Below are 115343 nucleotides of genomic sequence, written 5' to 3'. Positions count from 1 at the left end.
CCGAAAACAAGCCTGCGGTGGTAAATAAGTTTGGCAATAAATAAATACCGCGGCGTTTATTACTGTCTGTAGCCATGCAGAGGTGTCCTTCGTGTTGAATAGATAATAGTGCTTACCAGAATAAGTCTAGCACAGTCATTCAGTTGGAAAACAGCGCGCTTGAAAATTGCCTGATAAAAGAAAACCCGCAACAAGTGCGGGTTTGTTAGTAACAGTTTAACAGCATTTACGCTATGACTAATTGGTCACCTTGCATCGACACATGGATGGTCTGCCCAGGTTTCAAATCACCAGCCAGAATTTTCTGTGCCAACGGATTTTCAAGCTCGTGCTGTATCGCTCGTTTAAGTGGTCGCGCCCCGAACACAGGGTCAAAACCAGTTTTCGCCAGATGGTCAAGCGCTTCTTCTGACAGTTCAATAGCATAATCACGCTCTTCCAGTCGTTTATATAATAACTGTAACTGTGCCTGAGCAATGGAGCGGATTTCGCTTTGTCCGAGTGGGTGGAACACCACAGTCTCATCGACCCGGTTAATGAACTCAGGCCGGAAGTGATGCGCCAGCACGTCCATCACCATCGCCTTCATTTGCTCGTAACTATTATCCTTCGCGTGCTCCTGAATCAAATCCGAGCCCAGGTTAGATGTCATAATAATAACCGTATTTTTAAAGTCGACCGTGCGACCCTGGCCGTCAGTTAGGCGTCCGTCATCTAATACCTGTAACAGAATATTGAAAACATCCGGGTGCGCCTTTTCGACCTCGTCCAGCAAAATAACCGAGTACGGTTTACGCCGCACCGCTTCGGTCAAATAGCCGCCCTCTTCATAACCAACGTAACCCGGAGGTGCGCCGACTAATCGTGATACCGAGTGTTTCTCCATGAACTCCGACATATCAATGCGCACCATGGCATCATCGGTGTCGAACAAGAAGTTTGCCAGGGCTTTAGAAAGCTCAGTCTTACCAACCCCTGTTGGCCCAAGGAACAAGAATGAGCCAATCGGCCGATTCGGATCGCCTAAGCCTGCGCGAGAGCGTCGAATAGCATTAGCTACTGCATCCACAGCTTCGTTCTGGCCAACTACACGTTTGTGTAGATTCTCTTCCATTTTGACCAGTTTCTCGCGTTCGCCTTCCAGCATCTTACTTACCGGAATGCCAGTCCAGCGCGACAGTACGTCAGCAATTTCCTCGTCACTGACACGGTTTTTCAGCAGACTCATGTCCTGCATTTCCGCCTGCAACGCAAGATCCAGCTGCCGCTCTAATTCAGGAATACGACCGTACTGGAGTTCCGACATACGATTAAGATCGCCAGCGCGACGGGCAATATCAATATCAGTTCGAGCCTGATCCAATTGCGCCTTAATATGTTGAGTTCCCTGCACAGCAGCTTTTTCTGAGTTCCAGACTTCTTCCAGCTCTTGGTATTTACGCTCTAGCTCGTCCAGCTCCTCATGCAAGGTATCTAACCGTTTCTTAGAGGCGTCGTCTTTTTCCTTCTGCAACGCCTGACGCTCCAGTTTTAACTGGATAATGCGGCGCTCCAGTCGATCCAGCTCTTCCGGCTTAGAGTCAATTTGCATGCGGATACTTGAGGCCGCTTCGTCAATCAAGTCAATAGCCTTGTCCGGCAGTTTACGATCGCTAATATAACGGTGCGACAAAGACGCCGCCGCGACGATAGCCGGGTCAGTAATCTCCACCGAATGATGAATTTCGTAACGTTCTTTCAAACCACGCAAAATAGCGATGGTGTCTTCTACCGTAGGCTCATCCACCAAAACCTTTTGGAAGCGACGTTCAAGTGCAGCGTCCTTTTCGATGTACTGGCGGTATTCATCCAGTGTGGTAGCGCCAACACAATGAAGCTCACCGCGAGCGAGCGCAGGCTTAAGCATGTTTCCTGCATCCATCGCACCGTCTGCTTTGCCCGCACCAACCATAGTATGTAGTTCATCGATGAACAGAATGATACGGCCTTCTTCTTTGGATAGCTCAGTTAACACCGCTTTTAATCGTTCTTCGAATTCACCGCGATATTTTGCGCCGGCCAGCAGCGCACCTAAGTCCAGCGATAAGACACGTTTGTGTTTAAGTCCCTCAGGTACTTCACCATTGATAATACGTTGCGCCAGTCCTTCAACGATGGCAGTTTTACCGACGCCGGGATCACCAATCAGCACCGGGTTGTTTTTGGTACGACGTTGTAACACCTGAATCGTCCGGCGAATCTCTTCGTCACGGCCAATGACCGGATCAAGTTTGCCCTGCTCTGCGCGTTCAGTCAGGTCGATGGTATATTTGTCGAGCGCCTGACGCTTCTCTTCAGCATTAGGGTCATCAACACTTTGACCATCGCGCACATCATTAATCGCTTTTTCCAGCTTTTGTTGCGTGATGCCCTGTTTTTTGAAAAGCTCGCCCAGCGCCCCTTTGTCTTCGGTCGCTGCTAACAAAAACAACTCTGAAGAAATATAACTATCGTTGCGTTTTTGTGCGTATTTATCACATAGGTTTAGCAGCCGCACGGTGCTTTGTGAGATCTGTACGTCACCGCTGGTCCCTTCGACTTGCGGTAATGTATCCAGCGCTTTTGCCAGACTCGAGCGGAATTGCGGGATATCTGCGCCGATCATGGTAAACAGGGGGCGTACGGCACCACCATCCTGATCCAACATTGCCTGCATCAAATGCACAGGTTCAATAAACTGATGATCACGACCAACAGCCAACGATTGCGCATCCGCAATTGCCATCTGAAATTTGCTAGTGAATTTATCGTGTCGCATAAGTACTTCCTTAAAATCTGTTGCGTTAACAAAAATGTGGGTACTTTTTAAACTATTTCAAGTCAACAGTTAACGTTTTCGCCAAATAATTGACGCAAATCGTCCTTTGTCTTTACATTTTCGGTGGGAATAGAACAAATCAGTCGAACAGGCGGTGCATTGACCGCTTTGCTGTAGGTGATTAATACCAGCCAGTTGCGCTTGTTGTTGTGCTAGTCCCGCTAAGTCACATAGCCACCGCGGCGAACCATCGTCTGCAGCAGCTCCTTCCGTAAAATGATCGGCTGCAACCTTGCCCGACGCACTAAACGCGTCAACTACATCAGCACCAACTTCAAAGCATCGTTGGCATATCGCCGGACCAATAAACAAGCGTAAACTTTCCGGTGGCGCACTGAACTGTCGTATCGCATGAGTCAGAATGCCTGCGGCCAGTCCTCTCCAGCCGGCATGCACCGCAGCAATCTGCTGGCCATCCTCTGAGCATATCAATAAGGGCAGGCAATCAGCGGTCAACACGGCACAACTAGCGATTCGATTAGCGTAAACGCCGTCGCTGGGTCTTTGAATCGTTGGATATTTGCTTACCGCAGCGGTGTGTTGCTGAGTTAAAAAATTTATCGCAACCGGTAGCTGCAACTGTCGGTGTAATCGACGCCGACGCAATAACACCTGCGCCGGATCATCACCAACGTGTGCGGCTAAATTACCCCACGCCCGGGTGGTAATCGCCACCCCGACGTTATCGGGCAATAACCAATCAGGCGTTATTATGGAGCCGGGCATCATCACGCATGGCATCCAGCAACAGTTCAAAATCTTTGGGTCGTGGCGCCTCAAAGGTCATCCACTCACCGTTTACCGGGTGGTGCAACGACAGCTGCGCGGCATGCAGCGCCTGACGACTAAAGCCTCGCAGCGCAGCTAGAAACTCGTCAGACGCTTGTTTTGGCGGCCTTGGACGTCCGCCATAAGTCAAATCACCAACAAGCGGATGGCGGATATGCGCCATATGCACGCGAATTTGATGAGTTCGGCCCGTTTCTAACCTTAGCCGCAACAGCGTGTGGGCACGCAACCGTTCCATTACACGATAATGGGTAACGGCCGGTTTACCGCTGGCGACCACGGCCATGTGTGTACGCTTGGTCGGGTGACGACCAATCGGCTCGTCCACCATACCACCTGCGGTCATAACGCCGTTACAAATAGCTTCGTATTCACGACGGATTTCACGCTTTTGCATCATATCAACAAGCTGAGTCTGAGCAGGCACTGTTTTAGCCACTACCATCAAGCCTGTTGTATCTTTATCGAGGCGGTGAATAATGCCGGCTCGCGGTACTTGGTCGATTTTCGGGTAGTGATGCAATAAACCATTGAGCAACGTGCTATCGGGCGCACCCGCACCGGGGTGAACGACGAGTCCAGCGGGTTTATTAATAACGATAATGTCATCGTCTTCATAGACAATCGACAATTCAATAGGTTGCGCCTGATGACGTTCTTCTGATTCAAGTTCGGCGTCAATTGCCACCAATGCCCCGAGTTCGAGTTTTTCACGCGGTTTAGTCACTATCTCGGCATCAACAGATACCTGTCCAGCTGTAATCCAGCTTTTCATTCGCGAACGTGAATAGTCCGGGAACAACTCAGCAAGTGCCTGGTCTAATCGTTTTCCAGCAAGTTCTTCCGGGACGATGGCTTCAAGTTGAATGGTTTCGCTCATAAATTTGGTTTTTGCTGTGAAAGCCCTTTGTGCTGCGTTAGAATGCCTAACAAGTAAATTCTGTGCTAGTGTAACCGCTCAAGCGGTCAAATGCACTGTAATGTAACATTTTGAGGTTTTATGAAAGGTCGTATTTTTTTAGCGTCTGCACTGTTAAGTCTATCATTAGCAGGCTGTTCAAGTAATTCAGAGCAATCCAGCGAAGATTTAAAATATTCGCAGGTAGAGTTAATGTATGAGCAAGCGCAAGAACAACTCGAGATGGGTAACCTCAACCTGGCTCAGGAACAACTGAGTACACTGAACTCTCGGTATCCATTTGGGCCTTTCGCTGATCAGGTGCAATTAGATCTAATCTATGTGCACTACAAACTTGATAACACTGACGAAGCGTTGGCGGCTATTGACCGGTTTATTAGTTTGAACCCCAACCACAAAGACGTTGACTATGCATTGTACATGCGTGGTCTGGTCAACCAACGTGCAGAATATAATGCCATTCACGAGCTAGCCGGCATTGATCGTTCCGATCGTGATTCGACCATGGCTAAGGAAGCCTTTAAAGACTTTGCCGAACTCCTGCGCAAATTCCCCGATAGCAAATACTCTGCGGACGCCAAGCAACGGATGATAGGTTTGAAAAGTCGCCTGGCCAAAAAAGAGCTGGCTGTTGCACAATATTATATGGAACGTCAGGCCTACTTAGCCGCCGCCAACCGCGGCCGTTATGTGGTAGAGCATTTTAGTGATACCCCGGAAGCCGAGAATGCGCTGGCGGTTATGGTTGAAAGCTACGAACAATTAGGTTTAGAAGAATTAAAAGCTGATGCGCTTGCCGTGTTGCGGGCTAATTACCCCAATAACAACCTGATCGATTAATGACAGGGCGGTCGTGCCAAGGCACGACCGCTATTTATACCGCCTGCTCGTTTTCCTCGCCAGTGCGGATCCGGATAACACGCTCTATATCCGAAATAAAAATCTTTCCATCGCCAATTTTGCCAGTTTGCGCTGTTTCCATGATGGCTTCAATACACCGCTCAACGTCATCGTCAGCGACCACCACTTCAAGTTTTACCTTGGGCAGGAAGTCCACCATGTATTCCGCACCACGGTATAGTTCAGTGTGTCCCTTCTGGCGACCAAAACCTTTTACTTCAGAAACTGTCATACCCGCAATACCAACTTCCGACAACGCTTCGCGTACATCATCCAGTTTGAAGGGCTTTATAATGGCTTCAACTTTTTTCATTTAACAGCTCCCGTCTACAATTGACGCTGAATTTCGTGGCGATAATGACTGGTTATTGGGTACCGTCGATCTTTACCGAAGTTGCGCGAAGTGATTTTAGGTCCAACAGCTGATTGACGGCGTTTATACTCGTTAAGATCGACCAGTTTAACCACCCGCCGTACGTCCGCCTCAGCAAAACCTGCTGCAACAATTTCTGGCAATGACCAGTCCTGCTCTACATACAATGCCAGAATGCGATCTAAATCGCTATAGTCCGGCAATGAATCGGTGTCTACTTGATCAGGCGCCAATTCCGCTGAAGGGGGACGCGTAATAACCCGTTCCGGAATCGCCGGCGAACGGCTATTGCGGAACTTAGCCAGCTCGAACACCAATTGTTTAGGCACATCTTTGATTGGCGCAAAGCCGCCACACATATCACCGTAAAGCGTGGCATAGCCGACAGCGACTTCACTTTTATTACCGGTAGTCAGCACCAACGCACCGGACTTGTTCGACAACGCCATTAACAACACGCCGCGACAACGTGACTGCAAGTTCTCTTCTGTCGTATCAGTCGCCGTGTTCTCAAAAAACGGTTGCAACTGCCCCATAAAGGCATCAAACATGGGTTCAATCGGTACCACGTCATAACGCACGCCCGCATCGGTTGCCTGCTGCTCAGCATCTTCAAGGCTCATACTTGAAGTATATTTAAACGGCATCATCACCGCCTGCACTCTTTCCGCGCCAAGTGCGTCAACTGCAAGAGCCAGGGTTAAGGCCGAATCAATACCTCCCGATAAACCCAGAATCACGTTGTTGAAGCCGTTTTTATTAACATAGTCACGCAGCGCCAGCACCAGCGCATCATAAACTTCACTCATATCGGTTTGCAGTTCTTCTGTCGCTGCCGTGCGTGGTTTAAAGTCCGTGCAAACAGGCTCATCAGCCAGAAAAACCGTCGCAACAGCCGGTTCACAATGAGGTAGTTCGGCAACCAATTCTCCGGCCGCACTGAGCACCAGCGAATGGCCATCAAAAATTAACTCATCCTGGGCGCCGCAGTTGTTAAGATAAATGAATGGTTTGCCAATTTCAGCAACGCGCTGTCGCAAAACACCAAGCCGCTGTTGGTGCTTATCAATTTGGTAGGGTGACGCGTTCACCGACAAGATCGCATCAACCTCGTCGTCCAACAGTTGTTGAAGCGGCTGCGGGTGCCATAAATCTTCGCAGATCATTAAACCAATTCGTTTTCCCTGCCACTCGAACACTTCCGATTTATGCCCCGGCACAAAATAACGTTGCTCGTCAAAAACGCCGTTATTGGGTAAACGCTGTTTATGGTAGCGCTGCAGACACTCGCCGCGGTGCAACACCGACAGCGAATTAAACAGTTGCTCACCCACGCGGCTTGGATGGCCGACCATGACCACACAGTCAGAAGCCGCCGCGCTGATTTGCTCAACCGCGTTGTCGACAGCGCGCTGATGATCCTCGCGCAATAGTAAGTCTTCCGGTGGATAGCCAGTTATAGCCAACTCAGGAAAAACAATAATATCGTGCGCAGCACTTTGTTCGCGTATGGTTTTTAAAATGACGGCCGTGTTGCCGTCGATGGCACCCACCGTAAAATCTAATTGTGCTAAACAAATCGACAGCTGCGACATAACGACTTTCCGCTAATTCAGTAAAATAATGGAGGCGAATAATATAGCAGCTGCTTAAGTTGCGCAAACAGCAGGCAAGTTTACAGCAACAACTAATACTTCAGGTCATCAGGTATGGGTAAATCAGAAGCCGGTTTATTCGGTCGCTTAGCTTTACCTTTGCGGTGCATTTTTAACTGGTAAACATAGGCAAGCACCTGCGCTACAGCAACAAACAGCCCTTGCGGAATTTCCTGCTCGAGTTCGGTGGTGTGGTAAACAGAGCGCGCCAGCGCGGGTGATTGCACCAGCGGAATATCATATTCTAATGCAATTTCACGGATTTTCGCCGCCGTTTCGTCTGTTCCCTTAGCCAACAGTACCGGGGCTTTTCCGCCTTTATCGTCATATTTAATGGCTACCGCATAATGGGTCGGGTTAGTAACGACGACATCTGCTTTTGGCACTTCCTGCATCATGCGGCGATTGGCCATTTCCATTTGTAAACGACGGATACGGCCTTTAACTTCGGGGCTACCCTCGCTGTCCTTATGTTCGTCCTTGACCTCTTGCTTGGTCATTTTTAAGTCTTTTTGATGCTTCCAGAGCTGAAATGGTGCATCAATAACCACAATCAAAAAGATTGAGCAGCACATCAGCAAAAACATCCATAGCAAGATATCCAACGCATTCGCCATCATATTGGGCATCTGACCCATGGATATTTGTAAAATGTTATCGTGCTGCCAGGCCAGCAATAAAAAGGCGCTAACGGCAACTACCAAAAACTTGGCGATACCTTTTACCAGCTCCACCAACGCCTGCACACCAAACATGCGCTTAAAACCATTTAGCGGATTCATGCGCGAAAATTTAGGTGCCATCGCCTTCCAGGCAAAATTAATCCCACCCAACCAGCTATTGCCGAAAAATGTAAAAACCGTAATGAACGCAAAAATAATCAGCACCGGCCAAATAATTTCGCCAAATGCGATAGCAAACGCCTCAAACATCTTGCTGGTATCAAACGCCTGCGCTCTATCCAGTACAAAAAATTGTTGAAATACCGAGCGCAGGCCATCAAATAAAGCGCCGCCAAACCACATAAAGGCAACCGCTGCGCTCACTAAAACAAACGCCGTTCCCATTTCTTTAGAACGGGCTACCTGGCCCTTTTCGCGGGCCTGCTGTTTTCGTTTCTCTGTGGGGTCTTCTGTGCGTTCCTGATCCGTTTCAGCCACTGCCTACCCCCTTAGCACTGGCTGCCAATCAGTTCACACATGGTCTGTACGACCCGAGCCCACTGATTTTCGAAATGATAAATAAAGCCGCCCAGAGTTAGCCACATAACCACCAGCCCACTAACCATAGTAATGGGGAAGCCAATGGCAAAAATATTCAGTTGCGGTGCCGCACGCGTCATTACACCAAAACTCAGGTTGATTAACAGTAGCGCGATTATTCCCGATAACATGGCGGTTAATGCCGTGGAAAACATGTAACTGCCCCAGTCGGCGATCATTTTAAAAGCATCAGCATCTAAGCCACTAAAACCGACTGGAACGGAATCAAAACTAGCCACAACCATCTGAATCATCAGTAAATGGCCGTCCAGGGCTAAAAATATTAAACTTGCTAACATCAGGAAGAACTGCGCCACCACGGGAACTTGTTGGCCGTTAGAAGGATCGACCATTGAGGCAAAACCCAAACCAATTTGCATGGCGATAATTTGACCACCTAAGACAAAGGTTTGCAGGAATATAACCGACAGTAAACCCAGGCCCACGCCAATCACTATTTGCTGTGCAGTCACCACAAAGCCGCCCACTGACATCATCTCGTAGGGCGTATTGATCTCGGGCAACGCCGGCGCTACGGCAAAAATAATAGCGAGCGACAACAAGGTTTTAATGCGTGGATTGATCAACGTGCCGGAAAACAGCGCCATACTCATCAGCATTGAAGAGACGCGGGTTAGCGGCCATAGGTGTTGTTCCAGCCAGCCAATAACCGTTGCGGTTACCAGATCCATTAGCCAACAACTTCAGGAATTCGGTTATACATTTCGATGGTAAAATCCATTACCATCTCGGTTAAAAAGTGCCCGCCCAGACCAATCACAGCAAGCGTAACCAGCAAGCGTGGCAAAAAACTTAAAGTTTGTTCGTTAATTGATGTGGCGGCCTGGAATACGGCTACCACCAAGCCTACTAACAAGCCCGGCACAATGATAAAAGCAACCATTATGACAATGACTTTTAGCGCTTCAGAAAATACATCCAGGAACACTTCAGGACTCATAAGCCCTCCTAAACCCCAAAGCTACCCGCGAGGGTGCTCATGGTTAAACTCCAGCCATCAACCAGTACAAACAGCATTAATTTAAAGGGTAATGAGACAATCATGGGTGATAGCATCATCATACCCATCGCCATCAACACACTAGCCACTACCAAGTCGATAATTAAAAAGGGAATAAAAATCATAAACCCTATCTGGAACGCCGTTTTCAGCTCGGAGGTGATAAATGACGGAATCAAAATTGACATCGGAACATCATCAGGTTCAGCAATGTTCTCTTCGCCGGAGATATCGATAAAGGTTTCTAAATCGGTCAAACGAGTTTGCGACAGCATAAACGCTTTCACCGGCGCCTTAGCTCTATCCAGCGCTTCCATTGAGGTCACTTGCTCATCAAGATAGGGCTGCAAAGCCTTATCATTTATCTCGTTTAACACCGGGCTCATGATAAAAAAGGTCAAAAACAACGAAATACCGATTAAGATCTGGTTTGACGGTGATTGCTGCAAACCAATCGCCTGCCTCAGTATCGCTAGCACCACGATAATCCGGGTAAACGAGGTCATCATGATGACCATCGCCGGGATAAAGGTCAGCGCCGTCATGATGGCAAGGATTTGCAGTGTTACCGAGTACTCCTCGGAGCCATCAGGGTTGGTCTTTACCGTAACTGCACTAATATCCTGAATTGCAAAGGCGCTATCAGGAACCAACAGCAATAAGCCAACTAACAGCAGTATAAGTCCCCGGTTCATGGTTTTTGTTGTCCTTTTAATTCGACCGAGTCAGGAAGCTCCTTCAAACACTCAATGCGTTCTGCAGTAACTCCCAATAACAGCTTTTTGCCCGCAACTTCGACAATCATTAAACGCTCTTTGGTACCCAGCGACATTGCGCTTAGCACTTTCATGTCGGCATTGCTTTGTATTCTTAAGTTAAACCGTTTCGCGATCATTGCCAAGCCAACGATAACCGCTAAAACGACAATAAGCGCCAATAACATGGCGCCTATGTCGGCTCCGCCAATTGGCGAACTTGTTTCGGTCTGCTGCGCGGCCGCACTAAAGCTGAGCAGCCCAAGCACCGCGCTAACGCAGCTTGCGTATACGCTCGATTTGGCTAATAACATCAGTTAAGCGAATCCCAAATTTATCATTAACAACGACCACTTCGCCATGCGCTATCAGCGTTCCATTAACTAACACGTCCAACGGTTCACCGGCAACACGTTCAAGCTCAACCACCGAGCCCTGATTCAGCTGCAACAAGTTACGAATGCTTATCTGGCTGCGGCCAACTTCCATCGAAATGGTGACCGGAATATCCAGTATCGCATCAAGTTTGCGCTTGTCGTCATCACTGACATCGGTGTCTTCATTTAACTCTTCAAGCTCGGCTGTCTGCACGCCTTCCATACCCGAGTGACTTGCGCCTTGGCTTTTTGACTCACCTTCTGACTCACCGTCTTCGGCAGCGGCCTGCTCAGCCATTGCTGCTTCCCAGTCGTCCATATCTTTATCATCATTACTCATTTGGTAACCTCATTCATCAGCGCAAGCTGTTACAAATACAATTTACAGGTCAATGTCTTCTTCTAGCTGGCGTAGCTCTGCATCGCCGCCAATACGACGTCCACCGCGAGTTAACATATGGATATCTGATTTAACCGTTTCCGGACGTTTAATTTTGTCGGTAATTTTCAGCGCGACATTCTCGCGCGAGCGACCCAGCTTGGCATGGAACGTCGGCAAATCTTCGATCAATACGGTTAAATTATCCGGTACTTCTAAAGGAATAATATCACCGGCTTGCAAGTCCATAACCTCGCGCAGCGACAAATCAAGATTGGCCAGCTTAGCAATCATTTCTACCGGCACATCCATAATTTCATCCCGCAACGCTTTACTCCAGCGCATGTCGGTGTCTTCTTTATCCGACTGCACACCGGCGTCCAGCAACTCTCTAATCGGCTCCAGCATCGAGTATGGCAGCGCAATATGAAAATCACCGCCACCGCCGTCAAGCTCGATATGGAACGAACTAATGACGATAACCTCAGTCGGCGACACGATGTTTGCCATAGCCGGGTTAACTTCTGAGTCAAGATACTCAAAGCCAACATCCATCACCGGCGCCCAGGCTTCTTTATAATCTTCAAATATGAGCTTGAGTAGCATCTGAATAATACGACGCTCTGTCGGCGTAAATTCACGCCCTTCGATTTTTGCGTGATAACGCCCGTCGCCACCAAAAAAGTTATCCACCAAAATAAAAACCAGGCGGGCTTCCATGGTAATCAAAGCTGTACCTTTTAGCGGTCTGAAACGCACCATATTTAAACTGGTTGGTACAAAAAGCGTATGCACGTATTCGCCGAACTTCAGCATTTGAACGCCGTTTATCGACACCTCGGCGGTGCGGCGCATCATGTTAAACAAACTAACGCGCATGTGTCGTGCAAAACGCTCATTGACAATTTCCAGCGTCGGCATGCGCCCACGCACAATACGGTCCTGTGACGAGAAGTCGTAGTCGAGCGCCTCGGAGGCGCTCGCGGAGGATTCCGTATCCTCTTCCTCTACGTCATCAACGCCGTGCAGTAGCGCATCAATTTCGTCTTGTGATAATAAATCGCTCACAATCTAATTCGCTCTGTTATTGCATGACCATGCTGGTGAATAACACTTGCTCTACGAGTCCTTTACCGGCCACTTTTTCCAATGCCGATTGCACTTCCCGCAAAGCAAGTTCGCGTAACTTCTCTTTACCTTCGACGGTTTTTAGCTCTTCCGCAGTTGATGAACTAAATACCTGGTGTAGGGTGCCCTCAATTAAAGGGATGTGGCGTTTAGTCAACTCTTCGTTGTCTTCGCCTCGCACCATTAACTGTACTTTTATCTGCACCGTACGCTCGCGCGCGTCGCCCGGTACAATAAAAACAAACGGCCGGGGCATGCCTACATATAATGCGTTTCCAACCTGAGGCGCCTCGCTTGTATCAGCCTCTACCACGTTGCTACTGTCAGTGGCTGTTGCGGTAGTATCCCCGTCGCCGGTAAACAGCCACACAACAACGGCAATAATGATGATTACGCCTGCACCCAGACCACCAAACAACAGCAGCTTTTTCTTTTTAGCGCCGCCGTCGGCTTGCTGTTCCTGCTGTTCTTCGTTTTCGTCTGCCATAACTTTTCCTCTATGCAACCATACACAATACGGTTAATGGTTGTTGATATCGTCACACTATATCGCGATTGTAACCGTCATTGCAGTGCTTAAACATAGAAATCCACACCACCGGCTGCCAGTGGTCGTCCTTCGTTTAATAAAATCTCGTGTTCACTGGTCGTTTCAGTCGATGCATCTGCGCGACTACCGCCACCTTGCTGCTGTTCAGCGTCGCCCGCCATTTGCTGTTGCTGCTCCTGAACATCGGTGTCAGCCAACGCAACGCCCTGTTGTTCCAGCATTTCTCTTAACCGTGGCAGGGCTTGTTCTACTGCATCACGTGCCTGCGCTGATTGCACCTGAAACTGCACGGTGGCTTGTTCCGCGTTCATATTAATGCGCACGTTCAGTTGACCCAACTCAGGCGGATCCAGGCGAATATCAGCACGTTGAATATTCTTGCTCAACATGATGTTAATACGTTCCTGCAATTTCTGTGAAGCTTCCGACTGCTGCGGATCTAACGGTTTCTGCACGGCCTGCATCGTACTTTGTAGTGTTGATGATAGCTCAGATGCTTTTACCGTTCCGCTTTGCGTAGACACCGACGCTGTTTGTTGGTTAATAAGGTTTTCACTAAAACTGGTCGCTGTGTCCGATGCGGTTACCGGCGCAGCTTTGGTTGCCCCTTCCAACAGCTGAGCCACACTCGCGCCATCTTGCTGCGGCGCTGATGGCTTAACTTTACTACCCAACTCAGCCAGTCCGCTTAGCTCGTCGCGTGGCTTTGTTTTACCGTCCGCGTCAGTAGCAGCGTTAGCCACTTTCTGCTCCGTCGTTTCGATTTCTGTTGCACTCAGGATGGGTCGACGTTGACCATCACTACTTTTCTCCTGCCGTGACAACGCCTCCGCAAATCGTTCAGCATTGGCCTGTCTATCTGTAACCTGGCGCTGCTCACTGAGCGCAGCTGCCTCAGCTACACGCGCACGACTAGTCGTTTCGCGTTGGCCATCGGCCAGCAGTTTTTGTAAATCCTGTACCCACTGTAATGATTTGAGCTCTTGTGACGCTTGTTGCTGACCTTCCGCGGCTACCGCTAACTTAGTGTCCGCCGCAGTTAACCATTGTTGTAACTGTTGTTTTTGCTGTTGATCCAGCTCTTTAGCAGCGCTCACTTTTTGTTGCAGTAACTGCAATATATTGCCGGACTCACCCTCATCACTAACCTGATTGTTTTGCGACTGCGCAGTCTGTTGCAGCTGCTGTAATTGCTCACGCAGCCACTGCTGCGCCTCGTTGTCTAACGGTGCGATAGCGGTATCCGCTTGTTTTTGCTGTGTTGACTGTATAGCCAACTCCGCCAATTCGCTGACACTCTGCAGTTTTTGCAGCAACGCGTACTGTTCGTCTGATGCTGCAGTAAGCGCGTCAGTGTCTAAGGCCATTAAAGCTTCTTTCTCGCTTTCTGATAAGCCGTTACTGAGCTCCTCGGCAAGGTTTTGCCGCTGTTCGTCCGTTAATTTATTGGTACCTAACTTAGCGATAATATCCGATAGTTTGCTGATAGCCGCATCGCTGTCTGATTCATTTTCAGTGTTAGTACCGGGCATCAGCTCGATATCGGTTGAGCCATCCCCCACCGTGATTGATTCAAGCTCAGCGTCGCTCTCTGCATCAGCTTCTGTTTTACCTGGCTGCAGCAATGCCCGCATTTCTTCGAGCATCTCCAGCATAGGGCTTTCAACAGGCTCACCAACCACCTCGTCATCAAAGGCAATTCTTTGCATACGCTGTTCGCTTTGCTCACCTTTTGCCTTGGTCGTAGTCGCAGCAATTTCCTTTTGAACGGCGTCCAGCCCTGCTAACAGGGCACGTGAAAATTCTGTCGAGCCTTCTTTAGCTGCCGATTGCCCCGATGAAAGCGAGACTTCATCAGCAAGCTTAGTAAAGAGTTCTGATTGACCATTAAGTGATAACAGTTGTTGCATGACGCCGTCTCTTTTTACAAGGTTAAATGATGACTCAGTGGTTTAAAGCAAGCAATTGCTGTGCCAACTATTCCATCATTTACGGTGAACTTAACTTCCGTGCTCGTCTTTTTGCTTCACGGATAAACCTCTGACTAGAAAAGTCATCCAGATTTTTTTGCTCTTTTCTTGCTCTAGCCGTAGCTTCACGTTTTTGCTGTTCGGTAATCAAGTGTTGGATTGACTCTTTTTTACGGCGTTGTGCTAACCATTGTTGCTTACGCTGGTCGGCTACCTTTTGCAGCCTGATGACCGAGTGATGGAGTTGCTCAACACCCTCATCAAGCTTGCCAACAAAAGCGTGGTACTGTCCGAATTGCTGCGAAACAATGCCTTGGTTACCCCGCTGTTGCAGTTGGGTCAAGTAGTCCAGCCGATATTGTGACAACCCTTCCAAACGCATTTTTTCGTCATTAACCTGTTGCTGTACCTGCGCATAGTTACCAGCGGCTTCGTCTTCACGACGTTGTTCCAGTTCCAGCAACATCTGCATTTGCTTCAAATCAGCCATGGTAATTCCTGTTAACGTTGCTGCGGGTTAATCACTTGTTGCAGTAACAGCAAGCTTTCGTCATAGCTAACCACCTGCCGCATCGGTTGCTGCAAAAATTTTTCGACTCGTGGTTGCATCGCAATGGCCTGATCAATAGCAGGATCTGAGCCCTTACTGTAAGCGCCAATCGCAATGAGGTCGCGGTTGCGACGGAAGTTGGAGTACCATTTTCTAACCTGAACTGCTTGCTTCATATGCTCATCGGATACCACTTGCGGCATAACCCGACTAATCGAGGCCTCAATATCAATGGCCGGATAATGACCCGAGTCAGCAAGTTCACGACTTAACACAATGTGACCATCCAAAATAGCCCGCGACGAGTCCGCAATAGGATCCTGAAGATCATCACCCTCGGTTAACACTGTATAAAAGGCGGTAACTGAGCCTTGTCCGTCGCCCCCGTTACCAGCCCGCTCGACCAGCGCCGGTAATTTGGCGAATACTGACGGTGGGTAACCTTTAGTTGCCGGCGGCTCGCCAACTGCCAATGCTATCTCACGCTGTGCCATGGCATAGCGTGTTAACGAATCCATTAACAGCAACACGTTTAGACCCTGGTCACGAAAATACTCGGCTATTTCTGCTGCTGTTTCGCAGCCACGCAAGCGAATTAACGGTGACTGATCAGCGGGCGCGGCGACAACCACTGACTTCTCCAAACCCTCTTCGCCAAGAATTTCCTGAATAAATTCTTTGACCTCGCGGCCCCGCTCACCAATCAGGCCGACGACAATAACGTCTGCATCGGTACCCCTTGTCATCATCCCTAACAACACACTTTTGCCCACACCACTACCGGCAAATAATCCCATCCGCTGTCCTTGTCCAACTGTCAAACAGGCATTGATTGCGGTAACCCCCACATCCAATGGTTGTTTAACCGGACGTCTGTTTAAGGGGTTAACTCGTTGACTTCGATAGCGTTGTTGTTGATCAGCATGGATCGGACCACGATCATCCAATGGGTTACCCCGGGCATCAATAACGCGCCCCAATAACTCCATGCCAAAGGGAATAGCTGTTTTAGCCGACCGCGGTTTTACTCTTGCGCCCGGTACGACACCGTCAGCATCCTGAGTCGGCATCAAATAGCTGATATTGTTCTCGAAACCAACCACTTCTGCTTCGATATCACCATTGGCTGACTCGACCGAACAACTGGAGCCAATGGGAGCACGTACACCAACAGCTTCGAACATCAGCCCGACCACACGCGTTAAGTAGCCGGATACCAACACCTGCGGTTTGTGGATACGTTTACGTGCTTTTTTCAATCCTGCAATGATGGGTTCAGACATGGTTAGCCTTTTAGCTTCTCGAACACACTGTTAATGCGGCTTGCCAAGGTATGGTCTACCGTCGAGCTTTCGGTTGTAACACGACACCCACCGCGCTCAAGTAAATCATCTTTACTCAGTAACCAGCCATGTTGTTTAAGATCGTCCTCGGAATACAACTGCTGGATTAGCTCAAGATCATCAGAGTTTAAATGAATAACAACCTTTTGATCGGTCACCGGCAACACTTCGAGCGCCTCGCGAACGGCTTGTTGCACAATTTCGGGCTGGTGATAAGGCGCATCTAGACAAATTGCGCGGGCAAGCTCCATCACCATCTCGATCAGTTCATTTCGTACATCAGTCGTCAGTTTACGGTCCGGATAGCTCAGGCTGTCGAGCACATTATTCAATGCAACTGCCTGCGTTTCCATTTTCGCTTTGCCGTCAGCCAAACCTTGTTCAAAGCCTTTACTAAACCCTTCTTCCTGACCTGATTTAATACCTTCCTCGTGGCCTGCCTCTTTGCCCTCTGCATGCCCCTGGTTGTAGCCCTCTTTAAACCCCTCTTCGCGAGCAGCAGCACGAATTTCTTCAAGCTCTTCTGCCGTCAGCGGTTGCAACTCCTGCTCTTCTTCATCTGCTTCAGGCGGCTCGTACTGCCAACGTCTGGGCTTATTCAGCGCGTTGGTCTTCTCGCCTTGCAGAAACTCTTCCGAGGTAATATCCGGAAACTGCCACTTTTCTGTCGAGCCCTGACCGTCACTCATAGTGTTTCATTACCTCAGTTATAGGTCTTGTTTACAAGAATTCGTCACTACCGCCGCCACCGAGCATAATTTCACCGGCGTCGGCAAGACGACGTGCAACAGCAAGAATGTCTTTTTGCGCCGCTTCTACGTCACTTATACGTACAGGACCCATCGCTTCTAAATCATCTTTAAGCATTTCGCCTGCGCGTTTGGACATATTTTTAAAGATTTTTTCTTTAACATTTTCATCTGCACCTTTCAGTGCTTTTTGTAAAACATCGCCTTCGACTTCACGCAGCAAGCTCTGGATACCGCGGTCGTCCACTTCAACTAAGTTTTCGAATACGAACATCAGGTCCTGAATTTGCTGACTCATTTCTTCGTCTTGCTCGCGGATGGCATCCATCAACTGACCTTCGATATTGGTATCCAGGTAGTTCATGATATCTGCAGCAGCTTTCAGGCCGCCCATCTTCGCTGCCTGTGCACCAGCCTGACCAGCAAACTGTTTCTCCATAATCTCGTTCAATTCCTGCAATGCCGCCGGCTGGACTTCTTCCAGGTTGGCGATGCGCATCATAAGATCAAGACGCACTTTTTCCGGGAACTGCGACATAATTTCGGCACTCTGATCAGCGTCCAAATATGACATGACGATAGTTTGTATTTGCGGGTGCTCATTACGAATAATCGTTGCGACCTGCTTAGAGTCCATCCATTTAAGTGAATCAAGGCCTTTCGAACCGCCACCCATGACAATCTGTTCAATGAGATTGCCTGCTTTGTCTTCACCCAGCGCAGAGGTAAGAGCTTTGCGCACAAACTCTTCGCTCTTGAAGCCGATGTTGGTGAATTTCTGGATTTCTTCCAGAAACAGGTTATGAACCGCATTAACCTTGTCTTGGTTAAAATCCTGCAAACTGGACATTGCCATCCCCACTTTTTGAACCTGTTTTGGCTCTAAGTGCTTCAGGATTTGTGCAGCGTCTTCTTCGGAGAGGCTCAGCAGCAAAATAGCGGCCTTTTCTACCCCTTCCAACGTATCAACATCGAAGTTTGATTCGCGTTTTGTAGTTTGTAAATCTGTACTAGGCATCTTCATTTAACCACGCCTTAACAACTTGAGAAGACAGTTCTGGCTCGTTTGCAACCAGTGCACGCACGGCTTTCAGCAAGTCTTCATCTTTGTGTAAGTCTGGCAGCTGTAGGCTACCGTCAGGGCCAAAGCCCACCGAGTTTTCGTCAAACTGTGAGGATAGCAAATCAATGGTCTCATCGCCCATATGTTCGTCATCATCCATCAGGGCGTGTGCGTCATCCTCGAATTCCTGAGTTGGGTTCATCAGTTTCTTAAGCATAGGACGAACCACCGCCATAATCAGCACAATGATTACCAATGCGCCCATGACCAGGCGGAAAGCTCGCCAGAACCATGGTTGATCCCACAGCGCTTGCTCGCCTGCACCTAAGTCAGGTAATTGCGCAAAAGGTACTGAAACAACTTCCAACGTATCGCCGCGCGATAAGCTAAAACCCAGGCCGCCTTGAAGCAAGCGACGGATGTTGTCCAGCTCTGCCGCCGAACGCGGTTCCTGAACTGGCTCCCCTTCCGCATTCTGAGCATTATTGTGATTGACCGCAACCGATACACTTAAGCGATCGATAACACCGGTCTGACTTTGGGTGTAGCTTACGGTGTTGTCCAACTCATAATTACGCGTCGCTTCGCGATGCATACTGCCATTAGCGTCGCGGCTACTCGCACCACCGGTCGCCTCTTCAGGAATATCAGATTCCATCGGCGGCTGGTTACTTAAAGCACCGGGGATGCCGCCAATGGCGCTACCGGAAGAGCGGTTTTCTACCGTCATTTCGCTGCGAATTGCTGGCATATCAGGGTTATATTGACGCTGAGTTGTCTCTTTACGGGTGAAGTCCATAGTGACATCCACCTGCGCGGTATAGTTGTCATAACCGAGCACGGGGATCAAGATACTGTCAATTTTCTGGCGTAGCTCTTGTTCGCGTTTTAATTCCAATTGATATTCACGGCTACTCTGTGCTGCCAACGCGCTTTGAGAGCCTGAATTTAATAAACGGCCATTTTGATCGGTAACCGTTACATGTTCGGTTTGCAACCCGGTAACAGATGATGCCACCATATCCACAATCGAAGCGACTTCTTCTTCGCTCATTGATTGGTTGCCACGCACATTTAACATAACAGAGGCTTTGGGTTGCTTCTCCCGACGAGCAAATACATTTTCCTTGGGCACAGCCAACAAGACACGTGCGGCTGAAACCGACTTCATTTCCTCAATGGCACGCGCCAGTTGAACTTCCCGAGAATGTATTAGACGTTCACGCTCCAATCGTTGACTGACACCAAAACCCGGCTCACTCATCAAAATTTCTGAGCCGTTACTTTCCGTTTGACCATAGTCAACACCAGCACGAGTTAACTCTAGCTTTATTTGGTCGTACTTTTCTTCGGGCACTGAAACCGTGTTACCTGATACCTGATATTCGATACCGTTTGCGTCAAGATAGTCCAGCGTGCTGACCAACTGTTCGGTTTGCAGCTTACCCAGCGGACGGTAAGTCGATTCTTGCGCCCACAGCATGATGAATACGGCAATTGCAACACAAATTGCCAAGGCCAGCACCACCACCACTTGGCGCAGCATGTCAAAATTACCGACCATGTCCATAAAGCCCGACTTTTTGTCGTTGCTTTCTGCACCGTCGTTGGCATTGTTGATGTTTGGTTCGGTTACCATCAGGTCTGTAGATTCAGCCACGATTTAACTCCCTTAGTCGCTCGGTTAAACCGGCATTGACATGATTTCTTTATACGCTTCCACAACTTTGTTCCGTACCTGAACAGTTGCTTCGAACGCAATGCTGGATTTTTGACTGGCGATCATGGTTTGCTCGAGCGTGACATTGGGGTCACCCAACTCCATCCGAGTTTTTAAGTCCCCGGACGTTTGCTGTAGTTCATTGACGTTATCAATGGCATTTTTAAGCATGTTAGAAAAGTCGGCTTGGGCGTTGTTACCCGGCAAAGCGTTGACGTTTGCTGCCTTATCCTGGCTTGCATTTACGCCCGATAAAGCTTGCCATTGTTGGTAGGCTGCGTTGGCATCGACTTTCATAATATTCTCCGTCAAAAATTCCACAGATGGTTCTTCTAACGGTATTAATGCAAAGTTGATGCCAACTAAATCAGTTAATCTAAGGAAGTTTACAGAGGACTAAATAGCCAGCCCATTTTCACGAATTTTGGCTAACTTGTAGCGCAGTGTTCTTGGCGAGATGCCCAATTCATCAGCCACCGGTTTGCGCTTACCTTGGTGCTTTTGCAATGCCTTTTTTATGATCTGGTATTCACGATAAAACATCGATTCGCCCAGTCCTTCAGCGCTCTCAGCGGCCACTGCAGGCTCGACTGATTCAACTTGCTCGGGAAATACCGACTGTTGCTCCAGCTCTAACATCAGATCAGCAGGCTGTATTTCGCCACCGTTCTGTAATACCAACGCGCGCTGGATGACGTTTTCCAGTTCACGAATATTACCCGGCCAGCTATAGCTCATCAGTGCATTTTCTGCCGCGCGGCCGTAATGTACCGGCTGCTTAATTCCCAACCGTTGTTTGTGGCGTTGTAATAACGCATTAGCAATTGGCACGATGTCGCCGGGGCGCTCAGCCAGGGCTTTCCACTGCAGCGGGAAAACATTCAGCCGATACATCAAATCTTCACGGAACTGGCCTGCTTTTACCGCTTGCTGCAAATCACGGTTAGAGGTCGCGATAACCCGAACATCCAGATTGATCGCTTTGCGCGCCCCCAGGCGCTCTACCTGCCTTTCTTGCAGTACCCGCAATAACTTGGCCTGCAGGTTAATATCCATTTCTGTAATTTCGTCCAGCAACAAGGTGCCGCCCTGCGCCAGTTCGAATTTACCCGGCGTCGCCTGACTAGCTCCGGTAAATGCGCCTTTTTCGTAGCCAAACAGAAGTGATTCCAGCATGTTTTCCGGGATTGCAGCGCAATTAATCGCAACAAAAGGCGCGGCTTGCCGTGCTGACTGTTCATGAATATAACGCGCCAACACCTCTTTGCCAGTACCGCTGGGCCCCGTAATCATGACTGTCGCGTCAGTCGCCGCCACTTTTTTGGCCATTTCTAACAAGGCTAAACTACTGGGATCTTCAGCAACGACACTGCTGACTTCGTGCTCCTGCAAAGGCAAATGTCGTTGCACCAGTTGCAGCAGCTTTTCAGTAGAAAACGGTTTACTCAGGTAATCAATCGCACCCTCGCGCATTGCGATAACGGCATCATCGACTTTAGCGAAGGCAGTCATCATGATCACCGGCGTATCATAGTTTTGATTGCGCAAACTACGCAGTAACTGCAGGCCATCAATGCCCGGCATTTGTACGTCGCTGATAATCAAATCTATCGGCGCCGATTTTAGTTGTACCAGCGCATCTTCACCTGATTCTGCTTCTATACAGCAATAATCTGCCAATTCCAGCGTATCAACGATAGCCTCTCGCAGTGCGGCATCATCCTCGACAATCAAAACACGGGCATCAACCATAACAAATCTCCTGTGGCTTAGATTGAACGGCTTCAATCGGCAGACGAATACTGAACTCGGTTCCCTGGCCAGCCTCGGTTTGCCAATTCAACTGGCCCTGGTGGGCTTTTACTACGGTATTAACCACCGCCAGACCGAGTCCGGTACCGTTTGGCTTGCTGGTAACAAAAGGCGTGAATAACTGCGACTGGATTTCTGCAGGAATGCCGGAGCCGGTATCGCTTACCGTACAGCACCAATCATTGGCGCTGTAATCGGTTGACACCGTTACCACCTGGCCTTTGTCCGTGACATCAATCGCATTGGTTAACAGATTCTGAATCGCTCCACTAAGCGCGGTTAAGTTGCCTTTTAAGATCGCGTCGTCAGCGTTGTTTTGCACGCTTAACCTAACCTTTTTTGCTTGCGCGTAGGGACTGACCGACTGCACAACTGAGTCGATTAAGGTTGCCGATGACAACGGTTCCAGAACTTGCTGGTCACCGCTTTTTGCAAACAACAGCATGTCATTGACTTGCTGTTCAAGTGATTTAAGTCGGGATAGTAGCTTATCCGAAAAGCGCTGCTGGCGGTTGTGGTCAAGGTTCGGGGTTGCCAGGTTTTGGGCATAAAGTAAGGCTGCAGAAAGCGGTGTTCTGATTTGATGCGCCAGAGAAGCAACCATTCGCCCCATCGATGACAAGCGTTGTAGATGGCTAATTTTTTGTTGTAGGCGACGCGTTTCAGTCAAGTCAGTCAACACCACTAACTGCCCTGACTGGTCAGGAATAGCCGAAATATCGACTTTAACGCGACGACTATTGTGCAACGACACTTCGTGCCAGTCATCGGCCTGGGGTTTGAAGTACTCAGCAACACAATCACGCCATAAACGCCCCACCAGTGGCGCGTCCACTAACGCGATCGCATTATGGTTACAATGTTCTACGGTTCCCGCACTATCGACCAAAATAACGCCATTGGGCATCGCATCGATCAGCATTCGGTGATCCTGCATAGTTCTCTCTCTGTTTGCCTGCGCAACTATGCTAGAGACTATGCAAAGACTGTGCCTATATTTTTTGTTTTATTTCAATGGGTTATCTTGCAAATATTTAAAGGCAGGGGTGTCAATTTTTCGGCTACCTGTAACACGAGGTTACTTTATTTGGTATTTTTTCATTTTCTCGACCAGCGTTGTCCGCCGCATCCCTAATAATTCAGCTGCTTTTGCGACCACACCATCAGCTTTATCCAGCGCCTGCTTTATCATGGCTGTTTCCAGCTCACTCAGCATGTCTTTTAGGTTAACGCCGTCATCTGGTAACTCAGAGTTAAGCGCCGTTGTATCCGTGTCCAACTCCTCGTCGTCATCGGCAAAAATGGAGTTAAGCGCCTCGCGCTCAAGCAGTTCGTCAGGATACTCAGGCTCTACCCGGGGGTGGTCAATATGTTGATACTTTGGCGGCAGGTCACTGACATCCACTAATTGATCGGGATGCATGATGGTTAACCGTTCAATTAAATTACTCAGCTCACGAACGTTACCGGGCCAGCGATGCAATGACAACGACTCCAATGCCTTATCGGTAAACCGCACACCGACTCCGCGCTCTTTTTTAAAGCGCGCGGTCAGCTCTTGCAACAATAACGGCACGTCTTCCTGGCGCTCACGCAATGCCGGTACATCGATGGGGAATACATTTAACCGATAGAATAAGTCCTCGCGGAATTTGCCTTCGTTAATCATCGACTCAAGTTGTCGATGGGTTGCAGCAACAACGCGTACGTCGGCTTTAATACTTTTTGCACCACCAACCCGCTCAAAGGTGCGTTCCTGCAATACGCGCAGTAATTTTACCTGCATGGCTAACGGCATGTCGCCAATTTCGTCGAGGAATAATGTGCCGCCCTGGGCTAACTCAAATCGCCCTTTACGAGTGCCAATTGCGCCCGTAAATGCGCCCTTTTCGTGTCCGAATAGTTCACTTTCGAGTAAGTCAGCGGGTATCGCGCCACAGTTGACCGGCACAAAAGGACCATCTTTACGGTTAGAGAGGCTATGAATTCCGCGCGCTACCACTTCTTTACCGGTGCCGGACTCACCCAAAACCAAAACATTGGCGTCGCTACTGGCGACCTGCGCAATCATCTTGCGAATACTCTGAATTGCACTGCCCTGGCCTATTAGCAGTGACTCCAGTTTGCCGGTTTTATGATTCTGCGAGCCATGGCGTTCGGCAAGGTTACGGTGGTAAGAGTGACAATAATGCAACCAGCGTGACAATTCCTGATAATCAACATTAGCATCGATGGGACCAATAACATTAGCGCGATTAAGAGCTGGCTGATGGCTCTCTGCAGCGGCGATAAAAGGAATAGCCGGCTTGCTTTTGGCATTCTCGCTTAAGTCATTTACCCCTGAACCGGCAATAACACAAAGCACGTCATCATGATTAGCCAGCTCGTCAATCGCCGGCAGCACAGTGACTCGCTCACCAATAAAGGTTAACACGGTCTCAAATCGCTGACGCCGTTCATTATTCTGTTCGCATAAATATATGACTTGAGGGCTGGTCATCATACCTGACCGCGTTTTCCTACTCTATTAGGCCTGACCAAGCGAAAACAGCTGGCCCGCACTGCTAATAACAAATTGATTGTCAGCCGTTAACTCAGCTTGTTGTGCCCATTGATAGTACACATTTCGATGAACTTTTGCGGTCATACCTCTGGGCAGGCAAACATATGGAACGTCGTCATAAATTTTTAACGGGGTTCGCTCACAAAGAATATATCGCTCCCCGATGTTTGTGACAACCTGAATTGCCTTTTCACCAGACGATTCGACCTGCTGCCATTCAGTAACAATAAACGGAGCGTCATCAACCTGGATTTTTACCTTTTCGACCGGCGTTACTAAAAAATAGTCTTCATTTTCTCGTGTCAGTACCGAGGCGAACAAATTGACCAAGCGTTGACGGTTAATTTTACTGCCTTGGTACTCCCAGTCACCGTTGGCTTTTATGCGCAGAGGTATTTCGCCGCAGTAGGGTGGGTCCCACTTTTCGGTAGGTGCGTGCTGGGTCGACTCAAGCTGTTCAAATAATTTTTCCAGACTCATGGCTTACCCATCAGGCCGATTTAATCAACCAACTTCTTTTGCCGTAACAAATACCAAAGCGTTGCCTCGGTGCGGTTAGACACTTTAATCGCTTTAAAGATCGCCGACAGATGCACACGAATAGTGCCCTCGGTAATACCCAAAATATTGGCGATTTCCTTATTCGACAACCCCTGAGCCAACAACTGCATAATCTCCAGTTGGCGGGGTGACAAAAACGTTTCAGCACCACTGGTGCGCTGACGCGGTTCGTTAAGCGATGGATCATCGGGAAGATAGCGGTCACCGTTTAACAAGCTCTTAACTGCCAGTTTTGCCTGCTCAGCGCTGGAGTCCTTTGGTAAAAAGCTGCGAATGCCGGCTGACATCACCTGGCGCACATCACTCATCGCACGAGCCTTGGTAAAAAGTACCAAATGAGCACGCGGAGCAAGCCGTTTCAAACGTTGTAACGCCGGTCGAATTTCTTCGTCTGGCAGATCCATCTCGATAAAAATCAGATTAAATTCGTCGGCATTAAGATAGGTTTCTGCAACACTAAATGAATCCGCCTCAAAAATTGACGGTTGCGTCGCATAATTCGTTAATACTTGTATAAGTCCCGCACGCATAAAAAACGACGAGTCAATGATCAATATTTTCATGTTGAATTCCCAAATCTTGCGACAGCCAGTCTAACTTTTAGCATACCTTAATTCGCTTTTTGAGCAAGTATCAAGACCAATAAATCGAACAAATTCACTGTAAACGTTAAAAAAAATAACAACTTGTAATAACATCTCTGGATATTAATTTAGGCTTATCCGTTTTATAGTGACTGCAAAACTATCATGCAGAGGTTCGTATGCTAACAAAACTAATACCGTCAAAAGTTACAGCGTTTGCGTTTATCGGTGCGTTGTTATCTTTCTCTAGTACGTCAGTCCTGGCACAAACGGTTTATACCGATGCCAATGGCTACACGCTTACCAGTCCGGCCGGTCAAGATGCGGTGCTAACTCAGTTTAATACACTGGTTGTACAGAATGGCCGGGTATTAGCGATGGGAGGCCACGAGCTAGCCGACAAATACCCTGATTTTGAGCAAGTCGACCTAAACGGCAAAACCGTATTGCCGGGGTTGACTGATGCCCACGGTCACGTGCTGGGCTTAGGGATGAGTTTGTTGCAGGTCGATTTGCGCGATGCTGATTCGGTTAATGATGCAGTCGGCCTGGTCGGCGACTACGCTAAACAGCAGCCGAATTTATCCTGGATTACCGGACGCGGATGGAACCAGGAGCAATGGCCAAGTCGTGAATTCCCCAACGCCAGTCAACTTGACGAAGTCGTCAATGACCGCCCCGTTTATCTTACCCGAGTTGACGGTCATGCCGGCTGGGCTAACCAAAAAGCATTGCAAATGGCCGGTATTGACGCTGGCACGGTAGCGCCTGACGGCGGTGAAATCGTCAAAGATGCACAAGGCAATCCAACCGGGATATTAATCGACAACGCCATGGGATTAGTGGAAAACATTATTCCTGAACCCAGTGCAGAAGATAAACGGCAAGCATTTAAGCTGGCTTTCGACCACCTGCTTGCTCTCGGCATTACCAGTGTGCACGATGCAGGAGTACCCGCGACCGACCTCTCTATATACAAAGGCTTACAACACCAGGGCCAACTGCCGTTGCGTATTTACGCCATGATAGCGGCAACAGAACCACAGTTACCACAGCTACTGGCCGAAGGTCCGTTTACCACCAACGACGACAAATTGACCATTCGCAGCGTAAAAATCTATGCCGACGGGGCATTGGGCAGTCGTGGTGCAGCACTGATCGAACCCTATAGTGATGATCATGACAATCATGGTTTACTGGTTACCTCGCCGGAAAATATCGACGCCCTTTATGAGCTAATTATTCCGCACGGCTTTCAGATCAATACGCATGCCATTGGTGACCGGGCTAACCGGATAGCACTGGATGCATTTGAAGACAAATTTGCCAGTATTGGCGGCAGAAACTTGCGTAACCGTATCGAACACTCACAAGTTGTGCACCCGGACGACCTAAAGCGCTTTAAAGAGCTCAATATCATTGCCTCGATGCAGCCGACCCATGCTACCAGTGACAAAAATATGGCAGAAGACCGGCTCGGCAAAGACCGTATGCAAGGCGCTTATGCCTGGCAAACACTGCTGGACCAGGGCACCATGATTGCGGCAGGCTCCGACTTCCCGGTCGAACTTGCCAATCCGTTTTATGGTTTGCACGCCGCAGTCACACGCCAGGATCGTCAAAATCAGCCCCAGGGCGGCTGGTATTCGGAAGAGGCCATGTCAACCGAGCAAGCATTACGTGCCTTTACTATCGATGCAGCCTATGCGGCATGGCAAGAGCAGGATTTAGGTTCGTTAGAGCCCGGTAAATGGGCTGACTTTATTATTGTCGACCGCGACCCTTTTGCTATTGATAGCAGCGATTTGTGGAAAATAGAGGTCGAACAGACGTATATTGGTGGCAACAACGTCTACACTAAATAACGATGTGATAAACGCTGACGGAGATAAACAGCCATGAATGACGACTTTCTGTTTTCTGAAGACGAACCAGAAGTTGAGGTCACGGAAGACGAAGAGCCCTTTCAAATCCTCATCGTCGATGACGATGAGGAAATTCACACTATCACTAAAATGGCGCTGAGCGACTTTAAACTGGACGGTCGCCGGCTGCAATTTAACTCGGTCTACTCCGGTAGCGAAGCCAAGGCTTTTTTGCGTGACCGCGATGATATTGCCATGACCCTGCTCGACGTGGTGATGGAAACCGATCACGCCGGACTCGAAGTGGCACGCTGGATCCGCCAGGATTTAAAAAACAAATTGATCCGCATCGTGCTACGCACCGGGCAGCCCGGACAAGCGCCTGAAGAAGATGTCATTGCGCGCTACGATATTGATGATTACAAAGAGAAAACCGAGCTAACTTACCGCAAGCTGGTCACCCTGATGTACTCCTGCCTGCGCGCGTTTCGGGATTTAAATGCGATAGAACGCAATAAACGTGGTTTAGAAAAAGTCATTAATGCCTCCGCCGAAGTATTCAGTGCGCAGTCAATGCATGGCTTATGTCAGGGCATTCTTGAACAACTGGTTGCCTTAATCACGCACTCCGATGACGCCATGTATTGCCGTGCCGAGAGTAGCAAAACAGAAGGCCTGACGGCAGCAACTGAAAGTGGCAGCCTGTTCGAAATAATTGGCGGTACCGGTGACTACGAGCGCGCCATCGGCCAGTCGGTGGAAGAAGATATAGACTGGCACTTAGTGCAACAATTGCAGGACAGTAGCAACCATGTCGAGTTTCGCATTCACCACAATAACTATTACGGGCTTTACAAAACCAAAGGTGAGCGTCAGTACCTGCTGTTTATTAAAGGTGTTCGCGAACTCTCTGAGTTAGATCAAAACCTGCTCGGCCTATTTGTTAATAATAGCTCCATCGCTATCGATAATTTACACAGCCGTGATATCGAACGCGCACAGCAACGCGAGTTGCTGTACTCCGTCGGTGAAGCCATCGACAAACACTCGGTTGAGCATATTAGTCATCACGTTAAACGGTCAGCCGAAATGGCTGGTCAGTTGGCGATATTAACCGGCGCCACCATTGATGATGCAGAGAAGTTAAAGCTGGCATCTTCTGTCTATGATATCGGCAAAGTATCGGTTCAAATGGAGTTAGCTCAGCGAGCCGATGCGCTGACTATTCATGATTACGAAGAGATCATGCAAAAAGTGATTAAGGGCCACGATTATCTTAGCCAGACGGACACTGAGATTGCCCATATAGCTGCACAGGTTGCCCAGGATATTCATGAGCGCTGGGATGGCACTGGCTTTCCGTCGCAAAAACGCGGGCAAGATATTAATATTAATGCGCGTATTCTGGCCATTACCAGCCAATACGACGCCATTCGCACGGACCGAAGTTACCGCGAAGCACAGTGTATGGAATCGGCTGCGGATTATTTATTGCAGCACAGCGGTAAATTTTTTGACCCCGAACTGGTCGGGCTAATGCTGGACAACCTGGACGCTATTGAGAAAATTCGTCAGCGTTATCCTGATAAACGCTAACTGCTACTAAGAGGTACACCATGGATCTTGAACAGATTCGTCGTGATTATGGACTGGGTCAATTGCTGCAGGAACAACTAAAGCAGAACCCTCACCAGCAATTCGAGTTATGGCTGCAACAGGCCATTGAGGCGGAGCTTAGCGCTGATCCCACGGCAATGACCATCGCAACCGTTGATGGTGGCGGCTGCGCCAGCCAACGCGTGGTGCTGTTAAAAGGCCACGACGAGAATGGCTTGCGTTTTTACACCAATAAAAACTCTAACAAAAGCCGTGATCTGGCGTTAAACCCGCATATTTCGGCACATTTTTCGTGGTTACCGCTAGAGCGCCAGGTGCATATTCAGGGTCATGTCGAACCCTTATCGGACGAGCAAAACGATCGTTATTTTCACTCTCGCCCTAAAAGCAGCCAAATTGGCGCGCTGGTGTCGCAACAAAGCCAACCGATCGACTCACGCGACAGCTTAGACCAGCAGTTTGAGCAATTGATGGAGCAATACAAAGACCAGCCAGTGCCGCGTCCGCAACACTGGGGTGGTTATTTGATTAAGCCCAGCTTATTCGAGTTTTGGCAAGGCGGCCGCAACCGTCTGCACGACCGATTTATCTATAAGCCGGTCGGCGGTAGTTGGCAAATACAGCGTCTACAGCCTTAGGCTTTTGACCCCGGCATTGCCACACCGGTAAATTCGCTGCAGCGGCGCAATACTTTTAAGGTTGCGTCGCTATATTCAAGCCCTGATTTTAATTGCTGTTGTTTTAATCCTAAGCCACGTTCACCAGGAATACGCACCGGTTGTTGCGCGCTAATCGGCGCCGCCCCGCGACAATCGTTAATCAAATCGTCTACCTGCTCAATAAAGGCTTTTTGCTCACCAAAAGCACTGGGGTCAATAACCTGCACCCAAACCGAGTTGGCATCACCGTCATCGCTGCCCTGCCGACGACCATACTGACTCAGCGCCATCGTTAAGATCTCGCTGTAAAGCGTCAGCCCATAGCCTTTATAACCTAATTTTTCGCCACCCAACGGCGCAATAGCACTAGCAGGTTCGGCAAAAAACGTGGCCGGATCGTCAGTCCATTCGCCATCCGCTGTCACCAACGCTTGGTAGGGTAGCTTCTCGCCATTAGCCTTTGCCTGGCGAACTTTGCCCGCAGCCGTCATCGAAAAACTCATATCTAATAACAGCGGTGTCGTAGAGCTCGGCACGCCCACCGCAAACGGATTGGGCGAAAACACCGCTTGTTTACTGCCAAACGGTGCGACGGCTCGCTGTCCGGGAGTCGAACACATCAAACTGACAACCATGCCCTGCTCTGTCGCCAGACTTAAATAAGACGCTAATGCCGCAATGTGCTGACTGCGACGTATCACAATAGTACCCGTGCCGGCATTTTTGGCCATAGTCACCGCGGCTTCGATTGCCTGCGGCACCACGTAAGGCCCGGGCAAATGCTGTGCGTCCCAATGCGCTACCGCGGCGCGCTCGCTTAACGTCAGCGGCTGACCCTTACCTAAGCTGTCACCGCGTTGCAGCCACTGACAATTATTCAGCAACCGAATCAACCCATGAGTGGAATAGCCCAGTAAATCACCCTCTAATAAATAAAAAGCGACATTGCGTGCAATCTCACCCGAAGCGCCCGATTGTTGCAAGCAGTCGTCGGCCCATTGCAGCATTTGCTGATAATCAAAGCGAGTAACTTCAGTCGACATCAAATTTCCTCTTGGTATGCCATGGCTCTATAGGTAAGCTATCACTAAGACAGTATCAAGGAGTAGAGATCGTGTCATCTTCTGACGCTATTAATCGTATTGCTGTTATCACCAGTGGTGGTGACGCACCTGGCATGAATGCCGCCGTTCGCGCCGTGGTATTAACAGCCGAAAATTATGGAATTGAAGTGGTTGGTTTTCGCCATGGTTACGAGGGAGTGCTGACCAACGACTACGTTAAATTAGGCCGCGAGAGCGTGGAGCATATCTTGCAATATTCGGGCACCATCATTAAAAGTGCCCGTAGCGAGCGTTTTAAAACCGACGATGGCGGCCGTGAAGCGGCTGAGAACCTTGATGCGCATCAAATTGACGGCTTTATCGTTATTGGTGGCGACGGTTCATTTCGCGGTGCCGATCATCTTGCTAAATTTTGGCAAGGCCCTATTATTGGCGTCCCCGGCACTATTGATAACGACTTGTATGGCACCGACAATACCATCGGCTACGACACCGCCGTAGAAACCGCGATGGATGCGCTGGATAAGATCCGTGACACCGCCGAGGCCATGGACCGCGTCTTTATCGTAGAGGTTATGGGCCGTAACGCCGGTTACATAGGCATCAGCAGCGCCATGGCCTGTGGCTCGGAACGTATGATCCTGCCGGAACTGCAAAAAGATAAACCATTGACCGTCGACGCTTTGGTTAAACATATCGAAGGCGTGCACCGGGTTCGCGGTGATTCAAGTTACGTCATGGTGCTATGCGAAAATCAATGGCCCGGCGGTGCTGTACGTCTGGCAGAGCAGTTAGAAGATCGGTTAAACTTCCCTTGCCGCCCCTGCCTGCTAGGTCACGTACAACGGGGCGGTCGCCCCACTGCCATGGATCGTATCCTGGCCACTCGGCTGGGCGTACACGCGGTGGAGTTAATCCGTAGCGGCGAAACTGGCGTAATGGCCGGTATATCGCGCAATGAATTGTGCACAACACCGTTGCAGGATACCTGGATGCAACGCAAGCAATTAAGCCAGGAATTGATCGATATTCAGACAAAACTGTTTAACCCGGTCAAAAAAGAGCGCCATAAGGCAGTACAGTAATAACTTTGAGGTGAGTGAGTTTATGTCTCAGATCCCATTACCGGTTCCGACTAACGATCCCAGTCGACCATTTTTTGGCGCCGAACGTTCGTTTACAATTCGCCCGGGCAATACCCATATCATCGGCTTCGGCTTTGATGGAACTGCCTGCTTTCGTAAAGGCACCAAAGAAGGTCCCGATGGCCTGCGCGCCGTCTCTGAAGACATAGAATCTTACTCGCCCTATTTAGACGCCGACCTGGAAGACTATGAATTTTTTGACCTCGGCAACCTGCGCCTCGGCTTCGATGAAGACGTTGAAGCACAGTGGCACCATGCCGTTGGCGATTTTAATGCGATTTTTGAACCGTTGGCGCTTAACGGCACAAAAACCAAAATTTTAACCCTGGGCGGCGAGCACTCGATTTCGTATGCGCCTATTGTTAAGCATTTAAATGAATTCCCTGATCTCGTCTTACTGCACCTGGATGCGCATGCCGACCTGCGCGACGGCTTTTTAGGCTATCATTATTCGCATGCGTCGATTATTCGCCGCGCCTACGACCATTTTGGTGACGACCATCAATTAATTCAGTATGGCATTCGCTCAGGCACCCGCGACGAATATCAATGGATGAAGCAACACGGCACCATCCGTCAGTCACGGCAGGAGTTTTTAGACAGCGTGCGCGCAATCGCCGGCGAGCGACCGGTCTATTTAACGCTCGACTTAGATTATTTTGACCCGTCATTTTTGCCCGGCACGGGAACACCCGAGCCCGGCGGTGAAGACTTCCACTCGTTTGTTAGTTTGATGAAAATACTGCGTGAGAAGAACTTCGTTGGCGCGGACGTGGTCGAGCTATCGCCCAAAATTGATCCCACCGGTAATTCCGATGTGTTTGCCGCTAAAATCGTACGCGAAATTTTATTGACGCTAGAGCAGTCAGGAGCAAAGGCTTAATGTCAGATTGGACAATCGAACACGCTGAAGAACTTTACGGGGTTAACCGTTGGGGCGCCGGTTATTTTTCGATCGGCGACAACGGTAACATTAAAATTGCGCCTAACCACCGCTACCCCGATATCACCATTGATATGAATGACGTGGTCGACGAAATAAAAGCCGAGGGGATAGAGTTCCCGGCAGTTATTCGTTTTCACGATATTCTGCGCTCACAAGTGGAGATTATTAACGAGACCTTTGCCCAGGTCATTAGCGATGCAGACTACCATGGCAAGTACTGCGGCGTGTTCCCGATCAAAGTTAACCAAATGCGCGAAGTGGTCGAAGAGATCATGGACGCCGGCGAACCCTACGACTATGGCCTCGAAGCCGGCTCCAAGCCGGAATTGATGGCTGTTTTGGCGTACAACGATAACCCCAACGCACTGACCATTTTAAATGGTTACAAAGACAAAGATTATCTGACACTGGCGTTATTAGGACGCCAGTTGCGCCGCAAAATGATCATCGTTATCGAGAAATACTCGGAACTGGAAATGCTCATTCCGCTGGCTAAGAAGCTGGGCGTAGAGCCAATGATCGGCTTGCGATCGAAGATGATGGTGCGTAGCTCCGGTAAGTGGGCAGGTTCGAGTGGCGATCGGGCAAAATTTGGCTTAAGCATTGCCGAAATTCTTAACGTTGTGCAGCGCCTGCGTGACGAAGACATGCTGCATTGCGCGAAGCTACTGCATTTTCATATCGGTAGCCAGCTCTCTGATATTCGTAAAATCAAAGAGGCGGTAACCGAAGGTGCGCGTCTGTACGCTAAGTTAGTACAAGAAGGCGTGCCGCTGGAATACCTTGATATTGGCGGCGGCCTGGGCATCGATTATGACGGCACTAGTTCTACCACCGATTCGTCACGTAACTACTCGACCGAAGAATATGTTGCCGACGTGGTATGGGGCGTCAAGCAAATTTGTGATTTAGAGAAAGTCGCACACCCGAATATTGTCAGCGAAAGCGGTCGTGCCATGACAGCACACCATAGCTGTGTGGTAACCAACATCGTCGGTGAAATTAAGCCCGCCGGTACCGAGTTTGATGTCAGCGCCAGCGATGACGAGCACATTTTGGTCAAAAACATGCGCGAGCTTTATCAGTCGGGCGATCAGTACCATCCGCAGGAGCGCTACAATGACGCCGCCGGTTATAAGCAAAACGCCTATGAGGCATTTAAACTGGGCATTTTGTCATTACCGGAAATGGCTAAACTGGATACCATGTACTGGCGCATTTTGACCGAAATCCACCAGTCGCTGGACGAAGAGAATCAATTTATTCAGGAGCTGGAAGAGCTGGAAGACATGCTCGCCAGCCAGTACCTGTGTAATTTCTCGATTTTCCAATCAGCGGCGGATACCTGGGCCATTGGGCAGGTGCTACCTATCGTGCCGATTTCACGACTGAACGAGCAACCCGAGGTGCGTTGTTCCATTGCCGACATTACCTGTGACAGCGACGGCAAGCTCAGCAAATACATTGAAGGCACCGAAATTAGCGATAATATTCCTATGCACGCGCTGCGCAAAGGCGAAGACTATCATGTGGGTATGTTTTTGACCGGCGCCTATCAGGACGTGATGGGGGATATGCACAATTTATTCGGCCGCTTAACCGAAGTACACGTCTATTGCCATGACGACGAACCGGGAGACTTCTACATCGAAGAAGTTGTTCCGGGCACATCGGCAGAAAAAGTGCTGACAACCATGCAATACAACACCGAATCGATGGCTAAAACGATAAAGAAACAAATTGATCGCCAAGTTCGTAAAGGCAGCCTGGCACCGCGCGAAGGCGTACGCTGGACCAACTTTTACGAGAAATGTTTGGCAGGCAGTACCTATTTGAGCGTCGATTAACCGCAAAGTGGTGATTTACTGAGCAAACAGTAAAAAACCTTAGAAAAGCGGTTGACTCGGAACGCAAAAAAACGTTTAATACGCCTCGTCGCCCGGATAGCTCAGTCGGTAGAGCAGAGGATTGAAAATCCTCGTGTCGGTGGTTCGATTCCGCCTCCGGGCACCACTATTCAGAAGAAGCCCTGCACTTTGTGCGGGGCTTTTTTGTTTCTGAACATCGGATGTAACACACTTAGTCACACAGTTCAGTAACTTGGCATTACCTCTACCCTCATAAAAAATCGTTTTGCCAAAGCCACGTCATTGGAGCCGCGATGCAGTTTTCAGTCTTTAGTGGCAGTGCGTTATTGCCGCAATAGAGTAATACGCCCCCTTTAAAGCTTTTACCGGCTTGCGCAGCCAACCGTTTTAGTCCTTCACCATCTTTGGCTTGAATGCTGGCGGCTTTTTTTACTTCGATGCCATAAATGTCGCGGCCTTGTTCAATCACCAAGTCGACTTCGATCTTGTCTTTATCTCGGTAATGACTGAGTCGAATAGGATCCTCTAACCATTCCGCTTGAGTGCGAATTTGTTGAATGGTAAAGCTTTCCAGCAATGGGCCAAAGTCGGAAGAATAATCATGCCATTCGGCAGGTTTTAAATTATTCATAAAGGCGGCCAAGCCACTATCAATTAAATGCAGTTTGGGGGCTTTTACCAACCGTTTGGCTTGATTGCTATGCCATGCAGGTAAGCGATAAACCAAGAACAAATGCTCCAATATACTAATGTATTTTTCAGCCGTTTCGCGACGCATTTTAAGATCAGTTGCGATGCTGCTGGTATTAAGTAAATTACCTGTACGTAAAGCTAGCAATTCGGCTAAGCGCAGTAGCTCGTCCTCGTCGCGTATATTGGCAATGTCTTTCACATCGTTCTGAATAATAGTTTGCAGGTATTGCCGGTACCATTGCCGTGCTCGTGAAGCAGAGCGAGTTAACGGTTCTGGGTAACCGCCCTGACATACACGCTCTGCTACCCCAAGAGTTCCTGCTGAGCTTGAGTGATTCTGGGCTTGAGTTTGCCACTGAACAATGCCTCTAAAAAGGCGGGCTTGTTTTGCTCTTTCTCTAATTCGGCCAGTGGGTGTAAATGTAAGATCTCCACACGGCCTGCTAGCGACTCTTTCACCTTAGGTAGTAGCAATAGGTTCGCAGAGCCAGTGAGAAGAAACCTCCCTGGTTGTCGGTTGCGATCGACTTCAGCTTTTATCGCCAGTATCAATTCCGGCACCCTTTGAATTTCATCAAGCGTTACCTGTTCTGGCAGGCTTTGAATAAAGCCGGTTGGGTCTTTTTGAGCAGCTGTTAGGATGGCATGGTCGTCAAACGTCAAGTAGTGACGATCCGACGCGACCTGATGGCATAAAGTCGACTTCCCCACCTGGCGCGGTCCTAACACACAGACGACGGGTGTGTCGACCAAATACCGGTTTTGACAGCGTCTATTTGACTATTATAAGTGCGGCTACTTGCCTATTTGAAAATCCTCGTGTCGGTGGTTCGATTCCGCCTCCGCACCACTATTCAGAAAAAGCCCTGCACTTTATGCGGTTTTTTTGCACGTATCCGATGCGTGCCAATCAAATCTCTACCAATGTAAAAATTAACAAGCACGCCCAATAAAGAGCGTGCTTAAATTTTCAACTTATTCTACACGGGGTCTCTTAAAGCGCTGCACTGTGTAGTACAACGCTGGCAGCACCACCAAAGTCAATAATGTCGACGAGACAATGCCGCCGATTACCACAGTAGCCAGTGGTCGCTGTACCTCAGCGCCGACACCGGTATTAAGTGCCATAGGGACAAAGCCCAGGCTAGCTACGAGAGCAGTCATCAGTACAGGTCTTAACCGCTGTTGCGCGCCTTCAAACACCGCATCTTTCAATGGCAGTCCGTCGCGCAGCAGTTGCCGTATGAATGTCAGCATGACCACGCCGTTCAAAACCGCCACGCCCGACAGTGCAATGAAGCCGACTGCAGCGGAAATTGATAGCGGCATATCACGCAGCGCTAATGCGAATATCCCGCCGGTCAGCCCTAAGGGAACGCCTGTGAATATGACGAGTGCACTGCTCAGCGAATTAAACGCACTGTATAGCAGGCCAATAATTAATAGCAGCGCTAATGGCACAACCAAACTCAACCGTTGGGAAGCTGATTGCAGCTGTTCAAAGGTACCGTCGTAGTTAACCCAATAACCTGCTGGCAAATCAACCTCAGTCGTTAGCGCATCCTGAACATCTGCCACAAAAGAGCCCAAATCACGATCTTCAACATTCGCACTCACAATAACATTGCGTTTGCTGCTTTCTCGGTTAATTTGGTTCGGTCCACTTTCCAAACTCAATTCGGCGACCTCTCCCAACGGCACATAGCGCAGCTCAGGGTTGCCGGCAGGCAGATCAATAGGCAGTGATTTAAGCTGCTCAATACTCTTACGCCATTCTTTGTCGAGACGTACCATGAGTTTGAAGCGTTTATCCCCCTCGTAAATAATCCCTGACTGAACGCCGCCAACCGCTGCTTGAACTGCCCGTTGCACATCAGCCACTGTTAGGCCTAATAACGCTAAATGATCACGCTTAGGTATCACTGAGAGTGTCGATAAACCGGTCATTTGTTCAACCCGAACATCAGCAGCGCCATCAACGGTGCGAATGACTGCCGCGGCTGAGTCGCCTAACCGTTTAAGCGTTTGCAAGTCATCGCCATAAATACGAACCCCCAAGTCAGCTCGAACGCCTGCAATAAGTTCGTTAAACCGCATTTCAATCGGTTGAGTGAACTCGTACTTATTACCGGGAAGCTCTTGCACAGCAGTTCGTATTTCAGCAACCAGTTGCTCTTTGGTTTTTTCTGGGTTTAGCCAGTCCTCACGCTCCTTTAAAATAATAATGGTATCAGCGACGCTCGGTGGCATAGGGTCGGTCGCAACATCCGGGGTACCAATTTTTGAGAATACCAGTTTAACTTCGTCAAAGCGTGACACCACAGACTCGACATCTTTTTGCATTGCTATAGACTGCTGCAAGCCAGTCCCCGGAATGCGCAAGGCTTGCATGGCAATATCGCCTTCATCAAGCTGTGGCAAAAACTCAGTTCCCATGCGACTCGCCTGAAACATTGATACCGCAAACAGCCCAAAGCCAAGCAAAATAATGACAACTGGAAGCTTCAGTGTTTGCCGTAAAACCGGCTGATACACTTTGCGGGCGGCTCGCATTATTCGGTTTTCACCGTGCTTAATATTGCCACGGACAAATATTGCAATAGCAGCGGGTACAAAGGTAACGCTGAAAATCAGAGCCCCTAAAAGCGCGGCTACGACAGTAAACGCCATGGGATGAAACATTTTGCCTTCAACACCACTTAACGCAAATATGGGCAAGTACACCAGCATAATGATAAGCACACCAAATACCGCAGGGTTAAATACCTCACGAGTACTATGGGTTACTTCAATTAAGCGCTCTTTAGTGGTAAGTACCCGGCCTAAGCGTTGCTGTGCAATTCCAAGCCGTCGCAAAGCGTTTTCAACCACAATGACCGCACCATCGACGATAATACCAAAATCAATTGCGCCCAGGCTCATTAAATTACCAGACACCTTGTTGGCGACCATGCCGCTTACCGCAAACAGCATACTCAAGGGAATAACGCACGCCGTAATCAGTGCTGCACGGACATTTCCAAGCAGAATGAAAAGCACCACAATAACCAGCACCGCACCTTCAAACAGGTTTTTCTCGACCGTTGCAATAGTTTTATCAACGAGAGAAGTACGGTTATACACCGTTTCAATCACCACCCCGTCTGGCAAGCTTCGTTGCACCTCCTCAATTTTATTGGCGACATTCTGTGCAACGATGCGACTGTTTTCGCCAATAAGCATCATGGCCGTGCCCAATACCACCTCGCTCTCGCCCGAGGTTGAAGCGCCAGTGCGTAATTGTTCTCCCAGTTTGACCTCAGCCACGTCACTCACGCGCACCGGTGCATCATCACGTTTTGTCACGACCACATCACGAATATCGTCAAGTGTCTTAAGCTGTCCAGGCGAACGCACCAACCATTGCTCACCATTTTTCTCGATATAACCGGCACCAGCGTTTCTATTGTTAAGATCCAATGCTGCCAAAAGGTCCTGCATGGTCACTTTATAGGCCAGCATACGACCGGGGATGGGAGCCACCTGGTATTGCTTTTCATAACCCCCCACACTATTAATCTCGGTAACACCGGGCACCTTGACCAGTTGCGGCTTAATGATCCAATCCTGGATGGTACGCAACTGCTCGGGCGTATACGCCTCGCCATCGGCATTGGTAGCCCCCTCTTTCGCGCGTACTACATAATTAACAATTTCACCAAGGCCGGAGGCTATTGGCCCCATCGTCGGCTCGATACCGTCGGGTACTTCTCCCCTTACCTTTTGCAATCGCTCACTGATTTGCTGTCTAGCCCAGTAAATATCGGTGCCCTCTTCAAACACCACGGTAACTTGCGACAACCCATAGCGTGAGATCGAGCGGGTGTAGTCCAGCTTTGGTAAACCTGCCATCGCGGTTTCCACCGGATAAGAAATACGTTGTTCGGTTTCTAATGGCGAATAGCCTGGCGCTTCTGAATTTATCTGTACCTGAACATTGGTAATATCCGGCACAGCATCGATGGGTAGCTTTAATGTGCTATAAACGCCCGCAGCTGCTACTAACAAAGTTGCGGCAAGCACCAGCCATCGACGCTCAACCGCAAAGCGAATGAGTGCATCTATCATTGTTTACTCTCCCTAATCGCTGTGGCCTGCGCCTTGTTTTAGAATGTCAGCCTTTATCAAGTAGCTGTTTTCAACGACATAACTTTCGCCATTCTCAATACCCGATAACACCTCGGTGTATTCACCGTCAGTTCGGCCTAACTCAACTTCCCTGGCTTCGAAACGATTACCCTCTTTAATAAAAACAACGGGGTTATCGTCTAAACGTTGAACAGCATCATTGTTTATCGCCAAGCTCGCGTTAAAGCTGTCTGTAACGACATCCGCTTTTACGTGCATTCCCGGTCGCCAATGCCCCGACTGATTGGGCAACTCGATACGTGCGCGTGCAATATGTCCGCCAGTCATTTGTGGCGAGATATAAGACACAGTTCCTTCGACGGTTTTATGATGATGCAAGTCGTACACATAGGTCGTTTGCTCTTCTGCTAACGACTCAATGTTCTCCGGGAACGCTGAAAGCTCTACCCAGACCGATGATGGATCCAGGACTTCAAATAATGGCTTTTGCTCAACCACTTCACCAACATTGGTAAAACGTGCAGTTACCTCTCCGCTAATTGGGCTGATGACTTCAAATGCCGTGCCTGTCGTAACATTCTCAACAACAGCCAGAGTTTGCCCGGCTTTTATGGCATCGCCGATATTGGCCTTTAGTGACGTAACAATACCTTTGTACTTCGCTCCGATATGCACAATATTGTTATTATTGGGGGCTATTACACCGAAAATTGTTTGCTTTACTCGAATGCTTTGAGCGCTCGCTGTTGCCAACGTTAATTTCGCGTTTTCTATTGCTGCATCACTTAAATTGGTATGGGGTGCTTCATGCTCTTCGTGTTCTTTCTCATAAGCCAATGCGGGCAGTGAAAAACTGGCAATGCAGATAATTGTAATCAATGTGTTGAGTTTCATTGTTGTACTCCTAAAAACGGCTGTCCGGTCATGCGCTCTAATTCGATGATGTCGCTGTAAATCGCATGTTTCCGAGAAACTTTTTCGTACTCGAGTTTGGCTAACTCCGTTTGCGCGTCTAACACTTGCAACAAAGAATGCGTTCCGCGTGCGTAACCCTGTTGAGTCTGTTCAAGTAATTGCTCAGATAATGGCATCAGTCGCTGATTTATCTTTTGCAGATAACTTTGGTGAGTTTGCAAACTGTGCACTAGCGATAAAGCCAGTGATTTTAGTTGCTGCCGAACCTGTTTTTGCTGCGCCAGGTTAGACTGATGCAGTAATCGGCTTTGTTTTATGCGACCGACGTTAGGGTCAGTGAACTGCAATGGCATCGATGCCTGGACGATTAAACCTACATCATCGAACTCATTATTGTAGCGAGCCCCGACACCAACGGTAATATCCGACTTTGAGTCCGCTGCTAACGCTCTGGCTTGCGCTTGTAGAAGTTGCTCAGAGTCCAGTAAACGCAAATACTCCGGCGCCCGATTAACAGCCGATAACACGTTGGCTTTTTCCGGGAGGCTTAGCGGAAAAGTAAAGTCTCCAGAGACCCGCTTAAAGTTGAGCTCGCCTGCCCACATTGAAGCCAGTTCAGCTTGTTGCTTTTTCAGTTTACCGTTCAACTCGTCAGAGAAAGCGTATTGGCGCTCTAACTGTAATTTAATGCGAATAACCTCGGATTTAGGCACCGCGCCAGCTTCTACACGCTCCTGTGCCACTTTTATCAGTCGCTCAGTTCGCTGAATTTGACGCTCGCTGGTATGCGCGACTTGCTGAAGTTTTAAAATGTCATAGAAACGCTGTGTGGTTTCTGCCAAAACCTCAATTTGACGATACTCAAACTCTGCTCGCTGAGCTTTCTCTTTTTCGGTTGCAGCTTCAACGCGTAACTGCCGTTTGTCCCCTAACTCTATGAGCTGAGAAAAGGATACGGTCAATTGTGAGTTACTGATACCTTCTAGCCGTCCTGAGCCGGCAAAGTTTTCTATTTCCGCAGATACCCTTGGGTTCGCTGAAAACTCAGCCTGCTCTATCAGTGCTCCTGCAGCTCGTATTTTATAATCATACTCCAGTAACTCAGGGTTATTCTTGATCGTTTTTTGTAACGCTTCTTTCAGCGTTAAATCTGTCGTCGCAGCCGTCGCCACAGGCACTAGCGCACCTAAGCAAAAGGCTGCCACGAAGTATAAATACTTCATGTTGCTTCTCCATTAACTTATAGGTTTTAAAAAGTCTAAGTTAACGGTTACGCGTTTGGTGGAGGTACAGGGGGTTGGTGAGTCAGGCTTTGGTCAAAACCTACCGAGTTTGAGTTGGGTGCCAAAATAACAGGCACGGCTGAAATTAAGAGGTTATAACCAGTAATGCAACTAATATGAGGTTGTGTTTGTTGTTTACTATCATATATTGATTTATTTAAGTCTTGATTTTCACGCTCAATTTCTAAGACTAAGTCATACGCAACTCCTGCACTCTTTATTGAAGACTGACTGAAAGTACCAGCCACAGGAGCACAGGCAAAAGAGCTATGAATGAGCACAGTCAGTATTAAAAACCAAGATATTTTCATTCAATTACCCTACTCAATATAAATTCCTAATCCATCCAAAATAAGCTCGGCCATATTAATTATTATACTTACTATTTACTTAGAACCCGGTAGATTCGGTATCATTGAGACCTGCAAGTTGCTTAACAGTAATAGGATAACTCCTAGGGTAATTGCAATATCGGCAATATTAAAAACTGGCAATTGCCACGTTTGCCAACCTAGATGAAAGGAGTCGACAACATAGCCACGAAACAGTCGGTCAATGAGGTTCCCAACCGCCCCCCCAAGAATCAGCCCGTAACTAATGCCATCCCGTTTACTTACTTTATTAAAGATCAACCTCGTTAAAGCCACAGACATTAGCAGAGCAACCCCAATAAAAAAATAGCGCTGCCAACCTCCACCATTTGAAAGCAGGCCAAATGCCGCACCAGTGTTCCAAGTGTGTACCCAATTGAAAAAAGGGGTCAATGAAATCGAATCACCGTAAGCTATTGATTGCTGCGTCTGCCACTTGAACACTTGGTCAAGGACTACAGTTAAACCAGAAATTAACAGAGAAATATAGGGCGAAAATCCTTTATCAACGCAGGACATTCAGTTCCCCTTCAGTGCAAAAATGCGTCTTGACCCGTTAAGCACGATTAAACCTGCTATGCTACCTATAATAAGATCTGGGTAATTCGACCCGGTCAACGCAACGAGGATGCCAGCGATGATTACGCCAAGGTTAATCACTACATCATTAGCTGAAAAAATCCAACTTGCTTTCATATGCGCACCACCTCCTCTATGTTTGGAGATAAGTAGAAGACAGATGGTATTGCCAATCAACGCGACAAATGCAATCCCCATCATCGCAAGTGACTCAGGTTCACTCCCGAATACGAAGCGTCTCACAACTTCTGCAAGTACACCCAGAGCCAAAACCAGTTGTAGTACGCCAGCTAGGTGCGCAGCACGTATTTGCATATTAACACTACGCGCTACGGCATAAAGAGAAAGCCCGTAAACTGCCGCATCGGCAAAATTATCTAAAGATTCCCCAATCAAACCAGCAGACTGCCAAAGCAGTCCGGCAGTCATTTCCACCAAGAACAGAAGAGTATTGATGGTGAGCAACCAACACAAGGTGCGGGACTCCTGCTTATCCGAACTTGCCGAAAACTCCTCAGCTTTGATTGCCTCGGAGTCCGCAGCAGTGTCTCTTTCAAGCGAGGCACCCAAACCTAGAGTCTCTAATTTAGAAGTAATAAAGGCTGTCTCACCATCATGTAATACCTTCAGCCGACGGTTTGACAAGTCGAAGGATAATGAATGAATTTCCTCAAACCCATTCAGTGCCAAGCGAATCATTCGTTCTTCTGATGGGCAATCCATTTTTGCTACAGAGTAAACGATGAGCCGTTTACCTGACTCTTCGTAGGCATTTTTTGAGTCGCCATTTGTTCGAACCGTATCAAAGGAACTAGCCATCGTATTACTTACCTTAAATATATAGTTTCACAATTAAAAACTATAAAGTTACTATAAGGTCAAGAAATTACTTAACTAGATAGGAAATTTTCTTATGCGTATTGGTCAACTAGCAGACTTATTAGGAATTCAAACCCAGACAATAAGGTTCTATGAAAAAAAGGGTTTGTTACCTTTACCAGCTCGTAGTTATAACGGATATCGAGTATACACTGAAAAACATTACAAAAGACTTAAGTTTGTATGTAGCTGCAGAGCTATAGGCCTTTCATTATCTGAAACCCGCAGATTACAAGATTATCAAGACAATCCACATCAACCTTGCTCAGCCGTTAATACCCTGATTGATGAACACATAATGCACATACGCTCTCAAATTACTTCTTTGCAAGATCTTGAGAAGCAACTCACTTCAATTAGAACAAGTTGTACTGGCCAAAGCAAAGTTATTGCGTGTACAGTTCTTAATAAAATTGATGAAATAGAATCTGTTAGTTGTAACCGAGACGTCTAAATTTCCGGAGGTTACACAACGTACTTACACAATTTTTTAAGGTTGTCCAGCGGAGCTTCGTTAGGCTACTGAGTGTCTAGTGAACTAGTGGCGATTCAGAATGCACTAGTTGATAACTATTTTTAATTAATGTACCGTTAAGCTGCTTATTTAGAACTGTAGGTAATGATGCTTAGACTCGGATTTTTAATACTGGTGCTTGTTGCTGTTCTGACTCAAATCAGTCAGGCGGTTGCTGATGTGCATCAATCTCACCAATCCTCTTCTGAGCAACACCTCAATTTTGAGCATGACGAATCCCACATCGATAAGCGCAATCTCCCTAAAAGTGGCGAAATCAGCTTTGACTACCATCATTGCTGTCACTGCCATGGTTCATTTCATTTATATGCCATGAAGGCTGAAAAAACTCTCGCGTTACCACGAATGGGCACAATACGTCTTGGGTATACTGAGTTTTACACTAACCCACTATCATCGCCGCTGTTCCGGCCTCCCATCTCCTCATAGCTGCCTAATACGCTGCTTTAGCAGCGCAACTAAATCATTATTTTACGCAGTAATATGACTGAGGAGTCTATCTATGGGTCCGTTTTCGACACATAGCAAACGCTTGTTTGTTGCCGTAAGTCTGGCAATAAGTTCAAGCTACGCCAATGCACAACAGTTGCCCGAGCAATGGCAAAAAACTGTGCAGCAACACCCCAGTGTTGAAGCCGCTCAACAGCAGGCTGAAGCGCTGATCCAACAGGGCAAACAATTAAATCAGCCTTTGTACAACCCTAGCTTATCGTCACGCTTAGAGCGCGAGGGTGACATCAATAATTACGCTGTTGGTCTAAGCCAGACGCTGGACTGGAGCACTCGCAATGAAGCAAGGGCCAGTCAGAGTGACGCCATGACGGCTATGGCAGTGAGTATTTATCGCCAGTCGGCGACATCGCATGCTAAAACTTTGTTGAATGCCTATGTGCAATGGCTGGACGCAAAACAGCGTTACGCACTGGCCAAGCAGCAAGAGAAAATCGTTAAACAGGCGATAAGCCTGGTTGCCGAACGACGTAAAGCCGGTGACTTAGGTGCCGTCGACGAACAACTGACGGTACTCGCGCTAAGTCGGCAACTGCAACAAACGGCAGCGGCTTATCAACAACTGCAATCCGCTGAAGCAGAGTTAAACGCTCTGCTAACAACGTCTGATGTCGGTCAACTCTCCATTAATGAGGAGCTATTTAACGTTGAACCTGCGTTAACGGCTCGTTGGCAACAACATCCAGCGTTAAAAGCCGCTTACCTGCAATGGCAATTAAAGCGCGCCGATGTCGACTGGAAACGCTCGTTAACCACCGCCAACCCAACCGTAGGCGTCGAAGCGGGCGAGAGCGATAACGAAACAGTAATTGGCTTATCATTCAGCATTCCACTACAGGTTCGCAATAACTACAGCGATGCGGTGCGCGCAGCCAATAGCGAAGCTGTTGCTGAAGAAAAACGTTTGATTGCACTAAGGCAACAATGGCAAGCAGCACTGAAATCGTCTCTTAACAATTATCGTTTTGTGAAAAAACAGTGGCAAAGCTGGCAAAGAGACTTTCAATCTCGGCAGGATGAGTCGATGCAGGTGATTGAGCAGTCCTGGCTCGCCGGTGACCTATCCACCACAGACTACCTCACCGCTGTGCAACAGCAGCTCGATAGCCAATTTGCAGGGATAGCGCTGCAAACACAATATCGGTTGGCCGCCATTGAATGGTTGTACCGTTCGGGCGAACTCAGTAAAGCACTGACGTTATCGCCGTTAAGCCAGCCAACAAACGCAGAGATTGGAGAGTAAACGATGTCAGTAAAACCTTTATACGCAGCAATAGCACTTGCGCTGAGCTTTTCGGTTATGGCGCAGGATGAACACGGACACGACGAAAAAGAAGATACCCACAAGGAAGAAGGCAAACACGAGCAAGGTGAACATAAGGAAAGCTCAGGCGTGGAGCTATCCAGCAAGCAGCTATCCATGGCAGATATCACCACGCGAACCTTGCAAACTCAAGTCATTGAATATCCGGTTTATGCCCCGGGCGAGGTGGTTGCTAACGACTTTAATAGCTATATCGTGAGTCCGCGCATCGATTCGACCGTGCTCAAACGTTTTGTCAGTATTGGCGACCACGTCGAAAAAGGTGAACCACTAGCCACCCTCTTCAGCGCGATCATGGCGGAGGCGCAAAGTCAGTATTTGGTCACACTTAACGAATGGCAACGCGTGCAGTCGCTCGGTGAGTCAACGGTGGGTGAAAAACGCTTTGTCGAAGCGAAAAACGCCTTTACCTCAGCGCAAGCGCAACTCAAAGCATTTGGTATGTCAGCCAGTGATATTAAGCATTTAAGTAAACCTGACTACCCTATCGGCGAATACCAACTGACCTCAGAACTTGACGGGATTGTGGTTAGCGATAACTTCAAGCAGGGTCAGCAAGTTAATGCCGGTAATCACTTGGTTGAAGTGCTGCAAGAAGAAACCTTGTGGGTTAATGCTCGTCTACCAGGCTCAGCTGACCTTAATGTGCAGTTTGGTGATCCTGTTACAGTGAGTGTCGACAATCAGCGCTTTGCGGCAAAAGTCATTCAGGAAGGCCACACAATAGACCATAAAACCCGCACCCGAACGGTACGACTTGCGGTAAATAACGAAAAGGACCAATTACATCCTGGTTTATTTGCGGATGTTTATTTCTCAGTCAAGTCGGATGGTCCGGTGCTTGCAGTTAAGGACTCAGCCTTGATGCGGGCGCCTGATGGTGACTGGCAGATATTCATTGAGCACGAACCCGGAAAATTTGAACCGAAGAAAGTCGAGTTGGTTGATGAAAAGGGTCCGTGGAAAGTTATTCGAGGCGTTAAGGAAGGCACAGAATACGTAGACAACGGCGCGTTTTTCGTTCGCTCTCAAATCGCTAAAGGCGGTTTTGACCCACATAACCACTAACAGGAGGTTGTATGTTTCAGCGCATTATTCAGTTTGCTGTCGCTAATCGCCTGTTATTGGTATTGGCTTTATTCAGCATCAGCATTGCGTCATTTTTTGTTATTCCCAAACTTAATCTGGATGCCTTCCCCGATGTTACCAACGTTCAGGTAACGGTAAATACGGAGGCCCCCGGGTTAGCAGCGACCGAAGTCGAGCAGCTGATTACCTATCCGATAGAGTCGGTGATGTATGCTCTGCCCGACGTCAAAGAGGTTCGGTCAATCTCAAAAACAGGTTTATCGGGCATTACCGTCGTGTTTGACGAGAGTGTCGATATCTACTTTGCCCGGCAACTGGTGTTTGAACGACTGCAGGCGGCAAAGGAGCTGATACCCGAAGGCGTAGGTACACCCGAAATGGGTCCTAACTCTTCCGGCCTCGGCCAGGTTTATCAGTATCTGCTACTTGCCGAACCGGGCTCCGGTGTCAGCAGTATGGAGCTACGCAGTCTTAACGACTATGTGGTTAAACTGCTACTAATGCCCGTTGAGGGGATTACCGAAGTCTTGTCCTTTGGCGGTAAGGTTAAGCAATATCAGGTTAACCTCAATCCCGCTAAGCTGTTGTCTTACGACCTTACCCAGCAAGACGTAATGGGCGCGGTCAACAAGAATAACGGTAACGTTGGTGGTTGGTATATGCCCCGCGGTCAGGAGCAGTTGGTTATTCGCGGCACCGGTTGGTTGGATAGCGGTAAAAAAGGCCTGCAACAAATACGACAAATACCGCTCAAAACCGTTGACGGCGTTTCCGTAACACTGGGCCAGGTTGCCGACGTCGAAATCGGTAGTGAAATTCGCCAGGGGGCGGTCTCAATGTCGCGTAAAGTCGACGGCGAGGTCAACCAGCTGGGCGAAGTGGTATCGGGTATTGTGCTCAAACGCATGGGCTCGAATACCAAAGCCACTATCGACGGTATTAAAAAGCGCATTCCGCTTATTCAGCAAGCATTACCCGAGGGTGTCACCTTTGAGCCGTATTATGATCAGGCCGATTTAATACAAAAAGCCGTATCTACGGTCGCGTATTCACTGCTCATTGCCTTTGTCTTTATTATCGCAGTATTAGCACTGTTTTTGCTCAACATACGCGCTACTTTTTTAGTGTTACTGTCCATTCCCGTTTCTATCGCCATTGCCCTGATGGTAATGTCCGCGATGGGCATGTCAGCTAACCTGATGTCGCTGGGCGGGATTGCTGTTGCCATTGGTATGCTGGTCGACGGCTCCGTGGTGATGGTTGAAAATATCTTTAAGCACTTAAGTCGTCCGGATAGTGAACACCAAGACGACGCCGAGCAACGCACAGAGCACCGCGACCCAGATCCTCAGGCAGCCAAACTCGATAGCCATGGTATCAAGCTGCGAGTTAAGGAAGCGGCGAACGAAGTGGCACGACCGGTATTCTTTGCCGCCATGATTATCTTGGTGGTCTTTATGCCACTGTTTAGTTTTCAGGGTGTTGAAGCTAAATTATTTGAGCCCATGGCTATCAGTATTATGTTGGCCATTATCTCCGCGGTTTTTGTGGCCATCATGGTTGTACCGGCATTAGCCAGTTACTTTTTCAGTCGGGGTATTAAGCCTCGTGAAAATAAACTGCTTAAACCACTAGATAATGGTTATAAAAGACTATTATCGGTGGCGTTACGCAGTAAAAAGGCTGTTATTACCCTGGCCGGTGTGCTGTTTGTCGGCGCTTTGGTGTTAGTGCCTCGTCTCGGCACAGAATTTGCGCCCGAATTGGAAGAAGGCACGATTAATATTCGCGTGACATTAGCCCCCTCCTCTAACCTTGAAACGGCCTTAGAGGTGGCTCCGAAGCTTGAAAAAATCCTGATGTCGTTCCCGGAAACCACCTACGCACTCAGCCGCATTGGACGAGCTGAAGTGGGCGGTGATCCAGAGCCTATCAGCAACATCGAGATATATGTGGGCCTTAAGCCGCAATCCGAATGGACAACGGCATCCGATCGCTACGCCTTACAAGAAAAAATGGAGGCAAAACTAGATGCTCACCCAGGCTTGTTGTTTAATTTTTCACAACCTATTGCAACACGGGTTGATGAACTGCTCTCAGGTGTAAAATCGCAGCTAGCCATCAAACTATTTGGACCCGAGCTTGACGTGTTGGCCCGTAAAGGCCAGGAAATAGAAGGTGCCGTCAAGCAAGTTGACGGGGCGGTTGCTGTAGCGATGGAGCAAATAAAAGGTGAAGCACAACTCGTGGTTTCGCCGAAACGCCAGCAACTCTCACGCTACGGCTTAAATGTCACCGATGTACTGAGCGTTGTCGACAATGGCTTGGGTGGCGCTTCGGCAGGCCAGATCATTCGCGGTAATGAGCGCTATGATATTTACGTGCGGCTGGCCAAGCAATTCCGCGATACGCCGGAGTCTATTCGTTCGTTACGCCTGTTAACTCCCTCAGGGGCCTGGGTAACCTTAGGCGAAGTCGCCAACGTTGCAATTGAATCAGGACCACCGCAAATCCGTCGTGATGATGTACAGCGTCGCGTTGTAATTCAATCGAACGTTCAGGGTCGTGACATGGGTAGCGTGGTTGCCGATATTAGGAAGGCGATTGACGAGAAGGTGGATTTACCAACCGGTTACTCAGTCGATATTGGTGGCCAGTTCGAAAGTCAACAACGAGCACAGGAGCGCTTGTCCATTGTCGTTCCCATATCGCTGGCACTCATCGCCCTGCTGCTTTATTTTGCTTTCGGCACCATGGGTCAAGCCATGTTGATTTTGGTGAATGTACCATTGGCAGTCATCGGCGGTATTGTGGCACTCTATGTGTCAGGACAGTACTTATCGGTGCCCAGCGCCGTGGGTTTCATCACACTGTTTGGTGTGGCGGTACTAAACGGTGTGGTTCTGGTCGAGAGTATTAACCAGAGAATAACCGATGGGCATGCGGTTAATGATGCCGTGTTTGATGGCGCGTGGTCGCGACTACGCCCGGTATTAATGACAGCAATAACCTCAGCGTTAGGACTCATTCCCATGCTGTTTGCAACCGGTGCAGGGGCTGAAATTCAACGCCCACTGGCTACCGTCATTGTTGGTGGTTTGGTATCAGCTACTCTGCTGACATTGGTTATCTTACCCGTGCTCTATCCTTGGTTTTCGAAACAAAAAATTAAGGATCTGAGCCGTTAGGGTTCAATAGCATTTAAGGGGGCGGTTATTGTCGCCCCCTTTTATTAAAAGAGGAACGTATTATGGGACATCACCATAACCATGATCACTCAAAGGACATGCCGTCCAACCGATTAGGTTGGGCATTCCTGCTTAACTTTGTTTTTACCATTATTGAGTTCATTGGTGGTTTTCTTACCAACAGTACCGCCATTTTAGCTGATGCCGTTCATGATCTTGGCGATAGCCTGTCGTTAGGTCTCGCGTGGATACTAAATAAACTTGGCAAAAAACAGGCTAACCAACACTTTACCTACGGTTATAAAAGACTGAATCTTGCCGGTGCATTTATTAATGCCGTTGTGTTAATCGCAGGCTCTGCCTGGGTACTTGTGGAAGCAATTCCCAGACTCTGGAACCCTCAGATGCCCGTCGCTGATGGCATGATTGCTTTAGCCGTCGTTGGCATTACAGTTAATGGATTTGCTGCTTACAAATTGTCAGAGGGCAAAACGTTAAACGAACGCGTTATTAACTGGCACTTGCTGGAGGATGTTTTCGGCTGGGTTGCTGTACTTATCGTTGGTCTTGTTTTGCTGTTCGTAGACTGGCCGATTCTCGACCCTATATTGTCGATTGGCTTTACTCTATTTATTTTAGTGAATGTACTACGCAACCTGTGGGCAACACTGAAACTCTTCATACAGGCCACGCCAGACAAAAAAACCTACAAACAAGTCGCGGACGCTTTACTGGAGCTACCTCATGTCGCTGACCTACACCATCTGCATTTTTGGTCACTAGATGGCGAGGAGCATGTATTAACCGTTCATTTGGTGTTATCTAAAAACCTTGATATCGAGGCCCGTAGCGATTTAAAACAGCGCATCGATGACGTCCTTGCGCCCTATGCTTTAAGCCATACAACGGTAGAACTAGAAGATCCTGATGAAGCCTGTAGGGACAACTGATAATGAGTGCATTATTTTTGTTCAAGACGAGCCAGTAATACACCAGATGTGCGCATGAAATTGATGCTCGATATCATATTCTCCAAACACAACATCGACACTTTGGTGACCCGAGTCTTAAATATGGAAAGAAGCAGATGCAGAGGTAAAAAAGCTGTGTGTTAATAAGACCAATATGAGCAACCAATATATTTTCGTAACGGCCACTTTATCTAATAATCCACCATAAAACCAGCGCTGAAACTCGTGTTAACGTGTGATAAACTGTAGGTATATCGAAATCGTTTTAGGTTGTTCCAATGTCATCATGTTGCGGAAGTTCAGCGCAAGCCGAAATGGATAACTCTCAACGCAGGTTGTTATGGACGGTTCTAGTCCTTAATGGCGTCATGTTCTTTGTTGAGTTCATTGCGGGTTGGATGGCTGAATCCAGTGGTCTTATTGCTGATTCGCTGGATATGCTTGCCGATACTTTGGTTTATGCTGTGAGCTTATACGCTGTTGGCAAAGCCATTAAATATAAAGTCAATGCCGCTATTTTAAACGGCATACTGCAAACATTATTAGCTCTGGCGGTGTTATTGGATGTCATCCTTAAACTGGCATTTGGTAGTCAGCCCGAAACCTTTGTCATGCTCTCAATAGCGGGGCTTGCATTACTGGTAAACATCGTTTGCTTTGCCCTTCTATATCGCTCCCGAAACGGCGATATTAACATTCGCGCCAGCTGGATTTGTTCACGCAATGACATGATCATGAATGTCGGTGTTATTGTCTCTGCGATGCTCGTCGCCCAGCTCCATGCGGCATGGCCTGACTTACTCATCGCAACTGTCATAGCCATCATTGTACTGCACTCTGCTATTCGCATCATCAAAGACGCGATAGCTGTAAAGACAGGTGAAAAAGACGATATTTCTGGGTGTTGCGGGTAATCACCAGGATTCGTAATGAGCTCAATATTTTTAATAAAGACACTCGGGTTATTTATCGCAACCGCAATTGCAGAAATTGTCGGTTGCTATTTACCCTACCTATGGCTCAAAGAGGGCCATTCGGTTTGGTTGCTCATTCCGGCGGCAGTGAGCTTAGCCTTATTTGCTTACTTGTTAACACTTCATCCGGCGGAAAGCGGACGCGTTTACGCAGCCTACGGCGGTATTTACGTGTTAACCGCCATAGTGTGGCTGCGAATTGTCGATAAATCGCCACTATCCAATTTCGACCTGATTGGCACGGCGTTTGTGCTAACCGGTATGGGGATTCTTGTGTATGGCTGGCGTTAGCTATAAAGCAATTCAGTTAAAGAACTCCGCTCAAAAGTTTTACTACACAGACTAACGCACCTTATGTTTGTCCGTGGTAGCGTCCTCAACCCCGTCATTAAGCGAGGCCATCAGTGGACAATAGACATCTCCGTGTCCGGCGCTGCATTTTTGCACCAGCTCATTCAACGCTCGTTCAATTTGCTGTAAGTGCGATATCTTTCGACGAACACTGGTGAGCTTTTGCTCCCCAAGCTCCCGTGCCTCATCGCAATGAGCGCCATCTTGCAGAGTTAATAGCTCACCAATTTCATCCAGACTAAATCCAAGCCATTGAGACGCGCGAATAAAATGAAGCCGAGCAAGCGCTTGTTCGTCGTAATGTCGGATCCCCCCATACGGCTTTTCCGGCTCGCTCATTAGCCCTCGGCGCTGATAATAGCGCACCGTTTCCACGCCCACGCCGGCTGTTTTGGCCAGCGTGCCAATTGTCATTACGTTGCGTTTTTTTAACATAGCTATTGCTTCCGTAGTGAGGTACGGGTTTAAGATTAACACATTAAAGCAAAATGCCCGAAGGAGTTACTCTTATGTCAAATTCAAAATCTGGTCGGGGCTCTCTTCTCGCGGGAGGGATCGCAGCGACTCTGGCATCTGCGTGTTGTCTGGGTCCCCTCATATTACTTGCACTCGGTGTATCCGGGGCCTGGATTGGGAGCCTCACAGCACTTGAGCCTTATCGACCCATTTTTATTACCATTGCATTGATTGCCATATTCTTTGCCTGGCGTCGAATATACCGGCGTGCTGATGACTGCAACCCTGATAACACCTGCGCAACGCCAAATGCTCGTAAGAGCTACAAAGTGATGTTTTGGCTCGTTGCGGTGCTTACTTTAACAGCATTGGCTTACCCCTATGTTGTTCCTTTGTTTTACTAGGAGGCAATACACGATGAAAAAAACAATGATAACAACCATTTTATTTTTACTGTTTAGCATGCCCGCATTGGCGGTTGAGAAAACGGTTACGCTATCAGTACCCGGTATGACATGCGTCACCTGCCCAATTACTGTCAAAGCTGCACTTGGCCAAGTTGCAGGTGTGAGCGCCGTCGATGTCCGTTTTGAAGAGCGGGATGCAACCGTGACATTCGACGACGCAAAGACGTCAGTTGAGGAGCTAACTGAAGCCACGACAAATGCAGGATACCCATCAACACTGAAAGCAACGGCACCAAAAAATCAGTCATGAAACATCACAATGCCTTATAGCTGCTGTAAAACTGAAAGACCAAGGAGTAACCGTTATGAGTAATAACAATTTACACATTGCTGTCATTGGTAGCGGCGGCAGTGCGATGGCTGCGGCACTCAAAGCGACCGAGGGAGGTGCCCGAGTGACGCTCATTGAGAGAGGTACTATTGGCGGAACTTGTGTCAATATTGGCTGTGTCCCGTCTAAAATCATGATCCGAGCGGCTCATATCGCCCAACTGCGGCGAGAAAGCCCTTTTGATAAAGGCTTAAGTACCCATACTCTTAAGGTAAATCGATCAGCTCTCCTCGAGCAACAACAGGCTCGGGTAGAAGAACTCCGTGAATCCAAATACCAGAGTATTCTTAGAGAGAATTCCGCCATTACCGTTATTAACGGCGAAGCCCGCTTTATAAACGATGAAACTCTTTCCGTATCACTTTGCGATGGCGGTGAGCAAACGGTTCACTTTGACCGTGCTTTTATCGGCACCGGGGCCCGACCCGCACAACCACCCATCCCCGGCTTAGCTGAAACCCCTTACCTTACTTCGACAAGCGCATTAGGGCTAAGTAACATTCCTAAGCGCCTCGCTATTATTGGAGCCTCGGTCGTTGCTCTTGAATTAGCACAGGCCTTCGCGCGTCTCGGTAGTGAAGTTACTGTTTTGGCTCGCAGTCGGGTGTTATCCCAAGACGAGCCTGCCATTGGTGAGGCAATAGCCACTGTTTTTTATCACGAAGGCATCAATGTGCTTGAGCATACAGAAGCCAGCGAAGTGCGTTACGACGGACAACACTTCATTCTCAAAACCAATGCCGGAACATTAAAAGCAGAACAACTGCTCGTGGCCACAGGCCGCACGCCCAATACGGAAAACCTCGATTTAGAAACCATCGCCGTACAAACCGAGCGCGGTGCCATAACGATTAACGATCGCATGCAAACCTCTAACTCAAGCGTATATGCGGCAGGCGACTGTACGAATCAGCCGAAGTTTGTCTATGTCGCCGCCGCAGGCGGCAGCCGAGCCGCTATTAACATGACGGGCGGTGATGCGCATCTTGATCTCAGTGCCATGCCCGAGGTTATCTTTACTGATCCACAAGTCGCCACGGTGGGTTTATCAGAAGCTGATGCTAAAACTGGTGGTTACGTCACCGAAAGCCGCACGTTGGGCCTTGAAAATGTCCCACGGGCATTGGTTAACTTCGATACCCAAGGGTTTATAAAAATTGTCGCAGAAAGTGGCAGCGGCCGGCTGCTCGGTGTTCAAGTCGTCGCAGGAGAAGCTGGTGAGTTGATTCAAGCTGCTGTAATGGCGATAAGAGCAGGAATGACAGTCAATGAGTTGGCTGATGAGCTCTTCCCATACCTTACGATGGTAGAAGGCTTAAAATTATGCGCTCAAACGTTTACTAAAGATGTTAGCCAATTATCTTGCTGCGCTGGGTGAGACAATTGATAGGGAGAAGACAAGACCAACGGCAGATCAATAAGCAGTAAAAGTACGCTTGAGAAGGGTTCGCAACTACGAGCTGCTGGCTCCTACCAAGAGCAGTAGTACATTTATAAAACAAAAGATACGGGTTCATTGCATGCAATACATCGTGAAACATTGAGAATTTTCAGACTGTTCGCGAGCAAGTACCGTCAGTAAGGCTCGGGCACCTAAATTTGTACCATTGACGACGGTATTATGCACATTGATGATCTATTTATTAAAGAAGCACACCGCCAATACGGAATTGATAATGACCTGGTAGAGACACTGCTAAATTTAGTGGATTTGAGAGGGATGGTAAGCCGAGATTTGTACAGAAATCGCCAAATTAGAGCTAACGACTTGGTAACTTAAACATTATTCTTGAAGTAAAGTTTAAATCATCAGGATCCGAACAACTCAACCTGACGGCAACTATTTCTTATCGCCTAACTTATGAATTTAACTTAGCTTCCAAAACTGTGCTTTTTGGAAGCTCTATTTGTACTGCAAATCCGGTTGGATGAATATTGTTGAATGATATTTTTCCATCGTGCAATTGTATTATCTTCGAGGTAATGGATAAACCAAGACCAGAGCCGTCGATTCCACTATGCCCTTGAAACCGATAAAACCGCTCTCCCATTCGCTGAAGCATTTCTGTGGGTACTCCGGTGCCTTGATCCATTATTTTGATAGTAATGCTTTCTGATGTTTCAACTGCATTTATTTGTATCTTGGAATCTGCGGGTGAAAATTTCATGGCGTTGGATAGAAGATTGGTCAACGCGCTTATTATCAAAGTTTCATTGCAGGCTATCTTGATTGTGGGAGCGTCGATTTGCCATTGATAATTCTCGACCGTGTTTGTGGGGAGAGCGTTGATGGCTGCAGAAACAAGCGTTTTTAGTTCAATCTCGGAGAAATCAGTAGACTTATCCAAACTATCCAGTCGATTTAAGCGCAAGAGTTGATTAACTAAATGCGACATGCGCTCTACGGCACTAAAAATGGCTTTACCGGACTGTTTGGAATCCTCCAGCGATTCAGCGTGAATAATATTTTCCGCATGTACTTGAATTGCGCTTAACGGTGTTCGTAACTCATGTGACGCATCAGCAATAAAACGCTTTTCCCTCTCTGAAAACATCTTAATTTGATGTAATAATTTATTAATTGCCTGCTTTATCGGGGTCAACTCTCTGGGCAGTTCTGACTCAATTGGTGACAGGTTGTTTAACGCTCTGGCTCTTAAATGAATGGCGAATCGATTAACCGGCTTCAGTACAAGATAAACAATAAAGAGTATTATTAAGCTTATCGGTACCCACATCAATAGTAGCGGGTACAGCTGTTCTGTAGCCAAGTAACCACTGAGCTCAATGTAGTGGTCAAGAAAAACTGGCCACCGGTTTATAGTTAATCCAGTATTTTTGCTCTGCCTGATTCGGACTCAAACCGTTATTATGCTGATGCGGCCGAAGTTGGCTGTAATACCCAATTAAATATTTCAGTATATGATTTTGTGCCTGAGTATACGAACGGTAACCATATGTTGGCATCCATTCTATCTTCAGGCTTCTGAAAAAGCGCTCCATTGGCGCATTATCCCAGCAGTTACCCCGTCGACTTAAGCTTTGCTTTATCCGGCATTTCCAGAGCGTCTGACGGAACTTCCTGCTTGTATAATGGCTACCCTGATCGCTATGAAACATAACGCCTTTAGGTCGCCCACGGCTCTCATAAGCCATTTTCAGCGCGTTGCTGGTTAACGTACTGTCTGGTGACAGCGACATTGCCCAACCAACAGGTTTACGGGCAAATAAATCAATAACAATTGCCAAATAAGCCCAGCGGTTACCTGTCCAGATGTAGGTCACATCGCCACACCAGACTTGATTCGGCGCTTCAACGTTAAATTGTCGTTCTAAATAATTCGGTATCTCAACATGTTCATCGCCTGTTTTCTTATATTTATGACCGGGTATCTGACAACTAACCAAGCCCAGTTTTTCCATCAGTCTGCCTGCACGAAAGATTGCAGAACAAGTTCGCTCAAGTGACTGTTTGTCTCGAGTGGGTGGTGAAGAGTTCGCAATTATCTTGACGAATATTCCACATCAAAACGCACAGTCGATATTAGAAAGTATTCGGCAAAAGATTGCTGGTAATGGTGTTTTATTGGCGGATGACACCGTCGTTAATGTCACCCTGTCTATAGGTGCGACCCAGCTCGCAATAGATGACGAATTTAATACAGCTTACAAAAAAGCTGATATCGCACTTTACCAGAGTAAAAAACAAGGCCGGAATATGATCACTTGGTATCTAAACTAGGCTTGTAAAGCTTCTGGAATAGGATTTCTTCGCGCTAGCCATAAATAAAACGCTTATTCTTGATTTTTATAGACGGATAGTCTATTTTTTTAAAGATGAAAGCTAATAAACAGCAAACGCGCCCTAGAGGCCGCCCTAAAAAAAGTGTAGACGGTCATAACCAAACTCGACAGCGGTTGCTGCGTGGTGGAATTGAAGCGCTAACGGAGGCTGGATATTCCAGTGTAGGATTAGACACTATTCTAAAGCGTGAAAGTATTCCAAAAGGGTCTTTTTACTATTATTTCGATAGTAAAGAAGCATTCGGCCAAGAGCTCATCGAAAGCTACAACCGTTTTTTTAAAAACAAACTAAGCAAGCACTTACTGTCACGTCCTAGCTCGGGCTTGGAGGGCTTTCATAATTTCGTTGCAGACGCAATTAGCGGTATAGAAAAGTATCAATTTCAGCGTGGTTGTTTAGTCGGTAATTTAGGGCAGGAATTGAACACCCTGCCGCCTAGCTTTAGAGTTCAGTTGGCTGATGTTTTCAAGCAATGGTGTGACTTGTTAGCGCATTACTTACGCCAAGAACAAGCCTATGGACATATTTCGCAGTCGCTAAATTGTCATCAGTATAGCGAACTATTTTGGATAGGCTGGGAAGGCGCAGTGCTCCACTGCAAGCTACAAAAAGACTCAGCCCCCATACAATCATTTGCAGATTACTTTGTCAGTACGCTCACTGAGTGAGTTTTTTTGAATTTTTATAGACGATCGGTCTAATTAGGAGCTAAGTATGTTTAATGCAATTGTTATTAGTAAAGAAAAAGAACAGTCAACAACCTTAACGTCGATCGATAAATCGATGCTCAACGATGGCGATGTTACCATCAACGTTGCATATTCGACACTGAACTATAAAGACGCATTGGCTATTTGCCAAAAGCCCGGAGTAGTTCGCGAGTGGCCAATGATTCCAGGTATTGATTTAGCCGGAACAGTAACAGAGTCATCTAGTAATCTATTTGAAATAGGCGACAAGGTATTAGTTAATGGCTATGGCATCGGCGAAGTACACTCCGGCGGACTAGCTCAACAAGCGCGCGTTAAAAGTGAGTGGTTAGTACCGTTACCAAGCGGCATTAGTCTTAAACAATCCATGGCCATTGGCACCGCTGGCTACACAGCCATGTTGTCTGTGTTGGCATTAGAAAAACAAGATGTGGATCCAAGCTCGGGTGAGGTATTAGTCACCGGTGCGGCCGGTGGCGTTGGTTCAGTAGCCATATCCCTGTTAAGTAAATTGGGTTATAACGTCATTGCCGTATCAGGCCGACCCGAACAAGCTGCTTATCTTAAAGCGCTTGGTGCCGTCGAAGTTCTTCCACGTAGTGAACTTGAGGGCTCCGCTAAGCCGCTTGCAAAACAGCGATATGCGGGCGTTATCGATGTTGCGGGGTCGAACATATTGGCAAACGCAATAGCGCAAACTCAATATGGCGGTGTGGTCACTGCGTGCGGATTAGCAGCGGGAATGGACTTACCTACCAACGTGGCACCATTCATTTTGAGGGGCATAAAATTAATTGGTATCGATAGTGTTATGGCGCCAATGCAAAATCGCTTGCAAGCATGGGAGCGGTTAACACAGGATTTAGACTTGATAATGCTGGATAATATGACACAAACTGTTGGCCTCAATCAGGTTCTTCAGCTTGCGCCAGAATTACTCAAGGGCCAAGTTCGCGGTCGGACGGTGGTTGACGTGAATCTTTGAAAAAAGTTAAACCTAACTACTTTTACCTTAGTTGCAGGGATTTGCAATGGCACCAGTAAGTAAAAAAACGGCCTTACGAGTTGCTACTGCAATAGCAACTATTATTTACTGCAAAAAATAACAGCTTAGAAGTTTCAAAATCAGTCTTCCACAGAGTTTCTCAGTGGCAAAAAGCTAATTGCAACTGTGGATAGTAGCAATAACAGCGTCGATATCACTAGACACGCGGTTAATCCCCATTGTTGATAAACCCACCCGGATAAGATTGTGCCTAATAACCGACCGGCTGCGTTAGCCATATAGTAGAAGCCAACGTCCAGCGATACGCCATCAGTGCGTGAATAAGCAACAATCAAATAACTGTGCAAGGATGAATTAATGGCAAACAAAATGCCAAACAGCCCTAAGCCAATAGTTATACTCTGGGCAATCGGTAGGTGCTGCCATAGTGCCAGGCCGAGCGCCAGTGGACTAAGCGTCAGTAGCGCATTCCAGACCACCGCCTGAGTTTTGGGCACGTCCTTGCTACTTTTTGTGAATTTAGGCGCTATGCTTTGAACAAACCCGTAGCCAATAACCCACAAGGCTAAAAAGCTACCGACCTGCCAGTGGTTCCAGTCCAGTTGGCTGGCTAAGAACACCGGTAAAGCGACGACAAACCAGACATCGCGGGCACCAAAGAGTAGAAAGCGCGCGCCCGATAGAATATTGATCGGTCGACTTTTAGATAAAATGTCTTTGAATTTAGGCTTGAACTTAGCTTTGCCCGATTCTTTTTTCAGAAAAATTAAACTGGCTATCCAGACTAGGCTGAGCATAACCGCCATCGCGAGCACCGCACCCTGGAAGCCAATTAACGTAAGCAACAGGCCGCCCAGGAAAAAGCCAACGCCCTTTAAGGTGTTTTTTGAACCGGTGAGTATAGCAACCCACTTGTAGAGTTGAGCCTGTTTGTCATCCGGCACCAATAGCTTGATAGTGCTTTTGGCGCTCATTTTATTGAGATCTTTGGCAATACCGGACAGCGCCTGAGCAGCCATCACCCAAATAACACTGAGCATAGAGCTGGGCACCAGCAGCATGGCCAGTGCCACAATTTGTATACCGAGCCCAATATTCATGGTCCGGTTGAGTCCCCACCGAGCCCCCAGCCAGCCACCAAACAGGTTGGTAACTACACCAAAAAACTCATAGAACAGGAACAACATCGCTACTTCCAGCGCACTGTAACCCAACTGATGGAAGTGCAGCACCACCAGCATTCGCAGCGCGCCGTCAGTCAGGGTAAAGGCCCAGTAGTTGCCGGTAACAATTAAATATTGGCGTATTGCCGGCGACAGCTGACGCAGCATTATCCGACCTTTTCGACCAGTTCAACCGCGCGGTTGGCATAACCCCATTCGTTGTCATACCAGGCATAGATCTTAACGTGGGTACCGTTAATGACCTTGGTGGACAGCGCATCGACAATGCTGGAGCGCGGATCGGTTTTGTAATCTATCGACACTAACGGGCGCTCTTCGTAACCCAGAATGCCTTTTAGCTCACCTTCTGCGGCTTCTTTCATCCAGCCGTTGATTTCTTCAACTGAAGTGGCCTTTTCGACTTCGAACACACAGTCGGTTAACGACGCATTGGCAAGGGGTACGCGAACCGCATGGCCGTCAATCTTGTCCTTAAGCTCCGGGAAAATCTCGACAATAGCCGTTGCCGAACCTGTAGACGTCGGAATTAGGCTCATGCCGCAGGCACGGGCTCGGCGTAAGTCTTTGTGTGGCGCGTCCAGAATACTTTGCGTATTAGTTAGATCGTGAATAGTGGTAATTGACGCGTGTTTAATACCAATTTTGTCCTGCAGAACTTTGACTACCGGCGCCAGACAATTAGTGGTGCAGGACGCGGCAGTGACTATTTGATGTTTTTCAGGCTCGTAAAGGTGGTCATTAACGCCCATCACAATATTCAAAGCGCCGGGCTCTTTGACCGGAGCTGATACGACAACTCGTTTTACGCCTTGTGACAGGTAATCGTTGAGCACCTTCACGGTTTTCATCTTGCCGGAGGCTTCCAGCACCACATCGCAACCACTCCAGTCGTTGTCGCCAATGGTTTTGTGCTGAGAGAAAGCAATGCGCTCCCCACCAATTTCAATCGAGTTACCCGCACCTTCGGCTTCATAACCCCAGCGACCGTGCACCGAATCAAAATTCAGCAAATGCGCAAAGGTTGCCGCATCAGCGCCCGGGTCATTCACCTGAACAACCTGCAGCTCAGGGTTGTCCCAAGCCGCGCGCAAGGCTAAACGGCCAATACGACCCAAACCGTTAATTCCAACTTTAATCGTCATAAAAGACTCCTTATGTATCTCTTACCTGCCCATTATAGGGCTTTGGGGGAGTTTGCTGTCTTGTTTCGCTTGAGCATTGAACCTCCTGTGGCGGAGACGCTACGAGTTCATCCATGAACGCTTGACGAAGGCCATCCTTGGCCTTCGACACTCCGCCACAGGAGCTTCAACACTCATAACGCTTACAAGACAACAAACTCCCCCTTCTATATCTAAACGGTTTTAGCATTCATGATTTAAACCAGTGTTTCGTCTTATTCGCGAACCAGACTAAAGAGAGCATCACTGGTACTTCTACCAGTACACCAACAACCGTGGCTAGTGCGGCGCCGGACTGCAAACCAAATAATGAAATAGCGACGGCTACGGCTAGTTCGAAAAAGTTCGAGGTACCAATTAAGCAGGCGGGTGCTGCAATGCGGTGTGGCAGTTTAATCAGTAATGCAATAATAAAGGTGATAGCAAAAATGCCGTAAGTTTGAATAAGCAGCGGCGTTGCTATCATGGCGATATCTAAAGGACGAGTTAGCAACACTTCTGCCTGAAAACCAAATAACAGCACGACGGTGAGCAGTAAGCCGACAATGGACCAGGGCTTCATGCGTGTATCAAAGGCTTGTAGTGCGGAATCGACATTATGCTGCTGCGATGTTGCTTTGCTCTTTAGCCATTGGCGCGTTAACAGCCCGGCAATAAGCGGTGCCACGACGTATAGGCCAACACTTATCAGCAAGGTTTGCCAGGGCACAATAATATCGGTGATACCCAGCAGCAGTGCGGCAATGGGCGCAAAGGCAAAAATCATAATGACGTCGTTGACCGACACCTGTACCAGCGTATAGCTGGCATCGCCTTTGGTCAGCTGACTCCAGATAAAAACCATGGCCGTACACGGCGCCACACCGAGTAGAATGACTCCGGCTAAATATTCGTTAGCGGTCTCCGGCTGAATAAAGTCAGCAAATACACCTTTAAAAAACAGCCAACCCACGAAAGCCATTGTAAATGGCTTAATAAGCCAGTTAATAGCGACCGTTAGAATAAGCCCTTTCGGCTCTTTAGCAATTTGTGTAATGGACTCGAAGTTGACCTGCACCATCACCGGGTAAATCATCAGCCATATCAACACCGCGATAATCAGGTTAACCTGCGCAAACTCAATACCTGACAGCACTTCGAAAACTGGTGGGAACAAGTTACCCAGTAAAGTACCGGCAATAATCGCCAGGGCGACCCAAACCGATAAAAACCGTTCAAACACACCCATTATCGATATCCTTGATTTGTTGAGGAATTAACGACGCGTGGTAAGTCGCTGTGGTTTTAATGATAGTCGCCATCCAGTCCTGTAGGGCCGGGTTAATTCGATAGTAAACCCAGCGCTGATCTTTGCGATCGGCCAACAAGCCGTATTCGCGCAGCTGCGCCAAATGCCGCGATACTTTGGGCTGTGACATACCAGTGGCATCGACAAACTGGCAAACACATAACTCTCCATGGTGTTGCAGCATTAAAATCATTTGCAAACGCAGCGGGTCAGCGAGAATTTTGAAGAACTCATGCGGTGCATCAAACAACTGCGGACGGTCACTTTTCTTGCGTAAAATAAGCAACAGCATCTTTATCCGTTCGCTTAATTCATGCGCCGTTTTCTTAAACGCATCCGCTTTTTTACTGGTCACTGGGTCAGGGAAGTCCCAGGCAATGAAGTGCTGGTCACCACACAAGGTCTGGCACTCGGTGCGGGCCCGATCACACAGGCTTATCACGTAATCGAAGCTATTGAAATCAATATCAGCAAGTGCTTTTGAGTGCAGACCACTGGTCTCAACCCCCAGTGAGTCTAATGCTGCCAACGCTTCAGGCTCTGGCTTGATGGGCTCAGTACCCGCGCTGGCAACCTTAAAGTCATCGCCCGCAAACTGTCTAAAAAGTGCCTCGGCCATTAATGATCGGGCTGAGTTAGCAGTGCAAAGAAACAATACGCTTGTCGGTTGTTTTGAAGTCATATTCAGCGCCATATATCTGATATTTCGTATATATGGTAAACCAAATATGTAATTATTCAAGAGACGTGAATAACCTCAACAGACTGCTTACCGCGATTTGTTTGCCATTCAATCGTTTGACCAATAGACAAACCGATAAGCGCAGCCCCCAGCGGGGCAAAAACCGATAAGCTATCTTCGTATTTGTCGACCTGGTCTGGCGCTGTTAGCGTTTTCGTGAATACTTTACCTGTTTCAAGCACTTTAAAGGTGACTTGTTTATTCAAACGAGCTACATGGTCTGGCATGGCCGCAGGCGTTACGACTTCAGCGCGCGCTAACTCGGCTTCTAATTCATCGAGTAATTCCCGCGGCAGTCGCGATTCATCAAGACAGTGTTCGATTACTGCTAAGTCAAAGGTTGATATCATGATTTTTGGTTTTGTTTGCATGTCTATTCTCCATTAAAAAAGGGCTCCGAAGAGCCCTTTACTAGTTACTCATCAGAAAGTTTCTTTTTTTTCTTTTGCTTTCGTTTTTCTTTTAACGTCATTTGTGGCTTCTTTTTCTCTTTTTCTTTACTCATTGGATTCACCTTATCTGTTCAATAATTAAACTCAAAGACTATTGCACAACTCAGTTACTCCAAGGCTCTGCCCTCCTTAAGGCTTGTTTTTTTAGTTCTTTCGCATTATTCGTTGCTGATTCACCGCAACAATATTCCAGTATTCAGTTTTTCGTCCATGTTGGGTCATCGCCACCGCTCCCGGGCGCAGACCTAATAAAGCCAGTCCCATAGCCGAAATGAACGAAATTCGCTGGTTTTCGGGATCCGCCAATTCGGGGGGCACTAACGTTATCGTGAGCCGCTCTTTAGAGCGACAGTGTTGTATTGTTACTCTTGAGCCTACGCTAATACGCCCGATCAAACGGGAACTAGGCTGCTGACTATATTCCAAGCGACTCAATAACAGGCTTAAATCCATTGGGTCGACTAACATCTGTCCGCTATTTTTAAAAATAGGATTAATTGGACATAAGAGAGCCCTACAAGGCCTCAACAAACGCATAAGCACGGCTTTTCTCCAACCGAACTAATGAAAGAAGTATTTTTATAAAATCACAACAGAAAAGCGCCGAACGCAGGGGCTGCGTTCGGCTTAATTTGGAAAGGTGAGTGCGGTACTCTGTATGGAATAGTTATACTTAAACATGGTGTCCTCGAAACCCGATGACACCATCATAGCCGCTAAAAAATTTAAAGCAAGTCCGCCACTAATCGTCTAGATTAAAGGGGTTTTCCAATGACCGCGACGGCTCAGTAAACCAGACTGGGCCTTGTTCGCTCATATAAAAATGGTCTTCCAGACGCACGCCAAATTTATCCGGCTGTATCACCATGGGCTCGTTGCTAAAACACATGCCCGGGGCTAATAAGGTTTTATCTCCGCCAACTAAATAAGGCCATTCGTGCAAATCCATGCCAATGCCGTGACCGGTACGATGCGGCACGCCGGGTAATTGATAGTTATCTTTTAAGCCAATGTTGGCTAATTCGTCGCGAACGGCATCGTCGACTTCTTCGCAAGCACGGCCATTAGCCGCCGCATTAAAGGCGGCTAACTGCAATTGTTGTTCGTATTGCCAAAAGGTTTTTTGTTCATGCGTGGCTTCGCCAAAGGCATAAGTTCGGGTGATATCCGAGTGATAGCCATGCAACTTGCAGCCGGTATCAATTAATACCCAGTCATTTTTCTGTAGATGCTGCTCGTAATTAACTCCGTGCGGGTAACTAGTCCCCTGGCCAAATAAAACGATGCAGAAGAACGAACCACTGGCACCCGCCCGGCGATGGGCTTCGTCAATAAATGCACGCACTTCAGAGGCACTAATACCCTCATGTAACATGGCTGCGGTGGCACGGTGCACAGCCAGCGTCATGTCCATGGCACGTTGTATTAGTGCAAGTTCCGCCTCAGATTTCTGCATACGACATGCTGCGGTAATGACTTTTGCATCCACCATCTTTGCCGCCGGATAGCGTTCTTCAAGATTGGCAATGATACTGTAGGAACAGGATTCATCCAGCGCCAGCTTGCCTTCGGTCAGCCCCTGAGTCTGTAAAAACTGTACAAAGTGATCGTAGGGCGACTCGTGTTCGTCCCACAATAACGTGTTTAAAGGCACCACCATGGCCTGTGTTAGGGAGCCCACTTCAAAAGCCGGTGCAATCAGGGTAACCTCGCCCTGCGCCGGAACAATCGCCCCGACCAGTCGCTCACTGGCGTACCATTGCAATCCGGTAAAATAAGTTAAGTTTGTACCCGCGTTTACATACATGGCATCAATACCATTTGCCTGCATAATCGCTTGCGCTTTTTTAATGCGAGCCTGATATTCGGATAATTGGATTGGCTCTAAGTCCACTGTCATATCATCAAGGCTATTAAGCGCTTGTTCTGCTGTTAACGTACCTACACCCTGGGTCATCTGCTCTACTCCGTAACTTTTATTTATCCGCAGTGTATCAAAAAACACCGCTGCTTGTTGCGAACAATTCTCATTTATACTATCGTTTGGATGTCGCTATAACGATACTAAGTCAATAGGGTCACAAAATGGCATCAGCAATTTCGCATAATCACCAGTTTCATACTTGCTTTGCAGAAGCAACTCCACTATTGCAACAGCACCAATTACAGGCAGCACTGGCCACCTTGTTACGGGCGCGTAGATTAGCTCTGCAGGTCAGCGAGGATCCCGTGCTGGCCGCGAACGGACAGCAAAACTACGTAACAACCAGTTTGATCATGATGGGCGTGCAATTCAGGTTGCATCTGCATGCGGACACGCTTGCCACGTATCACCAGTTGTTTCATCAGCTGGATGACTGGCTTGGCAGAGCATCGAACAGGGCATGCCAAATACGCTTGCGCGGTTATCAGACGCTGGCGGAGAGAGCCTGTCGGCATCTTCACCTGGAACGATTACGCGAGGAGACCATTAATGCGCAATCAAACCCATAGTCGCGTTCGGCTTGAAATAGACACACAGCAACTAATGCGCTTAATGCAAAAGCGTCAGCTGGTTGCCAGTGATTTTCGCTGTTGCGACAGTAAAAGTCGCTGTGTTTTAAAACAACTATTGCTGGAGTGCTCGGCACGAACAATCAGTCAAAGCGGTAAATAACCTATTTATGTTCAATTGTAAGAACATGTTATCCATTTGATTTATATATAAAAAGCTATTTTGCGTTTATCCGCCACCCGGCTAATAATAACAATATATCTACAACGGGGAACAAGCATGGCGGTAAAATTTGAAGATCGCCCGATTGAGCAGGTACGGGAACAAACCATTGATCAGCTGGTGATGAATTACAGTCACGGCATCATTTCTGCCGAGGCCTTTGAGCGCCGTTTAGATCAGGCTATGGATGCCACCGAACATGCGCAGTTGTCGGTACTGGTCGAAGACTTAGAACTAAAGCCTGACGCGTCTTACGACAACATGAAAGAGCAACGGTTTTCACCGCAATATGGTGAGGGCCGGGTAGAACCGACCGAAAACGTCATTTCAATTTTGTCCTCGAATGAGCGAACCGGGGTATGGACGGTTCCTAGTCAAATCACCATCTATTCGTTGCTGGGCTCTGCCGTACTGGACTTTACCGATGCCATTTTTAGACAGCCTGACGTTACCGTAAAAATCGTCGGTGGCCTGTCCAGTCTGGAAATCTATGTACCTGAACAGGTTACGCTCAGTACCAATGTGTTCAATATACTTGGATCTACCGAAAACAAAGCGCCCTCGCTGGGTCACCTGAAGCAGGCACCACATATACGTATCGAAGGGATCCAAGTGCTGGGTTCGGTCGAAATTAAAGTCAAACGCAGCATGAAAGAAAAGTTTGTCGCCTTCGCCAACAGCCTAAAAAGCACCTTTCAATCTCATTAAAGTCGGAGTAAATTGAAGCTAACACTCAAATAAACAGGGAGTTAGCTTCAATGAAACTCTATGAGATGGCGAAAGCGCCCAATCCACGCCGGGTGCGCATGTTTCTGGCCGAAAAAGGCTTACTGGACGAGGTTACCTGCATCGAGATTGATCTTGCCAAAGGTGAAAACCTCAGTACCGATTTTAGTGCTAAAAACCCCATGAACAAGGTACCGGTACTAGAGCTTGACGACGGCACCTGTATTAGCGAAACCACCGCGATTTGCCGTTATTTTGAAGAAGAGCACTATCCCGACAGCCCAAAACTATTGGGCAACGATGCTAACGAAAAGGCCATAATCGAGCAGTGGACTCGCTGGGTCGACTTCTATCTGTTCCTGCCCATTGGCATGGGCTTTCAGCACACCACTGATTATTTTGCGCACCGCATGAATCCGATCAAAGAATGGGGCGAATCAAACATTGAACAGGCAATGAAGTTCTTCGACTTCTTAGACAACCATTTAAAAGACCATGACTACATTGCCTGCGGACGCCTGACAGCAGCCGATATTAATGCGTTTTGTTCAGTTGATTTCGGTAAGGTAGTTAACTTACGCGTTAATGAATCGCACCCTCACCTGAAACACTGGTACGAGCGCATAAAAGCGCGTCCGTCGGCTGCTGTTTAGGACATCACCATGCAAATGAACTGGCAGGATTTGTCCGGCAAACTTTCGGGACTATGGCAAACCGAGCTCTACAAAGCCGGTGATACACCGATTTATTTGTCGCAAGTGATCATCGCCTTAGTATTGATCATTATTGGCTTTGTGATTGTGCGTTGGTTAGGGGCTCACCTGGTTAAACGCGCGCTGCGTTCCAGTGGCGCATCGGAGAATACCGTGTACGCGTTTCGCCGGCTGATTTCCTTTTTCGCATACGCCATGATCGTATTAATTGCGCTACCCATTGCCGGTATTCCGATAACCATATTCGCAGTACTCGGTGGCGCCTTAGCCATTGGTGTCGGCTTTGGTGCACAGAACCTGCTAAACAATTTGATCTCCGGCATCATTCTAATTGCCGAACGCCCCATTCGTATTGGCGACATTGTCGAACTGGAAAAGGAGCGCGGCCGAGTCGAAGAGATTGGTAATCGCTGTGTGCGTATTCGTCGCTACGACGGCGTGCATGTGTTAGTGCCGAATAGCTACTTTCTCGAGCAACGGGTGGTTAACTGGACCCTGGTATCAGCGGATATTCGCTCGGTAGTCTCAGTCGGCGTTGCCTATGGCTCGCCGGTCGAGAAAGTCAGAGACTTAATGCAGCAGTCAGTCGAAGAGCACGAAAAGGTATCTAAGGACTATCCGGTTGAGGTCTTCTTTGAAGAGTTTGGAGATAACGCACTGACGTTTAACCTATTTTTCTGGACCAGTGTGCACCAACCCATGGATATCCGCCGGGTGCAATCCGATGTACGGTTTAAAATCAATGCGCTGTTTGCCGAGCACAATATTGTCATTGCCTTCCCGCAACGCGATATTCACCTGGATACCAGCAAGCCGTTGGAAATTCACCTGAAAGATCCCAGCGAACATCAAAAAGGCGCCTAACAAGGCGCCTTTATCATCATCGCAGAGTCTGAGAGCTAGAACTCACGTTTATAAGTAAGCGAGAAACTTACTCCACGTGTCTCTGAACGCAACAGCGTATTATCAAACTCAATCTCTTTATCCTGGTTCAACATGTTCTGAACTTTGAGGGTAATTTGCGAGTTAAAGTCTGGATAATAGCTGTACACCGCATCCAGTGAATGGAAGGGTTGCTCAAACGAATCGCCACGGCCATCGATACCCGGAATGATAATACGGTCACCGAATACGTTATACACTAACGACGCCGAGTGCATGCCGTCATCTGAATCGAAGCCTAACTGCGTATTCACCACCCACTCTGAATGACCCGTTAAGCGCCGCTCTGTATTGGTGATTGAGGTTGATACACCGGTTTGCTCAACGATGTTTTGGGTGTCCAGCGTAATGCTTGAATCGCTTAACGTAACGTTACCCGAGACAAAGAAGTTATTACTTAAGCTCTTCAGCCATTCCACTTCAGTACCGTACACTTCGCCGGTCTCAGCGTTGGCAATACGCACCAGCGGCGGACCATCCTGCGACGGTGACTGTACCGATTCAATCGGGTTTGTCATGTCTTTATAGAAAAATCCGACTGATAAGGTATCTCCATTGTCCTGGTACCATTCCCAACGCGCATCAAAGTTATTGATATCGGTTGTTTCCAAACCTGGAGTACCACCTACCGGGAACAACGTCAGTGGATCCAGGTAGGTTGAACTGGACACTTCACGCAGATCCGGACGCACCACGGTTTTACCGTAGCTAAACCGTAGTTGTTGCTCGTCAGTCAAAAAGTAAGTCAGCGCCAGTGACGGGTACAAATCATCTTCCTGGAACGCCAGATCCACTAAGTCCTGTGCATCAGGGCTTGTCGGCAGGTCTATTTCGCCCGACTGCGGAATTAACGGTACCACTACCTGACGAAAATCTTCCCAACGAACACCGGCAGTAACCCGCCATTTTTCATCAAAGAAAAAATCACCTTCAAAATAGTACGCGTCAATCGCCTGAGCAGAGATATAGTCATCCCCCGCAACCGTCGTGTCGTTAAGAATCGGCAAAAAGCCCAACTCCGCATCCGCAATGACGTTGTCGTTGAGGATTTCGCCTAGCTGATAGCCTTCCAGCACGCTTGAGTCACTGAATGCACGGGTGTTGATATCAAAACGACGGTTGGTTGCGTAGCGCGTTTTCTGTACAAAGTCAGCGCCCGCCTTCAGGGTAATATCCCAGCTGTCTAACATAATCGGCAGCGTTACATTCCCGCCCCAGTTTTCGACCTGGTCATTCAAATCCTGAAAGTTGTAACGTGCAGCCGTTGTCGCATTGGTTAAAACACTCTCGTTTTCGCGATCGAAGGTTCCGTCATCGTTGCGATCCGTCAAAATGAAACGGGTTTCGATATTGCCCGGTGCATAACGGCTTGAGCGTGACTTCGAGTATTTCCAGTCAACGCCTAAGAAGTTCCAGTCGGTAAAGGTATGCATGCCTTTAACTTGATTCGCCACCATACGACGCTCCTGATAGGTCACATCGTATGAACGGATACGCTGGTCAGAACCAAAGTTAATATTGTTACTGTTACCGAGCTTTTCACGGAACTGATCTTCGGTGTCATTTAAAATAACATGGCTAAAATCGACTTTATGGTTACTACCGTAATTAATACCCGCGGTAAACATTCCGGACCAGGTTACCTGCTGTTCGGTCGACTCAACATCATCCCAGCCGCGCAAAATCGTATAAGTGCCATCCGGGTTAAGACTCCAGTCTTCACCTAAGTATTGCTCCGACACTTCCCATTCGTTGTCATACGCAGCTGTCGCTAAAAAGCCAATAGCCCATTTGTCATCGATGTCATAACGATTGCCGTAGGTCAGGTCCAGACCGTAATCCGGGTCAATTGTTTGTAGGCTAGGGTCATAATCGCTATTTAACGCCAACGCAACATCGCGGTTTTGCTCTAACGAAATATCATCCAGGAACGTGCGTTGATCCCACAGGTTCTGTAGCATTTGTGGCGCAGCACGGGTTCCATCGTCTTTGCCGTTCCAGTTACTACCGCCGTCATACCAGTAGGCGTCGTCAAAGTTTTCGCTGTTTCCACCCACTTTGACTGATGCGTTAAAGACTTCTTCGCTGGGCGCTGATTTCAAGCGGATATCAACATTACCACCACCAAAGTTGGCGGGCATAGATGCAGAATAGGATTTTTGCACGGCCAGGCTTTCGATGATGTCGGCCGGGAATAAATCCAGTGGGATTACCGCGCGGGTAGGATCAGGACTAGGAACCGACATACCATTTAGCTGGGTACTTGAGTACCGTTCACCCAAACCACGCACATAAATGAATTTGCCGTCCACCAGCGTTAAGCCCGTTACCCGACGAAGCGCAGCTGCCGCATCGCTGTCACCAGTACGGGAAATCTGCTCAGCACCCATGATGTCAGCAACAAACGCTTGCTCTTTGCGTTCCTGCACTACCGCCGCAGCACTGCCTTGTAATCGGGTACCCGTGGTTACAACTTCTTCGATAACCGTTTCGGGTGAGGCCTGTTGTTCCGTAGCGGATTGTTCAGTAACAGATCGCTCAGTAACAGATTGCTCCTGCTGTTCTTGTAATGCATACGCACTTTGCGATGACAAGCCCGTTAAAACCGCAAGAGTAAGGCTCGCCAGAGGAAATTGTTTGGCTCGCATGATAGTAACTACCTCTTTTATACAGTGAAAACCGGGGCACACAATCCTTTGCGTGCCCACGGTTTAGGGTGCGGTGTTATTCCAGACCTACGGTCCAGCCTGCAGTCCAGTCATTATCTGCGCTAACTGCGCCAACAAAGTCTGCGTTGTCAAAGAAGGTGTCGCCACTTAAGTCAGCAGCTGCCGCATCCGTTGCGGTAAAGATGCCGTCCAATGCTTCAGCGGCTGTCACAACACTGTTGCCTTGCTGGCCCAGGAACCATTGTTCAAGGTCTACGTCAGACGTGCCAAACTTGAAGTTTTCGCCGTTATCACATGCCATGACCGAGTGCGTCATGCTGATGCCGCCATCCTGTAAGTGACCCTGGCTGACCGGGTTGCTCTCAACTTCTAAACACTCTCCCATACCGGCAGGGCCTGATACGATGGTGTTGTAGAAAGTCGCCTGAGTACCTTCACGCAGGTAGATACCCTCAGATGAATCCTCGCCGGCAAAGGTGTTTCCGATGATGGTCAGGTTGGCCAGTGTCGGGCTCGACATAGGTTCAGCTGCTGGGTTAGAACCATCGTTGTCGGCTTCGATACCACGGTTCGCGTCTGAGTTGTCCGGATTCTGGCGTACCAGTACATATTGCAATTTACCCTGATAACCGTTATCCCAATCGATGCTGTCGTCCTGCATGTTGGTCAGCACGACATACTTGAAGTTAACGTTACCGCCGAACATTTCGATACCGTCATCCGAGTTGTTATGCACTTGGATATATTCAACAGTGGTACCTGAACCGACACCGCCAAAAGTGATACCGTTTAATTCGTTGTCAGGTGCAATTTCGAAGCCACCGTTCAAGACACGCACGTAACGCAAAGTACCCGAGCTATCAGCGGCATCTGTACCACCAAACACCGCGCCTTCTTCAGCACCTTCAACTTGCAGCGCACAGTCAGACCCATCTGACGGACATTTGTTGCTCGGTGCATTACCCAATACAATCAAACCGCCCCATTGCCCCGGCATACCTTCGCCGCTTTCTACATCAATTGAGGAGGTTAATGAGATAGGCTCCTCTGCAGTACCTTGTGCGTCGATTTGTGAACCACGGCTGATGACCAGGTAATCATTACCCGTGCGGCCGTAGACCGTAACACCAGGTTCAATAGTTAATGTTGCAGAGTCAACGTTATCGCCGCCGACAAATACCGGACCAGTCAGTGCGTAGAAATTGCCTGCGGTTAATGTCAGGTCATCCGTGTAACGACCTTCTAATTCACAGGTTGTCGTTGAACCATCAATCGGCGTGATGGCTTCAGTGCCTGCAGGGCAGCCTGCTACGGGCGCTTCTGAACCACCGGCAGTCACTTCACCGCCGCCGAAACCAAATGCCCAGCCCTGACGCCAATCGTCGTCACCGCCGACAGCACCGATAAAGTCGACCGCTTCAAAGAAGCTACCGTCAACCGTATTCGACACGTCCTGACCTGCGCCTAATAGGGGCGAGCCGCTCATTGGCTGGCCATTGGCAGATAGCATCACTGACTCACTGATAAAGTTGTTCGCCTGGTCGTTTAAGAACCAGTCTTCCAGGTTTACGTCCGTGTCGCCGTACTTAAAGTTCTCGCCATTTGAACAGGCAAATACCGAGTTTTCCATACGGATGGTATTGTCAGCCAGGTGTCCCTGAGATACCGGGTTGCCCTCGACTTCAAAGCATTCACCCATTTCTGATGGCCCGGTTACAACCACGTTGTAAAACTGTGCACCGGTACCTTCACGTAGGTATATACCCTCTGACGAGTCTTCACCCTGGAAGTTATTACCGACGATGGTCAGGTTAGCAAGAATAGGGTTAGACATCGGTTCAGCAGCAGGATTAGAGCCGTCGTTATCTGCTTCGATACCACGGTTTGCGTCGCCACCGTTTTTATCATGCTCCACATATACAAACTGCATGCGACCGCGATAACCGTTATCCCAGTCGATGCTGTCATCTTGCATACCGGTTAACACGACGTGTTTAAAGTCGACGTTACCACCAAACATTTCGATGCCATCATCTGAGTTACCATGAACTTGCAAGTACTCGACAGTAGTGCCTGAACCAACGCCACCAAAAGTAATACCGTTTAATTCGTTATCCGGGGCAATTTCAAAACCACCATGTTTAACCACTAAGTAACGAAGTACGCCGGAGTTGTCGGTCTCATCGCTACCGCCAAATACTGCGCCTTCTTCTGCACCTTCAACCTGTAACGCGCAATCTGAACCGTCCGCCGGACACTTATTGCTTGGCGCGTTACCTAAAATGATGAAGCCGCCCCACTGTCCCGGTGCTGTTTCTTCGCCCAGAACATCCTGCGAAGAGGTCATGATGATCGGCGCGTCTGCAGTACCTTCTGCCATGATTTGCGAATCACGGCTAACGACTAAATAATCGTTGCCCTGGCGACCGAAAATAACCGTACCCGGCTCAACCGTCAGTACCGCTGAATCCGTTTTGTCGCCGCCTACAAAAGTTGGGCCGTCAATGGCATACATAACCGTGGTGCCGTCTTCAAGGCTGTTGATTAACGTTGTGTCTGCTGTAATGCGTCCTGAAAGAACCTGAACCTGAACTTCTTCGCCAAGCGCTTCAGAGGTAGCTAACGATAGTGAACCACTGGTTTCACCCGGTAGCTCAACGCCCGTGTCACCACCCGTATCGCCCCCATTATTACCACCTGAGCCAGTATCTGGTTGTTCAACCGTAGCGCCGGTATCGATATTGATATCGCCACCACAGCCAGCCAATGCGAGTGCCGCTGCAACAGCTGATGCTTTAAATAAGGTTTGCAGTTTCATTAAGTTCTCCCGACCTTTAATTTTCGGTGTTAAATTGACGAGAGTGAGATTAATAAGCTTGCGTGACAGATATGTGACAACTTCAAACTGTCATAAAAGATTCACCGTTCTGAAACCTTGCGTTGATCTGTTTTGTTGCCCGGCCCCGATGGCGTGCTGCTTATCGACGACCAATATCAACAAATGGCTGAAAAGGTCGGTGCTAAAGTCAACGAACTGACCGGCGAAGATGTTGCGGTTTGGTTTGAACAAGCAAACGTGCTGCACCCGGGCGATTTATTCTTCAACGAGCGCTTTCCGTTTATCGACCTAGGGAGTGGCGGTGACGTTGATGGCTACATCGAGAATGTCGAAACGCTGATCAGTAAGATTAACGATGAAACGGTCATCATTCCGGGCCATGGCCCTAAAGCAACACGCGCTGATTACCAACGCTTTGTGAATATGATCAAAGCAACCAAAGCAGAAGTTGATGCGATGCGTAATCAGGGTATGGCATTAGAAGAGGCGCTGGGTAACGGCCTCAGTGAGAAGTGGAGCCCGTGGGCCTGGAACTTCATCACCGAGGAACGTTGGATTAAAACACTTTAGTGACTGCTCCCCGCCCTAACGGGCGAGGCTTCCAAATTCTCAGGCAGCAACCGGCGCGTGGCCGGATTTACGCAAGCCTCCATTGGCAGGAACCGACAGTCCTTCGGCTCTTAGTTTGATAACACCCTGCTGGCGGATATTGATCGCGGCGTTTACGTCGCGGTCAAGCTCTGCTGTACAAGCAGGGCACGACCAGTTACGCACCGACAACGGCAGGGTGTCTACCTTGTGCCCACAGCAGGAGCAGGTCTTGGAGCTGGCGAACCACTGGTCGATTTTGACCAGATGTTTGCCCTGCTCCTTCGCTTTGTATTCCAGTTTCTGAATCAGGCCGGACCAGCTTGCGTCTGCGATGTGCTTGGATAGCTTCCGGTTCTTCAACAGGTTCTTCACTTTCAATGTCTCGACCACCACCGCTTGGTTTTCGTCAATGAGTTGTCGGGACAGGTTGTGCTGAAAATCCGCACGGGCATTCGCCAGGTGCTCATGCGCCTTAGCCAGTTTCAAGCGTGCTTTCGTACGTCCTTTGCTGCCCTTCTGGCAACGGGATAAGGCTTTCTGCTTGCGTCGCAAGTTAGATTGGGCGCGTTTCAGGAAACGGGGATTCGCCGTCTTGTTTCCTTCGGAGTCGATAGCAAGATGGGTTAGCCCCATATCAACGCCCAGCACGGTATCAACGCTATGCAATGGGGCCGGTGTTTGCAAGCCATCTTCAACCAACAGCGAGGCGTAGTACTTCCCTGTTACCGAGCGCGACAGCGTTACGCTCTTGAGCTTTCCGTTCAGCTCACGGTGAACCCGCGCCTTAAGCGGCTTCATCTTCGGCACTTTTATCCAGTTCTCGCCAGCACTCACACTCGTGCAGTGGTAGCTGGATTGTTTACCGTGTTTGCGCTTGAACCTCGGGTAACGGGCGGGAAGCTTCGGGTCAAAAAAGTTCTGGAAGGCTTTATCAAGGTTGATGCACGCTTGCTGGAGTGCAATCGAATCAAAATCCTTGAGCCAATGATACTTGCGAGATTTTTTCGCCACCGCCAACAGCGGCTTAAGGTCTTTCTTGGCTTTGAGCTTCAGGCCGTGACGTTTGTACTGTGAGCTGATGATATGCAACGCCTTGTTGTACACGAACCGCATAGCACCGAACTGGCGGTTGAGAAATTCCGCCTGTTCAGGTGTCGGATATATGCGTACCTTCGTGGCCTTTAACATTTCAGCGCTCATTGGTATGATTCAGTTATTATAATCCAGTAAATCGGTTTCATCACGCCGGATACGAATACTCAATGCCCACATACCCCGGCAAAGCAAAAGCGCAGCGCTCTGGTCACGCTCTTACTTTGCCTGTAGTGCAGGCGCCGCAACTATCGAAACACTGAGAGAGTATGTGCAGAGTCAGAGTACACCAGAATAGAACCGCTACGCGGTTCCCGCTTGTATACTCGCCCGATTGGGCGAGGGTTTACGCGGAGTTTTACTAAGCCTACATTAGCCGAAATTCCATGGCCAACTCATCGCAGCTGGCCTTTTTCGGGCACAATTCACAGTCCTTCATCACCTTTTCCGGCAGTGTATCCTTGCTGCAATGACTAAAGTTTTGTTGTTCAAAAAAGTCCGGTACCCGGGTTAGTACGATCACCCGTTTTAAGTGTAACTGGCGGGCTTTATCCAGTAGCTTTTCTACTAATAAGCGCCCCTGGCCTTTGACACTACTTTTGGGATTAACGCCTAACGAACGAATTTCTGCCAGCCCTGTGGTGTAGATATAGAGTGATGCACAGCCCATCACCTGACCATCGATTTCGGTCACCGCGAACTCATTAATCGAATGAATAATATCGTCTTTAGCACGCGGTAGGTTTTCGCCTGCCATCGCCCAATGCCCGACTAAGCCGACAATTGCGTCAATGTCTGACAGATTGGCATCGCGCACGCTAATCTGTTGCTGTTGCCGAACTTTTTTTAACGCAGAGGTTACCTGCTGCCTTGACGTGCCGCCCAGTGCCTGACGTTTACTTAACAAAGATTCAAGCGAAAGCCACTCATAGACATCCTCGCTGATGTTAGCGTTTACGCGTTGCATTTGGCTTAGCGCCAATGCTTCCAGTGGTTGGCGTTGGCTAATGGCTAATTGCACCAGCTCACCGACCTGGTGATGTGCCTGCCTAAAAGGAACGCCTTTTGCGACCAGATAGTCGGCAAGTTCGGTGGCGTTGGCGTAGCCTTGTTGTGCAGCCTCTCGACAACGCTGATGATTAACCTTAAGCCCGCTCAAACATTGGCTGGTAATCTGAAGCGCCGCGCGCCAGTGCTTGAACGCATCAAACAAGCCTTCTTTGTCTTCCTGCAGATCCTTGTTGTAAGCCAACGGCAACGACTTCAATGTCATTGTCATGGCCATCAACGCGCCGGTCACACGCCCGGTTTTGCCACGCACTAACTCCAGCGCGTCAGGGTTTTTCTTTTGCGGCATTAATGATGACCCTGAGGTTACGTCATCGGCCAGTTCGATAAACCCGGCTTCGCCGCTGTTATAAAAAATCAGATCTTCAGCCAGGCGCGACAGGTGCAACATCGACAAAGACGCTGTGCTTAACAGTTCAATGACATAATCACGGTCAGATACCGCATCTAAACTATTTAAACAGGGCTGGTCAAAGCCCAGTTGGTGAGCCAGTTGCCGGCGGTCGATCGCATAAGCGGTTCCGGCCAGCGCGCCACACCCCAGCGGCGACTGATTCAACCGCTTTAAGGCATCCGTTAACCGTTCCTGATCGCGTTTAAGCATTTCGACATAAGCCAAAGCCCAATGCGAAAACAGCACGGGCTGCGCTCGCTGCAAATGGGTATAACCCGGAATAACCGCATCAATTTCACGCTCTGCTAAAAGTGCTAACTGCTGCTGTAAATCGCTCAAGTTCCGGGTTAAATCAGTCACTTGCTGACGACACCATAGCCGTAAATCGGTTGCTACCTGGTCGTTACGGCTACGCCCGGTATGTAGCTTTTTACCCAGGTCGCCAACCAGCGTGACTAATTCCCGCTCAACAAAAGAATGGATATCTTCATCACCTGCCTTAGCTATAGCGGACGGGTTAGACTTTAACCCTTGCCACAGCTGCTGCAGTGCCTGTTGCAACTGGTTACATTCCTGCGCCGTTAACACGCCTACCTGGCGCAACGCATCAGCCCAGGCGATAGAGCCTTGTATATCTTGCTCTGCCAGCACATAGTCAAACGGCAACGAGTCGTTAAATGCCTGAAATGCCTCACTGGGACCGTTGGCAAAACGTCCACCCCAAAGTTTTGCGTCAGCCATCAACACCTCCCTGCTGTTGCAGTGCAGCAATCCGACTTGGCAACGAAAACAACCGAATAAAACCTTCGGCGTGTTGTTGGTTATAAACTTCATCAGCACCAAAGGTGGCGAAATCCTCGCTGTATAATGAGTACGGTGAGCGTTTTTTTACTGCAGTGACCTGACCTTTATAAAGTTTTAACACCACGTCACCGCTGGCACGCATCGTTAATGCCTCGGCGCCCGCTAAAACCGATTGTTTAAGCGGAGTGAACCAGCGCCCATCATAGAGTAATTGCGCAAATTGCTCGGACAGTGAGGCTTTCCAGCTGCGGCTGGCCTTATCTAAAACCAGCTCATCAATGGCCTGCAACGCCGCCATCATCACGGTGCCGCCAGGCGTCTCGTAACAACCACGGCTTTTCATACCGACCAACCGATTCTCGACGATATCGACACGCCCCACACCGTGTTTGGCTGCCAGCTGGTTGAGTACTTCCAAACAGTCGTAGGGTGATAGTTGGTCGCCATTGATTGATTTAATTTCACCCGCCGCTATCGCAACAGTCACATACTCAGGCTGGTCAGGGGCTTGCTCCGGCGACTGTGTTAGTGTCCAAACCTGCTCACTCGGTTCGCACCAGGGGTCTTCAAGCTCTCCGCCCTCGTGCGAAATATGCCAGGCATTGGCATCACGGCTATAAATTTTTGTTGCCGACGCCGAACAGGGGATATGCCGTTCGGCCAAATAATTCAATAACGACTCGCGGCTATCCAACGACCACTCCCGCCACGGTGCAATCACCTGTAGGTCAGGCGCCAATGCTGCATAGCAACTCTCAAAACGAACCTGATCGTTACCTTTACCGGTACAACCATGCGCCAGCGCGTCAGCGCCGACTTTGCGTGCCACCTCGACTTGCGCTTTAGCGATGATCGGACGCGCCATGGCAGTACCCAGTAAATAGGTGCCTTCATAAATCGCGCCGGTTTTTAAGGTCGGATAAATGTAATCTTTAACAAAGACATCTTTTAAATCGACCACATGACATTCGCTGGCACCTGAGGCTTTCGCCTTCGCTTCAACGCCTTCTAATTCGTCAGCCCCCTGACCAACATCTGCCACAAAAGCAACCACCTCACAGTCATAATTTTCTTTTAACCACGGCACGATGGCAGAGGTATCGAGACCACCAGAATAGGCTAGTACAACTTTTTTCATGAGGCGTTCCTTAATAATTCGGTTTGATTAAGCTCACTGGCATCGGCCAGCATCATCGACAACAAGGCGTTTTGCGCATAAAGCCGGTTTTCTGCCTGCTGCAGACAAAGTGACAAGTCACTATCGATAATTTCAGACGTGATTTCATAACCCCGGTGAACCGGTTGGCAGTGCATAACCGCTTGCGGTGACAGGCTTTCGATCAGTTGCGTATTAATCTGATAGGGTGAAAACCGTGCTTTGACCTGCTCTAACGGCGTGTTGTCGCCCATAGACACCCAGGTATCGGTATAGATAACGTCGACCGGAGCCAACCCGTTAAAGTCGTTAGCGTTGGCGACTTTTCCAGCGCTATTGGCATTGACGTAATCAAGCCAGTTGCTGTCGACGGCGGCATCAGCCGGCGTTACCGAGGTGACGCGTGCGCCCAGCATAGCTGCATATAGCATTAGTGAACGGGTGACGTTGTTACCATCGCCGGCATAGACGATATGCAAGCCGTTCAGCTCCCCAAATTGTTCGGTTAAGGTCAAGCAGTCGGCCAGTGCCTGGCAGGGATGGAACTGATCACATAAGCTATTAATCACAGGCACTGTGGCATGCTCAGCCAGTATTTGTAGCGTTTCGTGCTTTAATACCCGAGCAACAATGGCATCGCACCAACAGGATAGGTTCTTGGCATAGTCGGCTAAGCTCTCACGCTGCCCCAGGCCCGGCGTTTGTTCGTCTAAATACAACGCCTGCCCGCCGAGTTTCTGCATACCTACGGCAAACGAAACACGCGTCCGTAAGCTGGGCTTTTCGAACACGGTAGCAATACTTTTGCCGGCCAGGGTTTGTTCATAATCCGCGGGCTTGGCTTTTTGCGCCAGCGCCAGCGCCAGCACACTTTCGAGTTGTCCTAAGGATAATTCAGCACCCGTCAACAGGTGCGGTATGGTTGAGTTTTTTAACATCATGAGTATTCCAGCAAAACAATTAAACAGTAATCACGGTGCCTGATTCGGGGCGGGTGAGGCACGCACACCCGCAAATTCGCACACTGCGTCGTAATTGTTTTGCTGCGTCAAAAGCCGCCTCGACTTTGACTTTCATGCCACCATTAATGACGCCGGAGTCGGTCAGTTGCTTAAGACGAGCAGCGGATAGTCTGGCGATGGGCTGCTGACACTCATCAAGTACCGCTTCTACATCAGTAACGAAGGTGAGTTGCGCTTGCAGTAACCGGGCGAGCTCTGCTGCCGCATGATCGGCGTTGACGTTATACCACTGGCCTTGTTCATCAAAGCCGATACAACTCACGATGAGCAGCTGGTGCTGTTTGAGTAACGACGCCGCAAGCTCAGAAATTTTTGTATCAAGAGGGTTTAGCAAACCTACCTGGCCTAATGCCGGTGACATCGGCTGATAACGTAAGCCAAGCTCGTACAAACTAAGGCCGACCGGCTGCAACCCCGCAGCGATGGCATAACCCATCAGCTGTTTATTGGCATAGCCGGCCAACGCGCCGACGATCATCGGCATATGCTGCTCGGGGCTAACCCGCAAGCCGTCGCATTTTTCTACTTGGTAACCCATGGCATTTAACCACGAATCGACGCTCGCACCGCCACCATGCACTAACACCGGAATGGTATTACTGTGGGCTAACTCATTAAATAATTGCTTAAGCCGGGTCGGTTGCTGTAATAAACTACCGCCTAACTTAATCACGCTTAATGGGCTGCTCACCATGCTCATAATGGTAGCCCCACTGTCTGCGGCAGCCCCAGTCTAAGGTTAACGCACTGCACTGCCTGACTCGCCGCGCCTTTTAGCAAGTTATCGATGGCAGCAAACACGATAAGTTGACGACCGTTCAAATGCCAGCCGATATCGCAATAGCCAGTGTGCTCAACATCCTGGATCGCAGGCGTGTGTTGGTGACCAACACGTACACAAGGCTGCTTTTGATAAACGCTAAACGCCTGCTCAACGTCCTGATGCGATACATCGTCAGCGACGGTGGCATAAATTGACGCCAAAATGCCACGTTTAAAGTTACCCAGGTGTGGCGTGAATACAACCGCCCTAGCGCTGTAACGCTCAATTTCGGGCTGGTGGCGATGACTAAAAACACCATAGGCTTGCAGAGATAGTTCAGCGCCCAGGGTGTTTTGTTTGGGTTTACGCCCGGCACCGGTAACGCCGGAGACCGCATTAATTATCACCGGCAGGTTTGCTAACAAAGATGCTAGCGGCTTTAGTACTAATAGCGAGGCCGTTGGATAGCAGCCGGGCACCGCAATCAACTGTGCCTGCGCGAGCTCATCTGTATACCATTCAGCTAAACCATAAACGGCCTGATTTAACGCTGCCTCAAACGGGTGCTCAAAACCATAGTAACGCTCGTAATCGCTGGCTGAAGCAAGCCGGTGAGCGCCAGATAAATCAACTATGAGCTTATTACCATCGTGCAACGCGCTGACAAGCAGCGCAGCAACATCATGCTCGGTTGCAATAAATACCACCTGCGCGGTTTGTTTAATATGTGCTAGCTGTTGCTCGCCTAAGGGCTGCAGTGGCTGATTAACGACATCCCGCAAGCGGGGATACAACTGCGCCAGTGGTTTGCCGGCATCATTACTACTTTCCGAAACATAGATGCCAGCTAACGCCAGTGCCGGGTGCGCAGCCACCAGTCGTGCCAACTCAGAACCGGCGTAGCCACTGGCTCCGATAATTACGGCGTTGATCGATTCGGCTGAGGATATTTTCACGGCACTATTCCTTTTACGACTCTTTTCTGCTTCAGTTGTGGGTAAGTGATATTTTCGGCACAATACCGAAATAAACATATTTATGCAACTTTTATGGGTAATTATTTATGCGGGAATCAACTTTTTTCAGCATGTATCAACAGCTTATTGCGACGCCTTCCATCAGTAGCATGGACTCTGGCTGGGACCACTCCAACAAGGGCGTGATTGATTTACTGGTCGACTGGCTGACGCCGCTGGGGTTTAGCTGCGAAGTTAACGAATTACAGAACAAGCCCGGTAAATACAATATGTTAGCCCGGCGCGGCCAAGGCAGCGGCGGGCTGTTGTTATCCGGACACACTGACACGGTTCCTTACGACGCCAACCGCTGGAATTTTGATCCCTTTAAACTCACCGAAAAGGATAATCGCTGGTATGGGCTGGGCAGTATTGATATGAAAGGCTTCTTTGCTTTTGTTATCGAAGCATTGAAAACGCTGCCCGTTGAACATCAAAAGCAACCCTTGATGATACTGGCAACAGCTGACGAAGAAACCACCATGGATGGCGCGCGTCAGTTATCGATGTTCGACAACCTAAGGCCGACAGCCTGCATTATTGGCGAACCCAGCGAGATGCGCCCTATTCATGCCCATAAAGGCCATTTGAGCGAGGCTATACGGGTGGTTGGGCGATCAGGTCATAGCTCCGATCCCAGCTTAGGTATTAATGCCATAGAAGTGATGCAGCAGGTCATTCAGGAACTGTTAAAAGTTCAGTCAGAATTTCAGCATAAATATTCAAATAAATCGTTTGCGGTGCCGGCACCGACGCTTAATTTAGGCAGTATTCATGGCGGTGACAATCCCAACCGGATTTGCGGATGCTGTGAGTTGCAATTAGACATTCGCCCGCTTCCCGGCATGGCGATTGAGGATTTATATCAAGTGATTGATGCCCATTTACAACCGCTCAGAGCTCGGTCACCAGCGCAAATTGACTGGCATCATCTGCATGAACCCATCCCGGGCTACCAGCAAGATACGGATGCCGCCCTGGTGAAACTAGCTGAGCAGGTTAGCCGGCAGTCCGCAGCAGCTGTCAATTACTGTACTGAGGCGCCATTTATTCAACAACTGGGTTGCGAAACATTGGTAATGGGACCCGGCTCGATTAATCAGGCACACCAACCTGACGAGTATCTGTCGATGGAGTCGATTGTTCCTTCCCGGCAAATGATAAAAAAATTAATTCAGACCTATTGTTTTTAGATCATGTGGCCGATAATACCCAATGAGAACATGATATAAGTCAAAAATAGATAGGGATACGACCCATGTTTCGACAGTTTTCTATAGGCGTCCGCGCCTCCGCAGCCTTTGGTACCATTGGAATTTTAGTACTGATACTGGGCATCTTTGCACTTAACCGACTCGCAGCTGTTACCAACCAGATGGATATTATCACTGACGACCAGGTGCCGGCCGTTGATAACGTCAATGACCTGGATCGAGAGTTTTTGCGGGTACGGATTCATTCTGCCAATGTAGCCAGTTTTGTTAACGATGCAGAACGTGTGGCGCGCTATAAAGACAGTTTAAACGATGCAATAAGTAATCTGCAGCGTAATCAACAAGAATATGAAAAAACTATTAACGATGCTAAGGCTCGTCAGGAATTCGACGAGTACATGGAGTTGGATAAAGAGTATTGGGAGCTTCATGACCAGTTCGAAAAACTTGTCGATGCGCAATTAGCCGATCCGATTGTGTCACTACGCGAAAATCGCATTTTGCCGCTGACCAACAAAATCTCCGCCGCATTGGACGAGCTACTGGCCAGAGAGATGGCGCTTATTGATGACGCCACCGCAGAGGCCGGTGATGTGGCAACAGCAGCCAACATCGCTGTTATTATCGCATTGGTTGTTGTTATTGCCTTACTCGTTCTGTTCGCGCTTATTTTAACCCGCAGTATCGTCGTGCCAATACAAGCGGCTGTGGACTTTGCTAAAACCATTGCGGAGCGCGACTTAACTCAGGATATTACTGTTGAAGGTAAAGACGAGCCGGCCACTCTGTTGCGCCAGTTACGAACTACCCAACAGCAACTACGGGACTCCATTGGCAAAATTTCCGAATCATCTGAGCAATTAGCATCAACCTCTGAAGAGCTCAGCTCAGTTACCGAAGATTCGACCCGCACTATTCAGCAGCAAAGCGAAGAGCTGGAGCAGGCAGCAACGGCAGTTACAGAGCTAACCACCGCGGTCGAAAACGTCGCACAAGACGCACAAAGCGCCTCGCAAGCCTCAGAAGATGCTGACGAACAAGCGCAGTTAGGTAACGATCGGGTACGCAAAACGGTTACTGCTATCGAAGAGTTGTCACAGGAAATTGGCGATTCCTCTAACAGTGTTACCGAGCTGGCCAACAAAGTAACCGACATCACCAAGGTGCTGGAAGTTATCCGTGGTATCGCCGAGCAAACCAACTTGTTGGCACTTAACGCGGCAATTGAAGCAGCCCGTGCGGGTGAATCCGGACGTGGTTTCGCGGTTGTTGCTGATGAAGTTCGTTCGTTGGCACACAAAACGCAACAGTCAACGGTCGAAATCGAAGACATGGTTAAAGCCATCAACGAGTCCAGCGATCGTTCTGTATCGACCATGCAACGTAGTATGGATCGTGCCACCAGTACATTAGATATCGCTCGTGAAGCGGGTGAAGCACTTAAACTTATTGCTCAGGCAGTGAGTGAAATTAACACTCACAACACCTCGATTGCATCGGCCGCAGAAGAGCAGGCCAATGTAGCCCGTGATGTTGACAAGAACCTGGTCAGCATTCGTGACCTGTCTAACTCGACAGCTTCGGGTGCTGAGCAAACCAGTGCTTCAAGTCAGGAGCTATCGCGTCTTGCAGTTGACCTCAACAACTTAGTTGAGCGTTTTAAAGTCAGTTAATCCCTAATTCCAGCGGAGCGTGTGTATGCCCGGTACACACGCTCCGCTGTGTTAGTTTAGGCACAGCATGACCACTTCTTTAAATATCCTACATGAATACCCACAATCCACTGCATAAATTAGACTAATACATAGACCAGAGTCTAGTCTAAATCCGTGTTAACAACTTGCTAACAACGGATTAAAAAATGACTAACCCACTGGTTTTTACTCACACACTGGATGAGCACGCAAAAAGCGTATTTAGCGATGAGGCGACAGCCTTTTTAGCCGAACTGGTGCAAGAATTCCGCCCCCGCCTGTTTGAATTACTCGACCAACGCAAGCGACGTCAGCAAGCCTATGATCAGGGCAACCTTCCCGACTTTGATGCCAACACACAAGCTATTCGTGATAGTGAATGGCAGATTGCTGAATTACCCAACGATCTAAAAAAACGACGTCTGGAAATCACCGGTCCCGTCGACCGCAAAATGGTCATTAACGCACTAAACGCAAACGTTGACTGCTACATGGCCGATTTTGAGGATTCACAATCGCCCACCTGGGACGGTGTGATCAACGGTCAGATTAATCTACGTGATGCCAACAAAGGCGATATGACTTATGACGACCCGACCAGTGGCAAACATTATGCGGTTAACCAGCACCCGGCGCTGCTAATTGCACGCGTACGTGGCCTGCATCTACCGGAGAAACACATTCTGTTGGACGACCAGCCTATTCCCGGTGCGTTAATGGATTTTGCGCTGTACTTTTTTCATAACTATCAGCAGCGTTTACAAAACGGTACCGGCGTTTACTACTACTTACCTAAGCTAGAGCATAGCGACGAAGCAAAGTGGTGGGCAGACGTATTCCATTACACCGAAAAGCGCTTCAACCTTAAAACCAGCACCATTCGTGCCACCGTGTTGATTGAAACGCTACCCGCGGTGTTTCAAATGCACGAAATTCTTTACCGCATGCGCGATCACATTGCCGCACTTAACTGTGGTCGCTGGGACTATATTTTCAGTTATATCAAAACCCTTAAAGCCCATCCGGATCGCGTGCTGCCTGACCGCCAAATGGTCGGCATGGACAAGCCATTTCTTAATGCCTATTCGCGTTTACTGGTTAAAACGTGCCATCAGCGTGGTGCCCTTGCGATGGGCGGTATGGCAGCATTTATCCCCAGTAAAGATGCCGAACAGAACCAGCAAATACTGGCTAAAGTTCACGCTGACAAAACGTTGGAACGTGACAACGGTCATGATGGCACCTGGATCGCCCATCCGGGCCTTGCCGATACCGTACGCGAAATTTTTGTGGATGGCATCGACGGCGATAACCAGTTGCACGTTTTACGCGAACAGGATGACGACATTACTCAGTCACTATTGCTGCAGCCCTGTGACGGCGAGCGCACTGAACAGGGCATGCGCATGAATATCCGCGTGTCGTTGCAATATATCGCCGCCTGGCTGGATGGCAAGGGCTGCGTGCCCATTTATGGGCTTATGGAAGATGCCGCCACCGCCGAAATTTCGCGCACCTCAATATGGCAGTGGATCCGCCACGGTAAAACACTCAGCAACGGAACCCGTGTAACTCGCGAGTTATTCCGCGAATACCTGCAACAAGAAGCCGACGCGGTGCGCGAAGAGATCGGCGATAAGCGCTGGCAAGACGAACCCTTTGCGCAAGCTAAACAGCTACTGGACGAAATCACCACGGCAGACCAACTGGTCGACTTTTTAACCCTGCCCGGCTACCAAAAATTAGCCTAAGTTTTCTATTAAAAATAACAGGACAACAACCATGACAACACAATCATTATCACAAGCAGCACAAGCCAAAAAACTGAAAGAACAATGGGCGTCTGACGCTCGTTGGCAAGGTGTAGAACGCCCTTATTCTGCCGAAGAAGTCGTGCGCTTGCGCGGCTCCGTACAGCCGGAATACACCTATGCCCGCAACGGCGCCAACAAACTCTGGCGTTTGATCAATGGCGAGGCTCAGGGTAAGTTCGGCAAAGACTATGTTAACGCCTTGGGTGCATTGACCGGCGGACAAGCGGTACAGCAAGTTAAAGCAGGCTTGCAAGCGATTTACCTGTCAGGCTGGCAGGTAGCCGCTGACAACAACAGCGCCTGTAGCATGTATCCGGATCAGTCGTTATACCCGGTTGACTCGGTACCGACTGTAGTTGAACGCATCAATAATTCCTTTGCGCGGGCAGATCAAATCCAGTGGTCGAAGGGCTTAACCCCCGAAGACGATAACTACATTGACTATTTTGCCCCGATTGTCGCCGATGCAGAAGCTGGATTTGGTGGCGTTTTGAATGCCTATGAGCTGATGAAACGCATGATCCAGGCCGGTGCCGCCGGCGTGCATTTCGAAGACCAGCTGGCTTCGGTTAAAAAATGTGGCCATATGGGCGGCAAAGTACTGGTACCAACCCAGGAAGCGGTGCAGAAACTGGTCGCTGCCCGTTTAGCCAGCGATGTCGCCGGAATTCCTACGTTGATCGTGGCGCGTACCGATGCCAATGCGGCAGACCTGCTGACGTCAGACTTCGACCCTAACGATAAACCGTTTATTACCGGTGAACGCACTGCAGAGGGCTTTTATCGCGTCAAACCCGGCATTGAACAAGCGATCTCTCGTGGCCTTGCCTATGCCCCTTATGCAGACTTAATTTGGTGCGAGACGGCCAAGCCGGATCTCGACGAAGCGCGCCAGTTTGCCGAGGCCGTGCATGCCAAATATCCCGGTAAATTGCTGGCCTATAACTGCTCGCCTTCGTTTAACTGGCGCCGCAACCTGGATGACGAAACCATTGCCAAGTTCCAGCGCGAACTAGCCGCAATGGGTTACAAATTCCAGTTTATTACCCTCGCCGGCGTGCACAACATGTGGTACCACATGTTCGAATTGGCGCATGATTACGCGCGCAACGATATGTCAGCCTACGTGCGCCTGCAGCAACAAGAGTTTGAGGCAGCCAATAAAGGCTATACCTTTGTTGCTCACCAGCAGGAAGTCGGTACCGGCTATTTCGATGACCTGACTAACGTGATTCAGGGTGGTGTGTCATCAGTGACTGCACTCACCGGCTCGACCGAAGAAGAGCAGTTTAAAACCTCCGCGTAAAGCGCAGATGCTGCTCGTACGGGAACACATCCGTGAGACGCCCTTCGCGGATGTGTTGTTGTACTTTACGCCAATAGGCGGGATCTTTTAGTTCCGGATGGTGTTTTAGCAACACCTCGCGAAACCGCTGTTGCGGTACCGCAAATTGGTCAAGCTGCTCGGGAAACACATCATCCGGAGCTGCCGAAACTTCGGCATCCATAAAGCCATCGCTTTTGGGTAATGCACGAAAACTCATATCGGTTAAATAACGCACTTCGTCATAGTCATAAAAAACCACCCGCCGATGCCGGGTCACACCAAAGTTTTTCAGCAGCATATCGCCGGGGAAAATGTTCGCCGCCATCATCTCCTTTAACGCCAGCCCATAATCATTCATAGCAGCGTCTATCTCGTCGTCATTGGCATACTCAAGATAAAGATTCAGCGGTGTTAACCGGCGTTCGACAAACAGTTGCTTAATAACCAGCGTATCGCCCTCTATCTGCAGCGAATTTGCCACCGTCGCTGTTAATTCGTCCAGCAAATCGACGGAAATGCGTTTTAAAGGTATCGCTACGTCGGCAAACTCCAGCGTATCCGCCATGCGCCCTACCCGGTCATGACGCTTTACCATGCGGTAACGGTCGATAACCGTTTGTCGGGTGAATGCTTTGGTGGCCCCCAATTTGTCTTTAATCACCTTAAAAACATACGGGAAGGACGCCAGCGTAAACACGGTCATCACCATGCCTTTAACACCAGCCGCAGCCACTAACTGATCATCGGTGCGTTGTAAGTGATGCAGGAACTCCCGATAAAACTCGGTCTTACCCTGCTTATGAAAGCCAATCGATGCATACAGCTCGGCTAATGTTTTTCGTGGCATGAGATCTTTTAAGAATCGCACCAACGCTGACGGCGCTTCTGTCTCGACCATAAAGTAAGAACGCGCAAAGCCAAATATCGTCGCCATGCGGTTGGAATTGGTAATAAACGCATCAACATATAATTTGCCATGGCTGTTTACCAGGATCGGCACGATGAACGGGTAGTGATACCGCTCGGTGACGATACGCCCGACTAAATAAGCCGCCTTGTTACGAAAAAACGGCGCGTTAAGCACGTCAATGCGAATATCATGGGGCTCTATTTCGGTTTCCTGAGAACGTTGCAAGAAGGCGTCGCGCAACTGCTCCAGATCGTTTTCAAAATTTTCGAACTCGCCGTTTAAACCACTATCCAGAAAAATTTGCGGTAACACCTTTTGTAACCCGCCTTTGACCGGAAAGTAACTGCGGTACTGGCTCTGCACTGATATCGGGATATGGCTGTGAAGTACCGTTTCGACGAAAATAAAGTCATTATTAAAGTAACGCCGCTCGAAAGCCCGGCAAAATACGGAGTTATAAAAGGTCTCTGCCAGTTCCGCTTGCGGATGAAACTTAAGCAACGACTGATAACGCTGCCGGGTTGCCAACCACAGAGCCTGATCAAACTCATCGCCAACCGCACGTTGTATCGCAGCACTGGTCTCTTTTACCTGCCGGTCATAAAACGAAATTCGCTCCGCTGATGCCGACACCACCGCGTCCCAGGCACGTTTTAAAAAACGTGAACGGGCACCGCGCGTCAAGCGCTGGAAGCGATCATAATGGCAATGAAAACCCTGCAGTAATTTTTGCGCTAGATAATAACTGTCTGCGGCCAAGATGTGGCTCCAGTTTGCTGATTTTCTATACCATAGCTAGCAATAAGCCTCGCTGGCAATGACAGAATTCAATTTGTGCTTTTTTTAACTATTCACAGCGCTTATAATCCCGATACATTTTTTGTATCGGGATTATTCTTAGACGCTGTATGAATACCATCAAAGATATCGATCTCAATTTACTGGTTTATTTAGACGTACTGCTGCGCGAACGCAACGTAACCCGCGCAGCAGCTCAGCTTAATATTACCCAGCCGGCTATGAGTAATGGCCTTAAACGACTGCGTAACCTGTTAAATGACCCCATTTTAGTACGTACCAGCGAAGGTATGATGCCGACTCAGCGCGCGCTGGATATGCAGGAAGCGCTGCGCACTGTGCTTTACTCGGTCGAGGAAATGATCCAGCCGGTGCGCGAATTTGAAGCCGCTACCAGTGATCGGGTATTTCGTATTATGGCCTCTGATTATGCTGCATCAACACTCATGCCAAGGCTATTAGAAGCACTCGATGAACAGGCGCCTAACGTATCCTTAGATATCATGACCCCCAGTGATATCAGTTTTCATGACGTTGAAAACGGCAAAGTGGATTTGGCTATCAACCGGTTTGAAAAGCTGCCGCAGTCCTTTCATCAAAAAGTTCTCTGGCAAGATGAGTTCTCCTGCCTAATACACAAAGAACATCCGCTATTACAAAATTACACGCTGGATGAATATTTAAAAGCGCAGCATGTCTGGGTCAGTAAAACCGGTTTTGGCGTGGGCGTAGGCATGGACCCGCATGATGTACAAAAACTCGGTTGGGTCGACGAAGCGCTGGATAAACTTGAGCAACGCCGTCATATCAAGGTCTTTACCCGTAATTATCACGTTGCCATGTACCTGGCCCGTCAGGGGCTTGTTGCCACGCTGCCGACGCGCGCCGCAGCTTTGTACGAAAGCGACGAATTGCTGGTTAAAAAGGAACCACCGTTTACAATTCCGGGGCTGACTCTGACGATGATTTGGAGTCCCTTACTGCAACACGATGCCGGCCATCGCTGGTTTCGACAAATTGTTGCGGATACTGCCGCCGAAGAATAAAAAAAGGGGCTTCGCAGCCCCTTTTTACTATCCATTAACGCTATATTGACGCTATTTTTCCCAGAAAAATGGCTCGCGCTGCTGTGCCAGCGGCAGCAAACGGTCCATCGTTTTGGCATCGTAAAGCACGCCATTGACCATGGTGTGCGTCACCTTATCGGTGTCGCGAATATTCTTAAGCGGATCACCATCGATAACAATAATATCGGCTAGCTTACCCTCTTTAAGCGACCCGACCTGATGATCCATACCGAACACTTCAGCCGGTGCGATAGTTGACGTACGCAACGCATCCAGCGGTTCCATTCCGCCCTGTGCCATCATCCAGATTTCCCAATGCTGCGCCAGCCCTTCACGCTGCCCATGAGCTCCGGATAAGACGTCGACGCCTAAATCCTGCAGCTGTGCCGCGACTTCGGCATTGTTGAAGTGGTTGTAATGATTATGCGGCGCTTTTTCGCGGCGCATCGATTTACCGACCAAAAACTCTTGCGGCACAAAGCTCGATAGTTTCGGATGTTTCCACACATCGGTTTCGGCATACCAGTAGTTTTCACCCCAAATACCACCGTAGGCGACGCCAAGTGTTGGTGTATAGGCAACATCGGTTTGATCCCATAGCTGGCGGATATCATCATAAATTTCCGCTACCGGCAGTGAATGTTCAACCGTAGTATGGCCATCCATAATCATGGTCAGGTTGTGCTGTAACAATGAGCCGCCTTCCGGCACCACCATCATTTGCAGTTCGCGACCTGCTTCAACCACTTGCTGTCGTTGGTTCCTACGCGGCTGGTTATAGCTCTTAACCGAAAACGCCCCGACTTTTTTAAGTCGTTCTAAATGAAATTTCGCGTCTTCCAGACTGTCCACATGCGAGGTATAACCCGGACCGTGCGCGCCATACAAAATGGTACCGGTCGAATACAAGCGCGGTGCGGCAATTAAGCCCGCCTTTTGCATTTCGGATGCGGCAAAGAATTCAGTGGTGTCATTCGACGGGTCATGAATACTGGTTACCCCAAAAGCAAGGTTGGCGTACTGACCCCAGTTTTGTTGCGGTACAATCTCGTTACTACCCTGCAAGCCGTGTGCGTGCGCATCGAATAAACCCGGCATCACGGTTTTGCCCTTGGTATCGATGATTTCAGCACCATCCGGTACCTCAATCTCATCGACTGGGCCGACCGCTACAATGCGGTTATTTTCTACCACCACAGCGCCTTGCTCATAAACCACGTCGCCTTCCATGGTAATCACCTGACCACCGACAAAGGCTACCGTACTATCGGGGACATTTGCCTCAGCTTCAAAGCCAATGTTTATTCCGTTTTCGGCTTTTAACGTTGTATCATCGATATCGGCGTTAAACGCAGCCGACACGTCTGTGTGGTAAAGTTCCGGACCCAGAGTCCAGTAGAGTTGCGAGCTGTCACCAGTCCATGACAAGCTTTCGCCGGCTCTAACCGACAATTGTTTTACCGGCATCTGCGTATCGCCCGGCCCGACATTGATCACTTCGCCGCGCTCAACTAACGGCGTAACAAACACCTTAAAGCGTTCAGCAAACGCCAGTTGTTTGCCATCTGGTGAAACCCGGTATTCCGTGGCTAATTCAGACTGATACAACGGACTTGCCTGCAGCGTGTTCAGATCGACCACACTCAAGGTTGGCTTTTCTGCCGGCGTCATCATGTAGACGCGGTCATTACGCGCGCCAAACTGCGGCAACCAGCCGTTATCGGCAATTTTCTGTGGTTCACTGCCATCCAGGGCAATGCGATACACGCCCGTCTCCAGGCCATATTTGTCGCTGGTGATATAACCACCGCCCACCTTGCGGTAAACCACGGTATTACCATCAGGCGAAAACACGGGCTCAACGAAGGTGCCGCCACCGGTTTTCAATACGGTCTCTTCGCCGGAATCGAGGTCGCGCACGATCACTTGACCCAGCTCCTGATCATCCCAGCTTACGTAAACCAGCTTTTCGCCATCACGCGAGTACTGAGGGTAAAGTTCAAAGTGCTCAGCCGAGGTCAATCGTTCAACTTCGCCATCGGGCAGGCTTTTACGATACAAGTGACCCAGAGCCTCGTAAATAACTTCGCTGCCATCCGGTGCTACCTGTGTCATGCGTAGCATTTTTACGGCAAAGGTATCGTTATCAATGTCTTGTTCAAAGCGCAGTGGCTTTTGCACTTGTTTAGTCGTCTCTACGCTAAACGGAATGATACGGGCATTTCCTGATTCCAGGTTTAAGCGCTGAATATGTCCACCAGCCCAGAACACCAGTTCTTTGCTGTCAGGTGTCCAGTCCATTTTTGGATAGACGCCATGGATAGCCCAGGTCTCCTGCATGTCGCGTTCCATGTTTTTATAAACACGGCGGTGTTCGCCTGTTTTCAGGTCCAGCACATACAGAACACTGTTAAAGTCTTCACGTTTTATGTAAGCCAGGTAACGGCCATCGGGTGACGGGGTTGGCCGAATAGCACCACCTGCGCCAGCTATTAGTGTTTCGATATCACCGCTTTCACGCTCAAAACGTTTGATTTCATAGATGCCTTCCAGTGAGTCTTTGCTGTAGTGGAAAGTTTTGCCCGGCGTATCATCCTGCGAAAAGTAAATGTATTTGCCATCGGGAGAAAAAGCCGGCTCACCCAGATCTTTTTGATCATTAGGTCTTTCGGTTAACTGTACTCCGGTACCACCGCTGATGTGGTACATCCAGACTTCACCGGCACCCAGGGAACGCGTGGCGGTGTAATGTTTACGCGCGACAATGAATTCACCATTGGGAGACCAGGCCGGGCTATTTAGTAGACGAAACGTTTCTGTTGTAACTGCACGCTGGTTGGAGCCGTCAGCGTCCATAACCCAAATGTTATCGCCACCGCCTTGGTCCGAGGTAAAGGCAATTTGGCTGCCATCGGGTGAAAACACTGGCTGCATTTGCCAGGCGATGTCACTGGTCAAGCGGGTTGCAGCTCCGCCCGATGCGGGCATGCGATAGATATCACCGAGTAAGTCAAAAACGATAGTTTTGCCATCAGGGCTTAAATCAACGTTCATCCAGGTGCCCGAATTAACGCTGATATCCACGGTATCAAATACGCCCTGGGGAGCGTCCACCGTCCAGCTCTCTGAGCCTTCCTCCTGCGCCATTACGGGCATGCTAAGCAGCGTGGTAACAGCGACCGAAATCATTGTTTTTTTCATGTTGTTCACTTTGTTTTGAGTTTAGTTTGTTGTAAAACGAATAAACCATAATGTCCAGAGGTGCTCGGCCAACACCCTAAAACGGTCGTTCAATAGACAATTACTATCGCTTCGGTATAGTGAAGTGAGCAACAAATGTTGGAAAAGGTACATGCAAGAACGTTTGGAAAACATATTACTCGATGTATCTAAATCACCTGATATTGACGGTGGTCAATTGGATAAGGCAACGCAGACTATTTTATCTGCCGCAATGGAAGGGCTGCAGATAACCCGTGTTGGTGTTTGGCTGTTTGGCAATAACACCACCGCGATGCATTCTGAGCTTATTTTTGACCAACACGACAGCGACACCTCGCAGCAATTATCGATAAGCGAAACAGACTATTCCGATTATTTCGATGCTCTGCGCAAAGAGCGCACCATTATCGCCAACGATGCGGCTACGCACCCTGCTACTCACGAGCTGAAAATTTATATGCAGCAGTTCGGCATCTACGGCATGCTGGACGTGCCGCTGCGTCATAAAGGCGAAATGATTGGCGTTTTGTGCTGTGAAAGCCGCAAAAGTGAACGCAAATGGAGCGAAGATGAAGTCGCATTTGCCGGCATTCTGGCAGACATTTACGGCCGTGCAATGAGTGCGTCTGAACGTGATCAGTTTGAACAAATGCTGTTACGCCAGAACGAACAGCTGGAAGCCATTGTCGAGCAGCGTACACAATCACTGCGTGAAGCATTGGATAATTTTAAGCAAGCGCAGGAACGCCTGATCGAAACCGAAAAAATGGCGGCTCTCGGCAAACTTGTCGCCGGTGTCGCGCATGAGGTTAATACCCCTTTAGGCATTTCGGTTACCGCAACCACCCACTGCGAACATCGTCTTAAAAAACTCAAAACAGCATTTGAAGATGGTTCTATTTCGCGCAAGCAGCTGGCTACATTCATTGACGATACCTTTGACGCTTACACGCTGCTCAGCAGCAATTTAGAGCGTGCCGCAACATTAATACAAAACTTTAAAAAGACCGCGGTTGATCAATCCAGTTTCGAACTGGTCAACTGCCCGTTAGCAGACTACCTTAATGCGCTGGTAATCAGCTTAAAGCCAATGGTTAAAAAGAAAAAAGTCAGTATTGCGATTCAATCTGAGGCAGATATTAAGGTAAAAACCTATCAGGGTGCATTAGCGCAGATCATTACCAATTTGGTCAGTAATTGTCACGACCACGCGTTTACAGAGCCGGATGATGCTCATCAGATACTTATAACCATCCAACCACACGAGGATGGTGCTGTTATACGCTTTAAAGACAACGGCAAGGGTATGGACAACGAAACCCGAAAAAGCATATTCGAACCTTTCTATACCACCGCAAGAGACACCGGTGGCTCTGGTTTAGGTCTTTCCATTGTCTATAACCTGGTCACCAGGAAACTCAAAGGTCAAATTGACGTCCAATCAACGCCCGGTGAAGGCAGCGAATTCATTTTACTTATTCCCAATTTATCATAGGACGCCAGACATATTATGTTGAAAAAACTGCAGCAACTTTTGCAAACCCATTTGTCTCAACCCGAAAAAGATGACTCAATAACCATTGCCGGACTTGATCAAAGCCAATCGTTAAGTCTGATCCTGATGGTGGAAATTGCGCTGGCAGACGGCGAGTTTTCTGATGACGAACGAGCATTGGTTAGTAACGACCTGCAAAACGAATATGGCCTGAATGCGGACCAGGCTGAGCCTGCGATAACCGCAGCTGAGGCTGAAGTAAAGCATGCGGCATCGCTGCAACACTTTACCGCGCCATTAAAAGACTTACCCTATCAGGACAAAGTCGACTTGTTGGCAAATTTATGGCGACTTGCCTATGCTGATAGTAAGTTAGATCCACATGAAGAAAGCATGTTGCGGAAGCTTGCAGATTTGCTCTACATATCCCATGCGGATTACATAAAAACCAAGCTAAACGTAATGGAATAAGGCACCCTCGAGCCATGAAAAAGTTACTACAGTCCGCCATTATCAGTGTTACTGCCCTTGGGTTTAATTCGGCAGCGCTGGCCGATGCCCAAGCGGGCATGGCAACCGGTTATCCTCCTTATCAATTTCTTTATCAGGGCGAGCTCACAGGTTTTGATGTTGCCGTTGCGAACGCTATTTATGACAAGCTCGGCGAGCGCCTCACACTGAACCAGTACGACTGGGACAATGTTGTCAGTCTATTGCGTTACGGCGAGCTCGACATCGCTATTGGTATGGAAAAAACCAACGTGCGGCAGCAGTACTTTTCGTTTAGTACTCCCTACTACGAAAGACAAACAGCGTTATTTATTCTGGAGTCTAATAAAGCTATCGAGAATGTCAGGCAATTGGTTGGTAAACGCATTAGTGGCGACCGTCACTCGGTGTTGGAAGCGCACTTAAGGGAGCTCGGCCTGCGTGACGCTATTCGGGTTGAACAAGCCGACTCAAAAAAGGATGCCATGGCACAACTGGCAGTTGGCGAAGTCGAAGCCGTTATTATGCCGCGCCGCGTCGCTAATTACCTTGCAGCACAATACGGTATTCAATTAAAAGTGCTGTGGCAACCAAACGAGGCTACGCCGGTTGCAATGGCCGTTACCAAAGGCAACGACCAGTTATTACAAAAGCTGAATCAGGTAATTACACTGCTCGAGCAAGACGGTACTTTAGAGCGCCTGCGCAAGCAGTGGGACATCACGCCGATTCGTTAGCCTCATCCAGTTCTTGTGCAAGACGAGCAGACTCGTCCGCGCGCGGCTTAGTAAAGCGTGCCAGCCACAAATAGAGTACTGGCGTTAAGTAAAGCGTAAATACAGTAGCCAGCCCCAGGCCACCAAATACCACCCAACCAATAGAGTTACGAGCCTCAGCGCCTGCACCACTCGAGAGAATCAATGGTAAACCACCCAGAATAGTCGACACCAGGGTCATCATGATGGGACGTAAGCGAATTGATGCGGCCTGTTCTATCGCTTCACGAACGCTTTCGCCACGGTCACGTAACTGGTCAGCAAATTCTACTAACAACACCGAGTTTTTAGCCAATAAACCAATCAACATGACCAACCCGATCTGCGAATAGATATTAAGTGAAACTCCGGTCAGGAATAACGCATAAATAGCGGCAGCTATACCAAATGGGACCGTCAGCATGACGACTACCGCACTGTTGACACTCTCAAACTGCGCAGCTAACACCAACAATACAATTAAGAATGCCAGAATGTAGGTCATAGCGACCTCACGATTGGTATCCTCGAAGGTTTCGGCCTCGCCGAGGAACAACAGCCCCATGCTTGCCGGGAGTTCCTGTTGTGCGATCTGCCGCAATGTATCCGTGGCTTCAGATAACGGGTAATCCTCGTCAATTTCGAACTCGACTTCGATAGCTCGCCGTTGGCCGTGTCGTTCTAATTCTGCCGATACACCTTCCTCGACCACTTCAGCCACACTGGAAATGGGCACGAGTTCTCCCGACGTGGACGACACATACAAGTTTTGCATGTCTTGCGGCGAGCGAATTGCCTCGATTCGGGTTTGCAGAATCACCGGAATCTGTTGGTCGCCAACGTTAAGGTCGGCAACATCATCACCATTGATTGCTGCGCGTAAAGTAGACGAAATATCGCTTAACGGCACTCCCAGTTCAGCTGCTCGACGACGGTCAATCTTAAATCGCAATTGTGGCTGTGTTGGCTGATACGAAATATCCGGGTTTCTGAACTCCGGCGCCTGCGCAACCACAGCTGCGGTAAATTCTTTGGCCGCATTATAGATATCGGTGTAGTTCTCGCCGGTGATTGCCATTTCGACGGCTCCACCGCCCTGGCCACCGCGAACATTCAGCGAGTTAGATCCGAACGCACGACCCGGCGCGCCGACCACTTGTGATAATGGGCCGCGTACTTCATCAATCACTTCCTGCTGGGAAATATCGCGTTCTTCCCAGGGCTTCATGGTAGCCGTGATAAATGACAAGTTGGGGTCCCACTGGCCTACCACCGTATAGATAGAATCAAATACACCGGCTTCCAAGTAGGGGATCAACACGTCTTCGTGCTGACGTGCCTGACGATCCATAAAGTTCAAGCCCACGCCGTCAGGGCCCCGGGCGAATACCCGAACCGTACCACGGTCCTCACTGGGCAGTAGCTCCGCCGCCACACGGTCGTATAAAAAGCCAGCGCCTACAGCGGCTAATAACGACAAGCCAACGATCGCCCAGGAAAAGTTTAAAGCGACTTTTAAGGTGCTTTGATAATGATTTTTGAACCAATTGCCAATACCGGAAAAAACATTTTTCTGCCCAGCATTTTTCGGTAATTTGGCCGTAAATGCCGGCACTAACGATAAGGCGACAAACGAAGAAATAATCACCGCAGCGGCCAAGACACCGCCAAACTCACGAAATAATCGCCCGGCTGTAGAGGGTAAGAATGCAATCGGCACAAATACCGCAACCAACACAGCGGTTGTCGCAACCACCGCAAAGAATACTTCCCGAGTCCCCAGAACGGCTGCAGCACGAGGGCCTAACCCCATGCCTCGCCGGCGCTGAATATTCTCGGTAACAACAATAGCGTCATCAACGATCAAGCCCGTTGCCAGCACCAATGCTAACAAGGTTAGGATATTGATCGAAAAGCCCATTAACCATATGGCAGCTACTGCACCAAATAATGCTACGGGTATTGATAGCGCCGGTACAATGGTGGCCCGGAACGAGCCGATAAATACCCATAACGTCCCCACTACCAGCGCAATCGTAATCGCCAGTGTAGTGATAACTTCGGCAACGGATTTTCGTATGAACAAGGCGTCATCGTTAGTCACCTGCATTTCCATATCAGGAAAACGTGCCTGCAACCGCTCCAGCATCGCCAGTGCCTGGTCCGAAATTTCGATGGTGTTAGAACCCGCTTGACGGATAACCCCAACCCCAACGACGGGTTTGCCGTTTAAACGAACGAAGCTACCCGCATCGGCGGGCCCAAAATAGGCTTGGGCCACATCCCCAATGCGGGTATCGTCACGCACAATAATATTTTCGACCTGCTCTGCCGTCACGGAGGTGGCATCGGCGCGAATAATGATGCGCTGGTCAGTCGATTTTAAACTACCTGCCGGAACATCAAACGGTGCCTGTCGCAATGCATCAGCGATATCGGTAACCGATAGACCAAAACTCGTTAGTCTTAACGGATCCAAAGCTACCCTTAACACTCTTTCACGAGCACCGTTTAACCTGACATCAGCCACCCCGTCGATGGATAGAAATTCAGGCGCGACGTCTGTCTCTAGTCGCCGGGTTAGTTCCTCCAGACTTAGTGAGTCGCTACTAACTGCTATATCCAGAACAGCCCTGGCATCATCGTCAGCTTTTACAACAATGACCTGCTCAACGTCATCAGGCAATTCGCGTCTAACCTGATTGACCGACTCGCGAACCTCGCTGGCAACCACGTCCAGGTCAACACCGGGTCTAAATTCGACGACTGTGCGAGCAGAGTTTTCTTCCGAAGACGAGCGAATCGACTTAACGCCTGATACACGCGCGGCAGCCCCTTCAAGAATACTGGTCACTTCGGAATCAACGGTTTCTGGTGCCCCTCCCGGCAAGCCGGCGCGAACGGTAACGACGGGTCGATCAACATCGGGAAGTTCTCTCACTTCTACGCCCATGATCGCTGCGATACCGGCCAAAGCAATTAAAATATTTAAAACAACAATGAGCACCGGTCGGCGAATAGAAACAGAGGGCAGGTCATTGGCTTCCGTCACTGGCGGTTGATTATTTTCAGCCATTACTCAGTCGCCTCCGCCGTGTCGACATTTTCGACGTTTTGGAACTTAACCGCTTGCCCTTCGCGCAAGTTTTGAATGCCCTCGACAATTAAAATATCATCACGTTGGATATCACCAGAAACCAGTACGCGCCCTTCTAAGCGTTGTTCTATTTGTACCTCAACACGTTTGGCTTGTTGGTTTTCGGCCAGCCAAATAAAGGGAGCATTGGGGCCCCATGACAAAGCCGCTTCAGGGATAGAAACGAACTCCCGACCTAACAATTCAATTTGCGTGCGAAAGCTAGTGCCTGGTAAGAAGTCATCTTTACTGTTATCAATGGCTGCGCGGGCCCGGAACATCCGGGTTTGTGGGTTGATTCTAGAATCGCGTTCAACAATTTCAGCGGTGACGGGTGGGCCCGAATAGCGCCAGGGTTGTACGGTCAGCTCTACCCCTTCTTGTAGAATCGATACGGCTGCTTCAGGAATACTAAAATCAATCATTAGCTTGTTGCGATCATCAATCGTCGTGATCATCGTTTGTTCAGTGATACGGTCGCCAGGCTCGATATCGGTAAGCCCGACAATACCATCAAAGGGTGCAATCACTTGGCGATCATCAACCTCAGTCTGTGCCCTGTCGACTTCGACTTCGGCTAAGTCACGCAAAAGGATGGCATTATCTAGTTCTGATTGTGGCACAGCACCTTGATCAAAACTGGAGCGCAGACGTTCAACGGTACGTTGCGCATCTTTGTAGTTGAGTTTAGCTTGCTGCAGTGCAACCTGTTGTCGGCGATCATCTAATTGCACCAGAATTTGCCCGGCTTTTACGTCATCACCTGGCTCAAAATTAACTGATTCAACTCGGTCACCAACCGCTGGGTATAAGGTAACGGAACGCTGTGCTTCTGCTGTACCTACGGCTTCAACACGATTCGATTCACGTTCAAATTGAACCGGTTGGGCAATAACCAATGCTTCACGCGCACCAAAACCTTGCGCCTGAACCGTATTTGTTGCTATTGCCAGCAGTGCTGCAATAGTGAGTGCTTTAAAAGCGATTCCGAAACCTTTCATTGATACTCCATTTAAAAGCCCGTGGTTGCTACACAATCACGGGCTTTAGCTTAGCGATGTAACTGGTCGCTAACTACTTAGTAATTTTAAAAACACCTTGCATAATGGCAGAGTGCCCTGGGAAGGTGCAGTAGAACTTGTAGTTACCGTTTGCATCCATTCCGTCAGTCGAGAAAGTAATCGACGTTTCTTCGCCACCACCAATAACGTCAGTCGCCGCAATCACAGCATCTGAGTCTGGTGTATAGTTGTTATCAAGACCAGCTGCCATGCCTTGTTGCACCACTGACTGCATGTCCGAGGCGCTACTTAATACCCAGTTATGGCCCATTACGTTCTTAGCCATCTTGCCTGAGTGAGTTAATTTTAACGTCACCTCAGAGCAACTCGCTGGTACTGACAGTTCCTTTTTATCAAATCGCATGTTGTCATTACTATCGATGGTTAGCTCACATTCGTTGGCTAGCGCAGAGTTTGCGACCAATAGCAAAGAACCAAACATCAAAGTTTTCAAAAATCGCATTGCAATACTCCTGTGGTTACTATCAAATAACACTCATATATACGTGAATACGCACGTTTAGATTACTTTTTGAGTGGGTTTATGACGCAAAAAACACATTTCGCGCCGCAGTCCCTGCTAGCACAAGGCTCTCCTTGCTTGCAGCAGCACGACATCAACGATAAACAATCATTGATACCGCCAGTATATAACTCAACCACCTATCTGCGTGATGAGGACAATCAATATCGCAGCGGTCGCGTGTACTCCAGAGCTGACAACCCAACCTACAAAGCGCCCGAGACATTAATCGCAACCCTGGAAGGGGCAGCTGACGCACGTATTTTTAGTTCGGGCATGGCCGCAGCGACGGCCGTATTTTTAGCGCTAAAACCCGGCGACCACGTCATTGCACCCACTATCATGTACTGGGCGTTACGTAACTGGTTACGGACGTTTGGACAAGACTTAGGATTAAAGGTTCGGTTTGTCGATACACACGTAGAAGGAGCCGTTGAGGCCGCATTAGCCGCTCAACCCGCTCGTTTAGTTTGGTTAGAAACGCCAGGCAATCCGCTCTGGACTGTTTCTGATATTGCCGCGATTGCAGCGAGTTGTAAAAAGCATGGTGCGTTACTTGCGGTTGATTCGACTGTTGCGACCCCCCTGCTTACCCAGCCATTAAGTTTAGGTGCTGACTTAGTCATGCACTCAGCAACCAAATATTTAAATGGCCATTCAGATGTTATTTCAGGAGCACTGGCCACAGCAGACAACTCGGCTTTTTGGCAGCGTATTGTGGCGTTACGCGCACAAAATGGTTGTGTTCCAGGCCCCGATGACGCTGCGCAACTATTGCGTGGCATGCGAACGCTACACCTGCGTGTCAGGGAATCGTGTGAATCCGCGCAGTGGTTAGCAGAACAGCTGCAGGAAAATCCGCACGTTGCTGAGGTCCTGTATCCCGGATTGCCGAGCTTCACCGGTCATGAAGTCGCTAAACGGCAGATGCATAACGGCTTTGGGGGAATGTTATCGGTTCGGCTTAAAGGCGGTGCAGAACAAGCAATTAAAACAGCGGCCCGAACACGTTTGTGGAAGCGAGCGACATCCTTGGGGGGTGTTGAAAGTTTGATTGAACACCGCGCCAGCATCGAGGGTGAAGGCACGCCGGTGCCCGACGATTTGCTGCGTTTATCGGTTGGGATTGAATACCGTGAAGACCTGCTCCGCGATTTAGAGCAGGCTTTCCAGCCCTAAACAAATAGCGTCGCGCATAATGCGCGACCTACTTATATACTGACGCGCTTGTAAAAGCGGTATTCCGGTTTCCAGTAATGACTTTCTATGCGTTGGCGTAACAGCTCATCGTCAATCTCCAGCGCGTAGCCTTCTTCCTGAGCGACCTTGCCGACCGCAAAGGCAATATCTTTAGACAGCTGTGCCAGGTCGTCAAACGCCGGCAGTAAGTGCTCACCTTTACCATTAGCAGACGGCGACGCTTTCGCGAGTGTTTTACTGGCTACGCGGAACATTTCGTCACTGACGCGATTGGCTTTAACCGCTATCACACCCAGTCCAATTCCGGGGAAAATATAACTGTTATTGCACTGCGCGATAGGATATTGCTTGCCGTCATACTCTACTGAACCGAATGGGCTACCGGTGGCTACAATAGCTTTACCCTGAGTCCATTTCATTACGTCGGCCGGATGCGCTTCGACGTGTTTTGACGGGTTACTCAATGGGAAAATAATCGGCTGTTCAACATTTTTGGCCATGGCATCAACAACCTGCTCTGTGAACAAGCCCGCCTGCCCTGAAACCCCAATCAATACATCGGGCTCAGCACAATGAATCACATCCAGTAACGATGGGTAGTCACCGCTGTATTGCCATTCGCCTATGCGCTTCATAGGCTGCGCCAAGGCTTGCTGAAAATCACGTAAACCATCCATGGAATCAACAACTAAGCCGAAACGATCGACCATAAAGACATTTTGCTTAGCTTCGTATTCCGACAGCCCCTCAGCCATCATCTGGATCATTACCTGCTCAGCAATACCACAACCGGCAGAACCGGCACCGACGAATACAACCTTTTGCTCGCTGAGTTTTTTACCTTTTTTGCGGCAAGCAGCTAACAAGGTGCCTACTGTCACTGACGCAGTGCCCTGGATATCGTCGTTAAAGCAACACACTTCGTCACGATAACGTCGTAGCAACGGCATCGCGTTAGGTTGGGCAAAGTCTTCAAACTGCAACAGCACACCGGGCCAGCGCCGCGTCACTGCCTTGATAAACTTGTCCAAAAATTCATCGTACTGTTCCTGGTTAATTCGCTTGTGGCGTGCGCCCATGTACATCGGATCGTTTAACAGTTTCTCGTTATTGGTGCCAACGTCCAGCATCACCGGCAACGTGTAAGCGGGGCTGATTCCACCACAGGCGGTGTAAAGCGACAACTTACCAATCGGAATACCCATACCACCGATACCCTGGTCACCCAGACCCAGTATGCGTTCACCGTCGGTTACTACGATGACTTTTACCTTTTGTTTGGTCGCATTGCGCAGGATGTCATCCAGTTGATCACGCTCTGAATACGAAATAAACAAACCGCGGGAGCTGCGATAAATATCGGAAAATTTCTCGCAGGCATCGCCGACTGTCGGCGTGTAAATAATTGGCATCATCTCTTCGAGGTGATCGGTTAGCAAACGATAGAACAATGTCTCGTTATTATCCTGAATGGCACGCAGGTAAATGTGTTTATTCAGCGGTGTTTCGAAGCTTTTATACTGCATGTAAGCGCGTTCGGCCTGCTCTTCGATACTCTCGTAGCGCGGCGGTAACAACCCGGTCAGGTTAAATGCCGCTCGTTCTTCCTTTGAGAACGCGCTGCCTTTATTAAGTAATGGCGTCTCCAACAAAGAAGGTCCCGCGTAGGGGATATACAACGGACGTTGTGCAGAATCTGACATGGGTACTTACTCCTAAAACAGTACAGGCTAACTAATTGCTAATCATAGCAAATGTTAAGGCGTAGCGGGGAACCGAATTGAACAGCAGTAAAAATTATTGAACGATTGAACTAAATCGAATGCATGTTAGTAATGAAACACGTATAATCCAATTAAATCGAACAGATGTTTTAATACGCGAACCAAATTATGTACGAATGCTCAGTGTCCGATGCGGACTTTTTAATACAACTGGAACAACGCTCGTTTGGCAAAGATGATATCGATCACCTTTGGCATTTACGCGTAGCCTGGGTGTATCTAAAAGCCCATCCATGGCCAATTGCGCTGCAAAAGGTAGTCGACTTGCTGCGTACTGAGCGCAACTTTGGCCTGGGTGATATTCCTTACCATCACACCCTGACCATCGCATCCCTGCGCATCATTAATGTGCGCATCAGTAAAGCCGACTACGACGACTTTTGTGATTTTCTGAATGACAACCAAGACCTGGTCGACGATATGCGTGGCGTTATTAAACGCTATTATTCAGAAAAAGCGATAACCTCTGAAGCGGCTCAAACCAGCTACGTAGCGCCCGACTTACGCCCCATTGAATAAAGTCACAAACACCATAACCAACAGCACTACGTTCGCTAGCAGCCCCAACATAAAAAAGTAACTGCGTGGGCTTGGGTTCTTTTCGGTGGCAATAACGTAATACAACACCATGTGCGCCAACCGAGCTACGGCAAATACCGCGGTTGCTGATGCTGTCCATAACGGATGAACGCCTGCCAATATGGCTAATACAATAGTCCCTAACATCGGGCTCAGATTTTCGAGTGAGTTTTGATGGGTGCGCCATGCCCTGAATACGAAACTCTGGTGGCTTAAGTCTTGCGGTGCTTTGCCCGGAATAGCCCCGGTTTGCTTTGCTTTAGTGCCACTGGCAACAAACCACTGCAGCAATACGGTTGCAACAATAATAGCCATCCATAACAGTGTGGCCCAATAGTTTTCAATATACATAGATTTGCCTTTTTATAAGTCTAACTGCCAACGTGCCGCGACGCGTTTAACCGCCTCGACATTCTCTGATGCCATAATTTGGATCGGCGTGTTATCAAAGCGCGCCGTTAAGTCCAACCGCTGTTCCATCCAGTGCAGCATGGCTTCGCCGGAATGTATTGTTTTTGCACCGCCAAAATACGCAGATATCGCGGTATCGATCAGCGGAAAATGGGTACAGCCTAACAATACAACGTCAGGGCGCATTAGTCCGCCAAAATAGTGTTTAAACGTCTCCGTTAATATTGGTCCATCGTAAAGCTCTTCTTCGACAATGGGCACAAACAATGGCGTAGCCATCGCTTCAACCTGATGGAATCCCAGCACATTAATACGTTGCTGATACTCGCCTGAGGCAATCGTTGAGCGCGTTGCAATAACCAGTACACGCGCGTCCTGAGTAATCCCCGGCATTTGCTGCAACGCCAGCACGCCCGGTTCCAGTACGCCATAAACCGGTTTATTCGAGTAGCGCTGCATTTGTTCCAGCGCCACCACACTCACGGTATTACACGCCACCACCAGGGCATCCACGTTTGCACCATTAAAAAACTCGACCGCCTCCAGCGCATAGCGTGTCACCGTATTAGCATCTTTGCTACCGTATGGCACGCGGGCAGTATCACCGTAATAAAGCAGTTCGCTAAAACAACCACTGCGCTGCAACGACCGTGCAACCGTTAAACCACCGACACCACTATCAAATATTCCTAGTTTCATTAATTATCGTCGTCCGCTCAGGTACTCAGGTTAATACGTTTTAAGCGTAATGCGTTGGTTAGCACAAAAACGCTGGATAACGCCATCGCAGCGGCCGCCAGCATCGGTGATAACAATATACCAAACCACGGGTACAACAGACCGGCTGCGACCGGAATTAACGCGGTATTATAGGCAAAAGCCCAAAATAAATTCTGCCGAATATTGCGCATCGTTGCTTTAGATAAGGCAAACGCCTGCTGCACCACGGTCAAATTATCAGACATCAGCACCACGTCCGCCGATTCAATCGCAACGTCAGTACCTGTGCCTATGGCAAAACCGACATCGGCCGTCGCCAGTGCCGGCGCATCGTTAATGCCATCGCCAACAAACACCAGCTTACCCCATTGTTTTTGCAACTGTTTAACGGCGTCCACTTTGCCATCGGGTTTTACCTCAGCCACGACTTTATCAATGCCAAGCTGGTTGGCGATACGCTCAGCGGTGGCCGTTGCATCACCTGTCACCATCGCTGTTTTTAGGCCACGCTGATGCAGCGCTTTAATCAGTGCCGGCGCACTTTCACGTATCGGGTCACTAACGCAAAATATAGCTTTTAACTGCGCGTCTATGGCAACATAAATCGGAGTAAGTCCTTGCTTCTGCCACTCGCCAGCCTTGTCCGGGGCTTCGCTTAACGCAACGTCGTACTCTTGCATCAATGTGGCCGAGCCGACCAAAACCTGCTGGCCATTAACCTTGCCGGTAACCCCAAGACCCGACAATGCTTCAAATGATTCCGGCTCTAACATCTGCGTCTGCTCAGAAGCAAAAGCCACCAACGCTTCCGCGGTCGGATGCTCAGAGCGCTGCTCAAGTGAAGCAGCCAGTTGCAGCGTTGTGCTGTCATCACCGGCAACCGTTATCCACTCGTTAAGTGTTGGCTCACCCTGCGTGAGGGTACCGGTTTTATCAAATACCACGGCGTTGGCCTGTTGCAACGCCTGCAATGCGGTGCCCTGACGGAACAGCACGCCCAAATCTGCGCCTCGACCGGTACCCACCATAATCGACGTTGGCGTGGCCAGCCCCATAGCACAGGGACACGCAATAATAAGTACCGCAACGGCATTAACCAGCGCAAATGTTAGTGAGTCTTCACCAGCAGCAAAAAACCACACGATAAAGGTCAGTAACGCTGCCGCCATCACCGCGGGTACAAACCATAAGGTGATCTTGTTAACGGTATCCTGAATCGGCAATTTGGCGCCCTGCGCCTGCTCCACCATACGAATAATTTGCGATAATACCGTTGTCTCGCCTATCGCGGTGGCCTTAAAACGCAGCGTCCCGCGCTCGTTAATCGTACCGCCGACGACCTTATCATCCGCCCGCTTATGCACCGGTTCAGCCTCGCCCGTGATCATGGCTTCGTTAACGTAACTGTCACCACTAATGACTTGACCATCAACGGGGATCTTTTCGCCCGGACGAACTTCGATTTCGTCGCCCTTGGCTAATTCCTTAACCGCAACTTCTTTTGCGTCGCCATCTCGTATAACTCGCGCGGTTTTACTTTGTAACCCCATCAGGCGCTGAATCGCATCCGAGGTATGACTTTTGGCCCGTGCTTCCATAAAGCGACCCGCCAGAATCAAGGTAACAATAACCGCCGATGCTTCGAAGTAAACACTCACTGATTCGGCCGGCAGCCACTGCGGCATAATGGTCGCGACAATAGAATAACCCCAGGCCGCGGTTGCCCCCAGCGCGACCAACGAGTTCATATCCGGCGCACCTTTGAGTAAAGCCGGAATACCGATTTGATAAAAACGCCGCCCCGGCACAAACAATACAATGGTCGTTAACAGCAACTGTATCCACCAACTGGTTTGTAACCCCAGGCTGTTATGAACCCAGTTCGAAAATGTCGGCACCATGTGATTGCCCATAGCCAGAATAAACACCGGTAAGGTGAGTAAAGCCGATAAGGTCAATTCTTTGCGCAGCCCCAAGTACTCACGTTGCTGACGCTCACGCTGTTCGCGCATCTCTTTATCGCGGTCAATAATCTCGTGGGCATCGTAGCCGGCGTCCTGTATCGCTTTAATCAGCGTATCAGTGGACACGTTATTAGCGGTAACTTCAGCTGCGTCCGAGGCAAGGTTTACCGATACCTGCTCAACGCCGTTAACGCCGGACAGTGCTTTATCGACACGGCTGGCGCACGAGCCACAGTTCATGCCGCTAACACTTAACCTTATGGTCTGCTGACTCATTCTGACTCCCTTTGTTGTAACGTTAACAACAACCAAAATACAATAAGCTGTGCTACTTCTACGTAACGCTGGATGGCTCCGCGAATTTCAAACATCGGATAGGATGTCATTACCAAAAAACCTAACACGGTTACCGCAGCCAGCAGCACCAAAGCGACGCGAACCAACCAGCTGGTTTTGGGCGTTAGCGCAAGCAGCAAAGTACCAAGCGCGAAGCCAAAATAACTGATAACAGCCACCACGTTATGGATAGCCTGCGAACTGCTGCCATCTATAGGACAGCCGGCATCGCATGGCGCCAGCGCCGAGGCTAAATAGCCAAACGGCCATAAAAATAACAACAACCAACCCACATGGCTTACCGAGCGCACGCGTAATTGACTGCGTATAGACACCAGAAAACTAAATGCGATCATGGCCAGCGGAATAAAACCCACCCAACCCAGCACGCCTGCATTGGGCGTATCCGTCGCATTGATCTCGCTAATGTACTGGCCAATATGGTCAAAGCCCGGCTTGACCCAACTGGCGACCAACTGCAGGCCGAGCCAAAAAACCGTCAGAATAATAAGCTGGGGAACATAGCCTTGTTGTTTTGCCGCGTCATTAGAAGCCAAAATTTGTCTCCAATTGGTTGCTATTGCGTTACTAAGTATTCTCAAATCATAACACCATTATGCGTCAAAGTTTTGTTATGCTTATAACCATGACGCCGTTGCCAATGAGGATATAAAAGTGTCAATACGTGTTTTAGGCTGTAGTGGTGGTTTGAGTGGCGAAAATCAGCAGGGTTCCACCTGTATTCAAATCAGTCCGTCGACACTCATTGATGCCGGCACCGGCCTTGCCAGCTTGAGTCTGGCAGAAATGAGTCGAATCCGTCATATCTTCCTGACGCATGCGCACATGGATCATATCGCCGCGTTACCGACCTTTTTAAGCAACCTGTTCGAGCAGGATAACCTACCCGTCAAGGTGTATGGACTAGCTGAGACGCTGGCTCGATTGAAGGCTAATATTTTTAACGACGAGATTTGGCCTGATTTTACTCAGGTTACAGACGGGCAACAGTCAGTTGTCGAACTCGTCGAGGTCGCGGCCGGCGACATTATCGAGCACGACGGCAGGACACTAGAGCTGTTCGCGGTTAAACACAAAATTCCCACCGTTGGGTACTCGGTAAAAAGCGAACACATGCATTACGTATTTTGTGCAGACTGCACCGAGTCCGCACAATTAGTCGCTGATTTAAACCGCCTGGCGCCTATTGACGTGCTGATGATTGAGTGTGCATTCCCCGATCGCTTAATCGAAGTGGCTGAAAAGACCCAGCACATGACGCCGGGTATGTTACAACGCACACTGGCCCAGGTTAACGGCGTAAGACACGTATGGGTTACCCACCTAAAGCCAAGTTACGAAAAAGAGCTGCGCAACACCCTCAGCGGCGGTCACTGGACAGTTCTATAGGTCGCGCATGCTGCGCGACTGTGATGTTAGTTATTTTATTGCGGCCTTTAACTCAGCCGGCTTGTAAATGGTCGATATCGCATAGTAGCGACCACTCTTTGTATTAATGGTAATGGTGCCGTAGTTAAACCAACGTCCCACGTAACCCTGACTCACAATAACCGAGCTCAATTCATCAAGTTCGATGGCCACCTCTTCCGAGAAAAAAGCCCCATATTTAGCCAGTAGCCGTTGGTTGGTCAGTACAATACGCGTTCGCCGGTATTGCAAATAGACCTTCACGGCATCAATAACAATAAACAACAACCAGCCAATAGAAATGAATGCCCCATCGCCGCTAAAAACAAGATCAAGCAGCACTCCAACCAAAAAAATGGCAAAGGTTTCAAACAGAATGACATAGCTCACCCAGGAGCGGTGAATAACCTCTTCGTCATCACGTAATGTGATAGCCATGAGCTTCCTTGCTAGTATAGTTTTCTAATTAGAAAACACTGATATTTAAATAACTCTTCCAAAATTGCAACTAGTCACCGATAGCCGAAAAGCTGCCTGCTAATACACCACCGTCAATGGTAATTTCTGAAGCATTGATATAATTGGCTTCGTCAGAGGCCAGCAGAATACAGATAGCGGCCACTTCGCTGACCTCACCAAAACGCTTCATTGGGCAGGCATCAACGATTTTTTGCATATTTACCTCGCGAGCAGGACCGGTGCCTAACATCGGATCCCATATGGGTGTCATGATGGCGGCAGGGTGCACGGAATTACAGCGGATTGGCAGATTCTCCTGGGCACAATAAAGCGCGACTGACTTGGTATGATTGCGGATGGCCGCGCCGGTAATTACTATGACTTTATCGTTTAAGCGCATCACCTTCTCCTGGTTACGCATACGTGATGAAACTATAGGTCATACAGCAATTAATAGGCTAGCTTTGATGTAATTCAGTCGGTTGTGATGCGCACGCCGTTTTATCCCGGTACATTCGTTGGTCGGCCAGTTGTAATAAATTTTCGGGGGTGCCATCACCCTCCCCACATATGGCTAAACCAATACTTAGACTTGGATAAATTTGCTCGTCACCGACTGTAATAGGCAGGCTTTCACCATAACGTTTAATTTTTTCTGCCAACTTTTGCGCTTCCGACTCATTCAGGCGGTTAGCAATAATGAGGAATTCATCGCCCCCCATACGCGCAACCACGTCGCCACCGCGAACAACTTCCGCCAATGACAGGGCGACACGACGCAGTAATTCATCGCCTGTCTCATGACCATAATTGTCGTTGATATATTTAAAGCGATTGAGATCAATCACAAAAACTGCAAACTTGCTAGAGCGTCCTTTGCTGAGCAAGCTATGTAAGTAACTTAAGGCAAAGCGGCGATTCTTTATATTGGTCAGGACATCTTCGTTAGCAAAAAAGCGCTCGGTGCGGTAGAGCTTCCATAACACAAAGCCGCCCCAAAAAAGCCCGCTGTAGAATAATAACAGCAGCAACTGCCCTAAAATAATTGCACTCTTCTGATAGTCATTTAATGCCACATTAAATGTGGCCGCGATCCACCATTCGCCGTTGGGAATAATCAACAGGCCCTGGTAGTCAGGTTGCTCAAAGGTATCCAAGCCACCTTCAAAAATTTGTCCGCCTCTACCACTGCCATTAACTCCCCGGATTGCTATTGTATATTGTTGATTACTTAACAACCCGGCAGATTCCATCAGTCTTGTGTAATCAATGACAACACTTATTACGCCCCAGTAGTTATCACTACGGGGATAATCGTAGAAGATTGGCAACCGCACGATGATAGCGCGCCCACCCTGCACGAGTTCGAGCGGCCCTGCTAAAAAAACATCTTTGAGTTCGCGCGCTTTTAAAACGGTGGGGTATTGATCGACTAGCGATTTTAAATCCAGCCCGATGGCCTTCTCGTTACCAGCAAGTGGGTAATTTTTACGAATGATATCGTCGGGGGCGACACCAACATTTCGAACAAAAGTTGATTTGCTCATTAGTTGCTTCGCAATACTCTCAAAGTTTTGAAACGCCTCATCGGGATCGATGGTAAACACTGTCGCGAGACTGTCTGCTAAAAAAACATCTCTAAACAGCGCAGATTCAAGCTGTGACTTAGCCAACAACAGCTCTTCTTGCGCTTCATTTTTCAACGATTGGCTAAGCCGTTCCGTGGCAAGTTCGGCTAACCATGACGAGAACAGCCATGCGAGCAATAACCCCACAAAATACAACGGCAGAGCTAATGCCCAATGCTTCTTTTTCATTCGCAATAGAGAATACTCATCGTCAATCGGAAACACCTGGCGGTGCCATTTAATTAAACAAAAGTAATATTAATATCGATGAAGTTTAACAAGCTTCCAAACACAGTGCTACTGATGATGGTCATTTTTAATCAGAACTTTGCAATCGGTTTTTAAATCAGTAACGTACTTAGGGAGACTATAACCAAAGTATACCAATGGGCTAACAATGGCGTTTAATGAGTCTGAACAATCGCGGATTATCGAGATGGCCTGGGAAGACCGCACGCCGTTCGAAGCGATTGAACAACAATTAGGTTTAAGCGAAAAAGAAGTGGTTAAGTTTATGCGAAAGCAATTAAAGCCCAGTAGTTTTCGGCTTTGGCGTGCACGCGTATCAGGCCGCAATACTAAACATAAAAAATTACGCCCGGCTGGCGTTGAGCGAGGCTACTGCCCCACTCAATACAAACACCGTTAAAGCATGCTTTTTAAAACATCGTCCTTACGAATAAAGTGATGATGTAAGGCAGCACCAGCATGCAAAATAATCAGCACGATTAAGGCGAGGGCTAACCAGCCATGCATTTCTCTGAAGATGGCATAGCGTTCGATATCGACGCTAAGTGCGGCCGGTAACCGAAACAGCCCGAAAACCTCGACCGGCCGACCTGCCAGGTATTGCATTAGATAGCCGGATATCGGCATTAACGCCATCAAAGCATAGAGTAACCCATGCGATAATTTTGCAACCGATGCCTGCAAGCGACTCAGGCCTTGCGGTAAAGGCGGCACAGAAGAAGCCAATCGAATGACCAAGCGCACTACCACAAGAACCGCTGCTACCACGCCAAAGCCTTTATGAATCGTCAGCAGGGTTAATTGCCACGGCTCTAAAGACTGCACCATCAATAAACCGGCCGCTAGCATCGAGATGAGCAAGGCTGCCATTGCCCAGTGCATGATGCGCATCGTTAACGAAAAGCGATTAGTCATTTTGCTGCTCCTCAAACGCACCATTTAATACCTCCACCGCGCGGCGGCGGTATGATTCCGCATAGGCCGCGGAGCGCGCACGTAGGATAGGGTCGCGGGTTGCTTCAATCCCATCGGGCAATACTAACGGGTCGTAGTTAATCTCATGGCAATCGCCATTTAACTGCGACTGCCAATCACTAATAGCGATCTGCCCCGCTACAATTTGCTCACGCGATTCAGGCCAGCCGACAGCGGGATCATTTTCATCATCCTCGCTCGTTGCCAACGTGAACACCCAGTCAAAAATCACCGGACCTGCGGCCAATCGTTCTGTTAGTTCGTTCTGTAACGCGTCATCTCCGTCAAAAGATGTGGTGGCGACGTTAACCGTTGGTCTCATTGCCCAACGTACAGGCTGCTTGTCGCCATTATCGTTAATGAGGTAAAACGCATTGATACTGTGATATTGCTCGGCGGCAAAACTGCCACTGGGCTGGTAGTTATCTTTCCAGGCAGTGAAGTCAGCACTCTCGGGATGCTCGGCAAAGAACTCTGCAATCGTGCCACTTTGTATGGCTTTAATCTGCTGGTAAAAGGTATGAGGATCGGAAACCGCCATCACCGGCGGTGTATTCATGGCAATGCGCCACTGCTGCGCTGCACTGGTTGCAAAGCTCAACGCTAAACTACGCACCGGCGCTTTTAAATCCGGGGCTGATGGGTTATTGCCGGCAATAGAAAATCGGCCCACAAAGGGATAAGCGCCTTTATTAAAAACGGCAGCATTCGAATAATCGGTTAGTGAGCCATTGGATCGAAACTCACCGGTTACGCAAATACCCTTAGCATGCGCACGCCTGAAGCCTTCATGCGCCGTTTGGCCCTGTTGTAAGTCTACAAACTGCTGTGCAGTAACTCGCTCGGACTGCTGTGCAAACACTAGCATCGGCAGAGCTAATACCCCCAAAAAATACGTTTTCATTGATCGTCCTGCGTCTGATGGCCTTCATACCTTGAGTTGGAGATAAATACCCGCTTTACAGCAATTAAGTTCACTACTGAGGGTACATACGTCGCAGGCTTACGTTGTAGCAGGTCAATAACCGTATTGACGCTCTGCTTTAACTGCTCTAGCTTATAGAAAACAACAACAAAACAGGAAGTTACCTATGTCAGATTTTAAAGAGTATAAAGTCATTCACGTAGCCGAAGGTGG

General features: G+C 48.8%; 106 protein-coding genes, 1 tRNA gene and 2 pseudogenes (1 of these 109 running past the window's edge). 40 read left to right on the top strand and 69 right to left on the bottom strand.

Translation table 11 applies throughout. The features are described 5' to 3' along the window. From pssA to rluD, 4 genes are all read right to left on the bottom strand, one after another. Positions 1–76, bottom strand: partial view of a CDP-diacylglycerol--serine O-phosphatidyltransferase gene (gene pssA / locus KZ771_RS00545; protein WP_290654055.1) — the 5' portion only. 752 nt of this gene lie to the left of the window's left edge; only the first 76 of its 828 coding nucleotides appear in the window; it begins with the start codon at positions 74–76; the stop codon falls past the left edge of the window. A 150-nt stretch (positions 77–226) separates the two neighbouring features. Then, a complete protein-coding gene (gene clpB, locus KZ771_RS00540; RefSeq protein ID WP_133540558.1) occupies positions 227–2797 on the bottom strand; it encodes an ATP-dependent chaperone ClpB in 2571 nt (856 codons plus the stop codon). Between the two features lie 69 nt (positions 2798–2866). After that, the gene (pgeF, locus tag KZ771_RS00535) at positions 2867–3586 is read right to left on the bottom strand and encodes a peptidoglycan editing factor PgeF (RefSeq protein ID WP_290654876.1); all 720 of its coding nucleotides are present in this window, start codon (positions 3584–3586) and stop codon (positions 2867–2869) included. Beyond that, entirely contained in the window at positions 3558–4526 is a 969-nt protein-coding gene (rluD, locus tag KZ771_RS00530) for a 23S rRNA pseudouridine(1911/1915/1917) synthase RluD (protein ID WP_290571791.1), read from the bottom strand. Before rluD ends, pgeF begins: the two co-directional genes overlap by 29 nt. A gap of 120 nt (positions 4527–4646) precedes the next feature. Between rluD and KZ771_RS00525 the strand changes: the two genes are divergently transcribed. Next, positions 4647–5405 (top strand): outer membrane protein assembly factor BamD, encoded by a 759-nt coding sequence (locus KZ771_RS00525; RefSeq protein ID WP_290654054.1) that lies wholly within the window; start codon positions 4647–4649, stop codon positions 5403–5405. A gap of 34 nt (positions 5406–5439) precedes the next feature. On the opposite strand, the gene glnB is transcribed toward KZ771_RS00525, so the two are convergent. From glnB to KZ771_RS00415, 22 genes are all read right to left on the bottom strand, one after another. After that, positions 5440–5778, bottom strand: coding sequence for a nitrogen regulatory protein P-II (glnB, locus tag KZ771_RS00520; RefSeq protein ID WP_133540561.1), 339 nt, complete (start codon positions 5776–5778; stop codon positions 5440–5442). A 14-nt stretch (positions 5779–5792) separates the two neighbouring features. Further along, complete coding sequence (locus KZ771_RS00515; protein ID WP_290654053.1) at positions 5793–7433, bottom strand: NAD+ synthase; 1641 nt, start codon at positions 7431–7433, stop codon at positions 5793–5795. 92 nt (positions 7434–7525) lie between these two features. Then, a complete protein-coding gene (flhB, locus tag KZ771_RS00510; RefSeq protein ID WP_133540563.1) occupies positions 7526–8653 on the bottom strand; it encodes a flagellar biosynthesis protein FlhB in 1128 nt (375 codons plus the stop codon). Positions 8654–8664: 11 nt separating this feature from the next. Continuing rightward, the gene (gene fliR / locus KZ771_RS00505) at positions 8665–9447 is read right to left on the bottom strand and encodes a flagellar biosynthetic protein FliR (RefSeq protein WP_133540564.1); all 783 of its coding nucleotides are present in this window, start codon (positions 9445–9447) and stop codon (positions 8665–8667) included. Next, positions 9447–9716: a flagellar biosynthesis protein FliQ gene (fliQ, locus tag KZ771_RS00500; RefSeq protein WP_133540565.1), complete on the bottom strand. Its 270-nt coding sequence runs from the start codon at positions 9714–9716 to the stop codon at positions 9447–9449. The genes fliR and fliQ overlap by 1 nt, the downstream gene beginning before the upstream one ends. Before the next feature lie 8 nt (positions 9717–9724). Then, positions 9725–10471: a flagellar type III secretion system pore protein FliP gene (gene fliP, locus KZ771_RS00495; protein ID WP_133540566.1), complete on the bottom strand. Its 747-nt coding sequence runs from the start codon at positions 10469–10471 to the stop codon at positions 9725–9727. Continuing rightward, the gene (gene fliO / locus KZ771_RS00490) at positions 10468–10719 is read right to left on the bottom strand and encodes a flagellar biosynthetic protein FliO (protein WP_290654052.1); all 252 of its coding nucleotides are present in this window, start codon (positions 10717–10719) and stop codon (positions 10468–10470) included. Before fliO ends, fliP begins: the two co-directional genes overlap by 4 nt. An 85-nt stretch (positions 10720–10804) precedes the next feature. Then, entirely contained in the window at positions 10805–11248 is a 444-nt protein-coding gene (gene fliN, locus KZ771_RS00485) for a flagellar motor switch protein FliN (protein WP_133540567.1), read from the bottom strand. Positions 11249–11290: 42 nt separating this feature from the next. Further along, entirely contained in the window at positions 11291–12355 is a 1065-nt protein-coding gene (fliM, locus tag KZ771_RS00480) for a flagellar motor switch protein FliM (RefSeq protein ID WP_133540568.1), read from the bottom strand. 16 nt (positions 12356–12371) lie between these two features. Beyond that, on the bottom strand, positions 12372–12902 hold the full coding sequence (gene fliL / locus KZ771_RS00475; RefSeq protein ID WP_290654051.1) for a flagellar basal body-associated protein FliL: 531 nt from the start codon (positions 12900–12902) through the stop codon (positions 12372–12374). Positions 12903–12991: 89 nt separating this feature from the next. Next, on the bottom strand, positions 12992–14875 hold the full coding sequence (locus tag KZ771_RS00470; protein WP_290654050.1) for a flagellar hook-length control protein FliK: 1884 nt from the start codon (positions 14873–14875) through the stop codon (positions 12992–12994). Between the two features lie 79 nt (positions 14876–14954). Further along, positions 14955–15425: a flagellar export protein FliJ gene (gene fliJ / locus KZ771_RS00465; RefSeq protein WP_290654049.1), complete on the bottom strand. Its 471-nt coding sequence runs from the start codon at positions 15423–15425 to the stop codon at positions 14955–14957. An 11-nt stretch (positions 15426–15436) separates the two neighbouring features. Continuing rightward, complete coding sequence (fliI, locus tag KZ771_RS00460) at positions 15437–16768, bottom strand: flagellar protein export ATPase FliI (RefSeq protein ID WP_290571813.1); 1332 nt, start codon at positions 16766–16768, stop codon at positions 15437–15439. Positions 16769–16770: 2 nt separating this feature from the next. Next, positions 16771–17517 (bottom strand): flagellar assembly protein FliH, encoded by a 747-nt coding sequence (fliH, locus tag KZ771_RS00455; protein ID WP_290654048.1) that lies wholly within the window; start codon positions 17515–17517, stop codon positions 16771–16773. A 31-nt stretch (positions 17518–17548) separates the two neighbouring features. Next, positions 17549–18595, bottom strand: coding sequence for a flagellar motor switch protein FliG (fliG, locus tag KZ771_RS00450; protein ID WP_290654874.1), 1047 nt, complete (start codon positions 18593–18595; stop codon positions 17549–17551). After that, positions 18588–20279 (bottom strand): flagellar basal-body MS-ring/collar protein FliF, encoded by a 1692-nt coding sequence (fliF, locus tag KZ771_RS00445; protein ID WP_290571855.1) that lies wholly within the window; start codon positions 20277–20279, stop codon positions 18588–18590. The genes fliG and fliF overlap by 8 nt, the downstream gene beginning before the upstream one ends. A 45-nt stretch (positions 20280–20324) precedes the next feature. Beyond that, positions 20325–20657, bottom strand: a complete 333-nt coding sequence (gene fliE, locus KZ771_RS00440; RefSeq protein WP_133540575.1) for a flagellar hook-basal body complex protein FliE — start codon at positions 20655–20657, stop codon at positions 20325–20327. A 99-nt stretch (positions 20658–20756) separates the two neighbouring features. Beyond that, positions 20757–22112 carry a sigma-54 dependent transcriptional regulator gene (locus KZ771_RS00435; RefSeq protein ID WP_290654047.1) on the bottom strand — a complete coding sequence of 452 codons (1356 nt, stop codon included), beginning with the start codon at positions 22110–22112 and terminating at the stop codon, positions 20757–20759. Then, a complete protein-coding gene (locus KZ771_RS00430; protein WP_290571821.1) occupies positions 22105–23109 on the bottom strand; it encodes a PAS domain-containing sensor histidine kinase in 1005 nt (334 codons plus the stop codon). Before KZ771_RS00430 ends, KZ771_RS00435 begins: the two co-directional genes overlap by 8 nt. A 141-nt stretch (positions 23110–23250) precedes the next feature. Further along, entirely contained in the window at positions 23251–24672 is a 1422-nt protein-coding gene (locus KZ771_RS00425) for a sigma-54-dependent Fis family transcriptional regulator (RefSeq protein WP_290654872.1), read from the bottom strand. A gap of 27 nt (positions 24673–24699) precedes the next feature. Beyond that, a complete protein-coding gene (locus KZ771_RS00420; protein WP_133540578.1) occupies positions 24700–25215 on the bottom strand; it encodes a DUF1285 domain-containing protein in 516 nt (171 codons plus the stop codon). Between the two features lie 20 nt (positions 25216–25235). Beyond that, positions 25236–25859, bottom strand: coding sequence for a response regulator transcription factor (locus KZ771_RS00415; RefSeq protein WP_133540579.1), 624 nt, complete (start codon positions 25857–25859; stop codon positions 25236–25238). 200 nt (positions 25860–26059) lie between these two features. Here KZ771_RS00415 and KZ771_RS00410 point away from each other — a divergent pair, with 200 nt between their 5' ends. From KZ771_RS00410 to pdxH, 3 genes are read left to right on the top strand one after another with little or no spacing between them, the layout of a single operon-like run. Then, positions 26060–27745, top strand: a complete 1686-nt coding sequence (locus KZ771_RS00410) for an amidohydrolase (RefSeq protein WP_133540580.1) — start codon at positions 26060–26062, stop codon at positions 27743–27745. A 33-nt stretch (positions 27746–27778) separates the two neighbouring features. Beyond that, positions 27779–29341 (top strand): response regulator, encoded by a 1563-nt coding sequence (locus KZ771_RS00405; RefSeq protein WP_133540581.1) that lies wholly within the window; start codon positions 27779–27781, stop codon positions 29339–29341. 20 nt (positions 29342–29361) lie between these two features. Beyond that, positions 29362–30000, top strand: coding sequence for a pyridoxamine 5'-phosphate oxidase (pdxH, locus tag KZ771_RS00400; RefSeq protein ID WP_133540582.1), 639 nt, complete (start codon positions 29362–29364; stop codon positions 29998–30000). Here the strand turns inward: pdxH and KZ771_RS00395 are convergent. After that, complete coding sequence (locus KZ771_RS00395) at positions 29997–31064, bottom strand: Ldh family oxidoreductase (RefSeq protein WP_290654046.1); 1068 nt, start codon at positions 31062–31064, stop codon at positions 29997–29999. The genes pdxH and KZ771_RS00395 overlap by 4 nt on opposite strands. Before the next feature lie 71 nt (positions 31065–31135). On the opposite strand from KZ771_RS00395, the gene KZ771_RS00390 reads away from it, so the two are divergent. From KZ771_RS00390 to KZ771_RS00375, 4 genes are all read left to right on the top strand, one after another. Beyond that, on the top strand, positions 31136–32170 hold the full coding sequence (locus KZ771_RS00390; protein WP_290654045.1) for an ATP-dependent 6-phosphofructokinase: 1035 nt from the start codon (positions 31136–31138) through the stop codon (positions 32168–32170). A 22-nt stretch (positions 32171–32192) separates the two neighbouring features. Continuing rightward, positions 32193–33113, top strand: coding sequence for an agmatinase (speB, locus tag KZ771_RS00385; protein ID WP_290654044.1), 921 nt, complete (start codon positions 32193–32195; stop codon positions 33111–33113). Further along, the gene (gene speA / locus KZ771_RS00380; RefSeq protein WP_290571835.1) at positions 33113–35023 is read left to right on the top strand and encodes a biosynthetic arginine decarboxylase; all 1911 of its coding nucleotides are present in this window, start codon (positions 33113–33115) and stop codon (positions 35021–35023) included. The genes speB and speA overlap by 1 nt, the downstream gene beginning before the upstream one ends. A 90-nt stretch (positions 35024–35113) precedes the next feature. Then, positions 35114–35189: transfer RNA gene (locus KZ771_RS00375), tRNA-Phe, on the top strand. Between the two features lie 105 nt (positions 35190–35294). Here KZ771_RS00375 and KZ771_RS00370 read toward each other — a convergent pair. The 8 genes from KZ771_RS00370 to KZ771_RS00335 form a co-directional block, all read right to left on the bottom strand. Next, complete coding sequence (locus KZ771_RS00370) at positions 35295–35936, bottom strand: DUF4143 domain-containing protein (protein ID WP_290654043.1); 642 nt, start codon at positions 35934–35936, stop codon at positions 35295–35297. Positions 35937–36040: 104 nt separating this feature from the next. Further along, entirely contained in the window at positions 36041–36490 is a 450-nt protein-coding gene (locus KZ771_RS00365) for an AAA family ATPase (RefSeq protein WP_365996495.1), read from the bottom strand. Positions 36491–36712: 222 nt separating this feature from the next. Continuing rightward, positions 36713–39844 (bottom strand): CusA/CzcA family heavy metal efflux RND transporter, encoded by a 3132-nt coding sequence (locus KZ771_RS00360; RefSeq protein ID WP_290654041.1) that lies wholly within the window; start codon positions 39842–39844, stop codon positions 36713–36715. 12 nt (positions 39845–39856) lie between these two features. Beyond that, positions 39857–40759 carry an efflux RND transporter periplasmic adaptor subunit gene (locus KZ771_RS00355; protein ID WP_286875710.1) on the bottom strand — a complete coding sequence of 301 codons (903 nt, stop codon included), beginning with the start codon at positions 40757–40759 and terminating at the stop codon, positions 39857–39859. Continuing rightward, positions 40756–42003, bottom strand: coding sequence for a TolC family protein (locus KZ771_RS00350; protein WP_290654040.1), 1248 nt, complete (start codon positions 42001–42003; stop codon positions 40756–40758). Before KZ771_RS00350 ends, KZ771_RS00355 begins: the two co-directional genes overlap by 4 nt. A gap of 47 nt (positions 42004–42050) precedes the next feature. Next, positions 42051–42374, bottom strand: a complete 324-nt coding sequence (locus KZ771_RS00345) for a hypothetical protein (RefSeq protein WP_006955685.1) — start codon at positions 42372–42374, stop codon at positions 42051–42053. A 75-nt stretch (positions 42375–42449) separates the two neighbouring features. Further along, positions 42450–42953, bottom strand: coding sequence for a signal peptidase II (gene lspA / locus KZ771_RS00340; RefSeq protein WP_290571848.1), 504 nt, complete (start codon positions 42951–42953; stop codon positions 42450–42452). Next, on the bottom strand, positions 42954–43832 hold the full coding sequence (locus KZ771_RS00335) for a cation transporter (protein ID WP_034818152.1): 879 nt from the start codon (positions 43830–43832) through the stop codon (positions 42954–42956). Between the two features lie 94 nt (positions 43833–43926). On the opposite strand from KZ771_RS00335, the gene cadR reads away from it, so the two are divergent. Further along, positions 43927–44346: a Cd(II)/Pb(II)-responsive transcriptional regulator gene (cadR, locus tag KZ771_RS00330; RefSeq protein WP_011234874.1), complete on the top strand. Its 420-nt coding sequence runs from the start codon at positions 43927–43929 to the stop codon at positions 44344–44346. Positions 44347–44532: 186 nt separating this feature from the next. On the opposite strand, the gene KZ771_RS00325 is transcribed toward cadR, so the two are convergent. Then, a complete protein-coding gene (locus KZ771_RS00325; RefSeq protein WP_006956204.1) occupies positions 44533–44718 on the bottom strand; it encodes a hypothetical protein in 186 nt (61 codons plus the stop codon). A 211-nt stretch (positions 44719–44929) separates the two neighbouring features. Between KZ771_RS00325 and KZ771_RS00320 the strand changes: the two genes are divergently transcribed. The 6 genes from KZ771_RS00320 (at position 44930) to KZ771_RS00295 (ending at position 52774) form a co-directional block, all read left to right on the top strand. Continuing rightward, a complete protein-coding gene (locus tag KZ771_RS00320) occupies positions 44930–46180 on the top strand; it encodes a TolC family protein (RefSeq protein ID WP_290654039.1) in 1251 nt (416 codons plus the stop codon). 3 nt (positions 46181–46183) lie between these two features. Then, a complete protein-coding gene (locus KZ771_RS00315) occupies positions 46184–47329 on the top strand; it encodes an efflux RND transporter periplasmic adaptor subunit (protein WP_290654038.1) in 1146 nt (381 codons plus the stop codon). A gap of 11 nt (positions 47330–47340) precedes the next feature. Further along, entirely contained in the window at positions 47341–50538 is a 3198-nt protein-coding gene (locus KZ771_RS00310; RefSeq protein ID WP_290654037.1) for a CusA/CzcA family heavy metal efflux RND transporter, read from the top strand. 62 nt (positions 50539–50600) lie between these two features. Further along, the gene (locus KZ771_RS00305; protein WP_290654036.1) at positions 50601–51488 is read left to right on the top strand and encodes a cation diffusion facilitator family transporter; all 888 of its coding nucleotides are present in this window, start codon (positions 50601–50603) and stop codon (positions 51486–51488) included. Between the two features lie 299 nt (positions 51489–51787). After that, complete coding sequence (locus KZ771_RS00300) at positions 51788–52423, top strand: cation diffusion facilitator family transporter (RefSeq protein ID WP_034734464.1); 636 nt, start codon at positions 51788–51790, stop codon at positions 52421–52423. A 15-nt stretch (positions 52424–52438) separates the two neighbouring features. Continuing rightward, the gene (locus KZ771_RS00295) at positions 52439–52774 is read left to right on the top strand and encodes a YnfA family protein (protein ID WP_290654035.1); all 336 of its coding nucleotides are present in this window, start codon (positions 52439–52441) and stop codon (positions 52772–52774) included. A gap of 51 nt (positions 52775–52825) precedes the next feature. Here KZ771_RS00295 and merR read toward each other — a convergent pair whose 3' ends face one another. Next, positions 52826–53269 carry an Hg(II)-responsive transcriptional regulator gene (merR, locus tag KZ771_RS00290; protein WP_011234880.1) on the bottom strand — a complete coding sequence of 148 codons (444 nt, stop codon included), beginning with the start codon at positions 53267–53269 and terminating at the stop codon, positions 52826–52828. A 74-nt stretch (positions 53270–53343) separates the two neighbouring features. Here merR and merT point away from each other — a divergent pair, with 74 nt between their 5' ends. From merT to merA, 3 genes are read left to right on the top strand one after another with little or no spacing between them, the layout of a single operon-like run. Further along, positions 53344–53694, top strand: a complete 351-nt coding sequence (gene merT, locus KZ771_RS00285) for a mercuric ion transporter MerT (RefSeq protein WP_011234881.1) — start codon at positions 53344–53346, stop codon at positions 53692–53694. Positions 53695–53707: 13 nt separating this feature from the next. Next, the gene (gene merP, locus KZ771_RS00280) at positions 53708–54007 is read left to right on the top strand and encodes a mercury resistance system periplasmic binding protein MerP (protein ID WP_365996494.1); all 300 of its coding nucleotides are present in this window, start codon (positions 53708–53710) and stop codon (positions 54005–54007) included. Positions 54008–54062: 55 nt separating this feature from the next. Then, the gene (merA, locus tag KZ771_RS00275; protein ID WP_290654034.1) at positions 54063–55466 is read left to right on the top strand and encodes a mercury(II) reductase; all 1404 of its coding nucleotides are present in this window, start codon (positions 54063–54065) and stop codon (positions 55464–55466) included. A 481-nt stretch (positions 55467–55947) separates the two neighbouring features. Here the strand turns inward: merA and KZ771_RS00270 are convergent, their stop codons facing one another. Beyond that, a complete protein-coding gene (locus tag KZ771_RS00270) occupies positions 55948–56859 on the bottom strand; it encodes an ATP-binding protein (protein ID WP_290569116.1) in 912 nt (303 codons plus the stop codon). A 25-nt stretch (positions 56860–56884) separates the two neighbouring features. Beyond that, positions 56885–57529, bottom strand: a pseudogene (locus tag KZ771_RS00265) (IS3 family transposase); the annotation flags it as partial. Between the two features lie 40 nt (positions 57530–57569). Here KZ771_RS00265 and KZ771_RS00260 point away from each other — a divergent pair. From KZ771_RS00260 to KZ771_RS00250, 3 genes are all read left to right on the top strand, one after another. Then, a complete protein-coding gene (locus KZ771_RS00260) occupies positions 57570–57830 on the top strand; it encodes a diguanylate cyclase (protein ID WP_290569121.1) in 261 nt (86 codons plus the stop codon). Between the two features lie 95 nt (positions 57831–57925). Next, positions 57926–58561, top strand: a complete 636-nt coding sequence (locus KZ771_RS00255; RefSeq protein ID WP_290654033.1) for a TetR/AcrR family transcriptional regulator — start codon at positions 57926–57928, stop codon at positions 58559–58561. Positions 58562–58607: 46 nt separating this feature from the next. Further along, complete coding sequence (locus KZ771_RS00250) at positions 58608–59588, top strand: MDR family oxidoreductase (RefSeq protein WP_290569114.1); 981 nt, start codon at positions 58608–58610, stop codon at positions 59586–59588. Positions 59589–59728: 140 nt separating this feature from the next. Here the strand turns inward: KZ771_RS00250 and arsJ are convergent, their stop codons facing one another. From arsJ to KZ771_RS00215, 7 genes are all read right to left on the bottom strand, one after another. Continuing rightward, positions 59729–60940 carry an organoarsenical effux MFS transporter ArsJ gene (arsJ, locus tag KZ771_RS00245; protein ID WP_290569113.1) on the bottom strand — a complete coding sequence of 404 codons (1212 nt, stop codon included), beginning with the start codon at positions 60938–60940 and terminating at the stop codon, positions 59729–59731. Next, positions 60940–61935, bottom strand: coding sequence for an ArsJ-associated glyceraldehyde-3-phosphate dehydrogenase (locus KZ771_RS00240; RefSeq protein WP_290569112.1), 996 nt, complete (start codon positions 61933–61935; stop codon positions 60940–60942). The genes arsJ and KZ771_RS00240 overlap by 1 nt, the downstream gene beginning before the upstream one ends. A gap of 229 nt (positions 61936–62164) precedes the next feature. Continuing rightward, positions 62165–63202 (bottom strand): ACR3 family arsenite efflux transporter, encoded by a 1038-nt coding sequence (gene arsB, locus KZ771_RS00235; RefSeq protein WP_290569110.1) that lies wholly within the window; start codon positions 63200–63202, stop codon positions 62165–62167. Further along, on the bottom strand, positions 63189–63944 hold the full coding sequence (locus KZ771_RS00230) for a metalloregulator ArsR/SmtB family transcription factor (RefSeq protein ID WP_290654032.1): 756 nt from the start codon (positions 63942–63944) through the stop codon (positions 63189–63191). The genes arsB and KZ771_RS00230 overlap by 14 nt, the downstream gene beginning before the upstream one ends. A gap of 56 nt (positions 63945–64000) precedes the next feature. Continuing rightward, positions 64001–64375, bottom strand: coding sequence for a GreA/GreB family elongation factor (locus KZ771_RS00225; protein ID WP_133538836.1), 375 nt, complete (start codon positions 64373–64375; stop codon positions 64001–64003). Between the two features lie 225 nt (positions 64376–64600). Then, on the bottom strand, positions 64601–64924 hold the full coding sequence (locus KZ771_RS00220) for a GreA/GreB family elongation factor (protein WP_290573583.1): 324 nt from the start codon (positions 64922–64924) through the stop codon (positions 64601–64603). A 274-nt stretch (positions 64925–65198) separates the two neighbouring features. After that, positions 65199–66413, bottom strand: a complete 1215-nt coding sequence (locus tag KZ771_RS00215; RefSeq protein WP_290654031.1) for a Xaa-Pro peptidase family protein — start codon at positions 66411–66413, stop codon at positions 65199–65201. A 128-nt stretch (positions 66414–66541) separates the two neighbouring features. Here KZ771_RS00215 and KZ771_RS00210 point away from each other — a divergent pair, with 128 nt between their 5' ends. From KZ771_RS00210 to KZ771_RS00190, 5 genes are all read left to right on the top strand, one after another. Beyond that, a complete protein-coding gene (locus KZ771_RS00210) occupies positions 66542–66949 on the top strand; it encodes a hypothetical protein (protein ID WP_290654030.1) in 408 nt (135 codons plus the stop codon). Further along, positions 66930–67112, top strand: a complete 183-nt coding sequence (locus KZ771_RS00205) for a hypothetical protein (protein WP_290573586.1) — start codon at positions 66930–66932, stop codon at positions 67110–67112. The genes KZ771_RS00210 and KZ771_RS00205 overlap by 20 nt, the downstream gene beginning before the upstream one ends. A gap of 117 nt (positions 67113–67229) precedes the next feature. Next, positions 67230–67880 (top strand): DUF1707 domain-containing protein, encoded by a 651-nt coding sequence (locus KZ771_RS00200; protein WP_133538841.1) that lies wholly within the window; start codon positions 67230–67232, stop codon positions 67878–67880. A 50-nt stretch (positions 67881–67930) separates the two neighbouring features. After that, entirely contained in the window at positions 67931–68551 is a 621-nt protein-coding gene (locus KZ771_RS00195; RefSeq protein WP_290654029.1) for a glutathione S-transferase family protein, read from the top strand. Between the two features lie 9 nt (positions 68552–68560). Further along, positions 68561–69475, top strand: a complete 915-nt coding sequence (locus KZ771_RS00190) for a mechanosensitive ion channel domain-containing protein (protein ID WP_290654028.1) — start codon at positions 68561–68563, stop codon at positions 69473–69475. 35 nt (positions 69476–69510) lie between these two features. Here KZ771_RS00190 and KZ771_RS00185 read toward each other — a convergent pair whose 3' ends face one another. Together KZ771_RS00185 and KZ771_RS00180 are read right to left on the bottom strand one after the other, a co-directional pair. Then, positions 69511–72201 carry a TonB-dependent receptor gene (locus KZ771_RS00185; RefSeq protein WP_290573590.1) on the bottom strand — a complete coding sequence of 897 codons (2691 nt, stop codon included), beginning with the start codon at positions 72199–72201 and terminating at the stop codon, positions 69511–69513. 76 nt (positions 72202–72277) lie between these two features. Continuing rightward, a complete protein-coding gene (locus tag KZ771_RS00180) occupies positions 72278–75040 on the bottom strand; it encodes a hypothetical protein (RefSeq protein WP_290654027.1) in 2763 nt (920 codons plus the stop codon). A gap of 132 nt (positions 75041–75172) precedes the next feature. On the opposite strand from KZ771_RS00180, the gene KZ771_RS00175 reads away from it, so the two are divergent. Then, the gene (locus KZ771_RS00175; protein WP_290654026.1) at positions 75173–75631 is read left to right on the top strand and encodes a hypothetical protein; all 459 of its coding nucleotides are present in this window, start codon (positions 75173–75175) and stop codon (positions 75629–75631) included. A gap of 39 nt (positions 75632–75670) precedes the next feature. Here KZ771_RS00175 and KZ771_RS00170 read toward each other — a convergent pair whose 3' ends face one another. Beyond that, positions 75671–76840: an RNA-guided endonuclease TnpB family protein gene (locus tag KZ771_RS00170; protein ID WP_290654025.1), complete on the bottom strand. Its 1170-nt coding sequence runs from the start codon at positions 76838–76840 to the stop codon at positions 75671–75673. A 25-nt stretch (positions 76841–76865) separates the two neighbouring features. On the opposite strand from KZ771_RS00170, the pseudogene KZ771_RS00165 reads away from it, so the two are divergent. After that, positions 76866–77042, top strand: a pseudogene (locus tag KZ771_RS00165) (transposase); the annotation flags it as partial. 69 nt (positions 77043–77111) lie between these two features. Here the strand turns inward: KZ771_RS00165 and argH are convergent. From argH to argC, 5 genes are read right to left on the bottom strand one after another with little or no spacing between them, the layout of a single operon-like run. Next, positions 77112–78947, bottom strand: coding sequence for an argininosuccinate lyase (argH, locus tag KZ771_RS00160; RefSeq protein ID WP_290654024.1), 1836 nt, complete (start codon positions 78945–78947; stop codon positions 77112–77114). After that, the gene (locus KZ771_RS00155; RefSeq protein ID WP_290573594.1) at positions 78940–80148 is read right to left on the bottom strand and encodes an argininosuccinate synthase; all 1209 of its coding nucleotides are present in this window, start codon (positions 80146–80148) and stop codon (positions 78940–78942) included. Before KZ771_RS00155 ends, argH begins: the two co-directional genes overlap by 8 nt. Then, complete coding sequence (locus KZ771_RS00150) at positions 80145–81086, bottom strand: ornithine carbamoyltransferase (RefSeq protein WP_290654870.1); 942 nt, start codon at positions 81084–81086, stop codon at positions 80145–80147. The genes KZ771_RS00155 and KZ771_RS00150 overlap by 4 nt, the downstream gene beginning before the upstream one ends. Positions 81087–81126: 40 nt before the next feature. Continuing rightward, entirely contained in the window at positions 81127–81888 is a 762-nt protein-coding gene (gene argB, locus KZ771_RS00145) for an acetylglutamate kinase (RefSeq protein ID WP_290654023.1), read from the bottom strand. After that, positions 81885–82907 (bottom strand): N-acetyl-gamma-glutamyl-phosphate reductase, encoded by a 1023-nt coding sequence (gene argC / locus KZ771_RS00140; RefSeq protein WP_290573596.1) that lies wholly within the window; start codon positions 82905–82907, stop codon positions 81885–81887. The genes argB and argC overlap by 4 nt, the downstream gene beginning before the upstream one ends. A gap of 107 nt (positions 82908–83014) precedes the next feature. Between argC and argE the strand changes: the two genes are divergently transcribed. From argE to aceA, 4 genes are all read left to right on the top strand, one after another. Beyond that, positions 83015–84160 carry an acetylornithine deacetylase gene (gene argE, locus KZ771_RS00135; protein ID WP_290573597.1) on the top strand — a complete coding sequence of 382 codons (1146 nt, stop codon included), beginning with the start codon at positions 83015–83017 and terminating at the stop codon, positions 84158–84160. Between the two features lie 65 nt (positions 84161–84225). Continuing rightward, a complete protein-coding gene (locus KZ771_RS00130; RefSeq protein WP_290654022.1) occupies positions 84226–85854 on the top strand; it encodes a methyl-accepting chemotaxis protein in 1629 nt (542 codons plus the stop codon). 188 nt (positions 85855–86042) lie between these two features. Then, positions 86043–87626: a malate synthase A gene (gene aceB / locus KZ771_RS00125; RefSeq protein WP_290654021.1), complete on the top strand. Its 1584-nt coding sequence runs from the start codon at positions 86043–86045 to the stop codon at positions 87624–87626. A gap of 31 nt (positions 87627–87657) precedes the next feature. Continuing rightward, positions 87658–88995 carry an isocitrate lyase gene (gene aceA, locus KZ771_RS00120; protein WP_133538854.1) on the top strand — a complete coding sequence of 446 codons (1338 nt, stop codon included), beginning with the start codon at positions 87658–87660 and terminating at the stop codon, positions 88993–88995. Here the strand turns inward: aceA and aceK are convergent. Continuing rightward, a complete protein-coding gene (gene aceK, locus KZ771_RS00115) occupies positions 88979–90685 on the bottom strand; it encodes a bifunctional isocitrate dehydrogenase kinase/phosphatase (protein WP_290654020.1) in 1707 nt (568 codons plus the stop codon). The genes aceA and aceK overlap by 17 nt on opposite strands. Positions 90686–90834: 149 nt before the next feature. Between aceK and KZ771_RS00110 the strand changes: the two genes are divergently transcribed. Continuing rightward, positions 90835–91770, top strand: a complete 936-nt coding sequence (locus KZ771_RS00110; RefSeq protein WP_290654019.1) for a LysR family transcriptional regulator — start codon at positions 90835–90837, stop codon at positions 91768–91770. A gap of 51 nt (positions 91771–91821) precedes the next feature. Here the strand turns inward: KZ771_RS00110 and KZ771_RS00105 are convergent, their stop codons facing one another. Further along, positions 91822–94992 (bottom strand): amidohydrolase family protein, encoded by a 3171-nt coding sequence (locus KZ771_RS00105; RefSeq protein WP_290654018.1) that lies wholly within the window; start codon positions 94990–94992, stop codon positions 91822–91824. 151 nt (positions 94993–95143) lie between these two features. Here KZ771_RS00105 and KZ771_RS00100 point away from each other — a divergent pair, with 151 nt between their 5' ends. The 3 genes from KZ771_RS00100 to KZ771_RS00090 are packed head-to-tail and all read left to right on the top strand — an operon-like array spanning position 95144 to position 97734. Continuing rightward, a complete protein-coding gene (locus tag KZ771_RS00100; protein WP_290573606.1) occupies positions 95144–96508 on the top strand; it encodes a GAF domain-containing sensor histidine kinase in 1365 nt (454 codons plus the stop codon). A 15-nt stretch (positions 96509–96523) separates the two neighbouring features. Next, entirely contained in the window at positions 96524–96979 is a 456-nt protein-coding gene (locus KZ771_RS00095; protein ID WP_290573607.1) for a TerB family tellurite resistance protein, read from the top strand. Between the two features lie 14 nt (positions 96980–96993). After that, complete coding sequence (locus KZ771_RS00090; RefSeq protein WP_290654017.1) at positions 96994–97734, top strand: transporter substrate-binding domain-containing protein; 741 nt, start codon at positions 96994–96996, stop codon at positions 97732–97734. On the opposite strand, the gene KZ771_RS00085 is transcribed toward KZ771_RS00090, so the two are convergent. The 3 genes from KZ771_RS00085 to azu all read right to left on the bottom strand — a co-directional run bounded on the left by KZ771_RS00085 (position 97718) and on the right by azu (position 102412). Beyond that, on the bottom strand, positions 97718–100828 hold the full coding sequence (locus tag KZ771_RS00085) for an efflux RND transporter permease subunit (RefSeq protein WP_290654016.1): 3111 nt from the start codon (positions 100826–100828) through the stop codon (positions 97718–97720). The genes KZ771_RS00090 and KZ771_RS00085 overlap by 17 nt on opposite strands. Continuing rightward, complete coding sequence (locus tag KZ771_RS00080) at positions 100828–101889, bottom strand: efflux RND transporter periplasmic adaptor subunit (RefSeq protein WP_290654015.1); 1062 nt, start codon at positions 101887–101889, stop codon at positions 100828–100830. Before KZ771_RS00080 ends, KZ771_RS00085 begins: the two co-directional genes overlap by 1 nt. A 73-nt stretch (positions 101890–101962) precedes the next feature. Further along, positions 101963–102412, bottom strand: a complete 450-nt coding sequence (azu, locus tag KZ771_RS00075; RefSeq protein ID WP_290654014.1) for an azurin — start codon at positions 102410–102412, stop codon at positions 101963–101965. Positions 102413–102493: 81 nt separating this feature from the next. Here azu and KZ771_RS00070 point away from each other — a divergent pair, with 81 nt between their 5' ends. Next, the gene (locus KZ771_RS00070) at positions 102494–103651 is read left to right on the top strand and encodes an aminotransferase class I/II-fold pyridoxal phosphate-dependent enzyme (RefSeq protein ID WP_290654013.1); all 1158 of its coding nucleotides are present in this window, start codon (positions 102494–102496) and stop codon (positions 103649–103651) included. A gap of 32 nt (positions 103652–103683) precedes the next feature. Here KZ771_RS00070 and KZ771_RS00065 read toward each other — a convergent pair whose 3' ends face one another. Further along, the gene (locus tag KZ771_RS00065; RefSeq protein ID WP_290654012.1) at positions 103684–105375 is read right to left on the bottom strand and encodes an NAD-dependent malic enzyme; all 1692 of its coding nucleotides are present in this window, start codon (positions 105373–105375) and stop codon (positions 103684–103686) included. A gap of 189 nt (positions 105376–105564) precedes the next feature. Here KZ771_RS00065 and KZ771_RS00060 point away from each other — a divergent pair, with 189 nt between their 5' ends. Further along, on the top strand, positions 105565–105975 hold the full coding sequence (locus KZ771_RS00060) for a hypothetical protein (protein WP_290654011.1): 411 nt from the start codon (positions 105565–105567) through the stop codon (positions 105973–105975). Here KZ771_RS00060 and KZ771_RS00055 read toward each other — a convergent pair. Genes KZ771_RS00055 through KZ771_RS00040 form a run of 4 tightly spaced genes read right to left on the bottom strand, consistent with a single transcriptional unit; the run spans position 105958 to position 110023 of the window. After that, positions 105958–106386 (bottom strand): MAPEG family protein, encoded by a 429-nt coding sequence (locus KZ771_RS00055; RefSeq protein WP_290654010.1) that lies wholly within the window; start codon positions 106384–106386, stop codon positions 105958–105960. The genes KZ771_RS00060 and KZ771_RS00055 overlap by 18 nt on opposite strands. Positions 106387–106398: 12 nt before the next feature. Then, positions 106399–107145 carry a glutamate racemase gene (murI, locus tag KZ771_RS00050; RefSeq protein ID WP_290654009.1) on the bottom strand — a complete coding sequence of 249 codons (747 nt, stop codon included), beginning with the start codon at positions 107143–107145 and terminating at the stop codon, positions 106399–106401. Positions 107146–107162: 17 nt separating this feature from the next. Further along, positions 107163–109406 carry a heavy metal translocating P-type ATPase gene (locus tag KZ771_RS00045; RefSeq protein ID WP_290654008.1) on the bottom strand — a complete coding sequence of 748 codons (2244 nt, stop codon included), beginning with the start codon at positions 109404–109406 and terminating at the stop codon, positions 107163–107165. Continuing rightward, positions 109403–110023 carry a DUF998 domain-containing protein gene (locus KZ771_RS00040; protein WP_290573618.1) on the bottom strand — a complete coding sequence of 207 codons (621 nt, stop codon included), beginning with the start codon at positions 110021–110023 and terminating at the stop codon, positions 109403–109405. The genes KZ771_RS00045 and KZ771_RS00040 overlap by 4 nt, the downstream gene beginning before the upstream one ends. A gap of 118 nt (positions 110024–110141) precedes the next feature. Here KZ771_RS00040 and KZ771_RS00035 point away from each other — a divergent pair, with 118 nt between their 5' ends. After that, the gene (locus KZ771_RS00035) at positions 110142–110876 is read left to right on the top strand and encodes a 3',5'-cyclic-nucleotide phosphodiesterase (protein WP_290654007.1); all 735 of its coding nucleotides are present in this window, start codon (positions 110142–110144) and stop codon (positions 110874–110876) included. Between the two features lie 30 nt (positions 110877–110906). Here the strand turns inward: KZ771_RS00035 and KZ771_RS00030 are convergent, their stop codons facing one another. The 3 genes from KZ771_RS00030 to KZ771_RS00020 form a co-directional block, all read right to left on the bottom strand. Next, positions 110907–111332 (bottom strand): PH domain-containing protein, encoded by a 426-nt coding sequence (locus tag KZ771_RS00030; protein ID WP_290654006.1) that lies wholly within the window; start codon positions 111330–111332, stop codon positions 110907–110909. A gap of 70 nt (positions 111333–111402) precedes the next feature. Continuing rightward, entirely contained in the window at positions 111403–111753 is a 351-nt protein-coding gene (locus KZ771_RS00025) for an SDR family oxidoreductase (RefSeq protein ID WP_290654005.1), read from the bottom strand. Between the two features lie 58 nt (positions 111754–111811). Further along, positions 111812–113170: a diguanylate cyclase gene (locus KZ771_RS00020; protein WP_290654004.1), complete on the bottom strand. Its 1359-nt coding sequence runs from the start codon at positions 113168–113170 to the stop codon at positions 111812–111814. A gap of 208 nt (positions 113171–113378) precedes the next feature. Here KZ771_RS00020 and KZ771_RS00015 point away from each other — a divergent pair, with 208 nt between their 5' ends. Then, entirely contained in the window at positions 113379–113630 is a 252-nt protein-coding gene (locus KZ771_RS00015; RefSeq protein ID WP_290654003.1) for a TIGR03643 family protein, read from the top strand. Here the strand turns inward: KZ771_RS00015 and KZ771_RS00010 are convergent. Together KZ771_RS00010 and KZ771_RS00005 are read right to left on the bottom strand one after the other, a co-directional pair. After that, a complete protein-coding gene (locus KZ771_RS00010; RefSeq protein WP_290654002.1) occupies positions 113627–114145 on the bottom strand; it encodes a cytochrome b in 519 nt (172 codons plus the stop codon). The genes KZ771_RS00015 and KZ771_RS00010 overlap by 4 nt on opposite strands. Further along, entirely contained in the window at positions 114138–115109 is a 972-nt protein-coding gene (locus KZ771_RS00005; protein WP_290654001.1) for a catalase family peroxidase, read from the bottom strand. Before KZ771_RS00005 ends, KZ771_RS00010 begins: the two co-directional genes overlap by 8 nt. Between the last annotated feature and the right edge of the window lie 234 nt (positions 115110–115343).

Source organism: Idiomarina sp., assembly GCF_019431395.1.
In the GTDB taxonomy this organism is placed as follows: Bacteria; Pseudomonadota; Gammaproteobacteria; order Enterobacterales; family Alteromonadaceae; genus Idiomarina.
Note: the sequence above shows the minus strand (reverse complement) of the source record. Positions and strands in the feature narration are given on the sequence as shown.

Coding starts and splice junctions, on each gene's coding strand:
- clpB (WP_133540558.1), bottom strand. CDS start 2,797: ATGCGACACGATAAATTCACTAGCAAATTTCAGATGGCAATTGCGGAT.
- pgeF (WP_290654876.1), bottom strand. CDS start 3,586: ATGATGCCCGGCTCCATAATAACGCCTGATTGGTTATTGCCCGATAAC.
- rluD (WP_290571791.1), bottom strand. CDS start 4,526: ATGAGCGAAACCATTCAACTTGAAGCCATCGTCCCGGAAGAACTTGCT.
- KZ771_RS00525 (WP_290654054.1), top strand. CDS start 4,647: ATGAAAGGTCGTATTTTTTTAGCGTCTGCACTGTTAAGTCTATCATTA.
- glnB (WP_133540561.1), bottom strand. CDS start 5,778: ATGAAAAAAGTTGAAGCCATTATAAAGCCCTTCAAACTGGATGATGTA.
- KZ771_RS00515 (WP_290654053.1), bottom strand. CDS start 7,433: ATGTCGCAGCTGTCGATTTGTTTAGCACAATTAGATTTTACGGTGGGT.
- fliR (WP_133540564.1), bottom strand. CDS start 9,447: ATGGATCTGGTAACCGCAACGGTTATTGGCTGGCTGGAACAACACCTA.
- fliQ (WP_133540565.1), bottom strand. CDS start 9,716: ATGAGTCCTGAAGTGTTCCTGGATGTATTTTCTGAAGCGCTAAAAGTC.
- fliP (WP_133540566.1), bottom strand. CDS start 10,471: ATGAACCGGGGACTTATACTGCTGTTAGTTGGCTTATTGCTGTTGGTT.
- fliO (WP_290654052.1), bottom strand. CDS start 10,719: ATGTTATTGGCGCTTATTGTCGTTTTAGCGGTTATCGTTGGCTTGGCA.
- fliN (WP_133540567.1), bottom strand. CDS start 11,248: ATGAGTAATGATGATAAAGATATGGACGACTGGGAAGCAGCAATGGCT.
- fliL (WP_290654051.1), bottom strand. CDS start 12,902: ATGGCAGACGAAAACGAAGAACAGCAGGAACAGCAAGCCGACGGCGGC.
- KZ771_RS00470 (WP_290654050.1), bottom strand. CDS start 14,875: ATGCAACAACTGTTATCACTTAATGGTCAATCAGAACTCTTTACTAAG.
- fliJ (WP_290654049.1), bottom strand. CDS start 15,425: ATGGCTGATTTGAAGCAAATGCAGATGTTGCTGGAACTGGAACAACGT.
- fliI (WP_290571813.1), bottom strand. CDS start 16,768: ATGTCTGAACCCATCATTGCAGGATTGAAAAAAGCACGTAAACGTATC.
- fliH (WP_290654048.1), bottom strand. CDS start 17,517: ATGAGTGACGGTCAGGGCTCGACAGAAAAGTGGCAGTTTCCGGATATT.
- fliG (WP_290654874.1), bottom strand. CDS start 18,595: ATGCCTAGTACAGATTTACAAACTACAAAACGCGAATCAAACTTCGAT.
- fliF (WP_290571855.1), bottom strand. CDS start 20,279: ATGGTAACCGAACCAAACATCAACAATGCCAACGACGGTGCAGAAAGC.
- fliE (WP_133540575.1), bottom strand. CDS start 20,657: ATGAAAGTCGATGCCAACGCAGCCTACCAACAATGGCAAGCTTTATCG.
- KZ771_RS00435 (WP_290654047.1), bottom strand. CDS start 22,112: ATGGTTGATGCCCGTGTTTTGATTGTCGAGGATGATGCCGCACTGCGA.
- KZ771_RS00430 (WP_290571821.1), bottom strand. CDS start 23,109: ATGCAGGATCACCGAATGCTGATCGATGCGATGCCCAATGGCGTTATT.
- KZ771_RS00425 (WP_290654872.1), bottom strand. CDS start 24,672: ATGACCAGCCCTCAAGTCATATATTTATGCGAACAGAATAATGAACGG.
- KZ771_RS00420 (WP_133540578.1), bottom strand. CDS start 25,215: ATGAGTCTGGAAAAATTATTTGAACAGCTTGAGTCGACCCAGCACGCA.
- KZ771_RS00415 (WP_133540579.1), bottom strand. CDS start 25,859: ATGAAAATATTGATCATTGACTCGTCGTTTTTTATGCGTGCGGGACTT.
- KZ771_RS00410 (WP_133540580.1), top strand. CDS start 26,060: ATGCTAACAAAACTAATACCGTCAAAAGTTACAGCGTTTGCGTTTATC.
- KZ771_RS00405 (WP_133540581.1), top strand. CDS start 27,779: ATGAATGACGACTTTCTGTTTTCTGAAGACGAACCAGAAGTTGAGGTC.
- pdxH (WP_133540582.1), top strand. CDS start 29,362: ATGGATCTTGAACAGATTCGTCGTGATTATGGACTGGGTCAATTGCTG.
- KZ771_RS00395 (WP_290654046.1), bottom strand. CDS start 31,064: ATGTCGACTGAAGTTACTCGCTTTGATTATCAGCAAATGCTGCAATGG.
- speB (WP_290654044.1), top strand. CDS start 32,193: ATGTCTCAGATCCCATTACCGGTTCCGACTAACGATCCCAGTCGACCA.
- speA (WP_290571835.1), top strand. CDS start 33,113: ATGTCAGATTGGACAATCGAACACGCTGAAGAACTTTACGGGGTTAAC.
- KZ771_RS00360 (WP_290654041.1), bottom strand. CDS start 39,844: ATGATAGATGCACTCATTCGCTTTGCGGTTGAGCGTCGATGGCTGGTG.
- KZ771_RS00355 (WP_286875710.1), bottom strand. CDS start 40,759: ATGAAACTCAACACATTGATTACAATTATCTGCATTGCCAGTTTTTCA.
- KZ771_RS00350 (WP_290654040.1), bottom strand. CDS start 42,003: ATGAAGTATTTATACTTCGTGGCAGCCTTTTGCTTAGGTGCGCTAGTG.
- KZ771_RS00345 (WP_006955685.1), bottom strand. CDS start 42,374: ATGAAAATATCTTGGTTTTTAATACTGACTGTGCTCATTCATAGCTCT.
- lspA (WP_290571848.1), bottom strand. CDS start 42,953: ATGTCCTGCGTTGATAAAGGATTTTCGCCCTATATTTCTCTGTTAATT.
- KZ771_RS00335 (WP_034818152.1), bottom strand. CDS start 43,832: ATGGCTAGTTCCTTTGATACGGTTCGAACAAATGGCGACTCAAAAAAT.
- cadR (WP_011234874.1), top strand. CDS start 43,927: ATGCGTATTGGTCAACTAGCAGACTTATTAGGAATTCAAACCCAGACA.
- KZ771_RS00325 (WP_006956204.1), bottom strand. CDS start 44,718: ATGGCAGTGACAGCAATGATGGTAGTCAAAGCTGATTTCGCCACTTTT.
- KZ771_RS00320 (WP_290654039.1), top strand. CDS start 44,930: ATGGGTCCGTTTTCGACACATAGCAAACGCTTGTTTGTTGCCGTAAGT.
- KZ771_RS00315 (WP_290654038.1), top strand. CDS start 46,184: ATGTCAGTAAAACCTTTATACGCAGCAATAGCACTTGCGCTGAGCTTT.
- KZ771_RS00310 (WP_290654037.1), top strand. CDS start 47,341: ATGTTTCAGCGCATTATTCAGTTTGCTGTCGCTAATCGCCTGTTATTG.
- KZ771_RS00305 (WP_290654036.1), top strand. CDS start 50,601: ATGGGACATCACCATAACCATGATCACTCAAAGGACATGCCGTCCAAC.
- KZ771_RS00300 (WP_034734464.1), top strand. CDS start 51,788: ATGTCATCATGTTGCGGAAGTTCAGCGCAAGCCGAAATGGATAACTCT.
- KZ771_RS00295 (WP_290654035.1), top strand. CDS start 52,439: ATGAGCTCAATATTTTTAATAAAGACACTCGGGTTATTTATCGCAACC.
- merR (WP_011234880.1), bottom strand. CDS start 53,269: ATGTTAAAAAAACGCAACGTAATGACAATTGGCACGCTGGCCAAAACA.
- merT (WP_011234881.1), top strand. CDS start 53,344: ATGTCAAATTCAAAATCTGGTCGGGGCTCTCTTCTCGCGGGAGGGATC.
- merP (WP_365996494.1), top strand. CDS start 53,708: ATGAAAAAAACAATGATAACAACCATTTTATTTTTACTGTTTAGCATG.
- merA (WP_290654034.1), top strand. CDS start 54,063: ATGAGTAATAACAATTTACACATTGCTGTCATTGGTAGCGGCGGCAGT.
- KZ771_RS00255 (WP_290654033.1), top strand. CDS start 57,926: ATGAAAGCTAATAAACAGCAAACGCGCCCTAGAGGCCGCCCTAAAAAA.
- KZ771_RS00250 (WP_290569114.1), top strand. CDS start 58,608: ATGTTTAATGCAATTGTTATTAGTAAAGAAAAAGAACAGTCAACAACC.
- arsJ (WP_290569113.1), bottom strand. CDS start 60,940: ATGCTGCGTCAGCTGTCGCCGGCAATACGCCAATATTTAATTGTTACC.
- KZ771_RS00240 (WP_290569112.1), bottom strand. CDS start 61,935: ATGACGATTAAAGTTGGAATTAACGGTTTGGGTCGTATTGGCCGTTTA.
- arsB (WP_290569110.1), bottom strand. CDS start 63,202: ATGGGTGTGTTTGAACGGTTTTTATCGGTTTGGGTCGCCCTGGCGATT.
- KZ771_RS00230 (WP_290654032.1), bottom strand. CDS start 63,944: ATGACTTCAAAACAACCGACAAGCGTATTGTTTCTTTGCACTGCTAAC.
- KZ771_RS00225 (WP_133538836.1), bottom strand. CDS start 64,375: ATGCAAACAAAACCAAAAATCATGATATCAACCTTTGACTTAGCAGTA.
- KZ771_RS00220 (WP_290573583.1), bottom strand. CDS start 64,924: ATGTTAGTCGACCCAATGGATTTAAGCCTGTTATTGAGTCGCTTGGAA.
- KZ771_RS00215 (WP_290654031.1), bottom strand. CDS start 66,413: ATGACCCAGGGTGTAGGTACGTTAACAGCAGAACAAGCGCTTAATAGC.
- KZ771_RS00210 (WP_290654030.1), top strand. CDS start 66,542: ATGGCATCAGCAATTTCGCATAATCACCAGTTTCATACTTGCTTTGCA.
- KZ771_RS00205 (WP_290573586.1), top strand. CDS start 66,930: ATGCGCAATCAAACCCATAGTCGCGTTCGGCTTGAAATAGACACACAG.
- KZ771_RS00200 (WP_133538841.1), top strand. CDS start 67,230: ATGGCGGTAAAATTTGAAGATCGCCCGATTGAGCAGGTACGGGAACAA.
- KZ771_RS00195 (WP_290654029.1), top strand. CDS start 67,931: ATGAAACTCTATGAGATGGCGAAAGCGCCCAATCCACGCCGGGTGCGC.
- KZ771_RS00190 (WP_290654028.1), top strand. CDS start 68,561: ATGCAAATGAACTGGCAGGATTTGTCCGGCAAACTTTCGGGACTATGG.
- KZ771_RS00185 (WP_290573590.1), bottom strand. CDS start 72,201: ATGCGAGCCAAACAATTTCCTCTGGCGAGCCTTACTCTTGCGGTTTTA.
- KZ771_RS00180 (WP_290654027.1), bottom strand. CDS start 75,040: ATGAAACTGCAAACCTTATTTAAAGCATCAGCTGTTGCAGCGGCACTC.
- KZ771_RS00170 (WP_290654025.1), bottom strand. CDS start 76,840: ATGTTAAAGGCCACGAAGGTACGCATATATCCGACACCTGAACAGGCG.
- argH (WP_290654024.1), bottom strand. CDS start 78,947: ATGGCTGACGCAAAACTTTGGGGTGGACGTTTTGCCAACGGTCCCAGT.
- KZ771_RS00155 (WP_290573594.1), bottom strand. CDS start 80,148: ATGAAAAAAGTTGTACTAGCCTATTCTGGTGGTCTCGATACCTCTGCC.
- argB (WP_290654023.1), bottom strand. CDS start 81,888: ATGAGCATGGTGAGCAGCCCATTAAGCGTGATTAAGTTAGGCGGTAGT.
- argE (WP_290573597.1), top strand. CDS start 83,015: ATGCGGGAATCAACTTTTTTCAGCATGTATCAACAGCTTATTGCGACG.
- KZ771_RS00130 (WP_290654022.1), top strand. CDS start 84,226: ATGTTTCGACAGTTTTCTATAGGCGTCCGCGCCTCCGCAGCCTTTGGT.
- aceB (WP_290654021.1), top strand. CDS start 86,043: ATGACTAACCCACTGGTTTTTACTCACACACTGGATGAGCACGCAAAA.
- aceA (WP_133538854.1), top strand. CDS start 87,658: ATGACAACACAATCATTATCACAAGCAGCACAAGCCAAAAAACTGAAA.
- KZ771_RS00110 (WP_290654019.1), top strand. CDS start 90,835: ATGAATACCATCAAAGATATCGATCTCAATTTACTGGTTTATTTAGAC.
- KZ771_RS00105 (WP_290654018.1), bottom strand. CDS start 94,992: ATGAAAAAAACAATGATTTCGGTCGCTGTTACCACGCTGCTTAGCATG.
- KZ771_RS00100 (WP_290573606.1), top strand. CDS start 95,144: ATGCAAGAACGTTTGGAAAACATATTACTCGATGTATCTAAATCACCT.
- KZ771_RS00095 (WP_290573607.1), top strand. CDS start 96,524: ATGTTGAAAAAACTGCAGCAACTTTTGCAAACCCATTTGTCTCAACCC.
- KZ771_RS00090 (WP_290654017.1), top strand. CDS start 96,994: ATGAAAAAGTTACTACAGTCCGCCATTATCAGTGTTACTGCCCTTGGG.
- KZ771_RS00085 (WP_290654016.1), bottom strand. CDS start 100,828: ATGGCTGAAAATAATCAACCGCCAGTGACGGAAGCCAATGACCTGCCC.
- KZ771_RS00080 (WP_290654015.1), bottom strand. CDS start 101,889: ATGAAAGGTTTCGGAATCGCTTTTAAAGCACTCACTATTGCAGCACTG.
- azu (WP_290654014.1), bottom strand. CDS start 102,412: ATGCGATTTTTGAAAACTTTGATGTTTGGTTCTTTGCTATTGGTCGCA.
- KZ771_RS00070 (WP_290654013.1), top strand. CDS start 102,494: ATGACGCAAAAAACACATTTCGCGCCGCAGTCCCTGCTAGCACAAGGC.
- KZ771_RS00065 (WP_290654012.1), bottom strand. CDS start 105,375: ATGTCAGATTCTGCACAACGTCCGTTGTATATCCCCTACGCGGGACCT.
- KZ771_RS00060 (WP_290654011.1), top strand. CDS start 105,565: ATGTACGAATGCTCAGTGTCCGATGCGGACTTTTTAATACAACTGGAA.
- KZ771_RS00055 (WP_290654010.1), bottom strand. CDS start 106,386: ATGTATATTGAAAACTATTGGGCCACACTGTTATGGATGGCTATTATT.
- murI (WP_290654009.1), bottom strand. CDS start 107,145: ATGAAACTAGGAATATTTGATAGTGGTGTCGGTGGTTTAACGGTTGCA.
- KZ771_RS00045 (WP_290654008.1), bottom strand. CDS start 109,406: ATGAGTCAGCAGACCATAAGGTTAAGTGTTAGCGGCATGAACTGTGGC.
- KZ771_RS00030 (WP_290654006.1), bottom strand. CDS start 111,332: ATGGCTATCACATTACGTGATGACGAAGAGGTTATTCACCGCTCCTGG.
- KZ771_RS00025 (WP_290654005.1), bottom strand. CDS start 111,753: ATGCGCTTAAACGATAAAGTCATAGTAATTACCGGCGCGGCCATCCGC.
- KZ771_RS00020 (WP_290654004.1), bottom strand. CDS start 113,170: ATGAAAAAGAAGCATTGGGCATTAGCTCTGCCGTTGTATTTTGTGGGG.
- KZ771_RS00015 (WP_290654003.1), top strand. CDS start 113,379: ATGGCGTTTAATGAGTCTGAACAATCGCGGATTATCGAGATGGCCTGG.
- KZ771_RS00010 (WP_290654002.1), bottom strand. CDS start 114,145: ATGACTAATCGCTTTTCGTTAACGATGCGCATCATGCACTGGGCAATG.
- KZ771_RS00005 (WP_290654001.1), bottom strand. CDS start 115,109: ATGAAAACGTATTTTTTGGGGGTATTAGCTCTGCCGATGCTAGTGTTT.